This is a genomic window from Pseudooceanicola sp. NS-SX8 (assembly GCF_057380755.1).
In genome coordinates, this window is record NZ_CM170819.1 from 230,687 (window position 1) to 342,759 (window position 112,073).

The 112,073-nt window shown below is 64.2% G+C and carries 106 protein-coding genes, 1 tRNA gene and 1 pseudogene (2 of these 108 running past the window's edge); 59 read left to right on the plus strand and 49 right to left on the minus strand.

From position 1 onward, the window contains the following. Positions 1-412, plus strand: partial view of a ParB/RepB/Spo0J family partition protein gene (locus tag AC2IR1_RS00940; RefSeq protein ID WP_486474412.1) — the end only. It extends 503 nt beyond the left edge of the window; 412 of the gene's 915 nt are visible here — the last part of the coding sequence; its start codon lies beyond the left edge, outside the window; it ends in the stop codon at positions 410-412. Positions 413-421: 9 nt separating this feature from the next. Here the strand turns inward: AC2IR1_RS00940 and AC2IR1_RS00945 are convergent, their stop codons facing one another. The 4 genes from AC2IR1_RS00945 to rph are packed head-to-tail and all read right to left on the minus strand — an operon-like array spanning position 422 to position 3,240. Further along, a complete protein-coding gene (locus tag AC2IR1_RS00945) occupies positions 422-772 on the minus strand; it encodes a YbaN family protein (RefSeq protein WP_486474413.1) in 351 nt (116 codons plus the stop codon). Between the two features lie 3 nt (positions 773-775). After that, positions 776-1,933, minus strand: a complete 1,158-nt coding sequence (hemW, locus tag AC2IR1_RS00950; protein ID WP_486474414.1) for a radical SAM family heme chaperone HemW — start codon at positions 1,931-1,933, stop codon at positions 776-778. Continuing rightward, on the minus strand, positions 1,926-2,531 hold the full coding sequence (rdgB, locus tag AC2IR1_RS00955) for an RdgB/HAM1 family non-canonical purine NTP pyrophosphatase (protein WP_486474415.1): 606 nt from the start codon (positions 2,529-2,531) through the stop codon (positions 1,926-1,928). The genes hemW and rdgB overlap by 8 nt, the downstream gene beginning before the upstream one ends. Beyond that, positions 2,524-3,240 carry a ribonuclease PH gene (rph, locus tag AC2IR1_RS00960; RefSeq protein ID WP_486474416.1) on the minus strand — a complete coding sequence of 239 codons (717 nt, stop codon included), beginning with the start codon at positions 3,238-3,240 and terminating at the stop codon, positions 2,524-2,526. Before rph ends, rdgB begins: the two co-directional genes overlap by 8 nt. A gap of 113 nt (positions 3,241-3,353) precedes the next feature. On the opposite strand from rph, the gene hrcA reads away from it, so the two are divergent. Further along, entirely contained in the window at positions 3,354-4,418 is a 1,065-nt protein-coding gene (gene hrcA, locus AC2IR1_RS00965; RefSeq protein WP_486474417.1) for a heat-inducible transcriptional repressor HrcA, read from the plus strand. A gap of 18 nt (positions 4,419-4,436) precedes the next feature. Continuing rightward, complete coding sequence (locus AC2IR1_RS00970; protein WP_486474418.1) at positions 4,437-4,994, plus strand: nucleotide exchange factor GrpE; 558 nt, start codon at positions 4,437-4,439, stop codon at positions 4,992-4,994. 220 nt (positions 4,995-5,214) lie between these two features. Here the strand turns inward: AC2IR1_RS00970 and AC2IR1_RS00975 are convergent, their stop codons facing one another. Further along, on the minus strand, positions 5,215-6,423 hold the full coding sequence (locus tag AC2IR1_RS00975; RefSeq protein WP_486474419.1) for a M20/M25/M40 family metallo-hydrolase: 1,209 nt from the start codon (positions 6,421-6,423) through the stop codon (positions 5,215-5,217). Between the two features lie 16 nt (positions 6,424-6,439). Further along, positions 6,440-9,091, minus strand: coding sequence for a DNA mismatch repair protein MutS (gene mutS / locus AC2IR1_RS00980; RefSeq protein ID WP_486474420.1), 2,652 nt, complete (start codon positions 9,089-9,091; stop codon positions 6,440-6,442). A gap of 126 nt (positions 9,092-9,217) precedes the next feature. On the opposite strand from mutS, the gene AC2IR1_RS00985 reads away from it, so the two are divergent. The 5 genes from AC2IR1_RS00985 (at position 9,218) to AC2IR1_RS01005 (ending at position 14,715) form a co-directional block, all read left to right on the plus strand. Beyond that, positions 9,218-11,473: an NADP-dependent malic enzyme gene (locus AC2IR1_RS00985; RefSeq protein WP_486474421.1), complete on the plus strand. Its 2,256-nt coding sequence runs from the start codon at positions 9,218-9,220 to the stop codon at positions 11,471-11,473. Position 11,474: 1 nt separating this feature from the next. Next, entirely contained in the window at positions 11,475-12,326 is an 852-nt protein-coding gene (locus tag AC2IR1_RS00990; protein WP_486474422.1) for a ribokinase, read from the plus strand. 166 nt (positions 12,327-12,492) lie between these two features. Next, positions 12,493-12,903 carry a DUF7282 domain-containing protein gene (locus AC2IR1_RS00995; protein WP_486474423.1) on the plus strand — a complete coding sequence of 137 codons (411 nt, stop codon included), beginning with the start codon at positions 12,493-12,495 and terminating at the stop codon, positions 12,901-12,903. Positions 12,904-13,087: 184 nt separating this feature from the next. Beyond that, positions 13,088-14,005: a D-amino acid aminotransferase gene (locus tag AC2IR1_RS01000; protein ID WP_486474424.1), complete on the plus strand. Its 918-nt coding sequence runs from the start codon at positions 13,088-13,090 to the stop codon at positions 14,003-14,005. After that, entirely contained in the window at positions 14,002-14,715 is a 714-nt protein-coding gene (locus tag AC2IR1_RS01005; RefSeq protein WP_486474425.1) for a sulfotransferase-like domain-containing protein, read from the plus strand. The genes AC2IR1_RS01000 and AC2IR1_RS01005 overlap by 4 nt, the downstream gene beginning before the upstream one ends. A 70-nt stretch (positions 14,716-14,785) precedes the next feature. On the opposite strand, the gene AC2IR1_RS01010 is transcribed toward AC2IR1_RS01005, so the two are convergent. From AC2IR1_RS01010 to AC2IR1_RS01025, 4 genes are all read right to left on the minus strand, one after another. Beyond that, a complete protein-coding gene (locus tag AC2IR1_RS01010; RefSeq protein ID WP_486474426.1) occupies positions 14,786-14,992 on the minus strand; it encodes a cold-shock protein in 207 nt (68 codons plus the stop codon). Between the two features lie 234 nt (positions 14,993-15,226). Further along, positions 15,227-15,820, minus strand: a complete 594-nt coding sequence (locus AC2IR1_RS01015; RefSeq protein ID WP_486474427.1) for an SAM-dependent methyltransferase — start codon at positions 15,818-15,820, stop codon at positions 15,227-15,229. Between the two features lie 201 nt (positions 15,821-16,021). Beyond that, complete coding sequence (locus AC2IR1_RS01020) at positions 16,022-16,312, minus strand: SCP2 sterol-binding domain-containing protein (RefSeq protein ID WP_486474428.1); 291 nt, start codon at positions 16,310-16,312, stop codon at positions 16,022-16,024. A 246-nt stretch (positions 16,313-16,558) separates the two neighbouring features. After that, positions 16,559-17,779: an argininosuccinate synthase gene (locus AC2IR1_RS01025; protein WP_486474429.1), complete on the minus strand. Its 1,221-nt coding sequence runs from the start codon at positions 17,777-17,779 to the stop codon at positions 16,559-16,561. 155 nt (positions 17,780-17,934) lie between these two features. Here AC2IR1_RS01025 and ilvA point away from each other — a divergent pair, with 155 nt between their 5' ends. Next, complete coding sequence (gene ilvA / locus AC2IR1_RS01030) at positions 17,935-19,170, plus strand: threonine ammonia-lyase IlvA (protein ID WP_486474430.1); 1,236 nt, start codon at positions 17,935-17,937, stop codon at positions 19,168-19,170. Between the two features lie 15 nt (positions 19,171-19,185). Here the strand turns inward: ilvA and AC2IR1_RS01035 are convergent, their stop codons facing one another. After that, the gene (locus AC2IR1_RS01035) at positions 19,186-19,509 is read right to left on the minus strand and encodes an Hpt domain-containing protein (protein WP_486474431.1); all 324 of its coding nucleotides are present in this window, start codon (positions 19,507-19,509) and stop codon (positions 19,186-19,188) included. 209 nt (positions 19,510-19,718) lie between these two features. Between AC2IR1_RS01035 and AC2IR1_RS01040 the strand changes: the two genes are divergently transcribed. Beyond that, on the plus strand, positions 19,719-20,984 hold the full coding sequence (locus tag AC2IR1_RS01040) for a PP2C family protein-serine/threonine phosphatase (protein ID WP_486474432.1): 1,266 nt from the start codon (positions 19,719-19,721) through the stop codon (positions 20,982-20,984). A gap of 11 nt (positions 20,985-20,995) precedes the next feature. On the opposite strand, the gene AC2IR1_RS01045 is transcribed toward AC2IR1_RS01040, so the two are convergent. Further along, positions 20,996-21,427 (minus strand): NUDIX hydrolase, encoded by a 432-nt coding sequence (locus tag AC2IR1_RS01045; RefSeq protein WP_486474433.1) that lies wholly within the window; start codon positions 21,425-21,427, stop codon positions 20,996-20,998. 79 nt (positions 21,428-21,506) lie between these two features. Here AC2IR1_RS01045 and hslO point away from each other — a divergent pair, with 79 nt between their 5' ends. The 6 genes from hslO to AC2IR1_RS01075 all read left to right on the plus strand — a co-directional run bounded on the left by hslO (position 21,507) and on the right by AC2IR1_RS01075 (position 28,051). Continuing rightward, complete coding sequence (gene hslO / locus AC2IR1_RS01050) at positions 21,507-22,526, plus strand: Hsp33 family molecular chaperone HslO (RefSeq protein ID WP_486474434.1); 1,020 nt, start codon at positions 21,507-21,509, stop codon at positions 22,524-22,526. Further along, complete coding sequence (locus tag AC2IR1_RS01055; RefSeq protein WP_486474435.1) at positions 22,507-23,142, plus strand: CoA pyrophosphatase; 636 nt, start codon at positions 22,507-22,509, stop codon at positions 23,140-23,142. Before hslO ends, AC2IR1_RS01055 begins: the two co-directional genes overlap by 20 nt. After that, on the plus strand, positions 23,126-24,283 hold the full coding sequence (locus AC2IR1_RS01060) for a CCA tRNA nucleotidyltransferase (protein WP_486474436.1): 1,158 nt from the start codon (positions 23,126-23,128) through the stop codon (positions 24,281-24,283). The genes AC2IR1_RS01055 and AC2IR1_RS01060 overlap by 17 nt, the downstream gene beginning before the upstream one ends. Positions 24,284-24,358: 75 nt before the next feature. Beyond that, positions 24,359-26,215: an ABC transporter ATP-binding protein gene (locus AC2IR1_RS01065; RefSeq protein ID WP_486474437.1), complete on the plus strand. Its 1,857-nt coding sequence runs from the start codon at positions 24,359-24,361 to the stop codon at positions 26,213-26,215. Positions 26,216-26,254: 39 nt separating this feature from the next. After that, positions 26,255-27,490, plus strand: a complete 1,236-nt coding sequence (locus AC2IR1_RS01070; RefSeq protein WP_486474438.1) for a class I SAM-dependent RNA methyltransferase — start codon at positions 26,255-26,257, stop codon at positions 27,488-27,490. A 72-nt stretch (positions 27,491-27,562) separates the two neighbouring features. Continuing rightward, a complete protein-coding gene (locus AC2IR1_RS01075) occupies positions 27,563-28,051 on the plus strand; it encodes a L,D-transpeptidase family protein (RefSeq protein ID WP_486474439.1) in 489 nt (162 codons plus the stop codon). 120 nt (positions 28,052-28,171) lie between these two features. Here the strand turns inward: AC2IR1_RS01075 and dalA are convergent, their stop codons facing one another. Beyond that, a complete protein-coding gene (gene dalA / locus AC2IR1_RS01080) occupies positions 28,172-28,726 on the minus strand; it encodes a divisome-associated lipoprotein DalA (RefSeq protein WP_486474440.1) in 555 nt (184 codons plus the stop codon). Positions 28,727-28,912: 186 nt separating this feature from the next. On the opposite strand from dalA, the gene AC2IR1_RS01085 reads away from it, so the two are divergent. Next, positions 28,913-29,530, plus strand: coding sequence for a L,D-transpeptidase (locus AC2IR1_RS01085; RefSeq protein WP_486474441.1), 618 nt, complete (start codon positions 28,913-28,915; stop codon positions 29,528-29,530). 146 nt (positions 29,531-29,676) lie between these two features. After that, positions 29,677-29,856: a hypothetical protein gene (locus AC2IR1_RS01090; protein WP_486474442.1), complete on the plus strand. Its 180-nt coding sequence runs from the start codon at positions 29,677-29,679 to the stop codon at positions 29,854-29,856. Between the two features lie 157 nt (positions 29,857-30,013). On the opposite strand, the gene hemH is transcribed toward AC2IR1_RS01090, so the two are convergent. Next, a complete protein-coding gene (gene hemH, locus AC2IR1_RS01095) occupies positions 30,014-31,066 on the minus strand; it encodes a ferrochelatase (RefSeq protein WP_486474443.1) in 1,053 nt (350 codons plus the stop codon). Between the two features lie 72 nt (positions 31,067-31,138). Beyond that, positions 31,139-31,966, minus strand: coding sequence for a class I SAM-dependent methyltransferase (locus AC2IR1_RS01100; protein ID WP_486474444.1), 828 nt, complete (start codon positions 31,964-31,966; stop codon positions 31,139-31,141). A gap of 13 nt (positions 31,967-31,979) precedes the next feature. Between AC2IR1_RS01100 and AC2IR1_RS01105 the strand changes: the two are divergent. The 4 genes and pseudogenes from AC2IR1_RS01105 to AC2IR1_RS01120 form a co-directional block, all read left to right on the plus strand. After that, positions 31,980-32,177 (plus strand): annotated as a pseudogene (locus AC2IR1_RS01105) (double zinc ribbon domain-containing protein); the annotation flags it as partial. A 48-nt stretch (positions 32,178-32,225) separates the two neighbouring features. Beyond that, positions 32,226-32,723 carry a ComF family protein gene (locus AC2IR1_RS01110; RefSeq protein ID WP_486476464.1) on the plus strand — a complete coding sequence of 166 codons (498 nt, stop codon included), beginning with the start codon at positions 32,226-32,228 and terminating at the stop codon, positions 32,721-32,723. Between the two features lie 31 nt (positions 32,724-32,754). Further along, positions 32,755-33,015 carry a glutaredoxin 3 gene (grxC, locus tag AC2IR1_RS01115; RefSeq protein ID WP_486474445.1) on the plus strand — a complete coding sequence of 87 codons (261 nt, stop codon included), beginning with the start codon at positions 32,755-32,757 and terminating at the stop codon, positions 33,013-33,015. A gap of 162 nt (positions 33,016-33,177) precedes the next feature. Further along, positions 33,178-33,633 (plus strand): MarR family winged helix-turn-helix transcriptional regulator, encoded by a 456-nt coding sequence (locus tag AC2IR1_RS01120; protein ID WP_486474446.1) that lies wholly within the window; start codon positions 33,178-33,180, stop codon positions 33,631-33,633. 17 nt (positions 33,634-33,650) lie between these two features. Here the strand turns inward: AC2IR1_RS01120 and ubiG are convergent, their stop codons facing one another. Then, positions 33,651-34,397, minus strand: a complete 747-nt coding sequence (gene ubiG / locus AC2IR1_RS01125) for a bifunctional 2-polyprenyl-6-hydroxyphenol methylase/3-demethylubiquinol 3-O-methyltransferase UbiG (RefSeq protein ID WP_486474447.1) — start codon at positions 34,395-34,397, stop codon at positions 33,651-33,653. Between the two features lie 51 nt (positions 34,398-34,448). Here ubiG and pip point away from each other — a divergent pair, with 51 nt between their 5' ends. The 5 genes from pip (at position 34,449) to infB (ending at position 40,954) form a co-directional block, all read left to right on the plus strand. Then, positions 34,449-35,417, plus strand: coding sequence for a prolyl aminopeptidase (gene pip, locus AC2IR1_RS01130; protein WP_486474448.1), 969 nt, complete (start codon positions 34,449-34,451; stop codon positions 35,415-35,417). Positions 35,418-35,594: 177 nt separating this feature from the next. Further along, positions 35,595-36,179: a ribosome maturation factor RimP gene (rimP, locus tag AC2IR1_RS01135; RefSeq protein WP_486474449.1), complete on the plus strand. Its 585-nt coding sequence runs from the start codon at positions 35,595-35,597 to the stop codon at positions 36,177-36,179. A 2-nt stretch (positions 36,180-36,181) separates the two neighbouring features. Next, positions 36,182-37,804, plus strand: coding sequence for a transcription termination factor NusA (nusA, locus tag AC2IR1_RS01140; RefSeq protein WP_486474450.1), 1,623 nt, complete (start codon positions 36,182-36,184; stop codon positions 37,802-37,804). 22 nt (positions 37,805-37,826) lie between these two features. Further along, on the plus strand, positions 37,827-38,417 hold the full coding sequence (locus tag AC2IR1_RS01145) for an RNA-binding protein (RefSeq protein ID WP_486474451.1): 591 nt from the start codon (positions 37,827-37,829) through the stop codon (positions 38,415-38,417). 44 nt (positions 38,418-38,461) lie between these two features. Beyond that, positions 38,462-40,954 (plus strand): translation initiation factor IF-2, encoded by a 2,493-nt coding sequence (gene infB / locus AC2IR1_RS01150; RefSeq protein ID WP_486474452.1) that lies wholly within the window; start codon positions 38,462-38,464, stop codon positions 40,952-40,954. 146 nt (positions 40,955-41,100) lie between these two features. Here the strand turns inward: infB and AC2IR1_RS01155 are convergent, their stop codons facing one another. From AC2IR1_RS01155 to AC2IR1_RS01170, 4 genes are all read right to left on the minus strand, one after another. After that, positions 41,101-41,241, minus strand: a complete 141-nt coding sequence (locus AC2IR1_RS01155; RefSeq protein WP_486474453.1) for a hypothetical protein — start codon at positions 41,239-41,241, stop codon at positions 41,101-41,103. A gap of 304 nt (positions 41,242-41,545) precedes the next feature. After that, positions 41,546-41,950: an 8-oxo-dGTP diphosphatase MutT gene (gene mutT / locus AC2IR1_RS01160; protein WP_486474454.1), complete on the minus strand. Its 405-nt coding sequence runs from the start codon at positions 41,948-41,950 to the stop codon at positions 41,546-41,548. Next, complete coding sequence (argJ, locus tag AC2IR1_RS01165) at positions 41,950-43,179, minus strand: bifunctional glutamate N-acetyltransferase/amino-acid acetyltransferase ArgJ (RefSeq protein ID WP_486474455.1); 1,230 nt, start codon at positions 43,177-43,179, stop codon at positions 41,950-41,952. Before argJ ends, mutT begins: the two co-directional genes overlap by 1 nt. Positions 43,180-43,185: 6 nt before the next feature. Further along, complete coding sequence (locus tag AC2IR1_RS01170; RefSeq protein ID WP_486474456.1) at positions 43,186-44,109, minus strand: peptidylprolyl isomerase; 924 nt, start codon at positions 44,107-44,109, stop codon at positions 43,186-43,188. A 174-nt stretch (positions 44,110-44,283) separates the two neighbouring features. On the opposite strand from AC2IR1_RS01170, the gene secA reads away from it, so the two are divergent. The 5 genes from secA (at position 44,284) to AC2IR1_RS01195 (ending at position 52,440) form a co-directional block, all read left to right on the plus strand. Beyond that, entirely contained in the window at positions 44,284-47,019 is a 2,736-nt protein-coding gene (gene secA / locus AC2IR1_RS01175) for a preprotein translocase subunit SecA (RefSeq protein ID WP_486474457.1), read from the plus strand. A 138-nt stretch (positions 47,020-47,157) separates the two neighbouring features. Beyond that, positions 47,158-48,177: a translocase gene (locus AC2IR1_RS01180; protein ID WP_486474458.1), complete on the plus strand. Its 1,020-nt coding sequence runs from the start codon at positions 47,158-47,160 to the stop codon at positions 48,175-48,177. A gap of 23 nt (positions 48,178-48,200) precedes the next feature. Further along, positions 48,201-49,760 carry a phosphate ABC transporter substrate-binding/OmpA family protein gene (locus AC2IR1_RS01185; protein ID WP_486474459.1) on the plus strand — a complete coding sequence of 520 codons (1,560 nt, stop codon included), beginning with the start codon at positions 48,201-48,203 and terminating at the stop codon, positions 49,758-49,760. Positions 49,761-49,867: 107 nt separating this feature from the next. Continuing rightward, on the plus strand, positions 49,868-52,021 hold the full coding sequence (locus AC2IR1_RS01190) for a malate synthase G (RefSeq protein ID WP_486474460.1): 2,154 nt from the start codon (positions 49,868-49,870) through the stop codon (positions 52,019-52,021). Next, entirely contained in the window at positions 52,018-52,440 is a 423-nt protein-coding gene (locus AC2IR1_RS01195) for a GlcG/HbpS family heme-binding protein (protein WP_486474461.1), read from the plus strand. Before AC2IR1_RS01190 ends, AC2IR1_RS01195 begins: the two co-directional genes overlap by 4 nt. 6 nt (positions 52,441-52,446) lie before the next feature. Here AC2IR1_RS01195 and radC read toward each other — a convergent pair whose 3' ends face one another. From radC to AC2IR1_RS01215, 4 genes are all read right to left on the minus strand, one after another. Beyond that, a complete protein-coding gene (gene radC, locus AC2IR1_RS01200) occupies positions 52,447-53,211 on the minus strand; it encodes a RadC family protein (RefSeq protein WP_486474462.1) in 765 nt (254 codons plus the stop codon). Between the two features lie 118 nt (positions 53,212-53,329). Continuing rightward, the gene (gene dnaJ, locus AC2IR1_RS01205) at positions 53,330-54,472 is read right to left on the minus strand and encodes a molecular chaperone DnaJ (protein WP_486474463.1); all 1,143 of its coding nucleotides are present in this window, start codon (positions 54,470-54,472) and stop codon (positions 53,330-53,332) included. Between the two features lie 91 nt (positions 54,473-54,563). After that, positions 54,564-56,480 carry a molecular chaperone DnaK gene (dnaK, locus tag AC2IR1_RS01210; protein ID WP_486474464.1) on the minus strand — a complete coding sequence of 639 codons (1,917 nt, stop codon included), beginning with the start codon at positions 56,478-56,480 and terminating at the stop codon, positions 54,564-54,566. Positions 56,481-56,731: 251 nt separating this feature from the next. Beyond that, positions 56,732-57,739, minus strand: coding sequence for an SDR family NAD(P)-dependent oxidoreductase (locus AC2IR1_RS01215; protein WP_486474465.1), 1,008 nt, complete (start codon positions 57,737-57,739; stop codon positions 56,732-56,734). A 110-nt stretch (positions 57,740-57,849) separates the two neighbouring features. Here AC2IR1_RS01215 and AC2IR1_RS01220 point away from each other — a divergent pair, with 110 nt between their 5' ends. Both AC2IR1_RS01220 and AC2IR1_RS01225 read left to right on the plus strand, forming a co-directional pair. Further along, a complete protein-coding gene (locus AC2IR1_RS01220; RefSeq protein ID WP_486474466.1) occupies positions 57,850-58,437 on the plus strand; it encodes a TetR-like C-terminal domain-containing protein in 588 nt (195 codons plus the stop codon). A gap of 3 nt (positions 58,438-58,440) precedes the next feature. After that, on the plus strand, positions 58,441-59,046 hold the full coding sequence (locus AC2IR1_RS01225; protein WP_486474467.1) for an alpha-ketoglutarate-dependent dioxygenase AlkB family protein: 606 nt from the start codon (positions 58,441-58,443) through the stop codon (positions 59,044-59,046). Here AC2IR1_RS01225 and AC2IR1_RS01230 read toward each other — a convergent pair. After that, complete coding sequence (locus AC2IR1_RS01230) at positions 59,043-59,864, minus strand: ABC transporter permease (RefSeq protein ID WP_486474468.1); 822 nt, start codon at positions 59,862-59,864, stop codon at positions 59,043-59,045. The two genes, AC2IR1_RS01225 and AC2IR1_RS01230, sit on opposite strands and share 4 nt — an antisense overlap. A 227-nt stretch (positions 59,865-60,091) precedes the next feature. On the opposite strand from AC2IR1_RS01230, the gene cysQ reads away from it, so the two are divergent. The 7 genes from cysQ (at position 60,092) to AC2IR1_RS01265 (ending at position 68,515) form a co-directional block, all read left to right on the plus strand. Continuing rightward, on the plus strand, positions 60,092-60,886 hold the full coding sequence (cysQ, locus tag AC2IR1_RS01235; protein ID WP_486474469.1) for a 3'(2'),5'-bisphosphate nucleotidase CysQ: 795 nt from the start codon (positions 60,092-60,094) through the stop codon (positions 60,884-60,886). A gap of 388 nt (positions 60,887-61,274) precedes the next feature. Then, on the plus strand, positions 61,275-62,159 hold the full coding sequence (gene galU / locus AC2IR1_RS01240; RefSeq protein ID WP_486474470.1) for a UTP--glucose-1-phosphate uridylyltransferase GalU: 885 nt from the start codon (positions 61,275-61,277) through the stop codon (positions 62,157-62,159). Between the two features lie 15 nt (positions 62,160-62,174). Then, a complete protein-coding gene (galE, locus tag AC2IR1_RS01245; RefSeq protein ID WP_486474471.1) occupies positions 62,175-63,158 on the plus strand; it encodes a UDP-glucose 4-epimerase GalE in 984 nt (327 codons plus the stop codon). A gap of 194 nt (positions 63,159-63,352) precedes the next feature. Continuing rightward, complete coding sequence (locus tag AC2IR1_RS01250) at positions 63,353-64,243, plus strand: glycosyltransferase family 2 protein (protein WP_486474472.1); 891 nt, start codon at positions 63,353-63,355, stop codon at positions 64,241-64,243. Between the two features lie 114 nt (positions 64,244-64,357). Next, on the plus strand, positions 64,358-65,344 hold the full coding sequence (locus AC2IR1_RS01255; RefSeq protein ID WP_486474473.1) for a glycosyltransferase family 2 protein: 987 nt from the start codon (positions 64,358-64,360) through the stop codon (positions 65,342-65,344). 30 nt (positions 65,345-65,374) lie between these two features. Then, positions 65,375-67,099, plus strand: a complete 1,725-nt coding sequence (locus AC2IR1_RS01260) for a DUF5927 domain-containing protein (RefSeq protein ID WP_486474474.1) — start codon at positions 65,375-65,377, stop codon at positions 67,097-67,099. 6 nt (positions 67,100-67,105) lie between these two features. Further along, positions 67,106-68,515 (plus strand): sulfotransferase family 2 domain-containing protein, encoded by a 1,410-nt coding sequence (locus tag AC2IR1_RS01265; protein WP_486474475.1) that lies wholly within the window; start codon positions 67,106-67,108, stop codon positions 68,513-68,515. A 64-nt stretch (positions 68,516-68,579) separates the two neighbouring features. Here AC2IR1_RS01265 and AC2IR1_RS01270 read toward each other — a convergent pair whose 3' ends face one another. The 16 genes from AC2IR1_RS01270 to pdxR all read right to left on the minus strand — a co-directional run bounded on the left by AC2IR1_RS01270 (position 68,580) and on the right by pdxR (position 84,866). Then, positions 68,580-69,044, minus strand: coding sequence for a PTS sugar transporter subunit IIA (locus tag AC2IR1_RS01270; RefSeq protein WP_486474476.1), 465 nt, complete (start codon positions 69,042-69,044; stop codon positions 68,580-68,582). 54 nt (positions 69,045-69,098) lie between these two features. After that, positions 69,099-69,668: a ribosome hibernation-promoting factor, HPF/YfiA family gene (gene hpf / locus AC2IR1_RS01275; RefSeq protein ID WP_486474477.1), complete on the minus strand. Its 570-nt coding sequence runs from the start codon at positions 69,666-69,668 to the stop codon at positions 69,099-69,101. Between the two features lie 396 nt (positions 69,669-70,064). Continuing rightward, positions 70,065-70,823 carry an LPS export ABC transporter ATP-binding protein gene (lptB, locus tag AC2IR1_RS01280; protein ID WP_486474478.1) on the minus strand — a complete coding sequence of 253 codons (759 nt, stop codon included), beginning with the start codon at positions 70,821-70,823 and terminating at the stop codon, positions 70,065-70,067. Positions 70,824-70,826: 3 nt separating this feature from the next. Then, positions 70,827-71,330 carry a lipopolysaccharide transport periplasmic protein LptA gene (gene lptA / locus AC2IR1_RS01285; protein WP_486474479.1) on the minus strand — a complete coding sequence of 168 codons (504 nt, stop codon included), beginning with the start codon at positions 71,328-71,330 and terminating at the stop codon, positions 70,827-70,829. Positions 71,331-71,336: 6 nt separating this feature from the next. Next, positions 71,337-71,945 (minus strand): LPS export ABC transporter periplasmic protein LptC, encoded by a 609-nt coding sequence (gene lptC / locus AC2IR1_RS01290; RefSeq protein ID WP_486474480.1) that lies wholly within the window; start codon positions 71,943-71,945, stop codon positions 71,337-71,339. 9 nt (positions 71,946-71,954) lie between these two features. Next, positions 71,955-72,569, minus strand: coding sequence for a ribonuclease D (locus AC2IR1_RS01295; protein WP_486474481.1), 615 nt, complete (start codon positions 72,567-72,569; stop codon positions 71,955-71,957). Positions 72,570-72,728: 159 nt separating this feature from the next. Further along, positions 72,729-73,721, minus strand: a complete 993-nt coding sequence (locus AC2IR1_RS01300; RefSeq protein ID WP_486474482.1) for an ABC transporter ATP-binding protein — start codon at positions 73,719-73,721, stop codon at positions 72,729-72,731. Further along, positions 73,718-74,719, minus strand: coding sequence for an ABC transporter ATP-binding protein (locus AC2IR1_RS01305; RefSeq protein WP_486474483.1), 1,002 nt, complete (start codon positions 74,717-74,719; stop codon positions 73,718-73,720). The genes AC2IR1_RS01300 and AC2IR1_RS01305 overlap by 4 nt, the downstream gene beginning before the upstream one ends. Position 74,720: 1 nt before the next feature. Then, the gene (locus AC2IR1_RS01310; RefSeq protein ID WP_486474484.1) at positions 74,721-75,626 is read right to left on the minus strand and encodes an ABC transporter permease; all 906 of its coding nucleotides are present in this window, start codon (positions 75,624-75,626) and stop codon (positions 74,721-74,723) included. After that, positions 75,623-76,624 (minus strand): ABC transporter permease, encoded by a 1,002-nt coding sequence (locus AC2IR1_RS01315; protein ID WP_486474485.1) that lies wholly within the window; start codon positions 76,622-76,624, stop codon positions 75,623-75,625. The genes AC2IR1_RS01310 and AC2IR1_RS01315 overlap by 4 nt, the downstream gene beginning before the upstream one ends. A 75-nt stretch (positions 76,625-76,699) precedes the next feature. Then, a complete protein-coding gene (locus tag AC2IR1_RS01320) occupies positions 76,700-78,265 on the minus strand; it encodes an ABC transporter substrate-binding protein (RefSeq protein WP_486474486.1) in 1,566 nt (521 codons plus the stop codon). A gap of 40 nt (positions 78,266-78,305) precedes the next feature. Beyond that, the gene (locus tag AC2IR1_RS01325; protein WP_486474487.1) at positions 78,306-79,034 is read right to left on the minus strand and encodes a sulfite exporter TauE/SafE family protein; all 729 of its coding nucleotides are present in this window, start codon (positions 79,032-79,034) and stop codon (positions 78,306-78,308) included. Then, the gene (locus tag AC2IR1_RS01330) at positions 79,034-80,524 is read right to left on the minus strand and encodes an aldehyde dehydrogenase family protein (RefSeq protein WP_486474488.1); all 1,491 of its coding nucleotides are present in this window, start codon (positions 80,522-80,524) and stop codon (positions 79,034-79,036) included. The genes AC2IR1_RS01325 and AC2IR1_RS01330 overlap by 1 nt, the downstream gene beginning before the upstream one ends. Before the next feature lie 110 nt (positions 80,525-80,634). Then, positions 80,635-81,609, minus strand: a complete 975-nt coding sequence (locus AC2IR1_RS01335) for a CobW family GTP-binding protein (protein ID WP_486474489.1) — start codon at positions 81,607-81,609, stop codon at positions 80,635-80,637. Next, positions 81,606-83,309: an amidohydrolase gene (locus AC2IR1_RS01340; RefSeq protein ID WP_486474490.1), complete on the minus strand. Its 1,704-nt coding sequence runs from the start codon at positions 83,307-83,309 to the stop codon at positions 81,606-81,608. Before AC2IR1_RS01340 ends, AC2IR1_RS01335 begins: the two co-directional genes overlap by 4 nt. Before the next feature lie 123 nt (positions 83,310-83,432). After that, complete coding sequence (pdxR, locus tag AC2IR1_RS01345) at positions 83,433-84,866, minus strand: MocR-like pyridoxine biosynthesis transcription factor PdxR (RefSeq protein ID WP_486474491.1); 1,434 nt, start codon at positions 84,864-84,866, stop codon at positions 83,433-83,435. A gap of 205 nt (positions 84,867-85,071) precedes the next feature. On the opposite strand from pdxR, the gene AC2IR1_RS01350 reads away from it, so the two are divergent. The 5 genes from AC2IR1_RS01350 to AC2IR1_RS01370 all read left to right on the plus strand — a co-directional run bounded on the left by AC2IR1_RS01350 (position 85,072) and on the right by AC2IR1_RS01370 (position 91,459). Then, a complete protein-coding gene (locus AC2IR1_RS01350) occupies positions 85,072-86,439 on the plus strand; it encodes an aminotransferase family protein (protein ID WP_486474492.1) in 1,368 nt (455 codons plus the stop codon). Positions 86,440-86,818: 379 nt separating this feature from the next. Next, complete coding sequence (locus AC2IR1_RS01355) at positions 86,819-88,474, plus strand: caspase family protein (RefSeq protein ID WP_486474493.1); 1,656 nt, start codon at positions 86,819-86,821, stop codon at positions 88,472-88,474. A gap of 450 nt (positions 88,475-88,924) precedes the next feature. Further along, positions 88,925-89,473, plus strand: a complete 549-nt coding sequence (locus tag AC2IR1_RS01360) for an OmpA family protein (RefSeq protein WP_486474494.1) — start codon at positions 88,925-88,927, stop codon at positions 89,471-89,473. Between the two features lie 21 nt (positions 89,474-89,494). Then, positions 89,495-91,138: a caspase family protein gene (locus AC2IR1_RS01365; RefSeq protein WP_486474495.1), complete on the plus strand. Its 1,644-nt coding sequence runs from the start codon at positions 89,495-89,497 to the stop codon at positions 91,136-91,138. 3 nt (positions 91,139-91,141) lie between these two features. Beyond that, a complete protein-coding gene (locus AC2IR1_RS01370; protein WP_486474496.1) occupies positions 91,142-91,459 on the plus strand; it encodes a hypothetical protein in 318 nt (105 codons plus the stop codon). 34 nt (positions 91,460-91,493) lie between these two features. Here the strand turns inward: AC2IR1_RS01370 and AC2IR1_RS01375 are convergent, their stop codons facing one another. From AC2IR1_RS01375 to AC2IR1_RS01390, 4 genes are all read right to left on the minus strand, one after another. Further along, the gene (locus AC2IR1_RS01375) at positions 91,494-92,129 is read right to left on the minus strand and encodes a hypothetical protein (RefSeq protein WP_486474497.1); all 636 of its coding nucleotides are present in this window, start codon (positions 92,127-92,129) and stop codon (positions 91,494-91,496) included. Between the two features lie 236 nt (positions 92,130-92,365). Beyond that, positions 92,366-93,190: a hypothetical protein gene (locus tag AC2IR1_RS01380; RefSeq protein WP_486474498.1), complete on the minus strand. Its 825-nt coding sequence runs from the start codon at positions 93,188-93,190 to the stop codon at positions 92,366-92,368. Next, positions 93,180-93,779: a HupE/UreJ family protein gene (locus AC2IR1_RS01385; protein ID WP_486474499.1), complete on the minus strand. Its 600-nt coding sequence runs from the start codon at positions 93,777-93,779 to the stop codon at positions 93,180-93,182. The genes AC2IR1_RS01380 and AC2IR1_RS01385 overlap by 11 nt, the downstream gene beginning before the upstream one ends. 177 nt (positions 93,780-93,956) lie before the next feature. After that, positions 93,957-94,042: transfer RNA gene (locus AC2IR1_RS01390), tRNA-Leu, on the minus strand. 182 nt (positions 94,043-94,224) lie between these two features. Here AC2IR1_RS01390 and AC2IR1_RS01395 point away from each other — a divergent pair. Then, positions 94,225-95,214, plus strand: a complete 990-nt coding sequence (locus AC2IR1_RS01395; RefSeq protein WP_486474500.1) for a complex I NDUFA9 subunit family protein — start codon at positions 94,225-94,227, stop codon at positions 95,212-95,214. Between the two features lie 77 nt (positions 95,215-95,291). Here the strand turns inward: AC2IR1_RS01395 and AC2IR1_RS01400 are convergent, their stop codons facing one another. Beyond that, entirely contained in the window at positions 95,292-96,119 is an 828-nt protein-coding gene (locus AC2IR1_RS01400; protein ID WP_486474501.1) for an undecaprenyl-diphosphate phosphatase, read from the minus strand. A 228-nt stretch (positions 96,120-96,347) separates the two neighbouring features. On the opposite strand from AC2IR1_RS01400, the gene AC2IR1_RS01405 reads away from it, so the two are divergent. The 6 genes from AC2IR1_RS01405 (at position 96,348) to AC2IR1_RS01430 (ending at position 104,722) form a co-directional block, all read left to right on the plus strand. Next, positions 96,348-97,787 (plus strand): NAD(P)-dependent oxidoreductase, encoded by a 1,440-nt coding sequence (locus AC2IR1_RS01405; protein WP_486474502.1) that lies wholly within the window; start codon positions 96,348-96,350, stop codon positions 97,785-97,787. A 102-nt stretch (positions 97,788-97,889) separates the two neighbouring features. After that, positions 97,890-98,627, plus strand: a complete 738-nt coding sequence (locus tag AC2IR1_RS01410) for a hypothetical protein (protein ID WP_486474503.1) — start codon at positions 97,890-97,892, stop codon at positions 98,625-98,627. Between the two features lie 53 nt (positions 98,628-98,680). Continuing rightward, positions 98,681-103,219: a glutamate synthase large subunit gene (gltB, locus tag AC2IR1_RS01415; protein ID WP_486474504.1), complete on the plus strand. Its 4,539-nt coding sequence runs from the start codon at positions 98,681-98,683 to the stop codon at positions 103,217-103,219. A 325-nt stretch (positions 103,220-103,544) separates the two neighbouring features. Beyond that, positions 103,545-103,889, plus strand: coding sequence for a hypothetical protein (locus AC2IR1_RS01420; RefSeq protein WP_486474505.1), 345 nt, complete (start codon positions 103,545-103,547; stop codon positions 103,887-103,889). An 89-nt stretch (positions 103,890-103,978) separates the two neighbouring features. Beyond that, positions 103,979-104,311, plus strand: coding sequence for a hypothetical protein (locus tag AC2IR1_RS01425; RefSeq protein ID WP_486474506.1), 333 nt, complete (start codon positions 103,979-103,981; stop codon positions 104,309-104,311). Positions 104,312-104,413: 102 nt separating this feature from the next. After that, on the plus strand, positions 104,414-104,722 hold the full coding sequence (locus AC2IR1_RS01430) for a hypothetical protein (RefSeq protein ID WP_486474507.1): 309 nt from the start codon (positions 104,414-104,416) through the stop codon (positions 104,720-104,722). A 175-nt stretch (positions 104,723-104,897) separates the two neighbouring features. On the opposite strand, the gene AC2IR1_RS01435 is transcribed toward AC2IR1_RS01430, so the two are convergent. After that, positions 104,898-105,281, minus strand: coding sequence for a DUF4342 domain-containing protein (locus tag AC2IR1_RS01435; RefSeq protein ID WP_486474508.1), 384 nt, complete (start codon positions 105,279-105,281; stop codon positions 104,898-104,900). Positions 105,282-105,475: 194 nt separating this feature from the next. On the opposite strand from AC2IR1_RS01435, the gene mtgA reads away from it, so the two are divergent. The 4 genes from mtgA to queG all read left to right on the plus strand — a co-directional run bounded on the left by mtgA (position 105,476) and on the right by queG (position 109,595). Continuing rightward, positions 105,476-106,255, plus strand: coding sequence for a monofunctional biosynthetic peptidoglycan transglycosylase (gene mtgA, locus AC2IR1_RS01440; protein WP_486474509.1), 780 nt, complete (start codon positions 105,476-105,478; stop codon positions 106,253-106,255). 49 nt (positions 106,256-106,304) lie between these two features. Next, positions 106,305-106,976 (plus strand): FtsZ-binding protein FzlA, encoded by a 672-nt coding sequence (gene fzlA, locus AC2IR1_RS01445; protein ID WP_486474510.1) that lies wholly within the window; start codon positions 106,305-106,307, stop codon positions 106,974-106,976. A gap of 197 nt (positions 106,977-107,173) precedes the next feature. Next, entirely contained in the window at positions 107,174-108,409 is a 1,236-nt protein-coding gene (gene sbmA, locus AC2IR1_RS01450) for a peptide antibiotic transporter SbmA (RefSeq protein WP_486474511.1), read from the plus strand. Positions 108,410-108,521: 112 nt separating this feature from the next. Further along, the gene (queG, locus tag AC2IR1_RS01455) at positions 108,522-109,595 is read left to right on the plus strand and encodes a tRNA epoxyqueuosine(34) reductase QueG (protein WP_486474512.1); all 1,074 of its coding nucleotides are present in this window, start codon (positions 108,522-108,524) and stop codon (positions 109,593-109,595) included. A gap of 86 nt (positions 109,596-109,681) precedes the next feature. Here queG and AC2IR1_RS01460 read toward each other — a convergent pair whose 3' ends face one another. After that, positions 109,682-110,524 carry a hypothetical protein gene (locus AC2IR1_RS01460; RefSeq protein WP_486474513.1) on the minus strand — a complete coding sequence of 281 codons (843 nt, stop codon included), beginning with the start codon at positions 110,522-110,524 and terminating at the stop codon, positions 109,682-109,684. Between the two features lie 336 nt (positions 110,525-110,860). On the opposite strand from AC2IR1_RS01460, the gene msrB reads away from it, so the two are divergent. Both msrB and msrA read left to right on the plus strand, forming a co-directional pair. Then, complete coding sequence (msrB, locus tag AC2IR1_RS01465) at positions 110,861-111,307, plus strand: peptide-methionine (R)-S-oxide reductase MsrB (RefSeq protein ID WP_486474514.1); 447 nt, start codon at positions 110,861-110,863, stop codon at positions 111,305-111,307. Next, positions 111,307-111,816, plus strand: a complete 510-nt coding sequence (gene msrA, locus AC2IR1_RS01470) for a peptide-methionine (S)-S-oxide reductase MsrA (protein ID WP_486474515.1) — start codon at positions 111,307-111,309, stop codon at positions 111,814-111,816. Before msrB ends, msrA begins: the two co-directional genes overlap by 1 nt. Positions 111,817-111,820: 4 nt before the next feature. Here the strand turns inward: msrA and AC2IR1_RS01475 are convergent, their stop codons facing one another. Then, positions 111,821-112,073 carry the 3' portion of a hypothetical protein gene (locus AC2IR1_RS01475; RefSeq protein ID WP_486474516.1) on the minus strand. The gene runs 389 nt beyond the window's last position, so 253 of the gene's 642 nt are visible here — the last part of the coding sequence; its start codon lies beyond the right edge, outside the window; the stop codon is at positions 111,821-111,823.

Consider the following 112,073-nt stretch of genomic DNA (forward strand, 5'->3'; position numbering starts at 1 on the left):
CTCGCATATCGCCAATCTGATGCGCCTGCTGCAGCTCCCGGATGAGGTGCGCGACATGCTGCAGGAGGGGAAGCTCTCCGCCGGCCACGCCCGCGCGCTGATCACCTCCGACGATCCGGTGACGCTGGCGAAGAAGGTCGTGGCCGACGGGCTCTCCGTCCGGGCCACCGAACAGCTGGCGAAGAAGCCGAAAGCCACCTCCGAAGCGCCGAAAGCGCCTCGTACGGCGCCGAAATCGCTGGGGGACAAGGATGCGGACACCAAGGCGCTGGAGGCTGATCTGTCCGCCGCGCTCGGCTATCGCGTCGAAATCAGCCATGTGCCGGGGCAGGAAGCGGGCAAGCTGACCATCAGCTACCCCTCGCTGGAAGCGCTGGATGACATCTGTCAGGTGCTCGGCAGCGCGCGCTGACAGGGCCCGTCAGGAAGGGCGCGTCCAGAGGAACAGCATCACGCAGCACAGCGTGAGCCCCTGGATCAGCAGCAGCATCGGGCGCAGCCCCATAAGGATCGAGAGCATGAAGACGCCTCCCACCATGACGGTGGCGAGGCGTTTTGCCTTCAGGGAGATCGCGCCGCGTTCATGCCAGTCGCGGATCGGCGGGCCAAAGGTCGGGTGATGGACCAACCATTGATGCAACCGCTCCGACGAGCGGGCGAAACAGAAGGTCGCGAGCAGCATGAAGGGCACGGTGGGCAAAAGTGGCAGCACGACGCCCAAAAGGCCGAGACCCATGGCCAGAAGCCCGGAAATCAGCCAGATGACCCGCATTTCCTACGAATCCAGCAGTTTGTTTATGACGGCGTTGAGCAGCATACGTCCTTGATCCGTAACGAAAATTCGCCGATTTTCGACTTTCGTGAGCTCTCTCTCGCAAAGTTCCTCGACCACCGACCCGTTGAGAGGAGCTGAGCTCAATTTCTCGAACCGGTCCAGATCGATTCCCTCGCGCAATCTGAGCCCCATCAGAAGGTATTCCTCCGCCTGTTCGAGTCCAGTTAAAGACTCGATCAGGCTGTCGCCATTTCCGGCCTCGGCCATCTCCAGCCACTTGCCCGGCGCGCGCGGCTGCTCCGTCGCGTGGCGCTTGCCGCCCAGGGTGACGCGGCCATGGGCGCCAGGACCGATGCCGATGTAATCGCCGTACCGCCAGTACAGCACGTTGTGCCGGGACCGCGCGCCGTCGCGGGCATGGTTCGACACTTCGTAGTTTTCGAACCCGTGGGCCGCGGTGACCTCCTGGGTCAGCTCCCACATGTCGGCGGCCAGGTCTTCCTCGGGCAAGCCCTTCAGCCCGCCACGCTTGTAACGATCGCCGAAGGCGGTGCCTTCCTCGATCGTCAGCTGGTACAGCGACAGGTGGTCGATGGCCAGTGACAGGGCACGGTCGAGTTCCGCCTCCCATGCGGCAAGCGTCTGATCCTGCCGGGCATAGATCAGGTCGAAGGACACGCGCTCGAACTGGTTGCGGGCGATGTCGAAGGCGCGCAGCGCCTCATCCACCGTATGCAGCCGCCCCAACCGCCGCAGGTCCGCATCGTTCATCGCCTGGAACCCCATGGAGACGCGGTTCACGCCGGCCTCCGCATAGCCCCGGAACCGGCCCGCATCGATCGAGGTCGGGTTGGCTTCCAGCGTCACCTCGACCTCGTTCGCCTGGGGCCAAAGCCTTCTGATCGTTGACAGAATCCCGTCCACGGTCGCTGGTTCCATCAGCGAGGGCGTGCCGCCGCCAAAGAAGACCGATTGCACCACGCGGCCCGGTGTCAGGGCCGCGTAGCGTTCCAGTTCGCTGATGTAGGATTTCAGCCAGCGCCCCTGGTCCACCCGCTCCCAGACGTGGGAGTTGAAGTCGCAGTAGGGGCACTTGGATTGGCAGAACGGCCAGTGCACGTAGACGCCGAACCCGGCGTTCTGCCAGTCGTCAGTCAAAGCAGGCCTTCAGCTTTGCAAAGGCATCGGCGCGGTGGCTGATGCGGTTCTTCTCGGCGGCATCCATCTCGCCAAAGGTGATGTCGTAGCCCTCGGGGACGAAGATCGGGTCATAGCCATGCCCCTCCGTACCGCGCATGGGCCAGACGACCTGACCCTGGCAGATCCCGGCGAAGATCTCGTCATGGCCATCGGGCCAGGCCAGGCAGAAGGTGCAGTTGAAAGCCGCAGTGCGCGGGTAGGGGGCGTTCTTCGCCTCCAGCGCATCCCAGGTCTTCTTCATTGCCATGGGGAAGTCGCGACCATTGGGCGTTTCGGCCCAGTCGGCGGTATAGACCCCCGGCGCGCCGTCCAGGCCATCCACCGTGATGCCGCTGTCATCGGACAGGGCGGGCAGGCCGGTCGCCTTGGCGGCGTAATGCGCCTTGATGCGGGCATTGCCGATGAAGGTATCCTGATCCTCCACCGGCTCTTCCAGGCCGTGATCGGCAGCAGAAGAAACCTCGATCCCGTAGGGGGAAAGCAAGTCGTTGATTTCGCTTAGCTTTCCCTTGTTGTGGCTGGCCAGGACCAGCTTCTTTCCTTCGAACTTACGCACCGACTGCCGCCTTCTGGATCGCCACCAGTTCCCCCACGCCCTTCTCGGCGAGGTCCAGCAGCTGGTTCATCTGGTCACGCGAAAACACGCTGCCCTCGGCGGACATCTGCACCTCGATCAGCTTTTTCGAGCCGGTCATGATGAAGTTGCCGTCGACGCCCGCCTCGCTGTCCTCGGGGTAGTCGAGGTCCAGCACCGGCTGCCCGGCATAGATGCCGCAGCTGACGGCGGCCACCGGATCGACCAGCGGATCGGACACGACCTGGCCGGTCTTCATCAGCTTGTTGACCGCCAGTTTCAGCGCGACCCAACCCCCGGTGATCGAGGCGCAGCGCGTCCCGCCATCGGCCTGGATCACGTCGCAATCCACCGTGATCTGCTTTTCGCCAAGCGCCACGCGGTCCACGCCCGCGCGCAGGGATCGACCGATAAGTCTTTGAATTTCAACAGTTCTTCCGCCCTGCTTGCCCATGGCCGCTTCCCGCCGCATGCGAGAGGAGGTGGACCGGGGCAGCATGCCGTATTCCGCCGTGACCCAGCCCAGGCCGGACCCCTTGATGAAGGGGGGCACGCGCTCTTCGATGGTGGCGGTGCACAGAACATGGGTGTCGCCCATCTTGATCAGGCAGGAGCCCTCGGCGTGTTTCGTGACCCCGATCTCGATTGAAACCGGGCGCATTTCGCTTAAATCTCTTCCAGACGGTCGCATGATAACCCCTCTTCCTGGCCTCGTGTGATAGGCAGGGCGGGGGTGCGATGGCAAGCCCCGTTGACCTTTCCGCGACCGCCACTTTAATGGCTAACCGGGCAAGAAGGACAGAGATGGCAGAGACGACCTCGCTCCTCAATGAACTCAATGATCGCTCGCGCGAAGTGTTTCGGCGGGTTGTCGAAGGCTACCTCGACACGGGCGAACCCGTCGGCTCCCGCAGCCTGACCCGGTTCATGAGCGAAAAGGTCTCGGCCGCGACGGTCCGCAACGTGATGCAGGATCTCGAATACATGGGCCTGCTGGACAGCCCCCATGTCAGCGCCGGCCGCGTGCCGACGCAGCAGGGGCTGCGCATGTTCGTGGATGGCCTGCTGGAGGTCTCTGACCTCGACCAGACCGAACGCCAGAAGATCGACGCGACGGTTGCAGATGGCGGCGACGTGGGCGCGTTGATGGATCGCATCGGCTCCGCCCTCAGCCTTGCCACCCACGGCGCCTCGCTCGTGCTCACGCCCAAGCACGAGGCGCCGATCAAGCATATCGAGTTCGTCTCCCTCGGCCCCGAACGCGCGCTGGTGGTGCTGGTCACCGCCGATGGCCACGTGGAAAACCGCCTGTTCACCCCGCCGCCGGGCCAGACGCCCAGCTCCATGCGGGAGGCGGCGAATTTCCTCAATGCCGTGCTTGAAGGGAAGACCCTGTCGGAGGCGCGCACCGCCGTTTCACGTGAAATAGAAGCGCGGCGGCAGCAGATCGACGGCCTCGCCCGGGTCCTGGTGGAAAGCGGCGTGGCGGTCTGGGAAGGCGAGGGGGGCGAGGGCAATTTCGGCGAAAGGCTGATCGTGCGGGGGCAGTCGAACCTGCTCGACAGTCAGGAAGCGGACCTGGACCGCATCCGCTCTCTCTTCGACGATCTGGAGAGGAAGCGCGACATTGCCGAATTCCTCGACCTGACCGAGGAAGGCGACGGCGTGCGCATTTTTATCGGGTCAGAGAACAAACTTTTCTCACTTTCGGGTTCCTCTCTGGTGGTCTCTCCATATATGAACGCTGACCGGAAGATCATCGGTGCTGTTGGCGTGATCGGGCCCACGCGGCTCAACTACGGACGCATCGTTCCGATTGTGGATTACACGGCGCAGCTGGTCGGGCGGATGCTGACCGATCGCCGCTAGGCCGAGATGAGGTGAATTATGGCTGATCCGAAGGACGAAAATTTCCTGGACGACGTCGAACAGGCCGAAGCAGAGGCCTACGAGGTCGAGATCGAGGAGATCGACGATGACGCGCTTGAACTCGACGCCCTGAAGGCGGAGCGGGACGAGCTGAAGGACAAGTGGGTGCGCGCCCTGGCAGAGGCGGAGAACGCCCGCAAGCGCGCCGACAAGCAGCGTCGCGATGCAGAGAACTACGGCGGTGCCAAGCTCTCCCGCGATATCCTGCCGGTCTACGACAACCTCAAGCGCGCCGTGGAAGCGGCGGGTGAGAAGACCGAGGAAAACGCCGCCCTGCTCGAAGGGCTGGAACTGACGATGCGCGAACTGCTCAACACCTTCCGCAAGCACGGGATCGAACCGATCGCGCCGGAAGTCGGGGAGAAGTTCGACCCGAACGTGCACGAAGCCATGTTCGAGGCCCCCGTGCCCGGCACCAAGGCCGGCGAGATCATCCAGGTCTCCGCAGAGGGCTTCATGCTGCACGAACGTCTGCTGCGCCCCGCGCAGGTCGGTGTGTCCAGCTTCACCGGCTGAGGCAGGACCAGAGACCGGGTACCGGCCTGCGGCCGGTTGCCTCCGGCGGGAGTATTTGGAGCCATCGAATGGGGAAGGGCGCGGTTCTTCCCATTCGATGGCCATAAATACTCCGGGGGAGCCCGCATGGCGGGCGGGGGCAGAGCCCCCTTCGACCTTTCAGACGGCATTCAGGTGACATTCAGACGGCGCCTCCGGTCAACGGGGGCGCCGTTCTGCATCAGGCGGCGGGTTCGAGGCCCGACATCGCCAGGATCGCCGCCATGACGGCATAGATGCCGCGCAGGCTCAGTTCCGGCTCCACGTCGATCCATTCGTCCAGCGTATGCGCCCGGCCACCGGTGCCGCCCGACCCGATGCAGATCGCGGGGATCCCCAGCGACATCGGGATATTGGCGTCGGTGGAACTGTCCCGGAAGGTCGGTTCGAAGCCGAAGGCCCGCACGGCCTCGGCGCTGGCGGCGTGGATCGCCTCGCCCGGCGCAGTCCGGCCCGCAGGACGGTTGCCCAGCACCTCCAGCCGCGCCGTGACCTCTCCCTTTGCGGTATCGTTGCGCCCGTTCTCCAGCGTGACCGCAGCCTCCAGCAGCGCCTTCATCTGCGCGTCCAGCCGGTCCAGCTCCGCCGGGTCGACCGACCGCATGTCGATGTCAACAAAGACCTTTTCCGGGATCGCGTTGATGGAGGTGCCGCCGCCCAGGATCGACAGGTTCAGCGTCGTCTTGGGCTCTGCCGGCACCTCGATCCGGGCAAATCCAGCGGCGAATTCGGCCAGCGCATTGGCCGGGTTCACCAGCCCGAAATCGCCAAAGCTGTGCCCACCCGGGCCTTCGAACAGCACCCGGTAGCGGTAGGACCCAACCCCGCCATCCACCAGTTCGGGCGTTTCCAGCCCGTCGACGGTGAAGAAGCTGCCGATGCGCGGCCCCAGGGGATTGTCGTTGAACAGGTGGCGGATGCCGCGCAGATCGCCCACGCCTTCCTCACCCACGTTGCCGACGAAGAGGATATCGCGCTGCGGCCGGATGCCCGCCGCCTTCATCGCCCGGATGATCGCCAGGTTCACCGCCAGCCCGCGCGTGTCATCCCCGATCCCCGGGGCGAACAGCTTCGTCCCCTCGCGGCGTACCGTCACGTCGGTGCCCTCCGGGAAGACGGTATCAAGATGCGCCGCCACCGCGACCATCGCGCCGTTGCCAGTGCCGCGGAAGATGCCATGGGCATTGCCGATCCCGTCGATCTCCACCTCGTCCAGCCCGGCCGCGCGCAGCATCTCCGCATAGGCCGCGCCCTTGGCCTCCTCCTGGAAGGGCGGGGCGGGGATCTCGGTCAGGGTGATGATCTCCTCCACCATACGGTCGTGTCCGGATCGCAGTTCCTCCTGCGCCTTAACGAACCCCGGGTGGGCAAGAATATCTTTCATTTCCATGGACTTGTCCTTCCGATCACTCCTTGGAGGCGGCCTTCAGCCGATACAGCATCTCCAGCGCCTCGCGCGGGGTCAGGTCGTCGGGGTTCATCTCGTCCACCAGCCCTGCCAGCGCTTTCAGCCCCTCCGGCACCTTGCTCACCGGTGCGGGCGGCGGTGCGGCGGCGAAAAGGGGCAGGTCGTCGATCACCGCCTTGGGGGATCCGCCCTTGCGCGCGTTGTCTTCCAGAGAGGCCAGGACCTCCCGCGCGCGGGCCACTACGCTGTCCGGCAGGCCTGCCAGCTTGGCCACCTGCACGCCGTAGCTGCGGTCGGCCGCGCCCATGCGCACCTCGTGCATGAAGATCACTTCGCCGTCGTGTTCGCGCACGGTGACGGTGGCGTTCTCCACCCCGTCCAGCCGCTTCGAAAGCTCGGTCATCTCGTGGTAGTGCGTGGCGAAAAGCGCGCGGGAGCGGTTGACCTCATGCAGGTGTTCCATCGTCGCCCAGGCGATCGAAAGCCCGTCATAGGTCGCCGTGCCGCGGCCGATCTCGTCCAGGATGACCAGCGCGCGGTCATCGGCCTGGTTCAGGATCGCCGCCGTTTCCACCATTTCGACCATGAAGGTCGACCGGCCGCGCGCCAGGTCGTCACTGGCGCCGACGCGGCTGAAGATCTGGCTGACCATGCCGATATGTGCCGTGGTGGCGGGCACGTGGCTGCCCATCTGCGCCAGCAGCGCGATCAGCGCATTCTGCCGCAGGAAGGTCGACTTACCGGCCATGTTGGGACCCGTCAGAAGCCAGATCGACGCCGCCTCGCCCTCGGGCGTCAGGAGGCAGTCGTTGGCGATGAAGGGCGCGCCCTCGCGCTTCAGCGCCTGTTCCACCACCGGGTGACGGCCGCCCTCGATTTCCAGCTTGCGGGACATGTCGACACGCGGGCGCACCCAGTCCTCGGACCGGCTCAGATCGGCCAGGGCCGTGGCCAGGTCGTATTCCGCCAGGGCGCGGCTCAGCCGGGTGATCTCCGGCGCGGCTTCAAGGATTGCCTCGCGCAGCTGGCCGAAGATCCGCAGTTCGATCGCCTGGGCCTGGCCCGCAGCATTCAGGATCCGCGTTTCCAGCGACGACAGGTCGGGCGTGGTGAAGCGGACCTGGTTCGCCGTCGTCTGCCGGTGCTTGAAGGCCTCCGACAGGGGCGGGTTCAGCATCTTCTCCGCGTGGGTGGCCGTGACCTCCACGAAGTAGCCCAGCACGTTGTTGTGCTTGATCTTGAGGGAGGAAATGCCGGTCTCCTCGGCATATTGGCTCTGCATGCCGGCGATGATGCCGCGCCCCTCGTCGCGCAGGCGGCGGGCGTCGTCCAGCTCCTGATCGTAGCCCGGCGCGGTGAAGCCGCCGTCTCTTGCCAGCAGCGGCGGTTCGGCGACCAGCGCCACGTCCAGCAGTGCCAGCAGCTCTTCCTGGCCCGACAGCGCCTCGGCGCTTTCGCCCAGCAGCGGGGGCAGGGCCGCACCCGACAGCCGCGCCGCCAGCACCTCTGCCTGGCCCATGGCATTGCGGATCGCCGCAAGGTCACGCGGGCCGCCCCGGTCCAGCGACAGCCGCGACAGGGCACGGTCCAGGTCCGGAACCTTGCGCAGGCTTTCGCGCAGATCCTCGGCCAGGCGGGTGTGTTCCAGCGCGAAATCCACCGCGTCCAGGCGGTTCGCGATCACCGGCAGCGACCGCGACGGCGAAGAGATCCGCCGTTCCAGCAGGCGCGCGCCTACGGCGGTCACCGTCCGGTCGATCGAGGCCAGCAGCGACCCCGCGCGGCCCCCGTTCATGCCATGGGTGATCTCCAGGTTCCGGCGCGTGGCGGCGTCGATCTGCACGTTGCCGTCCAGCGCTTCCCGCACGGGATGGCGCAGCAGCGGCAGCTTACCCTTCTGGGTGATCTCCAGGTAGTCGACCACCGCGCCCATGGCCGAAACCTCGGCCCGTTCGAAGCTGCCGAAGCTTTCCAGCGTGCCGACGCGGAACAGCTCCGTCAGGCGCTTGGTGGCACCGGTGCTGTCGAAGGACCCGCGCGACAGCGGCGTCAGGGAAATCCCGAACTCCTCCACCAGCGGGCGCAGCTCCGCTTCGTCGGCCTCGCTCACCAGCAGTTCCGACGGGCTCAGCCGGGCCAGTTCCGGCCCCAGCTTCACCGCTGCCATGGGCATCACGTGAAACGCGCCCGTCGAAATATCGACCCAGGCCAGCGCGGCCTCGCCCCGCAGCGTCGCGAAGGCGGCCAGGAAGTTGTGCCGCCGCGCCTCCAGCAGGCTGTCCTCGGTCAGCGTGCCGGGCGTGACCAGCCGCACCACGTCGCGCCTCACCACGGATTTCGATCCGCGCTTCTTCGCCTCGGCCGGGTCTTCCATCTGCTCGCAGACGGCGACGCGGAACCCCTTGCGGATCAGCGTCAGCAGGTAGTTTTCCGCCGCATGGACCGGGACACCGCACATCGGGATGTCCTCGCCCAGGTGTTTCCCGCGCTTGGTCAGGGCAATGTCCAGCGCCGCCGCCGCCGCTTCCGCATCGGCGAAGAACATCTCGTAGAAGTCCCCCATGCGGTAGAACAGCAGCGCGTGCGGATATTGTTCCTTGATTTCAAGGTATTGGGCCATCATCGGCGTGACGTTGGCGGCAGTGTTCATGGGTCCCCCGGGATCTTTGGGGCAATCTACCGATGCTGCACGCGCGGCGAAAGGCGAAACCTCGGGACAGTTGGCAGCTCGCTTGACCTTGTGTAAGAGGCGTAGGCCTTTTGAAGGGAGAGCACCATGACCAAGAGCCGGATCAGCCGCGACGACGCGCTGGCATTTCACCTGGAACCGACCCCGGGGAAATTCGAGATCAAGGCCACGGTGCCGATGACCACCCAGCGGGATCTGTCGCTGGCCTACTCCCCGGGCGTCGCCGTCCCCTGCGAGGTGATCGCGGAACAGCCCGAAACCGCCTATGACTACACCAACAAGGGCAACCTTGTCGCCGTCGTGTCCAACGGCACCGCCGTCCTGGGCCTGGGCAACCTCGGCGCGCTGGCCTCCAAGCCGGTGATGGAGGGCAAATCGGTCCTCTTCAAGCGCTTCGCCGACGTGAACTCGATCGACATCGAGCTGGACACCGAGGACCCCGAAGAGATCATCAAGGCGGTCAAGCTGATGGGCCCGACCTTCGGGGGGATCAACCTCGAAGACATCAAGGCGCCCGAATGCTTCATCATCGAACAGCGCCTGAAGGAAGAGATGGATATCCCCGTCTTCCACGACGACCAGCACGGCACCGCTGTGATCTGTGCCGCGGGCCTGATCAACGCGCTGCATATCTCGGGCAAGAAGATCGAGGACGTGAAGATCGTCCTGAACGGGGCAGGGGCGGCGGGCATCGCCTGCCTCGAACTGCTCAAGGCCATGGGCGCGCGCCATGACAACTGCATCATGTGCGACACCAAGGGCGTGATCTACCAGGGCCGCCAGGAAGGCATGAACCAGTGGAAGTCGGCCCATGCCGCCGCCACCTCTGCCCGGACGCTGGCCGATGCCATGGATGGCGCCGACGTCTTCCTCGGCGTTTCCGTCAAGGGCGCCGTGACCCAGGACATGGTCAAATCCATGGCCCCCAACGCCGTCATCTTCGCCATGGCCAACCCCGATCCGGAGATTACCCCGGAAGAGGTCCACGAGGTGCGTGAAGATGTGATCGTCGCCACCGGCCGGTCCGACTACCCCAACCAGGTGAACAACGTCCTGGGCTTCCCCTACCTCTTCCGTGGCGCGCTGGACATCCACGCCCGCGCCATCAACGACCAGATGAAGATCGCCTGCGCCGAAGCCCTGGCGAAACTGGCCCGCGAAGACGTCCCCGATGAGGTCGCCATGGCCTATGGCCGTGCGCTCTCCTTCGGGCGCGACTACATCATCCCGACGCCCTTCGACCCGCGCCTGATCTTCATGATCCCGCCCGCCGTCGCGCAGGCCGGCATGGAAACCGGCGCCGCCCGCCGCCCGATCATCGACCTGGACGGCTACGAGGAGCAGCTGAAGGCGCGCCTCGACCCGACCGCCTCGATCCTGCGCGCCCTGCACACACGGGCCAAGAACGCCCAGGCGCGGATGATCTTCGCCGAAGGTGACGATCCCCGCGTGCTGCGCGCCGCCGTCGCCTACCAGCGTACCGGCCTGGGCGAAGCGCTCGTCATCGGTCGCGAAGCGGACGTGAAGGAGAAACTGCAGGCCGCTGGCCTTGGTGACGCCTTCGGCGAGCTGAAGATCGTCAACGCCGCGAACACCGAATACCTGTCGGAATACAAGGACTTCCTCTACCAGCGGCTGCAGCGGAAGGGGATGGACCAGCAGGATGTGCACCGCCTGGCGGCGCGTGATCGTCATGTCTTCGCCGCGCTGATGCTGGCCCATGGCCATGGCGATGCGATGATCACCGGCGCGACCCGCAAGTCGGCCCACGTGATGGAACTGATCAACCACGTCTTCGACGCCGGTGCCAAGGATGGCGCCGTGGGCACCACCGCCGTGCTGCTCAACGGGCGCATCGTGCTGATCTCCGACACGCTGGTCCACGAATGGCCGGATGAAAACGACCTGGCCGATATCGCCGAACGCTCCGCCGAAGTGGCGCGCGACCTAGGCCTTGAACCGCGCGTGGCCTTCGTCAGCTTCTCCACTTTCGGCTACCCGGTGTCGGAACGGGCCGAAAAGATGCACCTGGCGCCCAAGGTACTGGAACAGCGCGGCGTCGACTTCGAATTCGAAGGCGAGATGACCGTTGACGTGGCGTTGAACGCCAAGGCCCGGGCGCATTACCCGTTCTCCCGCCTGACCGGCAATGCCAACATCCTGGTGGTGCCCGCGCGGCACTCCGCCTCGATCTCGGTCAAGATGATGCAGGAAATGGCCGGCGCCACGATCATCGGCCCGATCCTGTCGGGCATCGACAAGCCGGTGCAGCTCTGCTCCACCGGGTCCACCGTCAACGACATCCTCAACATGGCCGTCATGGCCGCCTGTAAGGTGAAGTGACATGACCGTCTGGAACCTCGGCTCGGTCAATGCGGATCTCGTCTTCCGCGTGCCGCATCTGCCTGCGCCGGGGGAAACCCTGGCGGCCACCGGGTTTTCCCGGGGGCTGGGCGGCAAGGGGGCGAACATGTCCGTCGCCCTCGCCCGGGCCGGGTCCCACGTGGAACATATCGGCGCCGTCGGCGAAGACGGGCTGTGGATGAAGGACCGGCTGGCGGGCTACGGCGTCGGTGTCGCCCACCTCGCCACGCTCGACGGGCCGTCGGGCCAGGCGGTGATCGAACTGGATGCCCAGGGCGAGAACCGCATCATCATCCTGCCCGGCAGCAACACCCGCGTCGATGTCTTCACCCTGGATGAGATCCTGTCGCAGGCACAGCCCGGCGACTGGGCGATCTTCCAGAACGAAACCAACGGCTTGCTGGATTTCGCCCGGGCGGTGAAGGCACGCGGCCTGCCGCTGGCCCATGCTGCGGCCCCCTTCGATGCCGATGCGGTCAAGCCGCTGCTCGAGCATCTCGACCTTCTGGTGATGAACGAGGTGGAGGCGGAACAGCTGCAGCAGGCCACCGGCCTGACGCCAGATGCCCTTCCCGTGGCCGACGTGGTGATCACGCTCGGCGCCCGTGGCGCGCGCTGGATCGGGCCGCAGGGCACCCGTGACTTCGCGGCGCCCAGGGTCACCCCGGTCGACACCACCGGCGCGGGTGACACCTTCACCGGCTACCTCGTGGCCGCGCTGGAACAGGGCATGGCCATGGCAGAGGCGATCACCCTGGCGCAGAAGGCCGGCGCCCTGATGGTCACCCGCCTGGGCACCGCAGACGTGATCCCCACCCGGGATGAACTCTGATCCAGGGATCTGACCCCGGTGACGGCCGGGCACGAGTTTACCAAAACAACTCACGCGTGCGTCAGAACATGTGACCCACGCGCGGCAACTTCGCCGCGCGGCCTGCGTGACTCCTCCCGAACGAGCCGGATTGGCCAGTTCGTAAAAAACCTTCGGGAGGAATGAAATGAAGATCGCAACGACCGCAGCTGCCCTGACCCTCATCGCCGGAACCGCGTTTGCCGATGACCATATGGGCGCCATGGTAGAGGCCATGGATCAGGACGTCTCCAACGGTGTCGTCAGCGCCTCGATGATCATGGCGCCGGAAAATGGCTGGATGGTGGTTCACCGGACCGATGCCGACATGGCACCGGGTCCCGTCGTCGGCTACGCGCCGCTGCGCGCCGGTGAAAACACCGATGTCGCCGCCATCCTGCAGGAAGACGTGATGTCGGGCGACATGCTCATGCTGATGGTCCACTCCGAGGCCGGCGGCACCATGCCCGGTGTCTTCGAATACACCCTGGGCGCCAAGGAAGACGGGCCGATCAAGCCCGATGGCAGCCTGGTGATGAAGGTCGTCACGGCCGAATGACAGGCAGCGATACAGGCATCTTCAGGTCGAGCAGGAAAAGAGAGGGGGGCTTCTGCCCCCCTCTTGCCCTGTCGGGCAATTCACCCCCCGAGAGTATTTTCAGCCGTCGAATGTGAAAAGAGCCACCGCCCCGGTTGGCTTTCCCCGCGCCGCCTCCTAGCGTCCTCGCAAAAAGGAGGCCCGGATGAGCGATACACGCGAACAGACCGCCCATGACGCGGAACACGATCCCCGCAACGACGACCTGAAGTTCTGGCTGAACGGCAAGGTAGTGTCCAAGGCCGAGGCTGTCGTTTCGATCTACGACTCGGGCTTCATGCTGGGCGACGGGATCTGGGAAGGGCTGCGGCTCTACGATGGGCACTGGGCCTTCCTGGACGAACACCTCGACCGGCTGTTCGAAGCGGCCCTGGCCATCGACCTCGACATCGGGATGACCAAGGGAGAGCTCGAAGTCGCCCTGCAGGAGCTGCGCGCCGCCAACGACATGGAAACCGATGCCCATGCCCGGGTGATGGTGACCCGCGGCGTCAAGGACCGGCCCTTCCAGCATCCCTCGCTGTCCCGCTCCGGGCCCACCGTGGCGATCATCATGGAACATTCCAAACCCGTCCTGGGCCGCCCGATCCGGCTGGCCACCGTGCCCCACCTGCGCGGCCTGCCGATGACCCAGGATCCCAAGCTCAACTCCCATTCCAAGCTCAACTGCATCCTCGCCTGCATCGCCGCCGAAAAGGCCGGCGCGGACGAGGGCCTGATGCTTGACGTGCATGGCTTCGTGAACACCACCAACTCCTGCAACTTCTTCATCGTGCGGAAGGGGGAGGTTTGGACCTCCACCGGCGATTACTGCATGAACGGGATCACCCGACAGAAGGTCATCGACCTCTGTCGTGCCAACGACATCCCCGTGCATGAACGCAACTTCTCCCTCGTCGATACCTACGGCGCGGAGGAGGCCTTCCTGACCGGCACCTTCGGCGCCCAGACCCCGGTGGGCAGCATCGACGGGCGCCAGATCGGCACGGGCCAGCTGGGCCCCGTCACCGAACGGCTGCGCGGGCTCTACAAGGCGCTGGTCGCGTCGGAGGCCGCCAAATGAAGATCGCCTGCTGGTCCGGCCCGCGCAACATCTCCACCGCGATGATGTATGCCTTTGGCAACAGGGCGGATTTCTCTGCCGTGGATGAACCCTTCTATGCCGCCTACCTGAAGATCACCGGCCGCATCCACCCCATGGGGGATCAGATCCTCTCCTCCCAGCCGCAGGACCCGGAGGAGGTCATCGCGGCCCTGACCGGGCCCGACAGCACCCCCCACATCTATCACAAGCACATGGCGCAACACATGGTCCCGCAGGTCCCCCGCGACTGGTTCGCGGACATGCGCCATGTCTTCCTGATCCGCCACCCGGCCCGTGTCATCGCCAGCTTTTCCGCCCGCTACGACAATCCCGAACTGTCGGAAATCGGCTTCCTGCAGCAGGCCGACCTCTTCGATCAGCTGCGGGCAGAGGGGCACGCCCCCCTGGTGGTCGACAGCCGCGACATCCGTGCCGATCCCGAAGCCATGCTGCGCGCGCTCTGCGATGCGCTCTCCCTCGACTGGGATCCGGCGATGCTGTCCTGGCCGGCGGGGCCCAAGCCCTACGACGGGATCTGGGCGGCGCATTGGTACAACGCCGTGCATGGCTCCACCGGCTTTGCCGGGGCGGAAGGCCCCATGCCCCGGCTGGAGGGCTGGCAGGCCGACATGGCCGAAGCCGCGCTGCCCGCCTATGAAAAGCTCCAGTCGGTGCGGCTGACGGTCTGAAACCTGACCCCCTGAAACGAAAAACGCGGCCCCGAGGGGCCGCGTTCAACTTCCGAAAGCTTCGAAAAGCTTATGCGAGGGCGAGGTTCGATGCCGACTCGCGGCCGTCGCGGCCGGATTCGATGTCGAAGGTCACCTTCTGGTTATCCGCCAGCCCGGTCAGGCCGGAACGTTCCACGGCAGAGATATGCACGAAGATATCCTTGCCGCCGGTTTCCGGCGCGATGAAGCCGTAGCCCTTGGTGGTGTTGAACCATTTGACGATGCCGTTGGCCATGTCTCAGTCTCCTGTAAATACTGTCCGCGGAATGCGACAGCGCGGCGTGGTCGGTCTGGATCGAGACTGAACGCCAATTGGGAGACAGTGGTCGAAAAAGAAAAACGTAAGCCCCTCCACCCTAGTCTCAAACGTGGATTCGCACAAGCTGGGTCACTTGGGGCTGCCTCGCAGGCCGATGACCGATGCGCCAGGGTCACGGATCATCTGGCCCCAATCAACTGGGCCTGTTCGTCAGACGCGCACCACCAGGTCGATCAGGGCAGAGGGGCCGGAATGCCCCGGTCCCTCGTCCAGTTCCGCCTCGTAGCTGCGCAGTTCCAGGATCTCCTGCCCTGCGAAGGCCCGCGCCAGCATCTCCTCGGTATAAAGCTGCTCGGCCACTTTCGGCCCGCCGGTGCCATGGGCCAGCTGCGCCACCTCGTAGCCATGCAGCAGGATCAGCCCACCCGGTTTCGTGGCCCGGATCAGCCCGTCGAAGACCGGCCCGCGCTGCGCGGGCGTCAGGAACTGGAAGAAGATCGCGACCATCAGGTCGTACTGCGCGGCATCCCAGTCCCAGGTCAGGATGTCACCCTGTTCATAGCTGACCGCGACCCCGCGGGAGGCCGCCAGGGCCCGCGCCTTCAGCAGGGCGTTTTCGGCCCCGTCAAAGGCCGTCACCTGCAATCCCTTCTCCGCCAGGAAAACGGAATTGCGCCCCTCGCCATCTGCGACGGCCAGCGCGCTTTGCCCCGGGGTCAGCAGATCTGCATGCGCCTCCAGGAACTGGGACGGCGCAGTGCCGAAGACGTAATCGGGGGTGTCGTAACGCGTGTTCCAGCTCATCGGGGGGCCTCCTGTGCTGGCCCCGATATGTGCCACGTGAAACCGGGGGGCAAGGTTGCCGCGCCGGGCTGGCGCGCCGTTCCGCCGGTGGCCCCGGCGGATGCGCGGTGCCTTGCCAATCGTGGTACCAATGGTCCCGCCAATCGTCTTGCCGATCGCATTGTCAGTCGCGGCGCCCCCCGAGTGGGGGCGCCGCGCCGCTCACCCCAGCACCTTGCCCAGCTTCATCGCCAGCCCCATGTCGCCCGTCACCTTGATCTTGCCAAAGGCAAAGGCGGTCATCGGGTTCAGGTTGCCCTGCATCAGCTTCACCAGGTTGTCCCGGCTGATGTGGATCGTGCAGTCCGCCGCGCCATCTTCCAGCGCCACGGCGCCGTCGCGGATGGTGATTGCACCCTCCTCTCCGCAGTCGAACTTGAAGCTGTCGCTGACGGGGCGCTTTTCCAGGCCCCGGGCGATCTTCGCGGCGATCTCTTCCATCGTCATGGTCATCCTCCCTCGTTGCGCCCATTTCGAAGGGGAATCAGCGCCGCGCCAAGGCTGACGTTGGTGCATCTTGACGTAAACGTAACGTCACGCGGAGGCCCAGATTTCGCACCGTTGGAATACCGACGCGATACCGACGTAATACCGACGTTTTTTTCGCGCCTTTTCAGGCCCTTGGCAAAAACGCAAAACGGCGCCCGAAGGCGCCGTTCCGACGAGGTATCCGGCGGGCATCATGCCCCCCGGAAGAGGTTACTTGACCCGTTTGTTCCGGGCTGCCAGCAGCTTCAGCCGCAGGGCGTTCAGCTGGATGAAACCGGCGGCATCCTTCTGGTCGTAGGCACCCGCGTCGTCTTCGAAGGTCACATGCGCTTCGGAGTAGAGCGAGTAGTCGGACCAGCGTGCCATGGTGCGCGCGGCGCCCTTGAACAGCATCAGCTTGACGGTGCCGGACACAAATTGTTGCGATTTGTCGATCAGCGCCTGCAACATCTCGCGTTCGGGGGAGAACCAGAAGCCGTTGTAGATCAGCTCCGCATAGCGCGGCATGATCGAATCCTTCAGGTGGCCCGCGCCGGAATCCAGGGTGATCTGCTCGATCCCGCGGTGTGCTTCCAGAAGGATGGTGCCGCCCGGAGTTTCGTAGATGCCGCGGGATTTCATGCCGACGAAGCGGTTTTCCACGAAGTCGAGGCGCCCGATGCCGTGCTTCTTGCCCAGCTCGTTGAGCTTGGTCAGGATCGTTGCCGGGGACATCGCCTCGCCGTTGATGGCGACGGCATCACCTTTTTCGAAAGTGATTTCAATGTATTCCGGCTCGTTCGGCGCGGACAGGACCGGGTCGTCGGTCCGCTGGTAGACGTATTCCGGCGCATCGACGGCGGGGTCTTCCAGGACCCGACCTTCGGAGGAAGTGTGCAGCAGGTTCGCGTCGACGGAGAAGGGCGCTTCGCCCCGCTTGTCCTTGGCGATCGGGATTTGGTGCTTCTCGGCGAAGTCCAGCAGCTCCGTACGGGAGTGCAGGGACCATTCCCGCCAGGGGGCGATCACCTTGATCTCGGGGTTCAGCGCATAGGCCGACAGTTCGAAGCGGACCTGGTCGTTGCCCTTGCCGGTGGCACCGTGTGCCACGGCGTCGGCGCCGGTTTCTGCAGCGATTTCAACGAGTCGCTTGGAAATCAGCGGACGCGCGATAGAGGTGCCCAGCAGGTAGAGCCCCTCGTAGACGGCGTTGGCGCGGAACATCGGGAAGACGAAATCGCGCACGAATTCTTCTCGGACATCCTCGATGTAGATCTCCTTCACGCCCAGCATCTCTGCCTTGGCGCGAGCGGGTTCAAGCTCTTCGCCCTGGCCGAGGTCGGCGGTGAAGGTGACGACTTCGCAGCCATATTCGGTCTGGAGCCATTTCAGGATGATCGAGGTGTCGAGGCCGCCGGAATAGGCCAGGACGACTTTCTTGGGCGCGGACATATCTGTTCCCTCTTGCGGATGCGAGAGCGGCGATAGCGGGTTTTGCCGGGCAGGGCAAGCGAAGCCCCGCGAAAGCGCCTTGCATACTTGACTTTAGGCCCTTCCGGGCCTGCCACAGGCTTGCCAAAGGCCGCGTCCTGCGGCACCTCTGGCGCATGGATCAGTTCATTCAGGCCGCCCGGGATGCAATGGAAGCGATGCGAGAGGTTTTCCCCGCAACGCCCCTGCTGCGCAATGATCACCTCTCCGCCAAGTACGGGGCAGAGATCTGGTTGAAGCGTGAAGACCTCTCCCCGGTGCGCAGCTACAAGCTGCGCGGGGCTTTCAACGCCATGCGCAAGGTTCTGAAAAACGGACAGGTTTCCGCCTTTGTCTGTGCCAGCGCGGGCAACCATGCACAGGGCATGGCCTATATGTGCCGGCATTTCGAAGTGCCGGGCGTGGTCTTCATGCCGGTGACGACGCCGCAGCAGAAGATCGATAAGACCCGCATCTTCGGCGGAGATTTCATAGAGATCCGCCTGGTTGGCGACTATTTCGATGACACCCTGGCCGAGGCGCAGCGCTATTGCGCCGAAAGTGGCGGGCATTTCCTGGCCCCCTTCGATGATGTCGACGTGATCGAGGGGCAGGCCTCCGTCGCGGCGGAAATCGAGGCGCAATTGCCGGGGCTTGCCGACATGATCGTCCTGCCCGTCGGCGGCGGGGGGCTGGCCTCTGGCGTGCGCAGCTACTTCGGCAATCGCATCGCTTACCGCTTCGTGGAGCCGGAGGGCGGCAAATCCCTGCGGGCCGCGCTGGTCGAGGGGGCGCCCAAGGCCATCAGGATAGAGGATAATTTCGTTGACGGTGCCGCCGTGGCAAAAATCGGGGCTAAGCCGTTTGCGCGTTTGAATGACGTGCCCCTGGCCCATGTTCTTGCCGCGCCCGAAGACCGTATCTGCATCACCATGCTCGATATGCTGAACGTCGAGGGCGTGGTTCTGGAACCCGCAGGCGCCCTGTCGATCAACGCGCTGGAGGACCTGAAGGAGGAGATTGCCGGCAAGCGGGTGATCTGTGTCACCTCGGGCGGGAACTTTGATTTCGAACGCCTGCCGGAAGTGAAGGAACGCGCGCAGCGCTATGCCGGGATCAAGAAGTACTTCGTCCTGCGCCTGCCGCAGCGGCCCGGCGCCCTGCGCGATTTCCTGGAGATGCTGGGCCCCGACGACGACATCAGCCGTTTCGAATACCTCAAGAAATCGGCGCGAAACTTCGGCTCGGTGCTGATCGGGATCGAAACGAAGACCGCCGCCAACCTGGCCACGCTCACCGCGAAGATGGACGAGGCGGGCTTTACCTATCGCGACATCACCAAGGACCCGGTGCTGGCAGAATTCCTGATCTGACCCGAAGGGGCGGGGTCAGGCGGCGATCCTTGCCGGAAGCTCGGCCAGGAAAATCGCGCGGCTTTCGGCGTAACTTGTTCGGATTGCACCCAGATCCACCGCATCACCGACACCGGAGGCCGCCATTGCCTCCCCTTCTGCACACAGGGCGGCAAAATCCGAAAAGCCCAGGTTCAGGGCCGATCCCTTCAGGGCGTGCAGCACCTGTTCCAGGCGGGCGTCATGGGCAAGGGCAGAGAGAGTTTCCTCTACCTCCTCCAGAAAGATCTCGACCACCTCGTCGAATTCCTCGTGCCCGACGTCTTCGCGAAGCTCCGTTACCTGGGACCAGCTGATCATGGCATCCTCCTGCTGCAGCGGGCAGATCCTAGGGGGCCGAACTTAACTTCGGCTGAAGTCCTTTCAGGCCCTTTCCCGAAAACTTTCTCTTTAAGCGGGCTTTAAACGTGCGACCCTAAGGCTGCGGCTTCCGGTCCGACGTGCCGGCGGGAAGCAAGCGGTAGGCGAGGGTGCAGCAAGGCTCGGAACAGACAGCGCAGGAGCGGACCATGGTGGGACAGGGTCGAAGCCAGGCCGGGCAGCGGCGTGTCCTTCTCGTGGACGACAGCCGCCTGCAGCGACGCATCCTTGCGACCTCCCTGAACGGATGGGGCTACGACCTGCGAGAGGCCTCCTGTGGCGGTGAGGCGTTGGAGATTTGCCGGGACTGGCGCCCGGACCTGGTGATCAGCGACTGGATGATGCCCGGCATGGACGGGCTGGAATTCTGCAAGCGCTTCAGATCCTTGCGGAGGGAGGACTATGGCTATTTCATCCTGCTCACCTCGAAGAACGAGAAATTCCACGCGGCGGAGGGGCTGGATGCCGGGGCGGATGACTTCCTGACCAAGCCTGTGAACAAGGCAGAGCTGCGCGCGCGCCTGAACGCGGGGGAGCGGATCCTGGACATGCAGGCGGAGCTGACCGAGAAGAACCGGATCATCCGCCAGACCCTGTCGAAACTGCAGGCGGCCCATGAGCTGATCGACAGCGATCTGATAGAGGCGAAGAAACTGCAGCAGAGCCTTGTGCGGGAACGCCACCGCGCCTTCGGACCGATGCGCATTTCCCTGCTGCTGCGGCCTGCGGGCCGGGTTGGCGGGGACCTGGTGGGCTACTATCCCATCGACGAGGATCGTTTCGGTTGCTTTGCCCTGGATGTGTCCGGCCACGGGATCAGCTCTGCCCTGATGACGGCGCGGCTGGCCGGCTACCTGTCGTCCGCCGCACCGGAGCAGAACGTCGCGCTGCGGCCCCGCATCGGGGGCGGCTACATTCCGCGCCCTCCGGCCGAGGTTGCAGCCTGGCTGAACCGGCTGGTCCTGGGGGAAATGACAACCGAGCATTACTTCACGATGGTCCTGGCCCACATGGAGGTCGAAACCGGGCGGGTCTCGCTTGTCCAAGCGGGGCATCCGCATCCGGTGCTCCAACATGCGGATGGGCGCCTGGAAGAGATCGGTCGCGGCGGCGCGCCGATCGGTCTTCTGCCGGACATGCCCTTTGATCAGGTCGAACTGCAGTTGAAACCGGGTGACCGGCTGCTGATCCAGTCCGACGGGATTACCGAATGCCCCGACCCGCAGCAGAACCTGCTGGATACGCAGGGCCTTTTCGGGATCATGGAGGATCTTCGGGGGATCGGCGGCACCTCGTTCCTGGAGGGGCTGGTCTGGCGCCTGTCGGATTTTGCCGGGCTGGAAGAATTTCCGGACGACATTTCCGCGGTGCTTCTTGAATACCCGGATCCGCAGCGGGACGGGCAGGGCGGCTGACGCCGGGGTCGTTACAGGAACTGCTTCAGGATCGCGGCGTCGCCTTCGCTGGCCAGCATGTCGGCGGCCACTTCGGGCGCCATCCAGACGGCGGTATGGTCGGGTTCGAAGGGTTCGGATTTCGCCATGACCGGGCGCGCCAGGTAGATATGGCAGAGCTTTTCGGCGAACATGTCGTAATCGGGCATCCAGACGAAGCGCCGGTAGACACCGATGCGCCGGGGCGCCGCGATCGTCCAACCGGTTTCTTCCCAGACCTCGCGGTGCAGGGCCTGGACGGGACCTTCGCCCGGATCGATGCCGCCGCCGGGCAGCTGGAATTCGGGTTCCGGCTGTGCCTGGAAGGTCAGCAGCAGCTTTCCGTCACGTGGCAGGATCGCATAGGCCCCGGGGCGGAGCCCGTATTGCGTGTCGGACAGGGGAGGATTGCCGTATCGGCGCATGGCTTTTCCTTGAAGCGGCCTCGCTTGCCCCTTAGGTGGCACCGGGTTATGCCAAGAGCAAGCGGATAGGACCAATTCCATGACCCTCACCAGCAAGATCGCCTGGGACGACACCGTTCTGCCCTTCCAACTGGACAATGCCGACATCCGTGGCCGCGTGGCGCGGCTGGACGGGGTGCTGGACGGTATCCTGAAGCAGCACGACTACCCGCCCCAGGTGGAGGCGCTGGTGGCCGAGATGGCCCTGCTGACCGCGCTGATCGGCCAGACGATCAAGCTGCGCTGGAAACTGTCCCTGCAGGTTCAGACCAAGGGCGGCGCCGTCCGCATGATCGCGACCGACTACTACGGCCCCTCGGAAGAGGGCGAACCGGCCCGTATCCGGGCCTATGCGTCCTACGACAAGGACAAGGTTTCCGGCAGCGATCCCTTCTCCCAACTTGGGTCCGAAGGCTATTTCGCGATCCTGATCGACCAGGGGAAGGGCATGCAGCCCTACCAGGGGATTTCGCCGCTGACCGGTGGCTCCCTGCGGGCCTGCGCTGAAGGCTACTTTGCGCAGTCCGAGCAGATCCCGACGCGGTTCAACCTGTCCTACGGCCTGTCCCGGGAAGCGGGCGGAGAGGAACACTGGCGCGCCGGTGGGGTCATGCTGCAGATGATGCCGCAGGCCGGGATGCATGTCGCGAATGGCGAGGGCTCCGGTGAAAAGGGGCAGTTGATGGCGGCCGACCTGGTCGAGGGAGAGACCGAAGAGAACTGGAATCGGGTGAACTTCCACCTCGACACCGTCGAACAGCTGGAACTGATCGGGCCCACCATCGCGCCGACCGACCTGCTGCTGCGCCTGTTCCACGAGGAAACGCCCCGGGTCTTCGATGCGCAGCCGGTGAAATTCGGCTGCTCCTGCTCCGAAGACAAGGTGCGCCAGTCTCTGTCGATCTATTCCGCCAAGGATATCGAGACGATGACCACGCCCGAGGGCACGGTGACCGCCGATTGCCAGTTCTGTGGCGCGCATTACGTTCTGGACCCCGCCACCGTGGGGTTCGAGGCGGAAGGCAAGGATGCCCTGGGCAATGAGCTTCCTCGGGACTGATCCCTATGAAACCCTGTCCGTGGCGCTGTCCCGCGCCACGGAACCGTCGTCGGATTTCGATCTGAACGACGATGCGCAGCTTCTGGCCAACGTGAAGACCCGACCGGCAGGTGTCCTTTGCGCACTGGAAGATGCGGCGGACGGGCCCGTGGTCATCCTGACCAAGCGATCATCGCGACTGAAACATCACCCCGGCCAGATCGCCTTTCCTGGCGGCAAGCAGGAAGAGGATGACGCAGACGTCGTTGCCGCCGCCCTGCGCGAGGCGGAGGAGGAGATCGGCCTTCCGCCTTCCAGGGTGGAGGTGCTGGGCTGCCTGCCGACCCATCGCACGGTCACGGCCTTTCAGGTGACGCCCGTCATCGCCCGTGTCACGGGACCTTTCACGCAAAGGCCCGAACCTGGCGAGGTGGAAGAGATCTTCCGTGTTCCCCTGTCGCATCTGCTGGATCTCGGGAATTACTCCGTTCAGTCCCGTCGGTGGCAGAAGTCGATGCGGCACTACTTCACGGTGCCCTGGGGCCCCTATTACATCTGGGGCGCAACCGCGCGGATGCTGCGGGTTCTGGCGGAAACCGTGAAGGACGAGAGGCCCGGCAATGCAGATTTCCGGTGACTGGCTGCGGACGGATGCGACCCGTGCCGTCTGCGAGGCGCTGACCGGCGCCGGGTGGCAGGCCTGGTTCGTGGGTGGCTGTGTTCGGGATGCGCTTTTGGGGCTTCCGGTCGGTGATATCGACATCTGCACCGATGCCCGCCCTGAAGAGGTACAGCGCCTTGCCCGCGCTGCCGGTCTGAAGGAAATTCCCACGGGGATCGACCATGGCACGATCACCGTCCTGTCCGGCGGGATCCCGCACGAGGTGACAACTTTCCGGCGGGACGTGGAAACCGATGGTCGCCACGCAGTCGTGGCCTTTGCCGATACCATGCTGGAGGATGCCCACAGGCGCGACTTCACCATGAACGCCCTCTATGCCGATCCGCAGGGCCGGGTGATGGATCCCCTTGGGAACGGCCTGGCCGATCTTTCGGCGCGGCGGCTGCGTTTCATAGACGATCCGGAGCAGCGCATACGCGAGGACTACCTGAGGATCCTGCGCTATTTCCGGTTTCATGCGCGGTTCGGGGATCCTGACGCGGGCATGGACCCGGATGCGCTTTCGGCGATTGCCGCGAATGCCGATGGCCTTGATACCCTGTCGCGCGAAAGGGTCGGGGCCGAGGTCATGAAGCTGCTGGGCGTTGCCGATCCCGTGCCCTCTGCTGCGGCGATGGATCATGCGGGTGTCTGGATGCACGTCCTGCCGGGGGCCGGAATCCGTGCGCTTGGCCCGCTGGTGCATCTGGAGGCACAGGCCGGCCTTTCACCCGACGCGGTGCTGCGCCTTGCCGCGCTTGGCGGGGAGGATCCGGGGGATGCCCTGCGACTGTCGAAGAAACAGGCAGCCCGTGTTGCCACGCTGAGAGAGGAAGCGGCCGGGACAGCCGGCCCCGCCGAGCTGGGCTATCGCCATGGCGCCGCGGAAGCCCGCGCCATGCTTTTGCTGCGGGCGTCGCTGCTGGAGCAGCCCCTGATGCCGGGTGCTTTCGGCGAAGCTGATTTCGGCGCGGCGCAGGTCTTTCCGCTTAAGGCCGCAGACCTGATCCCCAGATTCCAGGGCAAACAGCTGGGAGAGGCGCTGAGGCGGGCAGAGGTGCTTTGGATTTCGTCGGGTTTCTCGATGGATGGCGAAGCCTTGCTCGCTGCACTCTAACCTTCGGATTTGGCGCATCGCCACGCTTGAATTGCATGTAAAGTGCATGGATAAGGGGGCGAAAGGGGCTCTCCCATGTTCAAACCCTCCGATCTCATCTCGCCGTATCAGCATGCCGACGGCCCGCCACCTACGACCTTGCTGGCCTTCATGGGCTGGTGCCTGAAGGGTGCCTGGCCGGGTCTGGCCCTTGGGGCGGTTCTGGCCGCGCTCTCCGGGGCCGCCGATGCAAGCACCTCCTGGATCCTGGGCTACGTCGTGGACGGGGCGCAGAAAACCGGTCCGGGGGAGTTCTTCTCCGCCTCGAACCTGCCATTGCTGATCGGGTCGCTGGTGTTCTTCCTGGTGGCGCGCCCGCTGTTCATGGGGCTGTCGACCGCGGCGACCTCGATGATCCTGCAGCCCAACCTGTTCACCCTCGTTCTCAGCCGCGTGCACCGCTGGACCATGGGGCAGTCCGTCGTCTACTTCGACAACGACTTCGCGGGCCGTATCAGCCAGAAGCAGATGCAGACCTCGCGGGCGATGACCGATGTTGCGTTCGAAATGATCAACGTCGTGGCCTTTGCACTGGCCACGCTGATCGGGTCGATCGCCCTTGTCGCCTCCATCAGCGGCTGGCTCGGCGTTGGTTTCCTGGTCTGGCTGGTCGGCTATTTCCTGTTGATTCGGCACTTCATGCCGCGGATCCGCGCCAGGTCGGCCAAGCGGGCCGCAGCCCGGTCGATGGTGTCCGGCGTCGTCGTCGACACGATCACCAACATCAAGACGGTGAAGCTGTTTGCCCACACTGATCACGAAGACCAGGCGGCCCTGAACGCGCTGGAGGGGTTCCGCCTGTCCGCGCTGGATTTCGGCCGCGTCTCCACCATGTTCCGGGCGATCCTGACGGTCATGGGGGGAGTTCTTCCTGTGCTTCTGGTCGGTGGCGCGCTGGCCTTCTGGTCCGTCGGTCAGGCAACGGTGGGGGAAATCGTCTCTGCCGGGGCGGTTGCCGTTCGGGTGGCACAGATGACCGGCTGGGTCAGCTTTGCCCTGATGAACATCTATTCCAGCGTGGGTGAGGTCGAAGACGGCATGCGCACGCTCGGCCGGTCCGTCCGGCTACAGGACAAACCGGGCGCGACGGACCTGGTGGTCACCGAGGGGGAGATCCATTTCGACCACGTCGCCTTTGCCTACGGTCAGGAAAAGGGCGGTGTGAAGGACCTGGATCTGCGGATCCGACCTCGGGAAAAGCTGGGCATTGTCGGTGCGTCCGGGGCGGGCAAGTCGACCCTCGTGTCGCTTTTGCTGCGCCTCTACGACGCCGAAAAGGGCGCGATCCGCATCGACGGGCAGGACATCTCCGCCGTCACGCAGGACAGCCTGCGCCGCAATATCGCGCTGGTGACGCAGGATACGTCGATGTTCAATCGCTCCGCTCGGGACAACATCATGTACGGCCGTCCCGAGGCGACCGAAGACGACCTGATGGATGCCACCGACAAGGCCGAAGCGCATGAATTCATCGAGGATCTGATCGATCTGGAGGGGCGCACGGGCTACGAGGCACGCCTGGGCGAACGCGGGGTGAAGCTTTCGGGGGGGCAGCGGCAGCGGATCGCCCTAGCACGGGCCATCCTGAAGGATGCCCCGATCCTCGTGCTGGACGAGGCGACATCGGCGCTGGACAGCGAGGTCGAGGCGCAGATCCAATCGGCGCTGGAACGCGTCATGGAAGGCAAGACGGTGCTGGCGATCGCGCACAGGCTTTCCACGATCTCTCACATGGATCGGATCGTCGTGCTGCATGATGGCGAGATTGCCGAAATCGGGTCGCACAGCCAGCTGCTGGAACAAGACGGGCTTTACGCGCGCTACTGGGCCCGGCAATCGGGTGGTTTCCTCGTGACCGACGACGAGGAGCAGAAGGACGCGGCAGCCGAATAGGTCTTTGCTGGCGCGCCGCCCTGCGCTAGGAGGCGCGCCATGCAGGATTTTCTGATCGAACGACTTGGACACCACGGAGATGGCATCACTTCCCGCGCGGAGGGGGGCGCCGTCTTTGCGCCGATGACCCTGCCCGGGGAACGTGTCAGCGGGACGCCGAAGGGCGACCGACTGGAAAACGTCAAGATCCTGGAGCCGTCGCCGGACCGGATCGCGGCCCCGTGCCGACACTTCCGATCCTGCGGGGGCTGTGCCGTGCAGCACGCCGGGGACGATTACGTGGCCACCTGGAAGCGCGGGATCGTCGAAACCGCGCTGAAGGCCCAGGGTATCGAGGCGGAGATCTCCGGCGTGGCGACATCGCCCGCCCGGTCCCGGCGTCGGGCTTCCCTTTCCGCGCGGCGGACAAAATCCGGTGCGATTTCCGGGTTCCACGGTCGTGCATCCGGCGCGATTGTCGAGGTTCCGGATTGCCAGCTTCTGCATCCGGATCTGATGCGTGCCCTGCCCGTGGCGCAGGCGCTTGCCGTCGCTGGCGCCGCCCGCAAGGGGGAACTCTCTGTCCTGGCCACGTTGTCCGATGCCGGGCTGGATGTCGCGGTGACGGGGGGCAAGCCGCTGGACGAATCCCTGCGCATTGCCCTGACCGGCACCGCGCAGGAGCTGGGGCTGGCGCGCCTGTCCTGGGAGGGCGAGGTCATCGTCACGCTCAGCCCCCCGGTGCAGCGGTTCGGTCGCGCGCAGGTCGTTCCGCCGCCCGGCGCCTTCCTTCAGGCCACCCACCACGGAGAGGCGACACTTCTGGAAGAGGTGCTGCGGATCACCGCGGGCGCGAAGAAGATCGCGGATCTCTTCGCCGGCTGTGGCACCTTTGCGCTGCCGCTGTCGGAACGCGCAGAGGTCCTGGCGGTCGAGGGGGATCGCGCGATGACGGCCGCGCTGCAGGAAGGCTGGCGGCGGGCAGGCGGCCTGCATGCGCTGAAGGCGGCGCACCGCGACCTGTTCCGTGATCCCATGGATGCGCAGGATCTGCGAGGCGTCGATGCAGCCGTGATCGACCCGCCCCGCGCCGGTGCGGAGGCCCAGACCCGCGCCCTGGCAGAGGCCCGGGTTCCGGTGATTGCCGCGGTGTCCTGCAACCCCGTCACCTTTGCCAGGGATGCGCGGATCCTGTTGGAGGCCGGCTATGCGATGGCGCCGCTTCTGGTGGTGGACCAGTTCCGCTGGTCGGGGCATGTCGAAATGGTGACAGGTTTCTCGCTCAACTCCGCGTGAACGGCGGGTTGTGACTTCCCGGGGGCGGTGCCGCGCTGGTACAAGGGCGAAAACCCCCTAGAGAGCGGTTCAATGAAGAGACGGGCAGTGATTTCCATGGCTGTGGCAGCTTTTGCCGCGGCCTGTTCAAGGTTTCAGACCTACCGCGGGCCAGAGGTCACGCGGATCCAGGTGATGAAGAGCATGCGGAAGATGTATCTTCTGCACGACAACGAGGTTCTGAAGGCCTACGACGTGGGCCTCGGCTTTGCGCCGGAAGGACACAAGCAGTTCGAAGGCGACGGCAAGACCCCGGAAGGGGCCTACCGGATCGACCGGCGCAATCCCAATTCCAAGTTCTACCTGTCGATTGGCATCAGCTATCCCAATGCAGCCGACCGCGCCTTCGCGGAGGAGCAGGGGCGCAAACCGGGTGGTGATATCTTCATCCACGGCAAGCCGGACAAATACCGGAAGGCGCCGCGCGACTGGACCGCTGGATGCATCGCCGTTTCCGACAAGGAAATGGAAGAGATCTACATGATGGTCGGTCTGGGGACGCCCATCTACATCTACGCCTGACGGAACAGCGGCCCGTTCAGGAGCCTGTTCCGGGGGCTGTTGAAGTCTGTAATCGGGGCGTGTTGGAAACGAAAAGGGGCGGCCTGCTGGCCGCCCCTTCACATGTACGGAAGACGTCGATCAGTTTACGGGGGCCTGGTCCGGCTCCACCGCGCCCTGCGCGCCCATGATCAGGGTCCACCAGATCTTGCCGCTGGATTCCTGGTACCAGGCAAAGCCCATGTCGGTGGCCCGTTTGGACAGCAGCACGCGGCGCGTATCGTCCTGATCCATCCAGGCAGACACTGTTTCCATCTCGGTCTCGTAGGTTTCGGAGATGTTTTCGCCGATCAGCCCACCCGGATAGCCCACGCGTTGCACGCGATCGATGGGGGAGGACCCGTCGGAGCCGAAGTGCCAAGGGCGGTTCTGGTTGGACATGTCCTTGGAATGGGTGGCGGCGGCGGCGGTCAGCCGGCTGTCCAGCTGGACAGGTGCCGCGCCTGCGGCGGCGCGCAGTGTGTTGACCGAATCCAGCACTTCGTAGGGGATCCGGTTCTTGCCGGAGGCCGGGATACGGTAGAGCTTCGGCAGCGGCTTGCCGTCAGCGGCCAGTCTGGGCGGCTCCGATGGCTGGGGTGTCACGCAGGCGGACAGCATGAAAAGGGCAGGGATGATCAGAAGAATGAAACGCATACGGGGTCTGCCGGGTTGGTGAGATGTGTCGTTGAAACCGCTTAACGCGGCGCAGTCGTGTTTTCAAACGCACATGGGCGTGAGGCGGTTCAATGACACTAGTTTGAATTGCGACTGAGGCAGCGACGCCATATGGTGCTGCCGACTGTCCGGAGCCTGCGGGCTACGTCGGATACGGAGATGAAAATGAGCTTCCCCAAGACCCAAACGCGTCGTGCCTTCCTTGCCGGAAGTGCCGCAGCCCTCGCCACGCCCGCGATCGCGCAGGAGCATAGCGCCTCTTACAGCACGCCCTTCGAAAACTCGACCGAGGTGGAGCGCGACCCGAATGAAACCGCCCGTCGCAACATCTCTTCCTTCCGGTCGCTCGACTGGCGGCCCTACTTCGACAACACCCGCAACGGTGCGATCCTGGTCGACATCGACAGCCGTGCCCTGCACTTCTGGTCCGAGGATCAGTCGATCTATAAACTTTACCCGACTTCGGTCCCGGTGAGCGATGAACTGACCCGCCGCGGTCGCACCTCCGTCATCCAGAAGGTTGAAAACCCGACCTGGCGCCCGACGCCTTCGATGAAGAAGCGCAATCCCGAGTGGCCCGACGTGGTGGAAGGCGGCGCGCCGGATAACCCTCTGGGCGTGCGGGCACTTTACCTCAGCTGGACCTACTACCGGATCCACGGGACCCATGATACCCGCAAGATCGGTCGCCGTTCCTCCAACGGCTGCATCGGCCTCTACAACGAGCACATCCTGGAGCTTTACGAGCTGACCAAGGTGGGCACGCAGGTGTTGCTTATTTGACGACATTTCCCTGTCGGGTGTGGATGTTACCGATCTTGCCAATTGCAATTGGACGGTCAGCACGCGTATGACGGAATCACGAGGTAAGTCTTGGGTGCCGGTCGACGTATGTCTAATTGTCGGTCGGTCTTTATCTGGAGGATAAAATGAAAAAACTCGTTCTCGCCGCCGCTCTGGCCGCAGCTGCAACCACCGCTTCCGCTGGCGCCTACTCTGAGCCGGTCATCGAAGCACCCGTCGTCGTCGAAGAGACCACCTCTTCTTCCGCCGGCATCATCCTGCCGCTGATCCTGCTGGCAGTCGTGGCTTTCGCCATCGCCGACTGATCCGGTCGACGGAAAGATTTAGAAAAGGCGGTGGCTTCCCACCGCCTTTTTTATTTGTCCCGAGGTTTCGGGCAACGGCTGTCTCGCCTGTCCGGCTTTCCCGGCAAAGAGATGCGAAGAATGCCCTGCATCGTCGGCAGGGCATTGCTGATCGCCGTCAGTCGATCCAACCCTGAAGGTTACGTTCGATTTCGTAGGCGAGGGCGGCGATATGCTCTTCGTCGTCATTCAGGCAGGGAATGTAGGAGAAGCTCTCCCCGCCGGCATGGACGAAGCTTTCACGGATTTCCTCGTTGATCTCCTCCAGCGTCTCGATGCAATCGGCGGAGAAGGCGGGGGCGATCACCGCGATCTTCTTCTTCCCGCGTTCCGCCAGGCGCGCGACTTCCTCGACCGTATAGGGCTTCAGCCACTCTTCCGGGCCGAATTTCGACTGGAAGGTCGTGGTGATCTGGTCGTCGTCCCAACCCATCCGCTCCTTCAGCAACCGCGTCGTCTTGCGGCAGTGGCAATGGTAGGGATCGCCTTCGGTCAGGTAGCGTTCGGGCAGGCCGTGGTAGGAGCAGACGAGGATGTCGGGCTGTTCCTCCATCTCGCCATAGGCGCGCTCCACCGACGCGGCGAGGGCCTCGATATAGGCGGGGCTGTCGAAATAGGGCGCCAGGGTGCGGCTGGCGGGCTGCCACCGTTCCTCCAGCAGGGCGCGGAAGAACTGATCATTCGCGGTGGCCGTCGTGGCCCCTGCGTATTGCGGATAGAGCGGGCAGAACAGGATCTTCGTGCAGCCGGCCGCGACCATCTTCTTCACCACGGACTGGGTGGAGGGATTGCCGTAGCGCATGCAGTAGTCGACCATGACCATGCCCTCGCCATAGCGCTCTTCCAGGGCGGCGGAGATGGCGGCGGACTGCTTCTTGGTGATCGTCATCAGCGGAGATTCGTCCGCCTCGTTGTTCCAGATCGTCTTGTAGGCCGCGCCGGACTTGAACGGACGGATCGTCAGGACAATGCCCTGCAGGATCGGCTGCCACTTCCACTTGGGGTAATCGATCACACGTTTGTCGGACAGGAATTCCGACAGGTAGCGGCGCATGGACCAGTAATCGGTTCCGTCCGGCGTGCCGAGGTTGGCCAGCAGGACGCCGACCTTTTCGCGGGGGATCATCGGGTGGTCTTCTGGGCCGTGGTCTGGCCGGATGGCGTCGGTCATGGAGCCTCTCCTGAAATCTGTCGTCCCCGGAGATAGAGGGTTCCTGCGCCGGGTCAATGCATCATGCTTCGCTCAGGGCTTCAGCGGCTTCTCGGATGTGCCTAGCGCATCCGCCAGGGACGAGAGGGCGGATCCGGGGCGCAGGGGTTGTTGCTGGCTTTCATGGGGGACCCAGCCGGTCAGGGTGACGACCTCGAAGGTCGCGGGAACCCGTCCCTCGTCATCTCCATGCGCTTCGAGGTAGAGCTGCATGGCCCGCATGAAGACCGCGCGCCGCGTCGGCTTGCGCAGTCTTTCGTTGAGCGCGTTGCCCTCGCCCATGGCGCGCAGGTCGGACAGCAGCTTCAGCGGGGAGGAATAGGTCACCTCGACAAGGTCACTGTCGGCCACGGGCAGGGCAAATCCCGCGCGCTGCAGAAGCGCACCGAGGTCCCGGATCTCTCCGAAGGGGGCTATGCGGGGGGAAAGGCCGCCGGTCACCTCGATCTCCGCTTGGCCCAGGCACTCCCTCAGCTGCGTCAGGGTCCGGCCGGCGAAGAAGACGGCCAGCAGAAGCCCGTCTGGCCGCAGGGCGCGGCGACACTGGATCAGCTGGCCCACCGGGTCGTTGGACCAGTGAAGGTCGAAGACGTGCATCACCAGGTCATGGGCGCCTTCCTCCGCGTCCAGCAGCTCGTTCGCCGGCAGGATCTTGGGTCGGATGGGAAAGTCGGCGGCAAGGTCCGCCCAATAGTCGGGATAGGGCGTGACGAGGAGCGGATCCGTAAACGTTCGCTTAACCATGTCCAGTCGATCCTGCAGGTCCAGCGCGGCGCGCTCATGCAGGAAGAGGGCGTCCGGCCGGGCGCGGGCCCTGTTGCGCGCAAGCGCTGTCGTGTCGGTGAGGATCGGGTGCGTCATGATCGGGATAGATATGACTTTCGCGGGTGCAGTTCAAACGGCGTTCCGGCTGATCTATCCGCCGCGCTGCCTGGGATGCGGCGGACTGGTTGAAAGCGACTTCGGCCTTTGCGGCGCCTGTTGGAGCGAGACCCCCTTCATCGGGGGCCTGGTCTGTGATGGGTGCGGTCTGCCCCTGCCGGGGGGAAACCCGGGTGAGGTGGCCCATTGCGACCAATGCCTGAAGGAGCCTCCCCCCTGGGCGCGGGGCAGGGCTGTCATGCTCTACGAAGGCATGGCGCGGAAACTGGTGCTGGGGCTCAAGCATGGCGACAGGCAGGACATCGCGGCGCCGGCGGCGGCCTGGATGGCGGAAACCGCTGCAGAAATCATCGTACCGGATAGTCTGGTTGCACCGATCCCGCTGCACTGGATCCGGCGGGTCAGGCGTGGCTACAACCAATCTGCCCTCCTGTCCCGGCGCCTGGTGCGGGAGCTTGCGCACCTCGGGGCCGTGGATGCCGCCGACTTGCTGGAACGGCCACGGGCGACGCCATCGCTGGATGGACGCGGCCGGGAGGAGCGCAGGGAGGTGCTGCGGGGGCGGATCGCCGTCAATCCGCAGTGGGCAAAGGCGTTGGAAGGGAAGCCTGTCCTGATCATCGACGATGTGCTGACAAGCGGGGCGACATTTTCGGCCGCAACGGAGGCCTGCATGGCGGGGGGCGCAGCATCGGTGACGGTTCTGGCACTGGCGCGGGTCGGCAAAGGCGCATAGGTTACCGGGCGAACCCGAAGCGGAGCCCGTCATGCAGCCCATCGAAATCTATACCAAGCCCACCTGCGGCTTCTGCCACGCGGCCAAGCGCCTGCTGGCCGAGAAGAATGCGACCTACTCAGAGGTCGACATTTCCGCGCAGCCCGACCGGCGGGGGGAAATGATCAGCCGTGCCTCCGGCCGGACGACTGTGCCGCAGATCTTCGTCGGCGATGTTCACGTCGGCGGGTTTGATGACCTTTATGCTCTTGAAAACGCAGGCAAGCTTGACGCTCTGCTGAACATGGATTGACCGTTGGACTGCGCGGTGTGGGGTCCGTTTCGTCAAGGTGCGCCCAGTGGGGCGCTGCGTGAACTTGCGCAGGCGCGCCCCTGCGCCCGGGTGGTGTGCCTCGGGTCCGTCGTGCGGCGGGGCCTTCGCGGTGCCGCGGCACAAGACGTGCGTTGAACGCTGATGGAAGGTCCGCGCAATTCCCTGGCGATCGCCCTCTTCTCCGAGATCCTCGCGGTCGATCAGATGATCCGCAACCGGCTGTCCAAGGTGCTGCCCAAGGGGATGGAGCTGTCGCATTTCTCCGTCCTGAACCACCTTGCGCGGGCGGGGACGGAACGGACCCCGGCGCAGCTGGCCCAGACGTTCCACGTGACACGCGGGGCGATGACGAACACGCTCAGCAAGCTTGAGTGGGCGGGATATGTGCATATTCGCCCCGACTGGGACGATGCACGGCGCAAGATGGTCGCGATCAGTCCGGCGGGGCGACAGGCGCGTGACGCCGCCCTGTCTGCCGTGGCGCCGCTCTTTGCCGGGATCGTCGATGAGATCACCGAGGAAAAGGTTCGCACCATGCTGCCGGTCCTGCGGGAGCTGCGTGGCAAGCTGGATGAGGATCGGCGGGAAGGGCCATAGCCGCCTCCCGCCGGGGCTCACTCGGGACGCAGGGCTGCGGTCACGTAGTTCACCGAAAGATCCCGTGCGGAAATCGACCATTGCCAGCTGACCGGGTTGAAGACGTAGCCCTTGCGGTCCACCGGGTTGAGGCCGGCCTTGCGCATCAGCTCATAAAGTTCGTCGGGGGTGATGAACTTGTTCCATTCATGCGTGCCCTTCGGCAGCCAGCGCATGACCCACTCCGCCCCGACGATGGCCATGGCAAAGCTCTTGGCGTTGCGGTTGATCGTCGAGCACAGGTGCAGGCCGCCCGGCTTCAAAAGATCGTGACAGGCCGTCAGGTAGGCGAGGGGATCGGCGACATGTTCGACCACCTCCATGTTTAGGACGACGTCGAACTGCTCCCCCGCTGCGGCGAGCGCCTCGGCGGTGGTGAAACGATAGTCGATGTCGAGACCGGACTGCGCGGCATGGGTTTGGGCGACGGGGATGTTCCGTTCCGCGGCATCGGCGCCGACGACGGTCGCGCCCAGCCGTGCCATTGGTTCGCACAGAAGGCCGCCGCCGCAACCGATATCCAGCAAACGCAGCCCCTCGAAGGGGCGTTCTGTGGTCAGGTCACGGCCGTATTCGGCTGCAATCTGCTGCGTGATGTAGTCCAGCCGGACCGGGTTCATCATGTGCAGCGGCTTGAACTTGCCGGTCGGGTCCCACCACTCGGCGGCCATGGCTTCGAATTTGGCGACTTCCGCCGCGTCGACGGTGGTGTTGTCGGTTTGCATTCCGCGCTCCTTGCGGTCATGGTGGCTTGACCCTTCTTATATGGGACGGAGATGGATAGAAACTCGGGTCAAAAGAGCGCAAGCCAATTGCTTTATCCCCCGATCGACCCGTTCGATCAGCGCATGCTTGCCGTGGGCGAAGGGCATGACATCTACGTGGAGCAATCGGGCAGGGCCGACGGTATTCCCGTGATCGTCCTGCATGGTGGCCCGGGTGGCGGCTGCTCCCCCGCGATGCGCCGATATTTCGACCCGGATCGCTATCGCATCATCCTGTTCGATCAGCGCGGCTGTGGCCGGTCCCGGCCCTTCGCCTCTGTCGAACACAATACCACCTGGCATCTTGTCCGTGATATCGAACGGATCCGGAAAACGCTCGATATCGAAAGCTGGATCGTCTTCGGCGGGTCCTGGGGCGCCACGCTTTCGCTGATCTACGCCGAAACCCATCCCGACCGGGTGCGCAACCTGATCCTGCGCGGGGTCTTCCTGATGACGACCCCGGAGCTGGAGTGGTTCTACGGCGGCGGTGCGGGCGGCTTCTGGCCCGAGACCTGGGCGCGCTTTTCGGAAATGATCCCGGAGGACGAGCGTGGTGACATGATCGCCGCCTATGCCCGCCGCCTGTTTACCGATGACCCGTCAGAGGAGGTCGCCTATGCAAAAGCATGGTCGGCCTGGGAAAATGCGCTGGCAACGGTCAACAGTACCGGATCGGGCGGGGAGCCGCCGGGGCAATACGCGCGGGCCTTCGCGCGGCTGGAAAACCATTACTTCACGCACCTGGGCTGGCTCGACGAAGGGCAGATCCTGCGTGATATCGACAAGATCGCGCATATCCCGGGGGAGATCGTGCAGGGCCGTTTCGACATGATCTGCCCGCCTCATACGGCCTGGCAGCTGTCGCGCGCCTGGCCCCGGGCAGATCTGCACATGATCCCGCATGCAGGGCACGCCCTGTCGGAGCCGGGGATCACCACCAAGCTGGTTCAGATCATGGATCGCCTCGCCCGGGCCTGAGGGGCCGGCCTGAGGGCCCGCACGGCCCCTTTGACAGCCGAATTGCCAACCCCCTTGCGATTCGCGCGGACCAGGCGTATATCCCCCTTCAACAGCGGCGCGTCGAACCCTCTGGGAACGAAGCTCCACCGGGAATACGACGGGCCGCGTGCCCGTTTTTTTGTGCCCGGACCGGATATGACCGACCTAATCGCCAAGACCGCCATCGACCGCCGCCTGGCCGAGATCGTGGGTCCCGTCATCGAGGACCTCGGTTTCGATCTCGTGCGCATCCGCCTGATGGGCGGCAATACCAAGACCTTGCAGATCATGGCCGAACGGCCCGATGGCGGGATCGAAGTGGATGAATGTGCCCAGATTTCCAACGCGGTCTCCGCCGTGCTGGATGTCGAGGATCCCGTGACCGATGCCTACAACCTTGAAGTCAGCTCTCCGGGCATCGATCGGCCGCTGACCCGGCTGAAGGATTTCGACACCTTCGAGGGCTACGAGGCAAAGCTTGAAACTGCCGAACTGGTCGGCGGCCGCAAGCGGTTCAAGGGAACCCTGGCCGGGATCGAGGATAACGACGTGCTGATCAACATCGAGGATCAGGGCGAAGAGGTGACGGTCGGTCTGAACTTCGACTGGCTGGCGGATGCCAAGCTGGTGCTGACCGACGACCTCATCAAGGAAATGCTGAAGGCCCGGAAGGCCTCGGGCGTGCTGAACGAAGACGAATTCGACGAGATCGAGACCGACGAAGGTTCCCAGGAGGACTGACCATGGCAATCACTTCTGCCAACCAGCTTGAACTGCTGCAAACCGCCGAGGCCGTGGCCCGGGAGAAGATGATCGACCCCGGTCTGGTGATCGAGGCGATGGAGGAGTCGCTGGCCCGTGCCGCGAAGTCCCGTTATGGCGCCGAGATGGACATTCGTGTCTCGATCGACCGCAAGACCGGTCGCGCCACCTTCACCCGCGTCCGCACCGTGGTGGAGGACGAGGAGCTGGAGAACTACCAGGCCGAGATGACCGTCCAGCAGGCCAAGCAGTACATGGCCGATCCCCAGGTCGGTGACACCTTCGTCGAGGAAGTGCCCCCGGTCGACATGGGCCGGATCGCGGCGCAGTCCGCCAAGCAGGTCATCCTGCAGAAGGTGCGCGAAGCCGAGCGTGATCGCCAGTTCGACGAGTTCAAGGACCGCGTCGGCACCATCATCAACGGCGTGGTGAAGCGCGAGGAATACGGCAACGTCATCGTCGACGTGGGCCGTGGCGAAGCCATCCTGCGCCGGAACGAGAAGATCGGCCGCGAAGCCTATCGCCCGAACGACCGTATCCGCTGCTTCATCAAGGACGTCCGCCGCGAAACCCGTGGCCCGCAGATCTTCCTGAGCCGCACCGCGCCCGAGTTCATGGCCGAGCTGTTCAAGATGGAAGTGCCGGAAATCTACGACGGCATCATCGAGATCAAGGCCGTTGCCCGTGACCCGGGTTCGCGCGCGAAGATCGCCGTGATCTCCTACGACGGGTCCATCGACCCGGTCGGCGCCTGCGTCGGTATGCGCGGCAGCCGCGTGCAGGCCGTGGTGAACGAACTGCAGGGCGAGAAGATCGACATCATCCCCTGGTCTGAAGACATGCCGACCTTCCTCGTGAACGCGCTGCAGCCGGCCGAAGTGTCGAAGGTGGTTCTGGATGAGGAAGCTGAGCGGATCGAAGTCGTGGTGCCCGAGGAGCAGCTGTCGCTGGCCATCGGCCGTCGCGGTCAGAACGTGCGCCTGGCGTCCCAGCTGACCGGCCTCGACATCGACATCATGACGGAGGAGGAGGAATCCGCCCGCCGTCAGAAGGAATTCGAGAGCCGCACCAAGCTGTTCATGGACACCCTGGACCTGGACGAGTTCTTCGCACAGCTGCTGGTTTCCGAAGGGTTCACGAACCTCGAGGAAGTCGCCTACGTCGAGCTGGACGAACTGCTGGTGATCGACGGCGTCGACGAGGGCACCGCCGAGGAACTGCAGACCCGGGCGCGCGAGTTCCTGGAAGCACAGGCCGAAGCAGCCCTGGCGCATGCCCGCGAACTGGGTGCCGAGGACAGCCTCATTGAATTCGATGGCCTGACCCCCCAAATGGTGGAGGCCCTGGCCGAAGACGGCGTAAAGACGCTGGAAGATTTCGCGACCTGCGCCGACTGGGAACTGGCCGGCGGCTGGACCACTGTCGATGGCGAACGTGTCAAGGACGATGGCCTGCTGGAGAAGTTCGACGTTTCTCTGGAAGAAGCCCAGCAACTGGTGATGACCGCCCGTGTCCTGCTGGGCTGGGTCGATCCCTCCGAACTGGAGGCCGCTGAAGAAGAGCTGGAGGACGAGGAGTCCGAAGGTGAGGAGGCCGAAGGCTGAGGCCGGGTCCGGGAGCGCACCGATGAGCCGAGGCGGACAGGACAAGGATCGCAGCGACGGTCCCGAGCGTAAGTGCATCGCGACCGGAGAGGTGCAGCCGAAAGGCGGCCTCATCCGGTTCGTGGTGGGCCCCGAAGGGCAGGTCGTTCCCGATCTGGCGGAGAAACTGCCGGGCCGGGGCATCTGGGTCGCTTCCACGCGGGAGGCGATCGGGATCGCGGAAAAGAAGAAACTGTTCTCGCGCGCCGCGAAGCAGCAGGTGACCGTGCCCGAGGGCCTGGCCGACATGGTCGAGGCACTTCTGGTGAAGCGGGTCTGCGAATTGCTGGCCCTGGCGCGGAAGTCCGGCGACGCCGTCGCCGGCTACGAGAAGGTGAAGGATTGGCTGGCCAAGGAAGAAGCGACGACGCTGCTTCAGGCCAGTGACGGGTCCGGGCGCGGCAAGTCCAAGCTCTCGACCCCCTACCGGGGCAACTACATTGGCTGGCTCACTGCAGATGAGCTGGGCTTGGCCTTCGGACGGGAAACTGTCATACACGCCGCCTTAGGAACTGGCGGTTTGAGCAAACGTGTTGTAGAGGAGGCCGCGAGACTGCGAGGTCTGCGTGCCTGACGCATGAGGCGGGAGGGTCCCGTCTGAAAGGAAGATTGGCCAATATGAGCGACAACGACGGTAAAAAGACTCTGGGTGTTCGTGGTGGAGGCCCCCGTTCGGGGAACGTGAAGCAAAGCTTCAGCCACGGCCGCACCAAGAACGTCGAAGTGGTGACGAAGCGCAAACGCGTTGTCGTCCCCAAGGCCGGCTCTGGCAAATCCGGTGGTAATGCTGCCCTGGGCGATCCCAACAAGCGCCCCAAGGGCATCACCGATGCCGAGATGGAGCGTCGCCTGAAGGCGGTCGCCGCTGCTAAAGCCCGTGAGGCGGAGGACGCAGAGCGTCGCGCCCGCGAGGAAAAAGAGCGCGAGCAAGAGCGCCAGCGTCGCCGTGAAGAGGCGGAGCAAAAAGAACGCGAGATGCGCGAGGCCGAAGAAAAGGCCCGCGCCAAGGCGGAAGAGGAAGAGCGCAAGCGCAAGGAAGAGGAAGCCGCTGCCAAGCGCGCTGCCGCTGCCGCCGCTGCGCCGGCCGACGCCCCTGCCGAAGACGGCGCGCGGACGACCAAGGCACGGGCCAAGCCCGCCATGCCCGAACGGAACGATCGCGGGAACGACCGTGACGACCGTGGTGGCCGTGGCAAGGGTCGCGACGATGGCCGTCGTTCCGGTAAACTGACGCTGAACCAAGCCCTTAGCGGTGGTGAAGGTGGCCGTCAGAAATCCCTCGCCGCCATGAAGCGGAAGCAGGAGCGTGCCCGTCAGAAAGCCATGGGCGGCCCCGTAAACCGCGAGAAGGTCGTGCGTGATGTCCAGCTGCCCGAGACCATCGTGGTGTCGGAACTGGCCAACCGTATGGCGGAACGCGTCGCAGACGTGGTGAAGGCCCTCATGCAGAACGGCATGATGGTTACGCAGAACCAGACGATCGACGCGGATACCGCGGAACTGATCATCGAAGAGTTCGGCCACAAGGTGCAGCGTGTTTCCGATGCCGACGTCGAAGACGTGATCCAGTCCGAAGAGGACAAGGCAGAAGACCTGCAGTCGCGTCCCCCGGTCATCACGATCATGGGCCACGTCGACCACGGCAAGACCTCCCTGCTGGATGCGATCCGGCATGCGAAGGTCGTCGCGGGCGAAGCAGGCGGCATCACGCAGCACATCGGTGCCTACCAGGTGCAGACGGACAGCGGTCAGACCCTGACCTTCCTCGATACCCCCGGCCACGCGGCCTTCACCTCCATGCGGTCTCGCGGGGCCCAGGTGACGGACATTGTCGTGCTCGTGGTGGCGGCGGATGATTCGGTCATGCCGCAGACCATCGAGGCGCTCAACCACGCGAAAGCGGCCGGCGTGCCGATGATCGTGGCGATCAACAAGTGCGACAAGCCCGCAGCCGATCCGGACAAGGTCCGTGCCGAGCTGCTGCAGCACGAAGTGATCGTGGAAAAGATGTCCGGCGATGTGCAGGACGTCGAGGTCTCCGCGCTGACGGGCAAGGGCCTGGACGAACTGCTGGAAGCCATCGCGCTGCAGTCCGAGATCTTGGAACTGAAAGCGAACCCCGACCGCGCCGCCGAAGGCGCCGTGATCGAAGCACAGCTGGACGTGGGTCGTGGCCCGGTTGCCACGGTTCTGGTCCAGAAGGGTACCCTGCACCGCGGCGATATCTTCGTCGTGGGCGAGCAGTACGGCAAGGTCCGTGCGCTGGTGAACGACAAGGGTGAGCGCGTCGACGAAGCGGGTCCCTCCGTTCCGGTCGAGGTGCTGGGTCTGAACGGTACGCCCGAAGCGGGTGACGTGCTCAACGTGGTTTCGACCGAGGCCCAGGCCCGTGAAATCGCCGAGTACCGCCACAACGTGGCCAAGGAGAAATCCGCGGCCCTGGGTGCAGGCACCACGCTGGAACAGCTGATGGCCAAGGCGAAGGCAGACGAAAACGTCTCCGAACTGCCGGTCATCGTGAAGGCCGACGTGCAGGGTTCTGCCGAAGCCATCGTTCAGGCGCTGGAAAAGGTCGGCAACGACGAGGTCCGCGTGCGGGTCATCCACTACGGTGTCGGTGCGATCACCGAAACCGACGTGGGTCTTGCCGAAGCCTCCGGTTGCCCGGTCATCGGTTTCAACGTCCGTGCGAACGCACCGGCGCGGAACTCCGCGAACCAGAAGGGTGTCGAGATCCGGTACTACTCCGTGATCTACGACCTGGTGGACGACGTGAAGGCGGCGGCCTCCGGCCTGCTGTCGAACGAGATCCGCGAAAACTTCATCGGCTACGCCACGATCAAGGAAGTCTTCAAGGTCTCCAATGTCGGCAAGGTCGCTGGTTGCCTGGTCACCGAAGGTGTGGCGCGCCGCTCCGCCGGGGTTCGCCTGCTGCGCGACGACGTGGTGATCCACGAAGGTACGCTGAAGACCCTGAAGCGCTTCAAGGACGAGGTTGCCGAAGTGCAGTCCGGCCAGGAATGCGGCATGGCCTTCGAGAACTACGACGACATCCGTCCCAACGACGTGATCGAAATCTTCGAGCGTGAGGAGGTCGAGCGTAAGCTCTGATCCCTTCCGTTCCTCGGAAACGACAAAGGCCGGTCCCCCCAGGGTCCGGCCTTTGTGCGTTTTACGGCGACTGAGAAAATAACCGCAGAAACGAAAGAGCAGCCCGAAGGCTGCTCAGACGATATTCCAAGATTTGGTCCGTGTCATCAGGCTGCGGCAGTCTGCTGCACCGGCGCGCCGGTGAACAGCTGCTGGCCGACGCGAACCTCGACCTTGCCGTTCGGAAGTGCGCGCACGAAAGTGCCCTGGACGGAAACGCAGGTACCGAGAGTAATGGTCTTCAGCATGGTTCGTATCCCCTTCCCCTATGCGATTTACTGAGCAACTTTATAACCCACCTGTTGTTAACAAAGCAGCTAAAAATTACTCAGACGTTACGGAATTGTCGTGAATTCTGCGCATTTTTCTGCCGCGCCGCGGAAAGTTCGCCGCAACGCAGCAGAATTGCTTGTCAAATCCAACAAGTCGTCGCCGAAAAAGCGTGCGGAGTCTGGGAAAATGTACAAGCAGTAGGCATATTTTCCGACGGGCCAAGTAACTGAAACGATACGGTTCCGTGCGCTTCAGTCCGGCTCCTGGCAGGTGATTCGGTCAGATCCAGTCCCGCAGTATCGGGATCAGCGGAACGTCCGCCGCGGGCATTTCGTAGTTCCGAAGTTCGTTGGCGCGCGCCCAGGCAAGGGTCTGGCCCTCACGCGGCTGCGGGGTGCCCTCCCAGCGGCGGCAGGCGAAGAGTGGCATCAACAGGTGGAAATCGTCGTAGGCGTGGCTGGCGAAGGTCAGGGGCGCGAGGCAGGAGGACCAGGTGTCAATGCCCAGCTCCTCTTTCAGCTCCCTGATCAGGGCCTCTTCGGGGCTTTCACCCGCTTCGACCTTGCCCCCGGGAAATTCCCAGAGGCCGGCCATGGACTTTCCCTCTGGGCGTTGTGCCAGAAGAACGCGACCGTCGACATCAATCAGGGCGACGGCGGAAACGAGGATCATCTTCCGGGTCATCAGCTGCGGTAATCCGCGTTGATGGAGATGTAGCCATGGGTCAGATCGCAGGTCCAGACGGTGGCGGTCCCGCCGCCCAGTCCCAGATCGACGGAGATCTCGATCTCCTGCCGTTTCATGATCGCGGCGCCCTGCTCCTCCTTGTAGTCGGGGGAGACCCAGCCATTTTCCGCGACGAGGATGTCGCCGAAACGGATCGATAGCAGATCGCGGTCAGCTGCGGCGCCGGACTTGCCGATGGCCATGACGACGCGGCCCCAGTTCGGGTCCTCCCCGGCAATTGCGGTCTTGATCAGGGGGGAGTTGGCGATCGCCATCGCGTGGACCTTGGCATCCGCGTCGGAGGCGGCGCCGCTCACGTGAATCTGCACGAACTTGGTTGCGCCTTCGCCGTCCTTCACCACCTGGTGGGCGAGGTCCAGCATGACGGTACGCAGCGCGTCGATGAACGCGGTGCTTTCGGCCGTCACTTCGACACCGGAGGCGCCGGTTGCGCCCATCAGCAGCGTATCAGAGGTGGAGGTGTCGCTGTCCACCGTGATGCAGTTGAAGGTGACATCGGTGAGCGTCGACAGCATGTCCTGAAGGACGGAGCGTTCGATCTTCGCATCGGTGAAGATGTAGACCAGCATGGTCGCCATGTCGGGGGCGATCATGCCGGAGCCCTTGGCGATCCCGGCGATCTTCACTTGGCCGCCGGGCAGGGAAACCGTGGTGGTGGATCCCTTGGGGAAGGTATCCGTGGTCATGATGGCCTGGGCGGCCTCTTCGATCTTGCCGGCATCCAGGGCCGCTTGCAGATCAGACAGTTTGCTCGTGACCCGCTCATGCGGGAGCGGTTCGCCGATCACGCCGGTGGAGGAGGTGAAGACCCGGGTCTCGTCGATCCCGAGGACCTCCGCCGCGGCGGAGGTCACGGCCTTGGTGGCCGTGACGCCGTTCTTGCCCGTAAAGGCATTCGCGTTGCCGGAGTTCACGACGATCGCGACGGGACCCTGCCCGTCGAGGCCGATCTTCTCCTGGCAGTCGAGCACAGGCGCGGAGCGGGTCTTGGACCGGGTGAAGACACCCGCAACCGAAGTTCCGGCATCCATCAGGGCAAGCATCACGTCCCGTCGGCCCTTGTACCTCACGCCGGCTTCCACCGTTGCAAAGCGCACCCCGTCGATGACGGGCAATGCGGGGAAGGCGGCCGGAGCCAGGGGAGAGGTCGGATACTTGCCCGCCATGCGGTGTTACTCCTGCATTTCCATGAAGAGCGGCATGAGCGCCTGGTTGGAAAGGTCCAGGCTGCCGAGGTCTGCAACCGAGGAATCCGAGTTTGCGGAGAGTTCGTCAAGATAGGTTGCAGCGAGAGACTGCTGCAGTTCGGCGACGATGTCATCCTTGACGCTGGCAAGCTCGGGCTTGCGCTGACGCGTGTCCATCAGCTTGATCACGTGCCAGCCGAACTGGGTCTGGACCGGATCGGAGATGGAGCCGGGCTCCATGCCTTCGAGGGCCGCGCTGAATTCGGGCACCATCTTGTCCGGGGTGAACCAGTCGAGGTCGCCGCCGTTGGACCCCGAAGGACCGGTCGACTTGTCGCGAGCCAGCTGGGCAAAGTCGGCGCCGCCGTCCAGCTCCTTGATGATTTCCTTGGCTTCGTCCTCGGTCTTCACGAGGATATGAGCCGCGTGATACTCGACCGGGCCCGAGGCATCATCGGGATACTTTTCGTCGTAGGTCTTCTGGATCAGGTCATCGGTGATTTGCGCATCGAGGTGCTGCAGCATCGCGTCGGTTGCGACCAGTTTGCGCTTGGTGTTGTCCAGAACATAGGCAGTGGCGGCGGGGGTGTCGCCGGAGAACTGCTGGCTCAGTTCTTCCTGTTGCACCAGCTGCTGCAGCAGGGGGGCTGCGATCTGGGTCAGCGGCATCTGGTTATAAGGCGCCGGTGCTTCCATGTAGGCTGCGACGACGTGGCCGAAGGTGATCTCGGTGTCCCCGACCTTTGCCAGAACGGTGTCGAGCGCCAGCGGGCCTTCGACGGGCAGTGCGTCGGCAGCAGGTGCGGTGCTCTCTGCGGTGGCAGGTGCCGTTGCGGCAGCGTCCTGTGCCAGCAGTTGTGCGGGGACGGTGAGCGCTAGCAGGGCAGCACAGGTGAGTCGGTGCAACATGGATTTACCTCCGGTTTCCCGCGCGGGGCGCGGCGTTGACACTCAGGGGCCTGCCCACTACATCGCCTTATGGCAAAGGGCTTGGCGGCCTCTTCCGGGCTTACTTACGGGCCATGAAGATGACGCACAACAGGGCCCCTCCACACGATGGCGTCAGGAAGCGGAAAATAGATCATGCTGGGAATGGGAACACTCGCCAAGAAGGTCTTCGGCACACCGAATGACCGCAAGGTGAAGGCGACGCGCCCGCTGGTCGCGAAGATCAACGCGCTGGAAGAACAGTTCACGCCCCTCTCCGACGAGGAGCTGCGCGCGAAGACCGAGGAATTCAAGACGCGGATCGCCGGTGGCGAGAGCCTTGACGACCTGCTGCCGGAAGCCTTCGCAAACTGCCGGGAAGGCGCACGCCGCGCGATCGGCCTGCGTGCCTTCGACGTGCAGCTGATGGGCGGGATCTTCCTGCACCAGGGTAACATTGCCGAAATGAAGACGGGGGAGGGCAAGACCCTCGTGGCGACTTTCCCGGCCTACCTGAATGCGCTCACCGGCAAGGGTGTGCACGTGGTGACCGTGAACGACTACCTCGCGAAACGTGACGCGGAGTGGATGTCCAAGGTTTACGGTTTCCTCGGTCTCACCACCGGCGTGGTTCATCCCGGGCAGGCGGATGCCGACAAGCGTGCCGCCTACCAGTGCGACATCACCTATGCCACGAACAACGAGCTGGGTTTCGACTATCTGCGCGACAACATGAAGTCCGACCTGAAGGACCTCTACCAGCGTGAACATAACTACGCGATCGTCGACGAAGTCGACTCGATCCTGATCGACGAGGCGCGGACGCCCCTGATCATCTCCGGCCCTGCGCAGGACCGCAGCGACCTCTACACGGCCATCGACGCGCTGATCCCTTCCCTGTCGGAGGAAGACTACACCACCGACGAAAAACAGCGTTCTGTCACCTTCTCCGAAGAGGGTAACGAAAAGCTGGAAACCCTGCTGCACGAGGCAGGCCTGCTGGAAGAGGGCGCAACGCTCTACGATCCGGAATCGACCTCGATCGTGCATCACGTGAACCAGGCCCTTCGCGCGCACAAGCTGTTCCAGAAGGATCAGCACTACATCGTGCGCAACGGCGATGTCGTCCTGATTGATGAATTCACCGGCCGCATGATGCCCGGCCGCCGCCTGTCCGAGGGCCTCCATCAGGCCATCGAGGCCAAGGAAAAGGTCGAAATCCAGCCCGAGAACGTGACGCTGGCGCAGGTGACCTTCCAGAACTACTTCCGCCTCTACAACAAGCTGGGCGGGATGACCGGTACCGCGATGACCGAGGCGGAGGAATTCGCCGAGATCTACGGGCTTGGCGTGGTGGAGGTTCCCACCAACCGGCCGATCGCGCGGATCGACAATGACGATGCGATCTACAAGACCCAGCAGGAAAAGTATCAGGCCATCATCGGCGAGATCCAGAAGGCCCACGAAAAGGGGCAGCCGGTCCTCGTCGGGACGACTTCCATCGAAAAGTCCGAACTGCTGAGCCAGCTGCTGACCCAGGCCGGGCTGGAACACAACGTTCTGAACGCCCGCCATCACGAGCAGGAAGCGCAGATCGTGGCAGAGGCCGGCAAGCTGGGCGCGATCACGATCGCGACGAACATGGCCGGCCGCGGCACCGACATCAAGCTGGGCGGCAACGTCGAGATCAAGGTGATGGAAGCGCTGGCCGCCAACCCCGAAGCGAACCCGGATGAGGTGCGCGAGCGCATCGAGGCCGAGCATGCGGCGGATGAGCAGAAGGTGAAAGACGCAGGCGGCCTCTACGTGCTGGCCACGGAACGCCACGAAAGCCGCCGCATCGACAACCAGCTGCGCGGTCGTTCCGGCCGTCAGGGTGACCCGGGCAAGTCCAGCTTCTTCCTGTCCCTCGAAGACGACCTGATGCGGATCTTCGGCTCCGACCGTCTGGAAAAGGTCCTGTCCGGGCTCGGCATGAAGGAAGGCGAGGCGATCATCCACCCCTGGGTGAACAAGTCGCTGGAACGTGCCCAGGCCAAGGTCGAAGGCCGCAACTTCGACATGCGCAAGAACGTGCTGAAGTTCGACGATGTGATGAACGACCAGCGGAAGCTGATCTTCGGCCAGCGCCGCGAGATCATGGAAGCGCAGGACCTGTCGGAAATCGTCCAGGACATGCGTTACGAGGTGATCGAGGACCTGGTGACCCAGTACATGCCGCCGAAGACCTACGCGGACCAGTGGGATACCGAGGGCCTGAAAGCGGCCTGCCTCGAAAAGCTCGGCATCGACGTGCCTGTCGATGAATGGGCCGCGGAAGAGGGCGTCGACGATGAGCAGATCATCGAGCGTCTTGAGCAGGCCTCCGATGAAGCCATGGCCAAGAAGGCCGCGGACTTCGGGCCGGAGAACATGCGGATGATCGAAAAGCAGATCCTGCTGCAGACCATCGATGGCAAGTGGCGCGAACACCTGCTGCGGATGGAGCACCTTCGCTCTGTCATCGGTTTCCGTGGCTATGCGCAGCGTGACCCGCTCAACGAGTACAAGAACGAGGCCTTTGCCCTGTTCGAAAGCCTGCTCGACAGCCTGCGCGAGGATACGACCGCGACCCTGTCCCGTGTCCGCCCTATGACGGAAGAGGAACGCCAGGCTCAGATGATGGCCCTGCAGCAGCAGATGGCAGCGCAGCAGGCGCAGGTTGATGCGGCGGTCCAGCAGGCGGAGGCAAAGGCCTCCGGTGAGGAAACGGGCGTCAATCCGGAAGGCGAAGGGTATGTCCCCGGCTTTGACGAGGCTGATCCCACGACTTGGGGCAATCCCGGCCGCAACTCTCTCTGCCCCTGCGGTTCCGGCAAGAAGTTCAAGCACTGCCACGGCGAGATTTCCTGACCGTAGCTGAAATGAATGGTGGGGGCGGTGCCTTTGGGCGCCGCCCCTTTTCTATCGCGGCGCCAGATTGAGTCCGCACAGGGGTCACAAGACTGCCCGAATCCTGCAGCATGTTCACGACGTTGTCGGAGAACGCCCATGCAGATTGCCAAAGCTACCCTGATCAAGTCCCTCGCGGTTGCGGGTGTCGGTCTCCTCGGTGTCGGCGGAAGCGGTTACCTGATGCAGACCCGTGGCAATCAAGGCGTCACGGCGCAGCCGCAGGTGGCGCAGGCGCCCGTGATCGCACAGGCCGCGCCGGTTTCCAGCCCGACCCCGGTGAACGATGACGCCCTGGCGCTGACGCAGATCGAGCGGACATCCTCGCCGGTGTCGGTTCCCGAAGCAGAGCCCGGCTCTGCCTCCCAGCCCGCAGTGATTCCCGCCCAGGCCGAGGCGCCCGATGAAAGCCCGGCCGATGGCGAAGCCGCTGCAGGCGACTGCCCGCTGACCCTCACGGCGGAGGCTGCGGCGGCCGCCATGGTCACGCTGACGCTCAACGCGCCTTGCTACGCGGATGAGCGGGTGGCGTTTCATCATGAGGGGATGGTCTTCACCGAACTGACCGATGATGCTGGCCAGGTTTCCCTCGCCGTGCCCGCGCTGGCGGAATTCGCGATTTTCGTGGCGGTCTTTCAGGATGGGGAAGGCGCGAGCGCGGATGTCGATGTCTCCTCCCTCAGCTTTTACGACCGGTCGGTGCTGCAGTGGCAGGGAGACGAAGGGCTGGAGCTGCACGCGCTGGAATACGGCGCGGGCTATGACGATGACGGCCATGTCTGGGCCGGCGCCCCGCGGGACTACACCATGGCTGCGAAGGGTGAGGGTGGTTTCCTGACGGTTCTGGGCAATCCGGACCTGCCCCAGGCGAGGGTGGCCCAGGTGTATTCCTTCCCCTATGGCATCGCGAAGAAGCCGGGAACCGTCGACCTGTCCATCGAGGCGCAGGTAACCGAAGCGAACTGCGGCAAGGAAATCTCGGCTCAGGTGATCAATGTGACCGAGGGGCAATTCGGGACCTTCCACGATCTGGATGTCACGATGCCGGCATGCGATGCGACGGGTGACTTTCTGCTGTTGAAAAACCTTCTGGATGACCTGAAAATCGCCGCGAAATAACCTCCGGCAACCTGGGGTCCTCCATGCCATTGCTTCGTGCGGCGATCTTCGCCGCACTTTTCCTTTTCAACGCGACCGGCGCCGCCCTCGCGCAGGATGTCACGCTGACATCGCGCGATGGCAATGTGGAGCTTTCGGGCAACCTCCTGGGCTTTGACGGCGAATTCTATCGCCTTCAGACTGAATTCGGGGTGCTGACCCTGGATGGATCCGGCGTGCTTTGCGCGGGGCCCGGGTGTCCCGACCTGACCGACTTCGTGGCGAGAATCACCATTTCCGGCGCCGAAACCGTGGGGGAGATCCTCATGCCGGCCCTGGTCGAGGGATTCGCCCTGCGCGCCGGCTATTCCGTCGACCGGCGGCAGGATCGGGCTGGTGAAGTGCTCTACACCCTTACTGAACGGGACAGTGGCCGGATCGCGGGGGAGTTCACGATCCACAGCCAGAACACCGAACGCGGGTTTGAAGAGCTGATCGAGGATGGTGCGGACCTGGTCATGGCGCTGCGGGAGATCCGTCCCGAGGAGCTTGCCGCCGCGCGGGAGGCCGGGTTGGGGGACCTGACCCAGAAGGGCCGCGCCCGGGTGCTGGCGCTGGATGCCCTGGTGCCCATCGTTGCGCCCGGAAATCCGGTGCAGTCCATCACCACGTCAGAGTTGGCCGAAGTCTTTGCCGGCAAGATCGACAACTGGCAGGATCTTGGTGGGCCGGATGCTCCGATCGTCCCGCATCTGCGGCGGCTGGAGTCGGGCCTGGGGCAGGTGGTGCAAGATCGCCTGCTCAAGCCGATCGACGCGGCGCTGGCCGACACCGCAGTGCAGCATGACACGGATGAAGACCTGCTGCGCGCCGTTCTGGCCGACCCCTTCGCCATTGGCCTTTCTTCTGCGTCCGAAGTCGGTTCCGCCGCGGGGCTGGCGCTTTCGGGATCCTGCGGTTTCACCCTGCAGGCGACGCGCCGCAATGCGAAGACCGAGGACTATCCGATGACCGCGCCGGTCTTCCTCTATCAGCCGGCGGTTCGCTTGCCGAAGCTGGCGCGCGAATTCCTGGCTTACACGCGTGATCCGCAAGCCCAGTATGTCATCCGGCGTGCCGGTTTCGTCGACCAGTTGCCGGAGGAGATCTCCATCGACGACCAGGGAGACCGTTTTGCCAACGCCATCGCGCAGTCCGGCGCAGAGGTGCCGCTGGAAGAGCTCAAACGGTTGGTCGACACGCTGCGCGGGATGAAGCGAATGACGACGTCGTTCCGATTCCGTGCCGGATCCAGTGAGCTGGATGCGCAGTCCCTGTCGAACGTCCGGTTGCTGGCCCAGTCCCTTGAAAGCGGGCAGCTGGATGGGCGTCAGGTTCTGTTGGTTGGCTTTTCCGATGGGGAGGGCAGTGCCGACGCCAACCTGAAGATCTCGGCGCGGCGGGCGGACACGGTGCGTCGGGCGGTTCTGGCTGCGGCTGAAACCGCAGATCTGTCCAGGGTCGACCTTTCGACCGACGCCTTTGGTGAAGCGATGCCGATGGCCTGCGACGACAGTGACTGGGGTCGGCAGGTCAATCGCCGCGTCGAAGTCTGGCTGCGGTAGCCTTCATTTTCGGAAACCATTTTCCATATCGTGGAAACCTCGGAGAAAATCATCGCCCGAGGCCGTAAAACAGCTATCTTGACGCCAAATTTCCCAAGAGGTGCATGATGACTGACTACGTGAGCCGCGCCGGCCTGTCCGTGGCAACGGAACTGGCTGATCTGGTCGAAGAAAAGGTTCTGCCGGGGCTTCCGGTGACTGCCGATACTTTCTGGTCCGGTTACGCGCGTCTTCTGGGGGATCTGGTGCCGCAGAACCTCAAGCTCCTCGAGACACGGGAGGCGCTGCAGGGGCAGATCGACGACTGGCTGGAGGCGCGCAAGGGGCACCCCTGGGACGCGGCGGCCTACAGGGCTTTCCTCGAAGAGATCGGCTACCTGCGGCCCGAGGGGCCCGATTTCACGATCGGCACCGAGAATGTCGATGCCGAGATCGCAAGGCTTGCCGGCCCGCAGCTTGTCGTGCCGGTTATGAACGCACGTTTTGCCCTGAATGCGGCGAATGCACGTTGGGGATCGCTCTATGATGCCCTCTACGGGACCGACGCGATGCCGGGCCAGGCGCAGGGGCCGGGCTATGATCCCGAACGTGGCGCCCAGGCAGTTGCCTGGGCGGCGGAGTTCCTGGACAACGCCGTGCCCCTCAAGAGCGTGTCGCACGTGGATGTCACCAGGTATCGCCGTGCAGGTGGTGAGCTGGTCGCCGAAACGGCAACGGGTGTTCATGGTTTCAAGGATCCGGGCGTCTTCGTGGGCTACCAGGAAGAAGACGGTATCGCGACCTACATGCTGCGCCACAATGGGCTGCACATCGGCCTGATCATCGACCCGTCCCATCCCGTCGGCCAGTCGAGCCCGGCCGGCCTGCGTGACGTGCTGTTGGAATCAGCGCTGACCGCGATCCAGGACTGCGAAGACAGCGTCGCCGCGGTCGATGCCGAGGACAAGACCCTGGCCTATGCAAACTGGCTGGGCCTCATGAAGGGGGACCTCTCCGAGAGCTTCACCAAGGGTGGCAAGGAGATGACGCGCACGCTCGCCGCCGACATGGCGCTGCTGTCGCCCGAGGGAGAGCCCTTCGCGCTGCAGGGGCGAGCCCTGCTGCTGGTCCGCAATGTGGGCCATCTGATGACCACCGATGCGGTGCTCTACGATGGCGAAGAGACGCCCGAAGGCATGCTGGACGCGATGGTGACCGTGGCCTGCGCGATGCATGACCTGAAGAAGACCTCCGGGCCGCGCAATTCCCGTGTCGGGTCCGTCTACGTGGTGAAGCCCAAGATGCACGGCCCGGACGAAGTGGCCTTTGCCGACAGGCTCTATGCCGAGGTGGAGGCCATCCTGGGCCTGCCAAAGAACACCGTGAAACTGGGTGTCATGGACGAAGAGAGACGCACTTCGGTGAACCTGAAGGAGTGCATCCGGGCGGTGAAGGATCGGCTGGTCTTCATCAACACCGGCTTCCTCGACCGTACGGGAGACGAGATCCACACCTCGATGCGGGCCGGGGCCTTCGTGCCCAAGGCGGAGATGGCAGGAGCGGGCTGGCTGAAGGCCTACGAGGACGGCAACGTCGATACCGGCCTTGCGGTCGGCATGCAGGGCAAGGGGCAGATCGGCAAGGGCATGTGGGCCAAGCCCGACAAGATGGCGGAGATGCTCAAGGCAAAGATCGGCCATCCGATGGCGGGCGCAAATACCGCCTGGGTTCCCTCACCCACGGCCGCAACCTTGCATGCCATGCACTACCACCAGGTCGATGTCTTCGCCCGTCAGGAAGAGATCAGGGGCCGCGCGGCCGCGTCTCTCGATGCGCTGCTGACGCCGCCGCTCCTGTCCGGGCGCAATCTGAGCGCGGAGGAGATTGCGCGCGAGGTCGACAACAACTGCCAGGGCATCCTTGGGTATGTCGTGCGCTGGATCGATCAGGGCGTCGGTTGCTCGAAGGTTCCGGATATCCATGACGTCGGGCTGATGGAGGATCGCGCGACCTTGCGGATCTCGTCGCAGTACCTTGCGAACTGGTTGCTGCACGGTCTGATCAGTGAGGATCAGGTTGAGGAAAGTCTGCGCCGGATGGCCGTGAAGGTGGATGCGCAGAACGCGGGGGATCCGGCCTACACGCCCATGGCACCGGGGTTTGACGGCGTGGCCTTCGCGGCTGCGCGGGACTTGATCTTCACCGGCGTCGCCCAGCCCTCTGGCTATACCGAGCCAGTGCTGCACGCGCGGCGTCGGCAAGCGAAGGAGGCCCGCTCATGATCAGTGTGGCAAGACTCGATCTCTCGGACGCGCGCGTGATGCTGGAGGCGGCCAAGACCAAGGCGGTGGAGATCGGCGTGCCGATGTGCATCGCCATCACGGACGAAGGTGGCAACCTGCTGGCGTTCGAGAGGATGGAGGGCGGCAAGGTCAGCTCCGTCACCATCGCGATCGACAAGAGCTTCACCGCTTCGGCTGCGAAGAAGGCGACGCATGACTACGGAACGGCGGCCCAGCCAGGGGCACCGGCTTTCGGCATCGGGTCTGCGATTGGTGGACGGTTGATGATCGTCGGTGGAGGCCTGCCCGCATTCGTGGGCGGGGATTGCGTCGGCGGGATCGGGGTCAGTTCCGGGACACCGGCACAGGACATGGAGGTCGCCCAGGCAGGTCTGGATGCCTTCCTGGCTTCTGTCTGATCCGGGTCAGAGCAGCCCTTCGGAACGGAAGCTGAGTTCGCGTGAGCGACCGATGATGATGTGATCGTGCAGCACCAGGCCAAGCGCCTGGCCAGCCCTTTCGATCTGCCTTGTCATGTCTATGTCCGCTTCCGATGGGGTCGGATCGCCGGAAGGATGGTTGTGGACGAGGATAAGCGCGCTGGCATTGTGATGCAGCGCGCGCTTCATGACCTCCCTGGGGTAGACGGGGACATGATCGACGGTGCCCTTGCCCTGCTCCTCGTCCGCGATGACGACGTTCTTGCGGTCGAGGTACAGCACCCGGAACTGTTCCGTCTCCATATGCGCCATGGTGGTGTGGCAGTAGTCGATCAGGGCGTTCCAGGAACTGACAACCTGTCGTCTGAGAATCTTTGCCCGGGCGAGCCGTTGTGCTGCGGCTTCGATGATCTTCAGTTCGCAAACGATGGCCTCACCGACCTCGTGCAGCTCCAGCAGGTGATCGGGCGGGGCGGTCAGAACGCCATTGAAATCGCCGAACCTGTCCAGAAGGCGCCGCGCAATGGGCTTCATGTCCTGGCGGGTATTTGCACGAAACAGGACCAGTTCCAGCATTTCGTAGTCCGGTAGCGCGCTCGCGCCGCCCGACATGAAACGCTCTCGCAGGCGTTTTCGATGGTCTGATATGTAGGATGGCAGGCGCCCGCCGCGCGGCAGGGGCTGCGGCGTGGCCTCTTCCGCGTCGAAGAGGGACGGATGGGAATCCTCGAATGCGGGGCGCTTTGTCATGGGAGGAGCATGACGGGCGATTGGTTAGTGATAGGTTAACGCGCCTGCCCCGGCACGGAAAAGGGCAGCGAAATCGCTGCCCTCTTCAATCTGTCGGAAAGCGCGCGGGGGCGCCTGGTCACCCCTTCATGGAGTCCCAGAAATTCTTCACAGACTTGAAGAAGCCTTCGCTCTCGGGGTTGTTTTCCTCCGACAGCTCTTCGAATTCCCGCAGCAGTTCCTTCTGGCGCCCGGTCAGGTTGACCGGCGTTTCCACGGCCAGTTCGATGAACATGTCACCATGGCTGCCCCCCCTGAGGGCGGGCATGCCCTTGCCGCGCAGGCGCATCTGACGTCCGGATTGCGACCCCTCGGGGATCTTCACGCGGGATCGCCCACCGTCGATCGTCGGCACCTCAATATCTCCCCCGAGCGCCGCCTTGGCGACAGAAACGGGGACGCGACAGAACAGGTTGCTGCCCTCGCGTTCGAAGATCGGGTGCTTTGCGACGTCGATGAAGATGTAGAGGTCACCGGCAGGGCCACCCCTGAGGCCCGCTTCGCCTTCGCCGCCCAGGCGGATCCGCGTGCCGGTTTCAACACCCGCCGGGATGTTCACCGAAAGCTGGCGGTCGCGTTCAACCCGGCCCTGGCCACCACAGTTGCGGCAGGGGTTCTTGATGATCTGGCCAAGGCCGCCACAGGTCGGGCAGGTACGCTCGACCGTGAAGAAGCCCTGCTGTGCGCGGACCTTGCCCATGCCGGAACAGGTGGGGCAGGTGGTCGGTTCCGCACCGCCCTCGGCCCCGGTGCCGTGGCAGACGTCACATTGCACCGAGGTGGGGACCTTGATGGTCTTCTGCAGGCCGCCATAGGCCTCTTCCAGGGTGACGCGCAGGTTGTAGCGCAGGTCGGCGCCACGGGTGGCCCGCTGTCGCCCGCCGGGCTGACGCCCACCCATGAAGTCGCCGAAGAGATCGTCGAACACATCGGAGAAGGCAGAGGCGAAATCGGCCTGACCGGCGCCGCCCCGTGCGCCACCGCCACCCATGCCGCCTTCGAAGGCTGCATGGCCGTAGCGGTCATAGGCCGCCTTCTTGTCGTCGTCCTTGAGGCAATCGTATGCCTCGTTCACTTCCTTGAACTGGTCTTCGGCCTGCGGGTTGTCCGCGTTGCGGTCGGGGTGGAGCTCCTTGGCCTTCTTGCGATAGGCCTTCTTGATCTCGTCCGCCGATGCGCCCTTTTGAAGGCCGAGCACCTCGTAATAGTCACGTTTTGCCACGGTCGGTTTTCCCTTGCCTCAGGAACGTTGAAGGCCGGCCCGCCCGAAGGGAGGACCGGCCCCAGAGGTTCCTCAGCGTGGGCTGTTCACATCAGCCACGCTTGTTGTCGTCCAGATCCTCGAAATCGGCATCGACGATGTTGTCGTCGTCGGAGGAGCTACCGGCGTCGTCAGCGGCAGCCGGCTCGTCGGAGCCTTCTTCCTGCTGCGACTTGTAGATCGCTTCGCCAAGCCGCATTGCAGCTTCGGTCACGTTCTGGATGCCGCTGCGGATCTTCTCGGCGTTGTCGCTGTCCATCTCGTCCTTCAGGGCGGCGATTGCCAGCTCGATGGCTTCGATGGTCGAGGGATCGACCTTGTCGCCGTGCTCTTCCATCGACTTCTCGGTCGAATGGATGAGGCTTTCGGCCTGGTTCTTGGCTTCCACCAGATCCTTGCGGGCCTTGTCGGCTTCGGCGTTTTCCTCGGCGTCCTTGACCATCTGTTCGATGTCGGAGTCGGACAGACCGCCGGAGGCCTGGATCGTGATCTTCTGTTCCTTGTTGGTGCCCTTGTCCTTGGCACCCACGGACACGATGCCGTTGGCGTCGATGTCGAAGGTCACTTCGATCTGCGGCAGGCCGCGCGGTGCCGGCGGGATGTCTTCGAGGTTGAACTGACCGAGCATCTTGTTGTCGGCAGCCATCTCGCGTTCACCCTGGAACACGCGGATCGTCACGGCGTTCTGGTTGTCCTCGGCGGTCGAGAAGACCTGGGACTTCTTGGTCGGGATCGTCGTGTTGCGATCGATCAGGCGGGTGAAGACACCACCCAGCGTTTCGATACCCAGCGACAGCGGGGTCACGTCCAGCAGGACCACATCTTTCACGTCACCCTGCAGAACACCGGCCTGGATGGCGGCGCCCATGGCGACCACTTCGTCCGGGTTGACGCCCTTGTGGGGTTCCTTGCCGAAGAACTTGGTCACTTCCTCGACCACGCGGGGCATACGGGTCATACCGCCGACGAGCACGACTTCGTCGATGTCGGAGGTGGACAGACCTGCGTCTTTCAGTGCGGCCTGACAGGGCTTCAGGGAACCCTTGATCAGGTCGGAAACTAGGCTTTCCAGTTTCGCGCGCGTCAGCTTCATGACCATGTGCAGCGGCTGGCCGTTGGAGCCCATGGAGATGAACGGCTGGTTGATCTCGGTCGACTGGCTCGACGACAGTTCGATCTTGGCCTTCTCTGCGGCTTCCTTCAGGCGCTGAAGGGCCATCTTGTCGCTGCGCAGGTCGACGTTGTTCTCTTTCTTGAACTCTTCCGCCAGGTAATTGACGATCTTCATGTCGAAGTCTTCACCACCCAGGTGGGTGTCACCGTTGGTGGACTTCACCTCGAACAGGCCGTCGTCGATTTCCAGGATGGTCACGTCGAAGGTACCGCCGCCAAGGTCATAGACCGCGATGGTGTGGCTTTCTTCCTTGTCGAGGCCATAGGCGAGGGCAGCCGCGGTCGGTTCGTTGATGATCCGCAGCACTTCCAGCCCGGCGATCTTGCCGGCGTCCTTGGTGGCCTGACGCTGTGCGTCGTTGAAGTAGGCAGGAACGGTGATGACCGCCTGCGTCACTTCCTCGCCGAGGTAGCTCTCGGCGGTTTCCTTCATCTTGCCGAGGATGAAGGCAGAAATCTGGGAGGGCGAGTACTTCTCGCCGCGTGCTTCCACCCATGCGTCGCCATTGCCGCCGTTGACGATGGCATACGGCAGGTTCGACTTGTCGGCGGACAGCGCGGGGTCGTCTGCACGACGGCCGATCAGGCGCTTCACACCGAACACGGTGTTGGTGGAGTTGGTGACGGCCTGGCGCTTGGCGCTCTGACCGACGAGCCGCTCTTCTTCGGTGAAGGCGACGATCGAAGGCGTGGTACGTGCGCCTTCTGAGTTTTCGATGACCTTCGGCTGCGAACCATCCATGATGGCGACGCAGGAGTTGGTGGTGCCGAGGTCGATCCCGATCACTTTACCCATTTTGCAATCCCTTCTACTTAAGGCGATGGTCTGGAGTGCCGACCCATTACGGCATCGGCTTTCCGAGACCCGGTCCGGCGGGGGTTTCGCCCCGCCCGCCGGGCTTCGAAGGGTATATAAGGAGGGGGTTTCGGCCCTGCAAGCCGCTCACAAGGGCGAGATTGCCAAAAAATCATCCTTTTGCCGCTTAGATGAACGGCTGAGCGGGATCCGCCTGCTGCATATGCTGCTCATGTTGGCCTTTGGCCGCATCAGCCGAAGAATGCCGATACGCCGGTCGCGGCCAGGCTGAGGTCCCAAAGGGTCTTTTCGGCGTCGGGATCCCGTTCAGGCGGCAGCAGAAGGGCAGGGCCGGTGCGGCGCTCGGCATCTGGCCCGTAGAACTCCCCGCCTTTCGCGTCCGGGTCGAAACAGGCTCGGGCCAGGCCGCAGGTGCCATCTTGCTGGCTTTGCGCGATCTTGAGGGTCGAGGACAGGATGTAGCGATCAAGTATGGTGTCTCCGCCGGCCTTGGTCGTTTTCGCCTGCAGTCCGCTGTCGGCGGGGCCGGGGTGGGCGCACAGGGCCTTGATCCGGTTGCCGGGCCGCGCATCTGCATGCTGCTGCAGCGCATAGGTGAAAAGAAGGTTGGCCAGCTTGGACTGCCGGTAGCGACGCCACTTGCCCATGCCGGGCCAGCGATCCCCGCCAAGCGATCCCCCGCGCTTTTCCAGGAACTCAGGTTCCAGGATCCCGTGGGCGGCCTTGCGCGACTTCCGCGCACCGGAAGAATGCTGGACGACCCGGGCTTCGCCGCGCTGCGCGGCCGCGGTTTCCAGAAGCGGCCAGACCTCGTGCGTCAGCAGGAAGTGAGACAGGTGGTTGGCCTGCATCTGAAGGTCGTAGCCATCTTCGGTTGCGACGTCGGGCATGCCCATGACGCCCGCGTTGCAGGCCAGCACATCCAGCCCGCTTTCGCCAAGCATCCCGCGCAGCGCCTTGCCCGTGTCGCGAACCGCCGCGAAGCTTGCAAGATCGCATGGGACAAGGTCGGCCTCTCCGATCAGCCTGAGACGCCCCAGGGCGTCTTCGGCCCTCTCGGAAGGCCGGTTCAGCATGATGACGCGCGCGCCCTTGCGCGCGGCGAGGTCGGCCAGAACATAGCCCATTCCGGAGGTGCAGCCGGTGATCCCGACGGTTTTCCCGATGAGGGATGGCAGCGCATCAGCGAGCTTGTCGAAATGAAGGACGTCTGGTGCGGTGCGTTTCGGTCGTGCCACGGTGAGCTCCTTAATATTTACACTGGAAATTTACGGCGGAAATATCGAGTCGCCTCCGGTCGGTCAATGAAAATATTTACACCGGAAATATTCCGGTGAATAACGGCCGAATGACGAGTGACAAGAAATACCACCACGGCAACCTGCGGCCCGCATTGGTGCAGGCCGGCCTCGAACTCCTGGAAGAGGAAGGCCTGGACAGGCTCTCCCTGCGCGCCTGCGCGGAAAGGGTCGGCGTCAGCCATACGGCGCCAAAGAACCACTTCGGGAATTTCGCGGGGCTGCTGACGGCCATCGCGGCGGAAGGCTACAGTCTGCTGCTGGATGAAATGCAACGGGATCTGCCGCCGGGTGCAAGCCAGGCCGTGACCCGAATGACGGCCTTCCGCGGGTATGTCGACTTCGCCAAATCCCACCCCGCCTTGTTCGAGCTGATGTTTTCCCGCCGCAAGCTGGATTTCTCCGATCCGGTCCTGAAAGAGCCGCTCGCGGCCTGCGCTGACGTGCTGCGCCGCGTCTCGGATGGGATGATCTGGGGAAAGATGGACAAGCCGGAGGCAGACAAAAGGGCTCAGATGCTGAACTGGTGCCTTGTCCACGGCTTCGCGCAGCTTACCGTTCAGGATGTCTTCGACAAGGACGGGATGCGTCACCTCGGGATAGAGGACATCCTGCCGGATATCGACTACCGGAGCTGAACGATGCCCCCCAGCCTGACGATCAGAGGTGTCCAGATATGGCAGCAAGCGCTTGACCGCGCGGCACAGGAAGCCTTGCTGGAGGATCTGCGCGCCGTACAGCGTGCCGCGCCGCTGTTCTCCCCCGAAACTCGGTGGGGGAAGAAGATGTCGGTCCGCATGACCTCGGCCGGGAAGTATGGCTGGTACTCCGACCGTCGGGGGTATCGATACGAACCTCGGCATCCGACAGGGGTGGACTGGCCGCCGATCCCCGGCGCGGTTCTGCGCCTTTGGCACGACCTGACCGGCATGTCGCGCGAACCGGATTGCTGCCTGGTGAATTTCTACGGCGAGAACGCCCGGATGGGGCTGCACCAGGACCGGGACGAGGCCGACTTTTCTTTCCCGGTGCTGTCCATATCCCTGGGTGATGACGGGTTGTTTCGGATCGGCAACAGGGAGCGTGGGGGCAAGACCGAGTCGGTCTGGCTCGGAAGTGGCGATGCCCTCCTCCTCGGAGGAGAGGCGCGCCTTCTGTACCACGGGATCGACAAGATCCGTGCCGGTTCATCTTCCCTGCTGGCGCAGGGAGGACGGATCAACCTGACATGCCGGGTGGTGGATTAGCGCCGCGCGCTCCAGGACACGGAGACGTGGCGACGGGTGTAGAATTCACCGATCATGCCCAGGCAGAAGAGGGCAACCGCAACCCAAAGCGCATATTCCAGAGAGGAAAAGTGCGGGTTGTAGTTGATGAAGGTGTCGCCCCGCGCCTGATCGATCGTGTGGAAAAGCGGGTTCCAGTCAAACAGGTTGCGCATCTGGGGGGTGATCTGGTTCGCGACGAACATCTTGCCCGAGGCGATCATGTTGGCCCGCGTGTAAAGCTGCGCCGCGATGCCGGTGAATTCCGGAAACCACGGTTTGACAGCAAGGAAGCAGACCCCGACCGAGATGCCGTAGAACCAGGCTGTCAGCAGGCAGGCAAAGGCCGCTGGCGGATCGTAGATTTCGAAGGGCCGTACTGCGACGTGGTACACGAAGAGGATGATCAGCAGCGTCAGGACCTGCAGGTAGAGCGTGGAAAGCGCCGAAGATGCCAGCGAGATGATTGTGTTCATCGGCGCATGTTTCATCATCGGCGAAGACGGGCCATCGGCCCCCATCACGGCGGAAACCGTTTTCACATGCGTCATGTAGATGAAGACGCCGGACAGCATGAACAGCAGGAAGTCGCCGCGGATCGCCGTGCGGCGCAGCCCCAGGATCGTGAACATGAGGTAGAAGACGGCCAGCATGATCGCCACCCGCACCAGGTTATTCACGATCGAAAGAACCGCGTTGTTGTGGCTTTTTCGAATGTTATGGGCGGTCGAGTGGAAGATCAGCTCGGCCATGGCGATGGCGGACTGAAGCCGCGTCTTCTTCGCTCGCTGCTGAAACATGCGCCGGTTCTCTGCCCTTGTTAGCCCATCGGCCGTTTCGCTGTGCGGCGCCGGTTGAGCTCTTGTTGTCAGAGAAAGATAGCTTGTCTTGCCCCCGCGATCAATTATGGCTGGGTCGGGTGCACAACCGGAAGTGATCACGCGACAGAGCTTCCGATGCTGCCCGCAGGATTCGAAGAACGCTCGGGTGACTGTTTCATCTGCGACGAGCTGCAAGGAGATTTGATTTGGATTTCGAGAAGCTGACCATTGTGATGCGTGACCTGGCGCTCGAGGCGGGCGCAAAGATCATGGAAATCTACGAGGCCGACGATTTCGACGTGAAGCTGAAGTCGGACGACAGCCCCGTCACGGTCGCCGACGAAGCGGCCGATGCGCTGATTTCGAAGGGCCTGAAGGAGGCATTTCCCGACGTTCTTCTGGTGACCGAGGAGCAATCGGCCTCTCACAGTGAAAAGGCGAGCACCTTCCTGATTGTCGATCCGCTCGACGGGACCAAGGAGTTCATCAATCGACGCGGTGATTTCACGGTCAATATCGCGCTGGTCGAAGACGGCGTGCCGACCCGGGGTGTGGTCTATGCCCCTGCACGTGAGCGGATGTTCTACACCCTCGCCGACGGCAGCACGGTCGAGGAACTGGGCCCGTTCGGTGCCGAGGCGGGGGAAACCAAACCGATTCGCGTGTCCGATCCCGACAATTCCGCGCTGCTCGTTGTCGCGTCGAAAAGCCACCGGGACCAGGCAACGGACGACTACATCAACAAGTACGCGGTGAAGGACAGCAAGTCCGCCGGTTCGTCCCTGAAGTTCTGCCTTGTCGCAACGGGCGAGGCGGACATCTACCCGCGCGTCGGTCGCACCATGGAGTGGGATACCGCAGCCGGCCATGCCGTGCTGGTTGGCGCCGGTGGCGCGGTGGTCCGCTTCGACGACCACACGCCCCTGCTTTACGGCAAGGATGGCTATGCCAACCCCTTCTTCATCGCATATGCGCCGGGCGTCGATCTGAAAGAGGCCTGAAGCAGGGCTGTCGGACCGTCAGGTGGCGGTCCGCCGCCCGGCGGCCCTGCTGCCATCGACTTCCGGACCGAAGGGTCTATCTTCCAGAATGGAACTGCTCCTGGGTGGGGCAATGCGTCTGGTGACGAAGTGGAGATGCAAAGCAACCTTCGGGGGAGCCCGAGATCTGGACTGCTGGCAAACGAGCGGGCTAAAAACCGGCGATGCCCCGGCAAAACCGGCAAAATTGCCTCTCAGCGGTGGTAACCGCAAGGCGAGTCGGCGATGGTCACATTACGTGAGTAACTAGGTTGCATCATCTTCATTCTACACGGGCACCCACCCGGAGTTCATGATCATGCAGGCCGATCCGAAATGGGCGGCTGCGCAGAATAATTGAGGGCTAAAAGTGCAAAATAAGGTCACCAAAGCGATTTTTCCCGTTGCCGGTCTCGGGACCCGCTTCCTCCCTGCAACCAAGTCTGTTCCCAAGGAAATTATGACCTTGGTGGACCGCCCCCTGATCCAGTACGCCATCGACGAGGCGCGCGCCGCCGGTATCACGGAATTCATCTTCGTCACCTCGCGGGGCAAATCCGCGCTCGAAGACTACTTCGACCACAGCGCGCAGCTGGAAGCGGAACTTGAGAAGAAGGGCAAGGACGACCTGCTCGAGGTCCTGAAATCGACCTACATGGAGAGCGGCGCGATTGCCTACATCCGCCAGCACCAGGCCCTGGGCCTTGGTCACGCGGTTTGGTGCGCCCGTCGCCTGATCGGGAACGAACCCTTCGCCGTTCTGCTGCCCGATGACGTCATCGCGGCGGAAAAGCCCTGCCTGCAGCAGATGGTCGAAGCCTTCGAAGAAGAACCGGCCAGCATGGTCGCGGCGATGGAAGTGCCGGAGGACAAGGCGAAGTCCTACGGCATTCTGGACGTCAAGGAAGACAAGGGCGACGTGGTTTCGGTCAAGGGCATGGTCGAGAAACCCGCCCCGGGCACCCAGCCTTCGAACCTCGCGGTCATCGGGCGCTACGTCCTGACGCCCGAGGTGATGGCGAACCTCGACAAGATGAAAACCGGTGCCGGTGGCGAGGTTCAGCTGACCGATGCCATCGCGGACGAGATCGAAGCCGGGCGTCCCGTGCACGGCTTCCGCTTCAAGGGGCAGCGTTTCGATTGCGGCTCCAAGGCTGGCTTCTTGCAGGCGACGGTTTCCTTCGGCCTGGAACGCGAAGACCTGCGTGATGAGCTCATGGGCTTCCTGCAGGACGTGGTCCCCGGCAAGGCCTGACGATAGGAGCATCCGATGGACAATGTTCTGGTGACCGGTGGTGCCGGCTACATCGGTTCGCACGCTTGCAAGGCACTGAAGGCGGCCGGCTATACGCCGGTCACCTTCGATTCTCTGGTCACCGGGTGGGAAGACGCGGTCAAGTTCGGCCCCTTCGAACAGGGTGACCTGCTGGACCGCGCCCGGTTGAACGAGGTCTTCGCAAAGTATGAACCCGTTGCGGTGATGCACTTCGCCGCGCTCAGCCAGGTCGGCGAAAGCATGAAGGAGCCGGGGCTCTACTGGCGCAACAACGTCTTGGGGTCCCTGAACCTGATCGAGGCGGCGGTGAACGCCGGCTGCCTGAACTTCGTCTTTTCCTCCACCTGCGCAACCTACGGGGAGCATGACAACGTCGTGCTGGACGAGGAGACGGAGCAGCATCCGATCAACGCCTACGGGGCCTCCAAGAAGGCGGTCGAGGATATCCTGAAGAACTTCGGAGAAGCCTACGGCCTGCGGCATGTCATCTTCCGCTACTTCAACGTGGCAGGTGGTGATCCCGAGGCGGAGGTCGGGGAGCATCATCGCCCCGAAACCCACTTGATCCCGATCATGCTGGAGGCGATCGACGGCAAGAGACCGGCGCTTACCGTTTTCGGTACCGACTATGATACGCCGGATGGCACCTGCATTCGTGACTACGTTCATGTCTGTGATCTGGTCGATGCGCATGTCCTGGGGGTGAAGTGGCTGGCCGAAGGCAAGGGCAACAGGGTTTTCAACCTGGGCACCGGCAGCGGTTTTTCGGTGCGGGAGGTGATTGATCATTCCCGCGCGGTCACCAATCGTAACGTCCCGTTCGAGGAGGGGCCGCGCCGGGCAGGCGATTGCACCAAGCTTGTTTCCGGATCGGTGCGGGCGGAAACCGAACTGGGCTGGACACCGACACGCTCCACCCTCGATACTATGATCGAGGACGCATGGCGGTGGCATCAGACGGGACACTACGAGAAGTGAAGGCAGGCGGGGGCCCGGTTGATCCGGGCCCCCCGCCTTCACTTGGCCGTTGGCAACGCTATCGTCTTCGCCTGCTGCGTCGCAGACTGCTCTGGCGTGCGCTGCGGGCGCGTCATCAGCTGCGGTTCGTGTCCAACAGGGCCCTTTCGGTTCCGCAAGAAGGCGTGCTCGTCTTTGCCTGTCTCAGAAATGAAATGCTCCGGCTGCCCTGGTTCCTGGCGCATTATCGCGGCCTGGGCGCCTGTCACTTCCTGATCGTGGACAATGGCAGCGAGGACGGGTCGCTGGAGTATCTGGCCGCGCAGCCGGATGTCCTTGTCTGGCGCAGCGATGCCAGCTACCGCGACAGCCGCTTCGGCATGGATTGGATCAACTGGTTGCTGATGCACCATGGCGCCGGTCGCTGGTGCCTGACCGTGGATGCGGATGAATTGCTGGTCTACCCGGATTGCGAAAGCCTTGACCTGCCCGCATTGGCCGCCCGCCTCGATCACCTGGGCCAGTCTGCCATGGGGGCCCTCATGCTTGACCTCTACCAGCCCGGGGGGCTGGGGCAGGGGGGCTACGAGGCCGGTCAGGATCCGACCGGGCTGCTCTGCGGTTTCGACACGGGTCCCTATCGTGCGGTCTGGCAGGAGCGGCACGGCAACCTCTGGCTGCAGGGGGGGATGCGCGAAAGGGTGTTTTTCGAGCAGGCCCCGGCGCAGGGACCGACGTTGAACAAGCTGCCCCTGGTGAAGTGGCACTGGCGCTATGCCTACCTGAATTCGACCCACTCCCTGCTGCCGTCGTCCCTGAACGCTGCCTACCGCGGGCCCGCGGGGCCCGGGCCCTCCGGTGTCCTGCTCCATACAAAGTTCCTGCCAGACAGCGCGGCACGGGCCGCCGAGGAGCGGCAAAGACAACAGCACTTCGGAGACCCGGCCGCCTTTGCAGCCTATCATCAGGCGGTCGAAGCGCAGCCGGACGCCTGGTGGAGCGGGACCCGGCGCTACGAAGGGCCTCGCCAGTTGCAGCAGCTGGGCCTCATGCGGGGCCCGCAGGCGGCTGATCTTTCAGGCAGTTCTGTTTTCATAGAGAAATAGATTGTAGACTGTCCGGCGAAGATCCGCTTCTAGTGCGAAGAGGCGGCACGCGGGGTCGATACCGTAGGCCCGGGACGCAGGAGCAGTGAATTGGGCTGGGCCGACTCATATCGGATGGGGCGTAGGAAACGCTTTCTCCTCTATCGGGCGCTTCGCAAGCGTCACCAGCTTTCCGTGGTGAAGAACCGGACCCGCAAGATCCGGCGGCGCGACATCCTTGCCTATGCAACGCTCCGCAACGAAAAGACCCGCCTGCCGTATTTCCTGGAATACTACCGGGATCTGGGCATCAACCATTTCCTGTTCGTGGACAATGACAGTACCGACGGTTCGCGGGAGTACCTGGCCGCGCAAGAGGATTGTTCGGTCTGGACAACGACGGCCAGCTACAAGAACGCCCGGTTCGGCATGGACTGGGTCAACTGGCTGCTCATGCGGTATGGGCATGAACACTGGTGCCTGACGGTGGATCCTGATGAATTCTTCATCTACCCGTTTTGCGACACGCGACCGCTCAATGCGCTGACCGACTGGTTGGACGCCTGCGAAATCCGATCTTTTTCCGCCATGCTGCTGGACATGTATCCGAAGGAAGCGGTGGGGGCGCAACCGTATCAGGAAGGGCAGGATCCGCTGGAAATTGCCAGCTGGTTCGATTCCGGCAACTACGTGATCACCCGGAACGTGGCAGAGGAAAACCTCTGGATCCAGGGTGGGCCCCGCATGCGCGTCTTCTTCGAAGATGATCCCTACAAGGCGCCGGCCCTGAACAAGATCCCGCTGGTGCGCTGGAACCGGCGCTACGCCTATAACTCTTCCACGCATTCGCTCCTCCCTCGCGGGCTCAACCTCGTCTTCGACGAATGGGGAGGGGAGAAGGCCTCTGGGGTTCTGCTCCATACGAAGTTCCTCGACACCTTTGGCGCAAAGGCGAAGGAGGAACTTGTTCGCCACCAGCATTACGGCGAGTCCCAGGAATACATAGCCTACGACAAGCGCATGCAGGATCAGCCAGAGCTCTGGTGCAAATGGTCCGAGAAGTACATTAACTGGCGTCAGCTCGAAATTCTCGGGCTGATGTCGAAGGGGAACTGGGCCTGACCGGCCCGAACAAGGGGAGATGACACAGGCGTGGGCGTCGGCATCGTCATGCTGGTTCACACGGCCCTGGGCCGTGCAGAGCAGGTCGCGCGCCATTGGGCCGCGTCCGGGTGTCCTGTTGTCATCCACCTGGATCGAAAGGTTTCCGACCGGACCGAGGCGCGTTTTCGCGATGCTCTGAAAGATGTGGACCTTGTGCGCTTCTCCACCCGGCACGTCTGCACCTGGGGTACCTGGGGGATCGTCGCCGCGACTCAGGACGCGGTGGAGCTGCTGCTGGAAGAGTTCCCGAACCTGCGTCACGTCTACCTGTCGTCCGGCTCCTGCCTGCCTCTTCGCCCGGTGGAGGAGCTAAAGACCTACCTCCGCGCGCGGCCAGACACCGACTTCATCGAAAGCGCGACCACCTCCGATGTTCCCTGGACTGTCGGCGGGCTGGACGAAGAACGGTTCACCCTGCGCTTTCCGTTTTCGTGGAAGACGCAGCGCCGTGCCTTCGACCGCTATGTGCAGTTTCAGCGCCGTGTCGGTTTCCGGCGCCGCATCCCTTCTGGCATCGTGCCTCACATGGGAAGCCAGTGGTGGTGCCTGACAAGCAGCACGCTGCGCGCGATCCTGCAGGATCCGCAGCGGCGGGAGTATGATCGCTATTTCAAAAAGGTCTGGATACCGGATGAGGCCTATTTCCAGACCCTGACGCGGAAACACTCGGTCCACGTGGAAAGCCGCTCCCTGACCCTGTCGAAATTCGACTTCCAGGGAAAACCGCACATCTTCTACGACGATCACCTGCAACTGCTGCGGCGGTCCGACTGCTTCGTCGCCCGCAAGATATGGCCGCAGGCAAACCGGTTGTACCGTGCCTTCCTGACCGATGCGGAAGGCGCGATGAAGAAGCGGGAGCCGAACCCGGGCAAGATCGACAGGATCTTTTCCAAGGCGGTGGAACGGCGCACGCGCGGCCGCGCAGGGCTATACATGCAGAGCCGCTTCCCCCGCGAGGGCTGGGAAGGCGGGCTGACAGGGACCCAGTATTCCGTCTTCCAGGGGTTCAGCGAATTGTTCGTGGAGTTCGAGAGCTGGCTCGCGCGGACCTCCGGCTGCAGGGTGCATGGCCACATCTTCGGCCCGGGCGATGCAGAATTCGCCGGCGGCCAGGATGAGATCAATGGCGGCCTGAGCAAAAGCGCCACGTTGCGGGATTACGCCCCACGCAGCTTCCTGACCAACCTGATCTGGAACACCCGGGGGGAGCGGCAGTGCTTTCAGTATTCGCCGCGTGCCAACCAGGCGGTGGCCTGGGACATGGCAAAGGATGCCAACGCGCAGATTTCCGTCATCTCCGGCGCCTGGGCGGTTCCGCTCTTTCGGGCTGGCGGGGACTTTGCAGAGCTGCGGCGCGAGGCGGCGCAGTTGCAGAAGGTCGAGGCCGACTTCCTGCATGCCCTGCGGTCCCCTTGGGCCAAGGCGCGGGTCCGGATCTGGACCATGGCAGATTTTGTCGAGGCCCCGATGGAGCCCCTGCAGGCCGCCGTCGATGAAATGGGGATCCGCACGGCGCGCCGCCTTTCCGAGGTGCCCCAGATGCGGGAGCTTTCGGGTTTTGGCCAGTTCCTGCAGAACCTCAAGAACCAGGGCATGCATCCGTACCTGATGGGGGATTTCCCGGTGCTGGCGGAGGATGCCCCGACCAAGGACGATGGTCCGGAAGACAAGCCACGCAAGCCGCGCCGCCCCTACCTGGTGCAGAAATAGAGTGTCATGAGCCGTTTCGATTACTTCATCGTCCTTGCAGAGATGCGCACCGGGTCCAACTTCCTGGAAGCGAACCTGAATGCCCTGGACGGCGTCTCTTGCCTGGGGGAGGTCTTCAACCCGTTCTTCATAGCCTATCCGAATGCGGAGGACTGCCTGGGGCTGACCCTGGATCAGCGTGACGAGGATCCGCTGGCGATGATCGAAGCGGTGCGTGCGGCGCCGGGTCTCAACGGATTTCGCTTCTTCCACAACCACGATCAGCGGGTTCTGGACCTGGCCCTGACCGACGCGCGTTGCGCAAAGATCGTGCTGACGCGCAATCCGGCCGAAAGCTACGTCTCCTGGAAGATCGCCCGGGGAACGGGGCAGTGGAAACTGACCGACGTGCGTCGCCGCAAGGAGGTTCAGGCCGAATTCGACGCAGAGGAATTCGAAACGCATCTGGCAGAGCTGCAGGCCTTCCAGCTGCGACTGATGAAGACGTTCCAGGTCACCGGCCAGACGGCCTTCTACATCGACTACGAGGATTTGCAGAGCCTCGACGTGATGAACGGGCTCGCCTCCTGGCTGGAAGTGGACGGGCGCCTCGACAGCCTGTCGCAGAAACTGAAGGTGCAAAACCCGGAGCCGCTGGAGCAGAAGGTCGCGAATTTCCCGGAGATGGATGAAGTGCTGTCCCGGCTGGATCGGTTCAACCTGTCCCGCACGCCGAATTTCGAACCGCGCAGGGGCCCCCAGGTGCCCGCCTTCGTGGCCGGAGCGGAGGTGCCTTTGCTCTTCATGCCGGTAAAGGGCGGACCGGAAAAACAGGTGGAGCATTGGCTGGCGGGGCTGGACGGAGTGAAACCCGGCAAACTGCGGCGCAAGTTCAGTCAGCGGGAATTGCGGCAGTGGATGCGCGGCAATTCCGGTCACCGCAGCTTTACCGTGTTGCGTCATCCGGTCGCCCGGGCGCATGCGGCCTTCTGCGAGAAGATCCTTGAAGGCAAGTTTGCCGAGATCCGAAAGGTGCTTCGGCAGCGCTACAAGCTGCCGATCCCCGGTCAGCCCGGCGGGGCCTACTCCCTGGAGCAGCACCGCGAAGCCTTTGTCGGGTTTCTTGATTTCCTCAAGGCGAACCTGTCCCAGCAAACGGGGGTGCGCGTTGATCCCCACTGGGCAAGCCAGTCAACGATCCTGGAAGGCATGGCGCAGTTTGCGGTGCCGGACCTCGTTCTGCGCGAAGAGGATCTGGCAGATGACCTGCCGCGCCTGGCGCAACGCTTTGGCAAGGTGGGCCCGCTGCCTGATCACGGGCAGGGGGAGACCCCATTCGCCCTGGCGCAGATCTACGATGCGGAGGTCGAGGCGAAGGCAGCAGAGGCCTATCAAAGAGACTACATGATCTTCGGGTTCGGCCCCTGGCAGGGCTGAAACGCAGTCTTGGAAACGGAAAAGGGCTCCTTGATCGGCACCCCTTCTTGTTCAGATCCAGCTATCAGGCTGCCTGCACGTCCTGCCCCGATGTCAGGATCGCGTAAAGCGTCGAGGGATCGGGATTGGAGCGCAGCTTCTTGCACAGGGTCTGGTCACGCAGGGAGCGGGACACGAGGGCAAGCGCCTTGAGGTGTTCCACACCCGCATCGCGCGGCGCAAAGAGAGCGAAGACGAGATCAACCGGCTGACGGTCGATCGAGTCGAAGTCCACCGGCTTTTCAAGCATGATGAAGCCGCCTTGCACCGCGGTCAGCCCGTCGAGGCGCGCATGAGGCAGGGCAACACCGTGACCGACACCGGTCGGACCCAGAGACTCCCGCTCCTGAAGCGCTTCCACGACGTTGGACTGGTCCAGCCCGAAGGCCGAATGTGCCAGTTCACCGACGTCATGAAGCAACCGCTTCTTGCTGGAAGCCGAGGCGACAACTTTGATCGCCTCGGGCTTGAGGATCTCTGACAGTTTCATTCTGCCTCATGCTGTTTCGGGCGGTCCGGTCCCGCGTGGCGGGGCCGGGGGCCTCTAGCTACGCGGATCGATCCAGCCAATGTTTCCATCGTCGCGGCGGTAGACCACGTTAAGACCGTTCTTTCCCTCGTTGCGGAAGACCAGCACAGGGGCTCCTGCCAGTTCCATCTGCATGACGGCTTCGCCAACAGAGAGCGACGGAATTCTCGTCTCCATCTCCGCGACGATAATAGGTTGCAGATCCTCGGGCTCCGATTCCTCGTTCGCTTGATCCGCGGCGAGGATATACGAGGAGCCTTCGAAGATTTCAACCGGCTCGACCCGCTTTGTGTGGTGGTCCTTCAGGCGGCGCTTGTAGCGGCGAAGCTGCTTTTCCATCCTGTCGCAGCACTTTTCGAAAGCGGCGTAGATTTCGGTGGCTCGGCCCTGGGCCTGGGCCGTCAGGCCGGTGGAGAGATGTACGGTCGTTTCGCAGATGAATTCATGCGCGTCCTTGGAAAAGGTGACATTCGCATCGGTGGGGCTTTCGGCGTATTTCGCCACTGCCGCGTCGACCCCTTCCTTGACGTGATGTTGCAGGGCATCGCCGATGTCGATCTGCTTGCCGGTGATCTTGTAACGCATTCCGTCTCCTCTCATGACATTTCGGGCGTCAGCCGGGTGGCACGGGGCCACCGGAGTGCTCAGGCTCGAATGCTGCGGAAATACGACAGGCCGGACACCGAAAACGCCGCCCTGCCGCGAGAGCGGTGCGGGCGGGCTTCATGGGCGTGTCGCAAACCTGTCATGTCCCCATTTGACGAGAAGAGGTGCCGATCTGTCAATGAAATCCGGCGGGTGAGCTTGCCAAAGCGTTTCATCGCCATCAGGCAGCTTTGGAGCGGCTTTGTTCCGCCGTTTCAGTGATTTACCGTGGATTGTGACCTGCCGTGAGTTGAACCGGCGGGGCCTGATCCCATCTGACGGCCGCGCCAAAACCGCGCGGGATACCCGCGCAGGGCGCCTGCCGCCACAGGGGTTTCAGCTGATCTTGAAGGAATCGCCCAGGTAGACCCGGCGCACGTTGTCATTCTCGACAACTTCTTCCGGGGTGCCGGACATCAGGACGGTCCCGTCGTGCAGGATGTAGGCGCGATCGATGATTTCGAGCGTTTCACGCACGTTGTGATCCGTGATCAGAACCCCGATCCCCCGGGTCTTCAGGTCAGCGACCAGGTGCCTGATGTCCGAGACGGAGATCGGATCGACGCCGGCAAAAGGTTCGTCGAGCAGAAGGTATTTCGGTTCTGCCGCAAGGCAGCGGGCAATTTCGACCCGTCGGCGTTCACCGCCCGAAAGCGCCAGGGCAGGTGCGCGCCGCAGATGCTCGATCGAGAATTCCGAAAGCAGTTCTTCCAGCCGCTCCCGGCGCTTGTGGCGGTCGGAATAGGTGATGTCGAGGATCGCTGCGATGTTGTCTTCGACGTTCATGCCCCGGAAGATGGACATCTCCTGCGGCAGGTATCCGATCCCGAGCTTGGCTCGGCGGTACATCGGCAGCCCGGTCACATCGGTGCCGTCAAGGATGACGCGACCGCCTTCTGGAATCACCAGTCCCGCGATGGAATAGAAGCTGGTCGTCTTGCCGGAACCGTTCGGACCGAGCAGCGCCACGACTTCTCCCCTCGCAAGCTCCATCGAGACGTCGCGGATAACGACGCGCTTCTTGTAGGCCTTGCGGAGGGATTCGATCTTCAGGCCTTCCTTGGCCCCGGACGTGGTTTCGGACTTTGCGGACAAACGTCAGTTCCCATCCTGGGACAGGAAGGTGCGAACGCGCCCTTCCATCACGGCATTGCCGGCTTCGACGTCCACGCGCATCTTTTCGGAGGAGATGGTGCTGGGGCCACGCACGAGCAGGACATCGCCCGTCATCAGCAGCTCGCCGGTGTCGACATCGTAGTCCGCGCGTTCGGATTCCGCCGCGTCCTCTCCGCTGACGAGGGTCACGCCGCCCGTCGCGATCAGCCGCGTGATATCCGACTGATCCTCGCTGTAGATGACCTCCACCCGTGCGGCGGAAAGGCGCATCGTGTCCTGTTCCACCAGGACGTTCCCCGTGAAGATGGCAGAACCGTCTTCCTGATCCACGGTCAGGGTTTCGGATTCCACCTGGATCGGTGCCGACCGGTCAGTTCCGGTGCCGAAGGGGACGGAGGTTTCCTGGGCTGCGAGGGGCGCAGTTAGGGCAATCATCAGACCGGCGGCCAGTGCGAGGCCGCGGCGGATGGAAAGCACGTCAGTCACTTGCGATCACTCCTCGCTGGTTCCCGGGTCGTATATCAGCTTCACGCCGCCGGTGAAAACCATATAGGCCGCACCGGTTTCCGGATCCGTGGTCAGTTTCATCTTGCCTGCGGTCAGTGTTCCCGCGGGGCCGTCGCCATGCACCTCGCCCTCGGACTCCGCGCGGGTCACCTTCATTCCCAGGTCCAGCGCTTCGGTCAGCAGGCGGTAGCCGGTGGACGAGGTGATGGTGACCCCGCCGCGCAGGATCGTGCTGTCGGCGGGTTGATCGACAAGGCCAGAGTCCGCAACAACGTTGAGCCGCCCCCCGGCCGCGAGGTCGATCTGCGCCACGATTTGCTTGGCATCCAGCTTGCCGTCATCACCCGGAAGGGCACTGTCGGCGGTGAAGGTAACCTGGTCCCCTTCGTCGGTGACCCCGGCAAAACTTGGCTGGCTGATCCGCTCGCTCTGCGCGGATTCCTTCAGGTCGATGGTCGAAAAGGGGATTTCCGCCATCGGATCCGTGCTGCGGGAGATCAGGAAGAGCGTGGACAGCAGAACGATCGCTGCCAGCGGCAACGTGATCTTCAGCCAGCGGACAACCCTGGTCCGGGAGGCTTCGCTGATCGCCATCTTGCCCCCTCAGGAATGCGCGAAAATGTCGACGTCCGGCCAGCCGGCCAGGTCGAGCTTGGAGCGGGTGGGAAGGAAATCGAAGCAGGCCTGCGCGATCTCGGTCCGGCGTTCACGGGTGAGGCGTTCGTTCAGCTTGTCCCGCAGGCGGTGCAGGTACAGGACGTCCGATGCGGCGTAGTCCAGTTGGGCATTGGTCAGGGTATCCGCCCCCCAGTCCGACATCTGCTGCTGCTTGGAGATGTCGACGCCCAGCAGTTCCTGGGTGAGGTTCTTCAACCCGTGACGGTCGGTATAGGTCCGCACCAGTCGGCTGGCGATCTTGGTGCAATAGACCGGCGCAGCCAGGGCGCCGAAGGCGTTGTACATCGCCGCGATGTCGAAGCGACCGTAGTGGAACAGCTTCAGCACCGAAGGGTCTTCCAGCAACCGGCACAGGTTCGGCGCCTCGGTCTGGCCGACGGCGATCTGCACGATGTGCGCATTGCCGTCCCCGCCCGACAGCTGCACCACGCAGAGCCGGTCTCGGTGCGGGTTCAGGCCCATGGTTTCGCAGTCGATGGCCACGACCGGGCCAAGGTCCAGCCCGTCGGGCAGGTCGTGCTTGTGCAGGGTATTCGTCACGGGCCGCATTCCTTGGAATTACCCGAATTCACTTAGGGTGTCGGGGCCGTGGATGCAAACGAAGCTTGGGCAGAACCCTTTGCATCGCGGCAGGGCAGGCGGCGATCGCTCCCCCGCCATGGCCCCGGAATGGGGCACGGGGAGGAGCGGAGCGCCAGGTCAGGCCGCCGCCGCGGCCAGTTCCGGCAGGGGCGGGGTCAGCTCCCCCGCATAGTGACAGGCAACCTGGTGACCGTCTTCGAAGGTCTTCACCGGCGGCTTTTCTGCTCGGCACGTGTCGGTGGCAAAGGGACAGCGGCCCGCGAAACGGCAGCCCTTCGGCGGGTCGATGGGCGAGGGGGGCTCCCCCGTCACGGTGAACCGTTCCTTTGACGACGAGCGGTCGTCGGGGGACAGGGCCGCCGCCATCAGGGACCAGGTGTAGGGGTGCTTGGCATTCGCGAAAAGCTGCTGGGTCGGTGCCTTTTCCACGAATTCGCCCAGGTACATCACGGCGACATGGGTGCAAAGGTGCTGCACCACCGCCAGGTCGTGGGAGATGAAGACGTAGGTCAGGTGCTTTTCCTTCTGCAGCTTCTTCAGCAGGTTCAGGATCTGCGCCTGGATCGCGACGTCGAGAGCCGAGACGGGCTCATCGCAGACGATCAGCCGGGGTTCCGTCACCATCGCCCGCGCAATGCACAGGCGCTGCCGCTGGCCGCCCGAGAACTGGTGCGGGAAAAGCCGCTTGGCATCGGGATGCAGGCCGACGGCCCGGAACATCTCGTCCACGCGGGCCTCGCGGCCGCGCACGGGACCAAGGCCCATCAGGTCGAGGGGTTCGCGCACCGCCTGCCCGGCCCGAAGGCGAGGGTTGAGGGAGGAGAACGGATCCTGGAAGACCATCTGCAGGATGTGGCGGATGCCGCGCAGCGCCTCGCCTTCGAGGGAGCCGAGGTGGTGCTTGTCCAGGGTGATCGACCCGGCGACCGGATCGACCAGCCGCATCAGCGCCTGGGCTGTAGTGGATTTGCCGGACCCGGATTCACCCACGATGCCAAAGCTTTCGCCTTCGTTGACGGAAAAGGTCACACCATCGACCGCGTGAACGGTGGCGCCATTGGCGAGGGGGAAATGGACCTTCAGGTCCCTTACGTCGAGGAGGGGCTTCATGCGACCTTCTCCATCTCTTTGGTTTTCCAGCAAAGGGCGGAGTGATCCGCCGCGACGGGCACCACGGGCGGTGCTTCTGCGTGGCAGCGGGCGTCGGCCAGGGCGCAGCGCGGCGCGAAGCGGCAGGCCTTGGGGAAACGGCCGAGCGGGGGGACCATGCCCGGGATCTCGCCCAGCCCCTCTGCGGCGGCGCTTGCGGCTGCGGCACCCAGGCGAAGGCGCGGAGTGCAGGACATCAGGCCGCGCGTATAGGGATGTGACGGGTTGCCCAGGATCGCGTCCACCGGGCCGCTTTCCACGCATTTGCCGGCATAGAGAACGGCCACTTCGTCCGCCATCTCCGCCACGGCGCCAAGGTCGTGGGTGATCAGCATGATCGCCGTTTCCGTCTGGTCCTGCAGTTCGCGCAGCAGGCGGAAGATCTGCGCCTGCACCGTCACGTCCAGCGCCGTGGTGGGTTCGTCCGCGATGATCACCTTGGGCCGGCAGGCCAGGGCGATGGCGATCATGACCCGCTGACGCATCCCGCCCGACAGTTCGTGCGGGTAGGCGGCAAGGCGATCCTCGGGGGAGGGGATCTGAACCGCGCGCAGCATTTCCAGGGCGATTTCCCGCGCCTCGGCGCCGGTCTTCTTCTGGTGCAGTTCGACGACCTCCGCGATTTGGCGTTCGACCGTCAGAACCGGGTTGAGCGCTGTCATCGGCTCCTGGAAGATCATCGAGATGGCGTTGCCGCGCAGCTCGCGCATGCGGGCGGGACGGGCCGACAGGAGGTCTTCGCCCATAAGCTTGATCGACCCGCCGGAGACGGCGAAACGATCCGGCAGAAGGCCCATCGTGGACAGCGCGGTCATGGACTTGCCGCAGCCCGACTCGCCCACCACGCCCAGGGTCTTGCCCGGGTAGAGCTTCAGCGAGACGCCATCGAGAACGGAATGCACCTGGCGGCCGGTGTCCACGCCGACCTTCAGGTCGGTGATTTCGAGAACTGGATCCATCTCAGCGCCTCCGCAACTTGGGGTTCATGGCGTCGTTGATGCCGTCACCGACCAGGCTGATCGCCAGAACGGTGATGAAGATGGCGATGCCGGGCAGGGTGACCGTCCACCAGGCTTCCAGCAGGTAGTTGCGGTTCTGGCCGATGATCAGACCCCAGGACATGGTGTTGGGATCGCCGAGGCCGAGGAAGGACATGCCCGCCTCGAACAGGATGGCGGAGCCGACGGCCAGGCCTGCGGCGACGACCAGCGGCGGCAGGGCGGCGGGCAGGATCACGCGGAAGATCAGGTAGGCGTCGCGGGCGCCTGCGGTACGGGCGGCCTGCACGTAGTCGAGCTTGCGGATCTTCAGGAACTCCGCCCGGGCGAGGCGCGCCACCTGCGGCCAGCTGACCGCGCCGATGGCGATGGTGATCGTGACCAGAGAGGCGCCGAAGATCGTCACCAGCACCATCGCCAGCAGCAGGGTCGGCAGGATCTGGAAGAACTCGGTCACCTTCATCAGCGCCGCATCCGCAAAACCGCCGAAGTAGCCTGCGAAGCTGCCCACGAGGATACCGATCACGACGGAGATCACGGCAGCGGCGCCGCCGACCGCCAGGGTCGCGCGGCCGCCCTCGATGATGCCGGCCAGCATGTCACGTCCCAGATAGTCGGTTCCCAGCGGGGCGTATTCGCCGCCGGGTGCGACGAAGGGCATGTCGACCATGGAGTAGGGATCCACCTGGTAGACCAGCGGCCCGAGGAAGGTCGCGGCCAGCACGACAGCCAGCAGGAGCAGGCCGATGATGGCCGACTGGTTGCGGGCAAAGGCGCGCAGGAATTCGACAGCGGGGTGCGCGGGCTTGGGCCCGGCGGGTTCCGGCGCCGTGGCGGTCGGGGTCAGATCGGGAGTCGTGTCCGTCATTGGGCGGCTCCTTTGGGCTTGGAGGCCTTGCGGCGCGACCCGCCGATGCGCGGGTCGATCTTGCCGTAGGCCAGATCGGTCAGGATGTTCGCCACCATGACGAGGATGGCGGAGAAGAAGAGGATCGCCAGGATCGTCGGGTAGTCGCGGCGCAGGATGCTTTCATAGGCAAGCCGGCCGAGGCCGGGCCAGTTGAAGACCGTTTCCACCAGAACGGCACCGGCGAAGAGCTGGCCGAATTGCAGGCCGACCATGGTGACCACGGGGATCAGCCCGTTGCGCAGGGCATGGCCGAAGATCACCCGCCGTTCGTTCAGGCCCTTGGCCCGTGCGGTGCGGATGTAGTCGGACCCCAGAACGTCCAGCATGGAGGCGCGCGACAGGCGCGAATAGGTGGCGATGTAGATCGAGGCGAGCGTGACGGCCGGCAGGACCAGGTGGTGCAGCACGTCGAAGACGGCGCCGATCCAGGTCTCCGACCCGCGAACGTCCATCATCCCGGAGACGGGGAAGATCGGGAAGATCGAGGCGAAGAGGATCAGCAGCATCAGCCCGGTCCAGAACACCGGAGCAGCGTACCCCACGAGGGAGAAGATGGTGACGAAGTGGCTCAGCAGGCCCTTCGGTTTGCGCGCGGAGTAGATGCCCATCAGCGTGCCCACCATCACCGCGACGACAAGGGCAGAAACGACGAGCAGGATCGTCGCGGGCAACCGCTGCAGGATCAGGTCCAGCACGGGCTGGTTGAAGTAGTAGGAATAGCCGAAATCGCCGGTCACGACCTTGGCAAGGTAGACGCCAAGCTGCACGTAGACCGGCTGATCGAGCCCGTAGTCGGCGCGCAGTTTCGCGATAAGCTCTTCGGACGCGCCGCCCATCTCGCCGACGATGACCTCGACCGGGTCACCGGGCGCCATCTGGATCAGCAGGAAGTTCAGCACGAGTACGGCCACGAGGAGGCCGATCGCGGAGGCTAGTCTCTTCACGAGGGGAGGCATGGCAGCTCCTGTGGAGGGATAGAGGGGAAATCCCGGTCCGCCGGGGAGCGGTGGCGGACCGGGCGGGGAGTGGGCTTACTCAGCCCACTCGACTTCGCTCCAGGGCGAAACGGCGCCCCAGATCGTTTGCGGCAGGCCGGTCAGCCCGTCCTTGTAGGCGGTGTAGAACGGCACTTCGTTGATGAAGAGGATCGGCGCGTCTTCGACGACGATCTGCGCGAACTCCTTGTAAAGCTCGGCGCGCTTGGTGTCGTCCAGCTCCACCGCGGCCTCTGCCAGCAGGTCATCCACCTTGGGGTTGGAATACTGCTGCGTGTTCGACCAGATCACGCCGGGGCGGATGTTGGAGGTCAGGTAGGTGCGGTGAACGCCGATCACCGGGTCACCCCAGTTGTAGACGCTGTCTTCGGTCATGTCGAAGTCGTAGGAGGCGATGCGCTTGGCCCAGGTGGGGAAGTCGGGCGCGGTGCGGACTTCCACCTCGATGCCGATCGGCTTCAGCTGGGTACGCAGGTATTCCGCCAGGTTGCGGCCCATTTCGGCCTGGGCGGGGATGAAGTCCATCGTGGCGGTGAAGCGCACGCCATTGGCGTCGGGCTCCAGCCCGGCTTCGTCCAGCAGGGACTTGGCCTTTTCGAGGTCGAAGGCGTACTTCTCGACGTCATCGGTCGCCAGCGGAGAGGTCGCGGTGATCGGCCCGACGGAATCCTTGGCCACGCCGCCCAGCAGGCGTTTCAGGATGAAGTCCTTGTTGATGGCGTAACCGATGGCCTGACGCACGCGGACGTCGTCGAAGGGCGGCTTCTTGGTGTTGAAGGCGATCCAGTTCAGCGGGCCCACGGCATCGTAGCCGGCGTCCGAAACTTCCACGCCATCAGCCTTTTCGAGGCGCTGCACGTCGCGGATGGCGGAAAGGAAGGGCACCATGTCAACGTCGCCACGTTCGGCGGACAGGGTCAGGTTGGCCGGGTCGCCGAAGATCTGCACGATGACCTCGTCCATCTTCGGTTCACCCTCGATGAAGAAATCGGGGTTCTTTTCCAGCTTGTAGTATTCGCCCTGCTTGTACTCGACGAACTTGAACGGGCCGGAACCGATGGGCTTCAGGTTCGCAGGGTTCTCCTGGATGTTGCCTTCGCCGTAGATGTGCTCGGGGATGATCGGCATCAGCGCGGGCGACATGGCCAGCAGCAGCGCGGGGTGCGGGTGGGCCAGGTGGATCACCACGGTCAGGTCATCGGGGGTGTCGATGGTGGTGACCGGCTCCAGCATGGTCTTGAAGGGGTGGTTCGCCTTGATCGTCTCGATCGAGAACTTCACGTCTTCAGAGGTCAGCGGCACGCCATCGTGGAACTTGACGCCCGGGTGCAGGTGCAGGGTGACGGAGAGGCCGTCCTCCGAAGTTTCCCAGCTGTCGGCCAGGTAGGGTTCGGGGTTCCAGTTCTCATCGTACTTCAGCGGCGAGGCAAAGATCTGCGCCGTCGGCATGAAGGTGGCGATGCCGGACTGGATCGCGCCGTTGAAGTGGCGCGGGGTCTGGGTGGTGCCGACAACCAGCGTGTCGGCGAAGGCCGGGGTGAAACCGGCGCTCAGCGCGAGGGCGAGCGCCCCGGCGAGAGTGGATTTCGAGAAGAGTTTCATGAGAGGAGAACTTCCTGTTGGGAGATTTTATTGTGGTTGATCAAAGGAGACCGCCGATTCCGCGAAGCGCGGTGATGGCGGCAGTAATACCAAGCAGGCCGATCGCGGCCAGCCGGTATCCACCCTCGCCCAGCCGGGCGAAAGCCATTCCCCCGGCCCATGTACCGACCAGGAGGGCCGGAAGGGCGATGAGGGCTTCGGTAAAGACCTGCACGTCGATCTTCTGTGCAAGCCAGAGGCCCGGAAGGGCCATGAGAGAGGTCAGGAAGAAGAACACCATGGCCGATGCGCGTGTATTTACCGCAGGTGTTCCCGTGCCCAGAAAGTAGGCGATGGCGGGCGGGCCGGGCATCGCCGCCAGGCCGGAGAAGAGCCCGGCCGTCAGACCGGCGCCGATGGCCGTGCCCGCGCCCGAGGGCAGGCGGATCTTCAGCAGGAGCGCGGCCAGGCCGATCGCCACGATCACCGCAAGCACCACGCGCATCAGATCCGGAGAGGCCTGGGTCAGCGCCCAGAGCCCGAACGGCGTGCCGATCAGCGCCCCGACCGCCATGAGGCCGAGGGGCCGGTAAAGTACCAGCCCCCGGGTCGAAATGATGTCGCGCAGCCCGACCATGCATTGCAGCAGGATGGCGATGGTCACCGCCTGGGCGGGGGGCAGGAACAGGCTCATCGCCGGCACGGCGGCCAGCGCAAAGCCGAAGCCCGTCAGCCCCCGCAGCACCGCCGCCGCGAAGGTCGCGGCGCATATGAGGGCATAGAGCTGCATCAGTCGAAGTTCATCACGATGGTCTTGGACCGGGTGAAGTGGGCCAGCATCGCTTCGAGCGAGGCTTCCTTGCCCAGCCCCGACCGGCCGAAACCGCCGTAGGAAACGTTGGGCTGGATGGTCAGGTTCTGGTTCACCTGCACGAAGCCCGCGTTCAGCTTCGACGTGCTGTCCAGCGCGATGGACAGCGACTTGGTCCAGACAGAGGCGGCGAGGCCGTAATGCGTCGCATTGGCCTTCTCGATGACGTCATCGTAGTCGGTCCAGGTCTGGATGAAGGCGACCGGGCCGAAGATCTCGTTCATCACGCAGGGGTGGTCGTCGGGCAGGTCCATCAGCAGGGTCGGCAGCATGAAGAGCTCGGGCGAAAGGCCTTCGCCTTCGGGGGCCTTGCCGCAGCGGATGACCTTTGCGCCGGGGGTGGCTTCGGCCTGGGCGACGTAATCGGTGATCACCTTGGCCTGCTTGGCGTTGATGATCGTGCCGACATCGGTCGCCTCGTCCAGCGGGTTGCCGATCACCAGCTTGTCCAGCGCCTCGGTCAGCTTTGCCATGAAGGCGTCCATCAGGCTCTCGTGGACATAGATACGCGACGCGGCGGTGCAGCTTTGTCCCTGACGGGTGAAGCGCATGCCCGAGATCGCGCCGATGATGGTCTTGTCCAGATCGGCATCCTCGCAGACGATCATCGGGGATTTTCCGCCCAGCTCCAGCGACACCGGGATGATCTTCTTGGCGCCGGCCTCATAGACGGTTTGCCCCACGGCTTCGGAGCCGGTGAAGGTGATCTTGGCCACCTTGGGATGCTCGCAAAGCGGCGCGCCGCAGTTAACGCCGGTGCCGTTGATGACGTTGACGACGCCTTCGGGCAGGAACTTCGACAGGATCTCGATCATCGCGTAGGTGGCATAGGGGGCTTCTTCCGACGCCTTCACGACCACGGTGTTGCCGGCCACCAGCGCGGGCGCGATCTTCAGCATCATCAGGACCAGCGGCACGTTCCAAGGCAGGATCGCACCCACGACGCCAAGCGGTTCGCGCACCGTCATGGTCAGCGAACGCGGGTGGAAGGGCACCGTCTCGCCTTTCAGCTCGGACCCAAGGCCGGAGTAGAATTCGAGGATGTCGATGGCGGTTTTCACTTCGCCCCGGCATTCGGTGCGGATGGCCTTGCCGGTTTCGCGTGCCAGGGCCTGGGCGATCACCTCTGCCTCTGCGGTCATGGCGCGGGCGGCGGCGCCGACCAGCTTGCCACGTTCGCGAGCGGGGACCTGGGCCCAGGCGGGGAATGCTTCTGCGGCGACCTCGATCGCGGCGGCGGTCTCCTCTGCCGAGGCGGCTGCGGCCTGCCCGATTTCGGCGCCGGTCGCGGGGTTCAGCACCGGCAGCGTGGCAGCGGTCGCGACTCTGGCGCCGCCCAGGAGGTTCACCCCGGCGTAGGAGGCGATCAGGGCTTCGGGGTCCTGGGGCAGAATGGATGTCTCGGTCATGTTTCGATCTTCCTTGGCTCGTTGGCCCCTTGCTTGGGCCAGAGGGCGGTAATGGATGGGTCCACCGCCGCCCCTCGTGAAATTTCAATGAGGCCAGGTGGCCTTTAAGTTCAGCTCTTCGTGGCTCCGCCCCGCAGAAGGGCGGCCAGCGGCAGGTCCCGCAGGGTCGCGATCCCGACCAGGCGAGTGCCTGTTTCGCGGGCATTTTCGGGGGGCGTGTCCTGGGTGGTATCCTCGGGGGTATCGTCGGTTGGTGTCAGTTCCCAGCGTCCGGCGACCCATTGCAGGAGCATCGGACCTTCGCCTTCCAGGTCGATCCAGCCCTTCAGGCGCAGCAGCTCTCTGGGGAGAGCCGACAGGGCCGTTTCGAGGCCGTCGCGCAGGAAAGGTTGGTCGTCTTCGACAAGGAAGCGATGAAAGACCTGATCATGGGCGATCGGATCTTCCTGCGGGCTCGTCAGCACCGAAAGGGTGGAACCCGCCATCAGCGCCATCGGCAGGTCGGCGCGGGTGGTTTCCGCGACGGTTTTTCCGGGGGCCAGGCGACGCAGGGCGGCGCGTGCGCCGGCCAGTTGCGCAGGGCTGGCGCCGTCGACGTGGTTCAGGACCACCAGGTCGGCCCCATCGAACTGGCGCGCAACGGTGTCACCGATCAGCGGGTCATCCAGCTGTGCCTGCAGTTCGACGGCATTGGCCATGGTCAGGACCATGTCCAGCTTCAGCCCCCGTTCCAGAAGAGCGAATTCCGCAACCCGGCGCGGTTCGCCCACGCCCGAGGCCTCGATCAGGATCTCGTCCGGGTTCTTCTCCATCGCGGACCAGAGCGCGGGGCCGATGCCTTCGGACATGGAACAGCAGATGCAGCCGCCCGACAGTTCCAGCGTCAGCCCGTCGTCGGAGCGGATCAGCTCCGCATCCACGTTGATGTCGCCGAAATCGTTGACCAGAACGGCGATCCGCGTGTTGGCGGCACCCAGGATCCGGTTGACCAGGGTGGTCTTGCCGGACCCCAGGAAACCGCCGATCACCGTCACCGGGATGCTGGCGGGCCTTGGGGTGGCGAGGACATGGAGTTTCGCGCTCATGCGATGACGGGCTCCGGCAGCAGGGTGACGTCGGGCACCGGCGCCTGATCTGCCGGAATGGCGCTTTCATGCCATTGGCCGGAAATCACGGTGCCCAGCACGCGGACCTCCCGCAGGTGCAGGGGCTCCACCTCCATCGGGTCGCGGTCGAGCACGGCGAAATCGGCGAACTTGCCGACCTCGATGGATCCGACGAGGTGATCGAGCTTCAGCTGGTAGGCTGCGTTGATGGTGATCGCCTTCAGCCCGTCCTCGACCGAGATGCATTCCTCCGGGCCCATGGTCCGACCGGTGGAGGTCAGCCGGTTCACCGCGCACCATGCGGTGAACAGCGGGTTCAGCGGCGTGACGGGCACGTCGCAGTGGACGGAGAACTGCACGCCTTCCTGGATCGCGGTGCCGCAGGCATCCATGCGGCGTGCCTTGTCGGGACCCATGGTCAGTTCGAAATGCTGATCGCCCCAGTAGAAGATGTGGTTGGCAAAGAGGTTGGCCGACAGGCCGAGCGCCTTCATCCGTCGGAACTGGGCGCGGTCGGCCATCTGGCAATGCTGCAGCACGTGGCGGTGATCGGGGCGCGGTGCCTCTGTCAGGGCCTCTTCCATGACGCCGATGACGAATTCCGAGGCCTGGTCGCCGTTGACGTGGCAATGCATCTGCAGGCCGGCCTTGTGGTAGGCCTTGATCATCGCCGCCAGCTGCGCGGGCGGCACGTTCCAGATGCCGTTGGGGGCGCCGTTATGGTAGCCCGGCCATTTCAGTCGCCCGGTGAACCCCTGGATCGAACCGTCGGTCATGATCTTCACCAGGCCGAGGTAAAGCTTTTCGTTGCCCATCTTTTTCACCCGAAGCGCCCGTTCGACGCCTTCGTCGACCGTCCACTGGATGGCCCCCATGGCGGGCACGACGCGGACGGGGAAATCCTCTGCCTCGGTGGCGGTGAGGAAGGCGTTCAGCGAATCCTCGTTCAGCTGCTGGTGCAGGTCCGTGGTGGTGGTCACCCCCGCGTTCGTGGCGGCCCGGCCGTAGCGGTTCAGCACATCGACTGTCACGTCGCGCACCGACATCGCCTCCCCCACCACGCGGTTGGCCATCATCATCGCCGCCATTTCCTGCAGCTCCCCCGTGGGGACGCCCTCGGCGTCCTTCAGGATGCCCTCGACGTTGACCTGGCCCAGCATGTTGCCGCGTTCCATCACCACCGTGTTCACGTTCAGCAGGTGCAGCGAGGCATGCATGATCACGATCGGACGGGTGGAGGAGACGGCATCCAGGTGCTTCCGCGTCATCCGTTCGGTGTAATAGATCGGGTCGAACCCCCAGGCGATGAGCGGTGCATCGGGGTCCGTCAGCGTCGCCTCTTCCTCCTTCAGCCGTGCGATCACGGCGTCGATGTCCTTCAGCCCGCCTTCGACCGTGCCCTCGGGGGAGGTCCGCTTGAAGTATCCAAGGAACAGGTTCGCCCAGAGGGATCCTTCCATGGCGTGACCGTGGGCCTCGACGAAGCCGGGGGTCAGGACCTGTTCGGCGAAGCGGTCATCCAGGGTGCAGTCCCATTTTGCCTGCCAGGCGGCGCAATCCGACACGTCGCCGACGGCAAGGATCTTGCCATCCTGCACGGCGACATGGGTGGCCAGTGCACGGTTCGGGTTCATCGTGCGGATCCTGGCGGCCTGGAAGATGGTAACGGGAGAGGACATGGAAGGGCTTCCTGCTGTTGGACTTTGCGCAACCCTATGCAGGGGGCGGCAGGCCAGACAGGTCCAGCCCGGGACCAAGGGTTGGTCCAGGGGAAGGTCGCGATTTTTCAGGGGCTTGCCGGTTCAGACGTCTTTCACGGCGCGGCCCAGCTCTGCCAGGCCCGCGTCGATCTTGCGTTCGTCGATGTAGGACATGCCAAGCCTCAGGAAGCGGCCGGCCTGGTCCTGGGCCACGAAGGGATCGCCGGATTCCGTCAGCACACCGCGTGCGGCGGCGGCCCGGAACAGGGCGCGTGCGTCGATGCCTTCCGGGCATTCAAGCCAGACGGAGGAGCCGCCGTGACTGTCGGAACGGCGGAAGCCCGGCAGGTAGCGATCGCAGCCTTCCAGGACCTTCTCGTGTCGCCGTTCCAGCGCCGACCGCAGCGAGCGTTGCAGGGCCAGGTAATGCCCTTCGGCCAGGAAGATCCCGGCGGTGCGCTGGTTGTTCAGGGGGGCCGAGCGGTGGATCAGGCGGCGCAGCCAGCGGGCTTCTTCCACCAGGGCGGGTGCTGCAACCATGAAGCCCAGCCTGACGCCGGGCGCCAGAACCTTGGACAGCGTGCCGAGGTAGGCGACGTGGCCCGAACTGTCGAGGCTCTTGAGGGAGGTCGTGTCGCTGGCGACGGCGGTCTCTCCCTCGTAGTCGTCCTCGATCAGGACTGTCCCGTCGCGCTGTGCGCGGGCCAGGACCTGCAGGCGCCGTTCGGGGGACATGGTGACCATCGTCGGGCAATGATGCGCGGGCGTCAGCACGGCCAGGTCGAGCCGCGGCCCATCCAGGCGCGCGCCTTCGCTGTCCACCGGAAGGTCAACGATATCAGCCCCTTCGGCCGCCATGATGTTGCGGCTGTCCGGGTAGCCCGGTGTTTCGCAGCCGACCCGCGTGCCGGGCCGGGCCAGCAGGCGCGCCAGCAGGTAGAGCCCTTCCTGGGTGCCGAGCGTGATCAGGATCTCTTCGGGTTTGGCGTAGATGCCCCGCTGCGGCAGGATCTGGGTGCGGATCTGTTCGACCAGCAGGGGATCGTCCTCCACCGCGCGATCGGCGGTCCACCAGTCGATCGCGGAGCGGCCGAGCGCATCGCGGGAGCAGGTGCGCCAGGTGTTGATCGGAAAGAGCGAGGGATCGACCTGGCCGTAGACGAAGGGATAGCGGTAGTCCTGCCAGTTCGACGGCTTGATGATGTGGCGCAGCTGCGAGGGTCGCTGCTTCAGCGCGGCGTCCCAGTCGAGCCCGGCGGCGGCGGGCGTATCGGACTGGTTGGCGGGTTCGGGCGGCAGGTCGCGGGCGACGAAGACGCCGCGCCGGGGGATCGAATCGAGGTAACCGCGCGCCACCAGTTCTTCGTAGACGGCGGTCACCGTGTTGCGCGCAATGCCCAGTTGCCCCGCAAGTTGCCGGGATGGCGGCATTTTCTGCCCAAGCTGCATCTGCCCGGAGTGAATGGATTCGACGATTCCGCGCCGCAGTTGCGACTGAATCGGCTCTTCGCTTTCCCGGATGATGGTGGTTAGCATGGGTTCGGTCCTATCTCGCCGGATCATAGCCGGTCCGGCGAAGCGGGATAGATGGAGTTGGGGACAAGCCCCCGCCTTGCCCTGCCTTTCGCCCAAGATCCGGGCGGGAGCAAGCCCGTGGCTCCATGTATTCGCGGCTGCTGGACCTGTCGCGGATGCGCGGCACGCGGCTTTCTGGCAGCAAGGACCCAAACGGGAGTTTACGATGTACGACAATGACCTCAGCCACGTGGTGGACGCCGACAAGGCCCACGTCTGGCACCACCTGACCCAGCACAAGGCTTTCGAGACCTCCGATCCGCGCGTGATCGTCGAGGGCAAGGGCATCCATGTCTGGGATGCCAAGGGCACCCGCTACCTCGATGCCGTGTCCGGCGGGGTCTGGACCGTCAACGTCGGCTATGGCCGTGAAAGCATCGCGGACGCCGTGCGCGAACAGCTTGTAAAGATGAACTATTTTGCCGGTTCGGCAGGGTCCATCCCCGGCGCGCTCTTCTCCGAAAAGCTGATCGAGAAGATGCCCGGCATGTCCCGCGTCTACTATGCCAACTCCGGCTCGGAGGCCAATGAGAAGGCCTTCAAGATGGTCCGGCAGATCGCGCACAAGCGCTATGGCGGCAAGAAGACCAAGATCCTGTTCCGCGAGCGGGATTACCACGGCACCACCATCGGCTGCCTGTCGGCCTGTGGCCAGCCGGAGCGCCAGATGCAGTACGGCCCGATGGCGCCCGACTTCGTCGAAGTGCCGCACTGCCTGGAGTACCGGAAGCAGTGGGACGTTGAAAACTATGGCGAAAAGGCCGCCGACGCGATCGAGGAAGTGATCCTGCGCGAAGGTCCCGACACCGTCGGCGCGATCTGCCTGGAACCCGTCACCGCCGGCGGCGGCGTCATCACCCCGCCCAAGGGCTATTGGGAACGGGTGCAGGAGATCTGCAAGAAGTACAACGTGCTGCTGCACATCGACGAGGTGGTCTGCGGCGTCGGCCGGACGGGCACCTGGTTCGGCTACCAGCACTATGGCATCAAGCCCGATTTCGTCACCATGGCGAAGGGCGTTGCCTCTGGCTATGCCGCGATTTCGTGCTGCGTCACCACCGAGGAAGTCTTTGACATGTTCAAGGACGATGCCTCTGACTCGCTGGGATATTTCCGCGATATCAGCACCTTCGGCGGCTGCACCGCAGGCCCGGCCGCGGCGATGGAAAACATGCGCATCATCGAGGACGAGAAGCTGCTGGAGAATACGGTCGCCATGGGTGACTACTGCCTGGCGCAGCTGGAAGGCCTGATGGAGAAGCACAAGGTCGTGGGCGACGTGCGCGGCAAGGGCCTGTTCCTGGGCGCCGAGCTGGTCGCGGACCGTGGCACCAAGGAGCCGATGGACGAGAAGAAGGTGGCGCAGGTCGTCGCCAACTGCGGCGCGCAGGGCGTGATGATCGGCATGACCAACCGGTCGCTGCCGGGCTTCAACAACACCCTCTGCCTGTCGCCCGCGCTGATCGCCACGAAGGACAACATCGACGAGATCGTCGGCGCCATCGACAGCTCCCTCACCAAGGTCTTCGGCTGAGCCGTTAACGAGACCTGACACCGGCGTTTCGAACGTCGGTACTGCAGTGCAGCGAATCATGCCCCCGGAGCCTTGGTTAACAGGGCTCCGGGGGTCTTTTTTGCACGTCGGTACAACGTCGGTATCACGTCGGTATTGCGGCGGTGCAGAAAGCCGCAATCGGCCCGGTTAACGCAGCGGACGCTGTTGGATGCCGTGGCGGGGGCCGCCCGGCTTGCGGAAGGGTTGCCCCGGCATTGTTCATCCGCTGGGCCGTGATGAGACGGCTTTGCCCCCACTTGACCCGGGAGAGGACCCCGAGGGCGAAAGCGACTATGCGAGGGCCCGCAGGGGTGTTTACCTTCGTGACCGAATGCACTGCAGCGGAGGTGGAGCATTGATGGGAGTGATGTACCGGATCCGCGGCATGATCCGGGTGGGGGTCATGCTTTGGGCCATGCTTTGGGGTGGGGTCCTGGTGACGTCGGGCCCGGCGCAGGCCGAGATCCGGGCCTTGGTGATCGGGATCGATTCCTACCGGCATATCGGATCGCTCAGCGGGGCGGTGAATGATGCGACCGATCTGGCGCTGGCCCTCGGGGACCTGGGCGCCGATGTGACGCTGCTCCTGAATGATCAGGCGACGCGGGAGGCGATCCTGGGCAACTGGCGGGCGCTGGCGGCGGCTTCCGCCCCGGGGGATACGCTGGTTGTCACCTATGCGGGGCACGGCGGTTCGGAAGTCGCGGCGCGGCCCGAGACGGAGGAGGATGGTCGCGATGAAACCCTGCTGCTGGGCGGTTTTGCCCCCGAGGGTGAGGCGGCGGGGGAGAGGATCCGCGACGATGAACTGGCCGAGCTGATCGCGTTGCGGCCGGATATTTCTGTCATCGTGGTGGCGGACAGCTGCCATTCGGGGACGGTGACGCGCGGCGATGCGTCCGGGGCGTTGTCCTATCGATACTACCGCTACGGGGAACTGGTCGATGATCCGCTGCCGCCCCCGCCACCGCCGCCGCCGGGGGGCGGCGCCGGACGGGACGATCTGCAGGGTGGTGGCGCTTCGACCCTGTTCTTTTCGGCCGTGCCGGACGATCAGCAGGTGCCGGAGGTGCCGATCGACGGCCGCAGCCGGGGTGCGCTGAGCTATGCCTTTGCCTCCGGTATCAGGGGGGCTGCGGATCGCAACGGGGACGGGGTGATTTCCAAGGGAGAGCTGGAAGTGCACGTGCGGCGCTTCATCAAGGCGCGGCTTGAGGGGCGGCAGCAGCCGCAAATCTATCCTCCGGGCCATGGAAACCGGCCTGTCTTTGCGTCAACCGGGGCGGAGAAGCCCCCTCCGACCTCTGCCTTCGAACAGCAGTTCCACGACCTGCCGGAGGTGCCGCTTTCGATCCTTGGCGTCCCCTGGGGGCCTTTCTATCCGACCGCGCTGACCGGGGTGAAGCTGACGACGGATCCGGCGGAGCAGGATCTTGTGGTCGATTTCGAACGCGCCCAGATCCGCAATATCAGCGGCGATGTCCTGCGGCAGCTGTCGCGGGGGGCGGGCAATGACCTGCAGGCCCAGGTGCAGCAGGCGGTCAACGGGCGCCGCATGGTGCGCGCGCTGCAGCGGGCCAGCCTGAACACGGATCTGGACGTCTCTTTGCCCTTCGGCGATCTGGTTTACTTCAAGGACCAGGGGATCCGCATCACCGTCAGCGGCCGGCGCACCCGTTTCGTCAGCATTTTCAACATATCTGCCGCCGGTGTCATCTACTGGATCTATCCGCGCTTTCCGCCGCTGGACCGCACGGGATATTACGACGACCCGAGGGAGATAGATCCGAGGGAGTTGCTGCAGTTCGATGCGGAGGCGACGCCGCCCTTCGGGGCAGAGTATATCGTCGCGATAGAGACCCTGGAGCCGCCCCCGGCCGTGCGGCGCGCCATGTTCCGTCATGACGAGCTGACCTCGGTGCCCGAATTCTGGCAGGACCTTCACTTCGCCCTGCAGGGGCGGCCGCATCACGTCGCCGTTCATCCGTTCTTTACCTCGGACGGGGGCCGGTGATCGGCGCCCTGATGGGGGCATGGCTGGCTGACCCGGCAGGCCCCGGTTGCGGGGATGCACGGGGGCGCCGGTGGTCTTAGCAGGCAGGCGGTGCCTAGGGGGTATTTCCTTCATCCCGGCGGCAGGGACATCAGGCGCCTATCCCGCTGGTGCGCCGCAGGAACCGGCAGATCTGGCCGGGGTGCGGATGATACCGAATGGCATTACCCGGGAGGGGGCTCCCCGGGGCTTTCCATTTTCCTGACAGGTATTTTCCCGACCGATATTTTCCCGACAGGCATTTTTTCGACGGGCATTTCTTCTGCGGAGCGGTGATGATTTGTTCGACTCGCCTCGGGATTGGTGAAAAAGGCGGCGCGACGGTAGATTCGCTTTCGTTAATTTTTCGCCCCGTGTTATCGATAATCCGCCTAAAGGGTGTGGGACATATTTTATCCAAGGGCGTCGGGGATGGTTTTTAGATACGCATACATTGCAGTTGCAATGGCTTTTGTCATTTCAGGTCAGGTTGCCAAGGCCCAGGTTCTGGAGCCGGAGTTGCTTGTTCGGGAAATGGCGCCGGGCAATACGGGACCGGTGGTCAAGTCCTTGAAGTCGCAAGGCAGTCTGACTGTCCAGGCGACCCAGATGATCCCGGCCGCGCTGGATTTCGCCTCCGTTGCGGTGACGATCGATTTTGACGGGGATACCGCGTTTCTGACCGCGTCCGGGATGACGGCGCTCCGCTCCGTTGCGGCGGCGCTGAACGATTCGCGCCTTTCCGGGCAGAATTTTCAGGTCGGAGGGCACGTCGCCTCTGCTTCCAACCCGGGGCTGGCCCAGGGGTTGAGCCAGCAGCGGGCCGAGGTGGTCATGCGTCACCTTGTCGGGTTCTACAATGTCGCCCCGCAGCGCCTGGCCGCCGTGGGCTACGGGTCGAGCCAGCCGCTCGACATGATGAACCCCGGCGCGGCGCAGAATTCCCGCATTCAATTCACGAATTTGACGCCTTTGTACTGATTTCCAATTTTGGAGGTTCCAATGCGATTCAGGTTGGTTGCAGCCCTTGTCATTTCCCTTGCGTCAATCTTTGCCCCGGGTGCCGTCATGGCGGCAGGCAAGGTCGCGCTGGTTATCGGAAACAGCGATTACGGAAGCAGCGGGGAGTTGAGAAACCCAGCCAATGACGCACGGGCCGTCGGCGAAAAGCTGGAGGCCATCGGATTTGACGTTGTTTCGGGAACGGACCTGACCTTCTTTGAAATGCGCGATACGGTGCGGGACTTTGCGCGCATGGCCATCAAGGCGGATGTGGCGGTGGTGTTCTACGCGGGTCATGGCATCGCGGTGGACAGCGAAAATTACCTGGTTCCGGTGGATGCGACCCTGCAGGACCCCGACACCTGGTCGTTCGAAGTCTATCCCGTCGCGGATATCCTGGGATACCTGGAGCGGACGAGCGCGGTGACGGTGCTGTTCCTCGATGCCTGCCGGGACAACCCGATGTCGCGCCCGCTTGCGGCATCGCTGCAGGGTGCGTCGCGATCTGCCAGCACACGCGGGTTGCGCCGAATTCCCACGGAGTCCGTCTCTGCCGCGGGCAGTATCGTGGCCTATGCGACGGAGCCCGGTGATGTGGCGCAGGATGGCGATGGGGAGAATTCGCCCTTCACGACCGCGCTGCTCAATCATATTGCGACGCCGAACACCGATTTCGCCACGCTGACCTCTCTCATCACGCAGGAGGTGCTGGAATCGACCGATCGCCAGCAGCGTCCGCGGTTCGACATGTCGCTGACGGCGCCGCTGTACCTTTATGAAGCCGAGGTCGAGCCCGAGCAGGTTGCGATGGCAGTTCCCCAGGCGACGGTTGCCGCGCCGCAGCCGGCCGGGGCCGCAGCTGGGGCGGGGGCCGCAGCTGGGGTCGGGGCCGCAGGTGGGCAGGCCGCCAACCTAGAGGTGCAGAAGTACATGTTTGAACTTGCCCAGGCGAGCGGCGACGCGGCCGATTACCGATCCTACCTGGAGGTCTTCCCGGGGGGCATGTTCGCCGGCATGGCGCAGAATGCCATCAACCGCATCGAGGGGAGCGCGGCCCTGCAGGCCGCGGCCCCACAGGCCACCACGGCCCCTGGCCCTGCCACGGGTGCGGAGGGTGTCCAGGTTGCCGCGCTGGAGATGACCTCGCCGGAGGTGCCCGGACAGCAGGCAGGAAGCGGGCAGCAGCAGGGCACGTTTTCACTGAGCGACAGCATGGTGCGGGCACCGCTGGTCCTGCAGCCCACCTCCTATGTTCTGGCCTCCCCCAGTTCGGCCGCGACAGAGGAGGCCCTCGGGATGGATCGCGCCAAGCGAAAGGAATTGCAGCTGCGGCTGACCCTTTCGGGCAACAGCACCAACGGCGTCGACGGGGCCCTTGGCGCAAACTCGCGCCGGGCGATTTCGGGATGGCAGACGCAGAATGGTTTCACGGCCAGCGGCTACATGAACGAATACCAGTTCCAGTTGCTGACGGCGCAGACCGAAACCGCGTTCCGGGCTCATCTCGCCTCCAACCCCTCTGCGCTGGCGACCCCGACCTACAGCTCCAGCTCTGGTAGTTCGTCCAGCAAGAACAATGGCTTCATGAAGGACCTCGCAACCTTTGGTGCGGGCGTCGCCGTGGGGCTGGGCCTCAAGAAATAAGGTTTGAACATGCCAGGATTTCGCACTGCGGGCGGGGCGGTTGCCGCGCTTTGCCTGACGCTGACACAGGCGATGGCGCAGGAGTGCCCGGATTTCGGGCTGGACGACCCGAGCGCACAGGCGGCGTTCTGTTCCGAGCTCGAAGACCTCGTCTATGCGCCGTTTGATCCCGAGGGCAGCCGCAGCCGCGCCGACCTGGGTGAGCAGGATCGCAAGCTGATCCAGGAAGATCCTTTTCTGAACGAAGCCTACAGAAGCTCCCCCGAGAAGACGTTGAAGCTGATTGCGCGGATCCGGGAAGCGGGCGGGTTGGACCAATGACCTGGCGGCCGCCGGGCCTTGAGGGGGGCGGGCCTCAGGTTGCGGCGTCCCGGATCATCCTGGCGGTCATGTTCAGACCGTCGCGATAGGTCTTGATCAGGAAGGGGTCGGGCCAGACGAAGGTTCTGTGCGGGTCGGTGCCCAGGGGGGTATCATCCGGCTTGTGCATCATCTTGCCGTGCAGGAGATCAGTGAGCAGGTCTTCTGTCGTCCCGGGTGCCATCATTTCGAACATCAGGTAGCCGAGCTCGCTGATCGAGAAAACAGCGCGGCCCAATTCCGAAACGGTCATCTGCACCTGCGCGATCCGTGCGGGTTTGAAGATCCAATGCTTCATGTCGTCGATATTTTCCGCGGTGGGGTCCAGATCTATTTCGGATTGGATCTGTTCATTGTGGGCCCGCAGGAAACGCGTAACGGATTTCGGATCGTTGAGCTTGGTCGCTTCAATCGTGAGGTAGAACTGGGCCAGGTGAATGAGCTGGTCATGTCCGTTTCGGCTGGAGATGCTGGGAAAGTCTTCGGGCCCATAACCTGGCCTGTTGAATAGTTTTTTCCGCATCTCTTCGACGAAATGGTTTTCCCCGATGAGGATCGCTTCGAGGGTCGAGAGAGCGGATTGCGGGGTGCCGTCACCCGCGGTTTGATGGGGGGCAGATGCTTTTGCCATTGCGCCGACAGCCTGGAGTTCGGGAACCCTGCCGGTCTATCGAGGCTTCTCGGGCTCTGTGGGGGTCTTGAGAAATTTCACGTGGGTCAAATTGTTCACCGCATTTTCATTGTCATTCGCCCGCAGTTCAAGGGGCGCTGGGGTAAAGGGGGCGATCTTCAAGGTGTCTGGGCCGACTGCGCAACTTTTGCGGCACAAACGGTCGCCCGGTGTGGTGGTTCTCTGGCGGTAGCCTGTCAGGGCTGGAATGTGTCGCCCATGCCCGGCGCCTGCGGTTGGTCAAGGCTGGGGAAGCTTTGCGGGATGGGCAGGGGGGTGGCGGGGGCGGTCACCGACGGTTGCGGCAGGGGCGCGACCGGAGGGAGGGAGGGGCCCCATAGGGTCAGCCCGCCGGTGAGCGCGCCGATCGCCAGCAGCCAGGCGCCCGCGACATGCGCGGAAACGCCCCGGGCGCGCGGGGGCAGGGCGCTGGTGATCGCGCCGCCCAGCGTGGGCATCCAGAGCGCCAGGAGAATCGCGATCATGTCGACTTCCCAGGTGTGATCGCCGGCGGGGATCGTCAGCTGCACATGGACGCCGTAGCCCGCGCCGCAGGCCAGCGCGGCCAGGGGCAGCAGCCAGCGGGTCAGGCGCAGCGGCGGGGCCAGGGCGATGCCGGTGGCCATGGCCATGGCGGGCAGCAGCAGGGCGTGGTGGCGTTCCAGGCCCAGGGTCACGTCCTGCAGCAGGTCCCATCGGGCCAAGGACGGGGCCAGCCACGGCGTGAAGGTGAGGAAGCCCGACAGGAGGCCCAGGAACCAGCCCAGGCTGGTCGCCATGGGGAATATCGGGGCGATGCCGCCGTCACGGCGGATCCGGGTGGCGGCATCTATCCCCAGGCCAAGGGCCAGGCAGGGCAGAAGCAACGCCGGGTTCAGCCCGGAGCGCAGCAGCCAGCGCCCCGCCTCGGGCGAGATCAGCGCGAGCAGGCCGATCTTGGCCGCGCCGAAGAGCAGCACCGTGGCCAGGGCCACGGCGGGGGCATGCCGGTTGTGCAGGTAGCGCTTCAGCTCAGACCGCAACAAGGTAGCCCACCCCCGCGACGGCGATCAGCGCGCCCAGCAGGCGGCAGACCCGGCCCTGCCAGAGCGGCAGGAGCAGCAGCCCCGCGCCGATGCCGATCAGGTGGATCAGGCCGGTGGCCACGACGAACCCCACCGCGTAGTCCGAAGGGGAGGCCGCCAGCGGCAGTTCCGCGCCATGGGCATAGCCGTGACAGAGGGCGAAGAAGGTGATCACCGCCAGGGCCGCCCATTCCGGCGGGTGCCAGCGCGCGGCGATTGCCAGGCCCAGCACGAGGATCGACAGGGCGATCCCGGTTTCGATCAGCGGCGTGATCTGCAGCGTGCCGAGGCCCGCGATCCCGGCGATTCCGCCGAAGATCATGATCAGGGGAAAGGCCACCGGCAGGGTCCAGACCTGCCGTCCGCCCATCTGTGCGCCCCAGAGGCCCACGGCGAACATGGCGAGGAAGTGGTCGTAGCCGGTGAACGGGTGGGAGAATCCCGCAGCCAGCCCGCCACTGCCGGTGGCGACAACATGGGCCGAGGCCGGCGATGCCAGCGCCATCAGCAGAGCGGTGACGAGAATCTGGCGGGGAGTATCGCGCATGGTCGGGCCTGTGGTTGTACCGGATCTAAAAGGGCCGCGCGGACGCCGTTTGCAAGCCCGGCGCATGCGTCGCGGGGTCACGGGGGGTCACTTCGTGGCGATTGTATCCCGGTTATGCCTTTGGTCGGCACAAACAAAAACCCCGTGAAACCAGGGGTTTCACGGGGTTTTGGGTAGTGGTGCCCAGGAGAGGACTCGAACCTCCACGTCCATACGGACACTAGCACCTGAAGCTAGCGCGTCTACCATTCCGCCACCTGGGCCGGTGTCGTGGAGGGCGATATATGGGGGTGGCCGGGGAGTGTCAACGAGGTTTTTTCGGATTTTGTGAAACTCCTGCCGGTAAACCGGGGTCGACGTGGTACGCAGATGGCCATGTGCCTTGCCCGAAAGGAAAAGCAGGGCTAGGAACCTATAGGAATTCGATCAGCCGGAGGATCTTTGCATGCCCCAATCGAAGCTTGTCACCATTTTCGGCGGCTCGGGATTCGTCGGGCGGTACATCGCGCGACGGATGGCGCAGCAGGGCTGGCGCGTGCGGGTCGCGGTGCGACGCCCGGAAAACGCGGGGTTCGTGCGGACCTATGGCGTCGTCGGCCAGGTGGAGCCGGTCTTTTGCAACATTCGCGATGATGCCTCTGTCCAGGCGGTGACGCGGGGCGCGGATGCGGTGGTCAACTGCGTCGGCACCTTCGACGCCAAGGGCAAGAACAACTTCGAAGCCGTCCAGGCCGAGGGCGCGGGCCGAATCGCCCGGATCGCCGCGGCAGAGGGCGTGGCGCGGATGGTGCACCTGTCGGCCATCGGTGCCGATGCGGAGGGCAAGAGCCTTTACGCGCAGTCCAAGGCCAGGGGGGAGGCCGCGGTGCTGGCCGCCATGCCCGGCGCGATGATCCTGCGCCCCTCTGTCATCTTCGGCGCCGAGGATGACTTCTTCAACCGCTTCGCGCGGATGACCAAGACCTCCTTCGCGGTGCCGGTCGTCGGCGCGGACACCAGTTTCCAGCCGGTCTGGGTGGATGACGTGGCCGCCGCCGCCGAAAAGGGCGTGCTGGGCACGGCCCCCGGCGGCATCTACGAGCTGGGCGGGCCCGAGGTGATGACCTTCCGCGAGGTGATCCAGCTGATGCTGAAGGTGATCCAGCGGCGTCGCGGCATCATGGCGATGCCGGGCTGGCTGGCCGGGCTGGCGGCGCGTGTGCTGGATGGTCTGCAGTCGCTGACGGGCGGGGTGTTCCACAACTCCACCCTGACCCGGGATCAGCTGAAGCAGCTGGCGCAGGACAATGTGGTCAGCCCCGATGCGGCCGGGTTCGAGGCGCTGGGCATCGTGCCCTCCGCGCCGGAAGTGATCCTGCCGGACTACCTGTATAGCTTCCGCCCCTCCGGGCAGTATGCGGCGATGACCGCATCGGCCAAGAACCTGAAGATCTGAGGCCCTGAACGGAAGACGGCCCCGAAAGGAAGGTGGCCCGAAAGAAAAAGGCCCGGCATTGCCGGGCCTTTCGCATGTCACAGGGTGCTGCCGGCGCCCGGGCCCATGTAGGCCCACCACAGCAGGAAGAGGCCGAGCGCGACACGGTAGATCACGTAGGGGGTGAAGCTGACCGATTTCAGCAGCTTCATCATCAGCGACAGGGCCAGCAGGGCGGACAGGAAAGAGAAGACCGCGGCGATGGAGCCGTCGATCGCATCCTGCACGTCCGCCGTCGCGATGACTTCGCCGGAGATGTAGAGCGCGGAGGCGATGATCATCGGGATCGACATCAGCATGGAGATCTTGGCGGAGGCCTGCCTGTCGAAGCCACCGAAGAGCGCGCCGGTGATGCAGATGCCAGACCGGGATGTGCCCGGGATCAGCGCGATGGCCTGCCAGAAGCCGAGCTTGATGGCGTCCTTCAGGGTCCATTCCTCTGCCTGGCGCCCGGTGTCGCCGCGCCGGTCGGCGATATAGAGCACCACGCCGAAGATCAGCATGGTCCAGCCGATGACGGCGGCGGAGCGCAGCATGTCGTCGATATGGGTGGTGGCGAGGAAGAGGCCGAAGAGAATGCCGGGAATCGTCGCGATGATCAGCAGAAGGGCAAGCCTGGACCCGGGGGTATCCGCCTTGCCGCAGCTGAGCCGGGGCAGGCCCTTGATCGCTTCGCGGACATCGGTCCAGAAATAGATGACCACGGCGACCAGCGTGCCGACGTGAACGGCGACGTCGATCACCTGACCCTGGTCCTGCATGCCCGTCAGGCTGGGCAGGAGAATCAGGTGGCCGGAGGAGGAAATCGGAAGAAACTCGGTAATACCCTGAATAATCGCAAGAAGGAGGAGCTGAAAGAGGGGCATGGGAAGTCCTGGGGAGGTAAAGATGCGCCTAGGATTAGAGGCTTGATCCTGAATGGAAAGATTTTTAATTGGTCGCAAACCGGACCTAAATTTCGCGATAAAATTCCCGTCTGAGGGGTGAGCTTCACATAAAGCTTGAATATAAGTCAGCAGTTCTGACTTTTCTTATTGCGGGACCTGCTGTAGAAGGCCCCGAACCAGGTAGCAAGTGCGACAGAGGAGTTGGCCGTGGCGAAGCAACCGATGCTGAAATTCGTGACCGTCGAGCGCGAGACGCCCGAGAAGCGGAACGCGAACGTGCGCGCACATGACTTTGACGAAATTTATGCTGAGTTTGCAGCGGCAAAAGCCGAAGAGCAGGCCAGCCGTTGCAGCCAGTGCGGTGTGCCCTACTGCCAGTCGCACTGCCCGCTGCACAACAACATTCCGGACTGGCTGCGCCTGACCGCGACGCATCGCCTGGAAGAGGCTTATGCCGTCAGCCAGGCCACCAACACCTTCCCGGAAATCTGCGGCCGTATCTGCCCGCAGGACCGTCTGTGCGAAGGCAACTGCGTGATCGAGCAATCCGGACACGGAACTGTGACGATCGGCTCTGTCGAAAAATACATCACCGACACCGCCTGGGAGAACGGTTGGGTCAAGCCCGTCGTCCCCGAGGTGGAGCGTGAAGAGAGCGTCGGCATCATCGGTGCGGGCCCCGGTGGCCTGGCTGCGGCCGACATGCTGCGCCGTGCTGGCGTGCAGGTCACCGTCTATGACCGCTACGACCGCGCCGGGGGCCTGCTGACCTACGGCATCCCGGGCTTCAAGCTGGAAAAGGACGTGGTGATGCGCCGTGTCGACCAGCTGGAACAATCGGGCGTCGAATTCGTGCTGAACTGCAACGTGGGCGAGGATCTGACCTTCGACGCGATCCGCGGCAAGCATGACGCGGTGCTGATCGCCACCGGCGTCTACAAGACCCGCGACCTGCGCGGTCCCAATTCGGGTGCCGAGGGCATCGTGCGCGCCATCGACTACCTCACCTGCTCCAACAAGGTCAGCTTCGGCGACGTGGTGGAGGAATACGAGAACGGCGAGCTGAACGCCAAGGGCAAGAAGGTCCTGGTGGTCGGCGGTGGCGATACCGCCATGGACTGCGTCCGCACCGCGATCCGCCAGGGTGCGGAATCGGTGAAATGCCTGTATCGTCGTGACCGGAAGAACATGCCCGGCTCGCAGCGCGAAGTGCAGAACGCCGAGGAAGAAGGCGTGGAGTTCGTCTGGCTGTCCAACCCCGTCGGCTTTGCCACCGAGGGAGAGAACGTCAGCGCGGCGATGATCCAGAAGATGCGCCTGGGCCAGCCCGACGCATCCGGCCGTCAGTCCCCCGAGGTGATCGAGGGCAGCGACTATGCCGAGGATGCCGACCTGGTGATCAAGGCGCTGGGCTTCGAACCCGAAGACCTGCCGACGCTCTGGGGTGCCGAGGGCCTGGAAGTGACCCGCTGGGGCACCGTGCGCGCCGATTTCGGCACCGGGCGGACCTCTCTCGACCGGGTTTATGCCGTGGGCGACATCGTGCGCGGCGCCTCCCTGGTGGTCTGGGCGATCCGCGACGGGCGCGACTGCGCCGCCGCGATCCTGGACGATCTGAAGGCGACCCCGGCCGTCGCGGCCGAGTAAGCCCGCGACAGCGAAGCGACATGCAAAGACCCGGGCGATCGCCGCCCGGGACGGCAGGACCTCCGACATTCACACAGACGGCCCGGCGGCGGGCAGGTATTCATGGCTGACGAACTCGACATCTCTCTTGTGTCCGATGGGGACGCGCTGAAGGTCTGGCTCTACCGCGGGACCTCTGCCCGGCTGGTGCTGTCCTTCTGGGACAGCGAGGAGGGTGGCGCGCCGATGGCGGCCTTTGCCCATGCGGCCAGCCATGGCGGCCGGGACAACGTGCTGTTCTTCGCGGACCCGAACGACACCTGGCTGAACGGTGACCGCCTGGTCGAGGAGATCGTGGAATGGGCGAGCGCCTACCGCCGCGAATGCGAGGCGGAGAACGTGATGACCCTGGGCCAGGGGATGGGCGGGTTCATGGCGCTGGCCATGCCGGCCTTCCTGGACGTGAAGGTGGCCCTGGCGCTGAGCCCGCTGTTCGCAATGCCCGCGCGGGCGATCCCCGAAGGGCAGAGCCTGGAAGACCTGCGCCTGCACAACCTGGGCGAAGTCCTGGGTGAGAAGACCGATTACTACCTGATCCACGGCGAAGCGCCGGGAGAGGCCGCCCACCTGGAAAGCTTCCCCCTGCAGCCGAACATCCGCCAGTTCATCCTGCCCACCAACGGCATGACCGTGCCCGAGATGCTGGATGACGCGGGACTGACGGGGGAGGTGCTGGAACGTGCCTTCCTCAACCAGGCGCGCAAGTTGCGCTGGGCGCTGAACCCCCTGGGGGTCTACCGCCGTGAAGACGCGCTGTCCGAAGAGGATGGCCAGACCGAAACCGCCGGAGAGCAGGGCTGATCACGCCCCGCCTTCCCCGCATGACCGCCATATCGGCCAAGGGAGAGCCTTACATGACCAAGATCGACGCGAATTGGGCCGCCGCCGAACAAGCCAAGCGCAAGTGGATGGAAGAGAACGGTCTCTTCCGCGAGGAGCATGAGCACTCCTCCTGCGGTGTGGGTCTTGTCGTTTCCATCGACGGGAAACCGTCGCGGAAGGTGGTCGAGGCAGGGATTACCGCGCTGAAGGCGATCTGGCACCGTGGTGCCGTGGACGCCGACGGAAAGACCGGCGACGGTGCGGGCATCCACGTGCAGATCCCCGTGCCCTTCTTCTACGACCAGATCAAGCGCACCGGCCATGAGCCCCGCAAGGATGAGCTGATGGCCGTGGGCCAGGTTTTCCTGCCGCGCACCGATTTCGGCGCCCAGGAAACCTGCCGGACGATCGTGGAAACCGAAGTCCTGAAGATGGGCTACTATATCTACGGCTGGCGCCACGTGCCGGTGGATATCGACTGCCTGGGTGAAAAGGCCAACGCGACCCGGCCGGAAATCGAGCAGATCCTGATTTCCAACATCAAGGGTGTCGACGAAGAGACCTTTGAGCGTGAGCTTTATGTCATCCGTCGCCGGATCGAGAAGGCCGCCGCCGCCGCCCATATCAACGGGCTCTACCTGGCCTCGCTGAGCTGCCGGTCGATCATCTACAAGGGCATGATGCTGGCCGAACAGGTCGCCGTCTTCTACCCGGACCTGCTGGACGAACGGTTCGAGTCGACCTTCGCCCTGTATCACCAGCGTTATTCCACCAACACCTTCCCGGAATGGTGGCTGGCGCAGCCCTTCCGCATGCTGGCCCACAACGGCGAGATCAACACGCTGAAGGGCAACGTCAACTGGATGAAGTCCCACGAGATCCGCATGGCATCTTCGGCCTTCGGGGACATGGCGGAAGACATCAAGCCGATCATCCCCGGCGGGTCCTCGGACTCCGCCGCGCTGGATGCCGTCTTCGAAGTGCTGGTGCGCGCGGGCCGGAACGCGCCCATGGCCAAGACCATGCTGGTGCCCGAATCCTGGTCCAAGCAGGCGGAAGAGCTGCCGGAAGCCTGGCGCGACATGTATTCCTACTGCAACTCCGTCATGGAGCCCTGGGACGGCCCCGCCGCCCTGGCGATGACCGATGGCCGCTGGGTCTGCGCCGGCACCGACCGGAACGGGCTGCGCCCGATGCGTTACGTCGTGACCGGCGACGGCCTGCTGATCGCGGGTTCCGAAGCGGGCATGGTGCCCACGAACGAAGCCACCGTCCGCGAAAAGGGCGCGCTTGGCCCGGGGCAGCTGCTGGCCGTCGATACCTTCGAGGGCAAGCTCTACCACGACGTGGAGATCAAGGATAAGCTCGCCGCCTCCCAGCCCTTCGGTGACTGGGTCGGCAAGATCGTGGAACTCGACGAAGCCCTGGGCATGGTCGAGGAAGCGCCGATCTTCACCGGGGCGGAGCTGCGCCAGCGCCAGATCGCGGCGGGCTACTCCGTCGAAGAACTGGAAAGCATGCTGTCGCCCATGGCCGAGGACGGCAAGGAGGCGCTTGCCTCCATGGGGGATGACACGCCCTCTGCCGTGCTCAGCAACAAGTACCGCCCGCTGAGCCACTTCTTCCGCCAGAACTTCAGCCAGGTGACCAACCCGCCGATCGACTCGCTTCGCGAATTCCGCGTGATGAGCCTGAAGACGCGCTTCGGCAACCTGAAGAACGTGCTGGATGAAAGCAGCGCCCAGACCGAGATCCTGGTCCTGGACACGCCCTTTGTCGCCAATGCCCAGTTCGCGGAGCTGAAGAACCACTTCAACGCCGAACTGGTCGAGATCGACTGCACCTTCCCGGCCACCGGCGAACGCGGTGCCCTGCGTGATGCGCTGAACCGTATCCGCCAGGAGGCCGAAGATGCCGTGCGCTCCGGTGGGGGCCACATCATCCTGACCGATCACCAGCAGGGCCCCGACAAGGTCGCCATGCCGATGATCCTGGCGACCTCTGCCGTGCACAGCTGGCTGACCCAGAAGGGCCTGCGCACCTTCTGCTCCATCGGCGTGCGGTCGGCGGAATGCATCGACCCGCATTACTTCGCGGTGCTGATCGCTTCCGGTGCGACCATCGTGAACCCCTACCTGGCCGAGGACAGCCTGGCGGATCGCATCGAACGCGGCCTGCTGGATGGCACCCTGACGGAGAACATGGCCCGCTACCGCGAAGCCGTGGACCAGGGCCTGCTGAAGATCATGGCCAAGATGGGCATCTCGGTCATCTCGTCCTATCGCGGCGGTCTGAACTTCGAGGCCGTGGGCCTGTCCCGCGCCGTCTGTGCCGAGTTCTTCCCCGGCATGCTGAGCCGTATTTCGGGCATCGGCATCTATGGTATCCAGAAGAAGGTGGAAGAAGTGCACCGCCTCGGCTGGAAGCACGGCCAGGACGTTCTGCCCATCGGTGGTTTCTACAAGTCCCGCAAGTCGGGTGAGACCCACGCCTGGGAAGCCCAGACCATGCACATGCTGCAGGCGGCCTGTGACCGGGCCTCCTACGAGATCTGGAAGCAGTACAGCGCCCGGATGCAGGCGAACCCGCCGATCCACCTGCGCGACCTGCTGGCGATCAAGCCCATGGGCAAGTCGATCCCGATCGAAGAGGTGGAGAGCATCACCTCGATCCGCAAGCGTTTCGTCACGCCCGGCATGTCCCTTGGCGCGCTGTCGCCCGAGGCGCACAAGCTTCTGAACGTCGCGATGAACCGCATCGGCGCCAAGTCCGACTCGGGCGAGGGCGGCGAAGATCCGGCACACTTCGTGCCGGAACCCAACGGCGACAACCCGTCGGCGAAGATCAAGCAGGTGGCCTCGGGTCGTTTCGGTGTCACCGCCGAATACCTGAACCAGTGCGAAGAGCTTGAAATCAAGGTGGCCCAGGGCGCCAAGCCCGGCGAGGGCGGCCAGCTGCCCGGCATGAAGGTGACCGACCTGATCGCCCGCCTGCGCCACTCGACCAAGGGTGTCACGCTGATCTCGCCGCCGCCGCACCACGACATCTACTCGATCGAGGATCTGGCCCAGCTCATCTATGACCTGAAGCAGATCAACCCGACCGTGAAGGTGACGGTGAAGCTGGTGTCCTCCTCGGGCGTCGGTACCATCGCGGCCGGTGTTGCCAAGGCGAAGGCCGATGTCATCCTGATCTCCGGCCACAACGGCGGCACGGGCGCATCGCCCGCGACCTCGATCAAGTTCGCGGGTCTGCCCTGGGAAATGGGCCTGACCGAGGCGCACCAGGTTCTGGCGATGAACAAGCTGCGGGATCGCGTGACCCTGCGGACCGACGGTGGCCTGCGCACCGGTCGCGACATCGTCATGGCCGCGATGATGGGGGCCGAGGAATACGGCATCGGCACCGCCGCCCTGATCGCCATGGGCTGCATCATGGTCCGCCAGTGCCAGTCGAACACCTGCCCGGTGGGCGTCTGCACCCAGGATCCGCGCCTGCGCGCGAAGTTCACCGGCTCGGCCGACAAGGTGGTCAACCTGATCACCTTCTACGCCCAGGAAGTCCGGGAGATCCTGGCGGAGATCGGTGCGAAGTCCCTGGACGAGGTCATCGGCCGTGCCGACCTGCTGCATCAGGTGAGCCGTGGCGCGGAACACCTCGACGATCTGGACCTCAACCCGCTGCTGATCACCGTCGATGGCGCCAAGGACATCGTCTATGACCGTCTGAAGCCCCGCAACGTGGTGCCCGACACGCTGGACGCCGAAATCGTCCGCGATGCCGCGCGCTTCCTGAAGGATGGCGAGAAGATGCAGCTGTCCTACGCGGTGCAGAACACGCACCGGACGGTGGGCACCCGGACGTCCAGCCACATCGTGCAGGCCTTCGGCATGCGCAACGCGCTGCAGCCCGATCACCTGACGGTCAAGCTGGAAGGCTCTGCCGGCCAGTCGCTGGGTGCCTTCGCGGCCCCGGGCCTGAAGATCGAGGTCGCGGGCGAGGCCAACGACTACGTCGGCAAGGGCCTGTCGGGCGGCACCGTGGTGGTGCGTCCCTCGATGCAGTCGCCGCTGGTGGCGTCGGAGAATACGATCATCGGCAACACCGTGCTTTACGGGGCGACCGATGGTTACCTCTTCGCTGCCGGGCGCGCGGGCGAACGATTCGCAGTGCGGAACTCCGGCGCGAAGGTGGTGATCGAGGGCTGCGGCTCCAACGGTTGCGAATACATGACCGGCGGCGTCGCGGTGATCCTGGGCTCCATCGGGGCCAACTTCGGCGCGGGCATGACCGGCGGCATGGCCTACCTCTACGATCCGGAAGGCGTGGCGGAGAAGCTGATGAACAAGGAGACCCTGGTGACCTGCCCGGTGACCGTGGATCACTGGGAAACCCAGCTGAAGGGACTCATCGAGCGTCACGCCGAGGAAACCGGTTCGCGCAAGGCCCGGGACATCCTGCAGCACTGGGAGCTGGAGAAGGGCAACTTCCTCCAGATCTGCCCGAAAGAGATGCTCCAGCACCTGGCGCACCCGCTTTCGAACGAGGAAGCTGCTGTTCCTGCTGAATAATTTCGGCGCAATATACTCCGAAGTTCAGAAGTCAAGAGGGTCCGCCACGGCGGGCCCTCTTTTTTTGGTCTGACAGCGGATTTCGGCTTTCAATAGCTAAAACTGAACTGTTCAGTACGGCTTCACGGAATTGTCGTGCAAAAAATTACATATTTAAATCAACGGGTTCCATGGGTTGTAACGTTCGTGAGGGCACTTTCTGCCCACTTTCACCATTTGCTGTGCAAATGTGCACTTCCAAAAACGGTTGGGCGGTCCTATCTCTTTCTCATGAAACGACGCCCCAGTCGGCGTCGACCACAGAACGAAGATCAGGAGATCTGAAATGAACACCTTCAAAGCACTGGGCCTTGCCGCCCTCGTCGCCGCTTCCGCAACCACCACCGCCTATGCACGTGGCACCGATACGGACGCAGCTTCCCAAACCCCGTACCTGTATTCCGAAACTTCGGGCAGCGTCCTGGGTTCCGACTTCACCACCGCACGTGGTGACAACGATGCCGCCAAGCAGACCCCGTTCGTTTACGGCGATGCAGACAACGGCGCCGCAGTGACCCGCAACGCCGTGTCCTTCACCCCGGATGCCACCGTCCTGAACGCCCAGCATCCCCGCGGCACCGACGCTGAAAGCGACGCCGCAGCGCAGACCCCCTACGTCTACGCAGAATGATCACGGGCCAGCTGACCCGACACTAGCCGGGACCCGCTGACGGGTCCCGGAGTTCCCCAGACAACCGTCCGACAGATCGGAGACCTATCATGAAATCCCTCAAAGCATTCGGCATTGCCGCCATCGTCGCAGCTTCCGCAACCACCGCAGCCTTCGCAGGCGACGCAGCAGAGCAGACCCCGTTCATCTACGGCGAAAGCGCCGGCGTGGTCCTGTCCTCCGACGCGACCGCCGCACGTGGTGACAACGATGCCGCTTCCCAGACGCCCTACATCTACGAAGATGCAGCCTCCGGCGCCGCAGTGACCCGCAACAACGTGTCCTACACCCCGGATGCCACCGTGCTGAAAGCCCTGCATCCCCGCGGCACCGACGCCGAAGGCGATGCCGCCGCTCAGACCCCCTACGTCTACGCCGAATAATCGGCCGTATGACCCAGGGCCTGACGACCCAATCCTAGACCGGGACCCAGTGACGGGTCCCGGCTTTCCCCAGACAACCGTCCGACAGATCGGAGACCTATCATGAAATCCCTCAAAGCATTCGGCATTGCCGCCATCGTCGCCGCTTCCGCAACCACCGCCGCTTTCGCCGGTGACGCAGCAGAGCAGACCCCGTTCCTGTACAACGAAACCTCGGCCACCCCGGTCGCGACCACCGTTGCAGGCTTCGACAAGGACTCCGCCGCGGCGCAGACCTTCTACATCTACGACACCGCTGACCACAGCTCCGTCGTGACCCGGTCCAACGCCAACTTCGGCGCTGCCTCCCACGCAATCACTGCCGACAAGGACGATGCCGCCGCGCAGACGCCCTTCATCTACCAGCAGTGACTGCACCATGACCCGGAGATCCTGTCCGAGCGGAAAGATACCACTCATCTTTACCGCATAGGACCGGATCGACGGGGTCCCGGCGTCCCCTCCGGCCGGGACAAGAGAGAGCCCTCCCCATGAACCGGGAAGGGCTCTTTTCTTTTGCGCAACAGGGCCGGGCCTGCGCCTGGCCTCAGACGTCCAGCTTGTCCTTTGCCGCGTCAGACTCGGCGTCGGATTCGGAGGCGGACTTGGGGGCAGACCTGGCCGCCGTATCGGGGCCGGGCGAATCGTCTTCGTCGTCGTCGCGCTCCACCTCGACCTTCACGTCGGTGGCAAGGGCGGCAATCACGCCGAGAATCGCCAGCCAGGGCGCGGCCAGGGCCACCGCCCCGCCGGCCAGGACGCCGATCGTCACCGGCATTTCCAGGCTGAAATCCTCATCCGCCGCTGTCAGGTGCAGCTTGCGCACGTTGCCTTCGCGGATGATTTCCCGAACTTTTTCGATCAGTTGCGAACCGGATATGCGGAATTCCTCGCGGGTGGTTCTGCGGTCTTCGGAGTCGTGGTCGGACATGGGATACTCCTTTCTCAAGCGGCCCTGACGAAGGGGCGGGCCGGTCTGGGCGCGTGCCGCGACTCGGCGGCTGGCACCCAGAAAACATGCGCCTGCGTAGGTTGCATGTCCTTGCGCAGGATCAAGCGGGGCATCGGGCCGCCCGGGCCAGCAATCGCTTGCGCGACCGGGGGCGCGCGGGGTAGCTCAGTCCCGTGGCAGCGAAATCGACGAAATCGACCAAGGCATCAGGCAGCAAGCGCAAGGCGCCCGCCAGGAAGAAGGGCGGCGCCCGCAAGGCTGCGCCGAAACGCCTTTGGGCGGTGCCGCTGCGCTGGCTGCGACGCTGGCTGTTGCGCGGGCTGGCGATCTTCGTCCTGCTGTTCGTCTGCACCATCGCCGCCAATTCGGTGCTGCGCCCCTGGGGCGGGCTCTACATGGCGCGGGAGCAGCTGCGCCTGGACGGGATCCAGCGCGACTGGGTCCCGATGGAGGAGATCGCCCCGGTCATGGCGCGCTCCGTCGTGGCCGCCGAAGATGCGAATTTCTGCCTGCACTGGGGGATCGACATGACCTCCGTCCGGGATGCGATCGCCGAGGGCGCGACGCGGGGCGGGTCCACCATCTCTCAACAAGTCGTGAAGAACGTCTACCTCTGGCACGGGCGCAGCTACGTCCGGAAGGCGCTGGAAGCGCTGATCACCCCGGTGGTCGAACTGTTCTGGAGCAAGAGGCGGATCCTCGAAGTCTACCTGAACGTGGCCGAATTCGACGAAGGCGTCTTTGGCATCGAAGCCGGCGCACAGCGCTACTTCGGCGTGTCTGCAAAGGATCTGAGCGCTGTTCAGGCGGCACGGATGGCCGCCGTCCTGCCGTCTCCGCAATCCTGGTCCGCCAGCAAGCCGTCGGATTACATCCTGCGGAGGTCGGCGCAAATCCGCGACGGCGCCGCAACGATCGAACGCGATGGACGCGCGGCCTGCTTCGAGGATTGAATCTTGCTCCGAAGGGCGGCAAGACATGTCAGGTTCGAGGAAGGTAGTCATGATTTCAGCCGAGCTTTACCACGTGCCCCTGTCCCCCTTCTGCCGCAAGGTGCGCCTGTCGCTGGCGGAGAAGAAGATCGAGGTCAGCCTGATCGAGGAGCGTTACTGGGAAAAGGACACGGATTTCCTGCGCCGCAACCCGGCGGGCAAGGTGCCTGTGCTGCGCCTGGACGGTCAGGCCATGGCCGAAAGCGCGGCGATCTGCGAATACCTCGAAGAGGTCTATCCCGATCCCTCCCTGATGCCGAAGGACCCGATGGCGCGCCACGAAGTGCGCCGCCTGGTCAGCTGGTTCGATGACAAGTTCCACCACGAGGTGACTTCGAAGCTGCTCTACGAGCGGGTGAACAAGAAGCTGACGGGGCAGGGATTTCCCAATTCGTCCAACGTGATGGCCGGGCTGCGGTCGATCAAGTTCCACCTCGACTACCTGGGCTGGCTGCTGGAACATCGCCGCTGGCTGGCCGGGGACCGGATGACCCTGGCCGATTTCGCGGCCGCGGCGCATCTGTCCTGCCTCGACTACATCTCGGACGTGGACTGGGACAGGAACCGGCAGGTGAAGGACTGGTACGCCAAGATCAAGTCGCGCCCCGCCTTCCGGTCGATCCTGATGGACCAGGTGCCGGGCTTCCCGCCGCCGGCGCATTACGCCGACCTGGATTTCTGATCCCGCCCGGGCGCTGAGGCGCCCCGAGGTACAGCGGGGAGCGGTGGGGAACGGCGGAATTCCGACCGGCTTTCAGGCATTTGGACGCCGGGCCCCTCACCATCTGTCACATGGGCGTGCTGCGCCTTTCGTGGGCGTTGCCGTCCCCCGGGGGGCGGTATAGCTCTGGGTGAGTTTCCCTGGTCCAGAGGTGTCCGGTGTTCCGATCCTTCTTCCCTTCGCCGAAACCCTTCTTCCTCTCCGCCGTGGTCTGGCTGGCCGTGGTCATCGCCGCCTGGTACGGCGGCCTGGGATCGCTGGACGAGGCGTTCGGCTGGGCCGATCCCGAGGCAGAGCAGATCATCGGCGTGCAGGTCTTCGTCTCTCCGCCGTTCCTGTGGTTCTACGGCTATTTCCTGGTGGCGACGCTGCTGTTCTTCGCCGCCTGGGCGTTGATCCGGCCGCATCCCTGGCAGCGCTGGTCGGTGCTGGGCACGGCGCTGATCATCTTCAACACCTATATCGACGTGCAGGTCAGCGTGGCGATCAACGCCTGGTACGGACCTTACTACGACATGATCCAGCAGGCCCTGACAGAGGCCGGATCAGTGCCGGCGTCAGAGCTGTATCATGGTATCCTGCAGTTCCTCGGCATCGCCTTCTTTGCCGTCACCCTGTCGGTGCTGAACTACTTCTTCATCAGTCACTATGTCTTCCGCTGGCGTACGGCGATGACCGATTACTTCATGTCCCACTGGCCGCACCTGCGCCATATCGAGGGCGCTTCGCAGCGGATCCAGGAAGATACCATGCGCTTTGCCGGCACGATGGAGGGGCTGGGCGTACGGCTGGTCAGCGCGGTGATGACCCTGATCGCCTTCCTGCCGGTGCTCTTCACCTTCTCGGCCACCATCACGACGCTGCCGATCGTGGGGGAAATCCCCCATGCGCTTGTCTGGGCCGCGCTGGCCTGGTCTGTCTTCGGCACCGGGCTGCTGGCCCTGGTGGGGATCAAGCTGCCGGGGCTGGAATTCCGCAACCAGAAGGTCGAAGCCGCCTTCCGCAAGGAGCTGGTCTACGGCGAGGATGATCCCGAACGCGCGGCGCCGCCGTCGATGGCGGAGCTGTTCGGGAACGTGCGGCGCAGCTACTTCCGGCTCTACTTCCACTACATCTACTTCAACGTCGCGCGGGTCTTCTACCTGCAGGCCGACAACGTCTACGGCACGGTGATCCTGATCCCGTCGATCGTGGCGGGCAAGGTGACGCTGGGCCTGATGAACCAGGTCCTGAACGTCTTTGACCAGGTGCGCGGGTCGTTCCAGTACCTCGTCACCTCCTGGTCGACGATCGTGGAGCTTCTGTCGATCTACAAACGTCTGCGCGGCTTCGAGCGGGAGATCCCGGAAGGCGCCGCCGTGGCCGAAGGGCCGGTGGACGGGCGGGGCGCGTAAGGCGCCCCTCTGCCGGGCCGCCTCTGGCTGGCCGCCATCACGCGCGGCGCCGGGCTCAAAAAGTCCGTCCGGGCGGCTCGCCGGGGGGCGGGTTTTCTGGCATTGAGGCCGGATGAGCGACGTCACGGACCTGTCGGAAAAGCTGCGCGCGCAGGCGCTGGCGGAGGGATTCTCCGCCGTGCGGTTCTGTGCGCCCGATGCGGTGCCCGAGGTGGCGGACCGGCTTGCGGAATTCCTGGAGGCGGGGCGGCACGGGCAGATGGCCTGGCTGGCCGAGCGCAGCCACTGGCGCGGCGATCCCCGCGCGCTCTGGCCCGAGGCCCGCACGGTGATCATGCTGGCGGAGAACTACGGGCCGGAGCATGACCCGCTGGAGGTGCTGGCCCATCCCGACCTGGGTGCGATCACCGTCTATGCCCAGAATCGCGATTACCACGACGTGGTGAAGAAGCGGCTGAAGAGGCTGGCGCGCTGGCTGATCGCCGAGGCCGGGCCGCAGGAAGGTGGGGCAGAGGCGCAGGTGAAGGTCTTCGTCGACACGGCGCCGGTGCCGGAAAAGGCCCTGGGCCAGGCGGCGGGGCTGGGCTGGCAGGGCAAGCATACCAACCTGGTCAGCCGAGAGCTGGGCAGCTGGTTCTTCCTCGGCGCGATCTTCACCACGCTGGACCTGCCCCCCGATGCGGCGGAGGTCGATCACTGCGGCAACTGCCGGCGCTGCCTGAACGCCTGTCCGACAGATGCCTTCCCCGCGCCCTACAAGCTGGACGCGCGGCGCTGCATTTCCTACCTGACCATCGAATATTCCGGCCCCGTGCCGGAGGAGTTGCGCCCTGCGCTCGGCAACCGGATCTACGGCTGCGACGACTGCCTGGCGGTCTGTCCCTGGAACAAGTTCGCCGAACGCGCGGCCGAGGTGAAGTATCACGCCCGCGACGACCTGCAGGCGCCCGCCCTGGCGGAGCTTGCGGCGCTGGATGACGCGGCCTTCCGGGCACGGTTTTCCGGCAGTCCGATCAAGCGGATCGGGCGCAACCGCTTCGTGCGCAACGTGCTCTACGCCATCGGAAATTCGGGCGTTCCGGCCCTGGCCGCCCCTGCGCGTGCCCTGCTGGAGGATCCCGATCCGGTGGTGGCGGAGGCTGCCGGATGGGCCCTGTCACGGCTGGCGCAGGCGGGGCCGCGGTAGGCGACATGTAACGGCGCCCGGAACGAGGTCCGGGCGCCTGCTCTGCTGTCGTCACACACACACGTTTCACTCTTACCTGGGCCGGGTCAGACCCGGTCGTCCACGATCAGCCAGAGCGTTCCGTCGGTCTTGCGGTAGAAGCCCACCACGTCATAGGGGGTCCAGCCCTGGGTCCCCAGCCAGCGGCGCAGGGGCTGATTGGCCAGGACGCGGTTGCGCAGGCGGGACACCCAGTTGGGCGATTGTTCCAGCTTGGCGTCGATCCATTCGGACGTCGCCTCGCCCCGGCGTTCAAGCTGGGTCACCGTGACCAGTCCAAAGGCAGAGGGTGGCAGGGTGGCGATGTTCACCCCCGACATGGAGGCAAAGGCGAACCCTTCGTCCGTGCCGGTGGTGCCGCTGGTGGTCGTCGTGGTGGTCGTGCCGCCGTCTGCAACGGTATCGCCGTCACTGCCGCCGGATCCGTCCGACCCGTCGCCGACGCCAAGGTCGGCGCCGATGTCGGCCAGGGTCTCTCCGCCCAGGCCAAGATCCACGTCGGCGCCGATGCCGCCGTCGCTGCCACCGACATTCACGTCCGCATCGGCCAGAAGGCCCTCGTCTCCGCCAAGGCCGGCGTCGACATCCGCGCCGATACCGCCTTCGCTGCCGCCGACGTTCACATCGGCATCGGCCACCAGGCCTTCGCTGCCGCCAACGCCCGCATCGACATCCGCGTCGATGCCCTGACCGCCACCGATGCCGACATCGGCGTTGGCCGTGACACCGTCGTCGCCGCCGATGCCAAGGTCGACGCCGACGTTCACGCCGTCGCCATCCGTCGGATCAAGATCCAGGTCCACGCCCAGTTGCGCCTGGGCCAGCGCGGGGCACATGAGGGCCATCGCGGCCGCGAGAATCGTCGTTTTTCCGGTAATCAGGGTAGTCATGAGCTTCCTCCTCTTGTTGCTCAGGACAACGGGCTGAAATGCTGCCCGCCTGTGGATAAGCAACGAACGGAAGCGAATTTTGTTGCATCTATAGGCAGTCATGCCCATGAATTAACTCTCCTCCAGATTGATGCCTCTGGCATGGATTGGCTGCAAGCTGCGGGAATCCCGTACGGAATCCATCCGCAACCGTCCTGAATTCGCTTTTGGTAAAAATAGCCTTACGTCGCGGGAATTGCGCGGCCGGTCGGCCGGATCGCGCAAAGGTGCAGGCGCGGCCCCCCTTTCAATTCCCGCCCCGATTGCCCACATTATGCGGCAGCAAAGGAGGTTCGGATGCCCGACTATCGCAAGACCGAAGAGGCCATCGCCCGCCTGACCCCGGAACAGTATCGCGTGACCCAGCAAAGCGGGACGGAACGTCCGTTCACAGGCGACCTGCTGGAAAACAAGAAGAGCGGGATCTACGTGGATGTCGTCTCTGGCGAGCCGCTGTTCGCCAGCGCCGCCAAGTATGAAAGCGGCTGCGGCTGGCCCAGTTTCGTGAAACCCATCGAGGAAGAGAACATCGTCAACCTGCGCGACGTGTCGCACGGGATGGTGCGGGTCGAAGTGCGGTCGAAGCACGGCGACAGCCACCTTGGCCATGTCTTCCCCGACGGCCCGCCCGACCGGGGCGGGCTGCGCTATTGCATCAACTCGGCCTCGCTGCGGTTCGTCCCGAAGGAGGACATGGCCGCCGCAGGCTATGGCGACTACATCGACCAGGTGGAGGATCTCTGATGACCGAAGAACGCGCAGTGCTGGCCGGTGGCTGTTTCTGGGGCATGCAGGACCTGATCCGCAGGCTGCCCGGGGTGACACGCACCCGAGTCGGCTATACCGGCGGGGACGTGGCCCATGCCACCTACCGCAACCACGGCACCCATGCGGAGGGGATCGAGATCTTCTTCGATCCCGCCGTGACCAGCTATCGCCGGATCCTGGAATTCTTCTTCCAGATTCATGACCCGACCACGCCGAACCGGCAGGGCAATGACCTGGGCATGTCCTACCGGTCTGCCATCTATTACGTCGACGACCTGCAGAAAGCCGTGGCGGAAGAGACGATCGCGGATGTGAACGCCTCCGGCCTCTGGCCCGGCAAGGTCGTGACCGAGGTCGAACCCGTGGGTGATTTCTGGGAGGCCGAGCCGGAGCATCAGGATTACCTGGAGCGGATCCCCAACGGCTACACCTGCCACTTCCCCCGCCCCGACTGGGTCCTGCCCAAGCGCACGGCGGCGGAGTAACGGATCAAAGGCCGGTCTGCGGCCCGGCCAGGGCGAAGGCCAGCATCAGGATCAGGATCGCGGCCAGCCAGCTTGCCGCGATCCGCAGCGCGATCCCCGGCGCCTGTCCGGGGAGCTTCAGCACCAGAGTTCCCGCCAGTGCGGGCAGCAGCACCAGCGCTGCCGCCGTCAGCAGGCTGCCCGCCAGCATCGCCAGGGGCGGCAGCATCGTCAGCCCGTGGTAGCTGCTGGCCAGCGCCAGGGCGGGCAGGGCAAAG

Bases quoted from the DNA above. Each gene is read 5' to 3' on its own strand.
- AC2IR1_RS00945 (WP_486474413.1), bottom strand. From the start codon at position 772: ATGCGGGTCATCTGGCTGATTTCCGGGCTTCTGGCCATGGGTCTCGGC.
- rph (WP_486474416.1), bottom strand. From the start codon at position 3,240: ATGCGACCGTCTGGAAGAGATTTAAGCGAAATGCGCCCGGTTTCAATC.
- hrcA (WP_486474417.1), top strand. From the start codon at position 3,354: ATGGCAGAGACGACCTCGCTCCTCAATGAACTCAATGATCGCTCGCGC.
- AC2IR1_RS00970 (WP_486474418.1), top strand. From the start codon at position 4,437: ATGGCTGATCCGAAGGACGAAAATTTCCTGGACGACGTCGAACAGGCC.
- AC2IR1_RS00975 (WP_486474419.1), bottom strand. From the start codon at position 6,423: ATGGAAATGAAAGATATTCTTGCCCACCCGGGGTTCGTTAAGGCGCAG.
- mutS (WP_486474420.1), bottom strand. From the start codon at position 9,091: ATGAACACTGCCGCCAACGTCACGCCGATGATGGCCCAATACCTTGAA.
- AC2IR1_RS00985 (WP_486474421.1), top strand. From the start codon at position 9,218: ATGACCAAGAGCCGGATCAGCCGCGACGACGCGCTGGCATTTCACCTG.
- AC2IR1_RS00990 (WP_486474422.1), top strand. From the start codon at position 11,475: ATGACCGTCTGGAACCTCGGCTCGGTCAATGCGGATCTCGTCTTCCGC.
- AC2IR1_RS00995 (WP_486474423.1), top strand. From the start codon at position 12,493: ATGAAGATCGCAACGACCGCAGCTGCCCTGACCCTCATCGCCGGAACC.
- AC2IR1_RS01000 (WP_486474424.1), top strand. From the start codon at position 13,088: ATGAGCGATACACGCGAACAGACCGCCCATGACGCGGAACACGATCCC.
- AC2IR1_RS01005 (WP_486474425.1), top strand. From the start codon at position 14,002: ATGAAGATCGCCTGCTGGTCCGGCCCGCGCAACATCTCCACCGCGATG.
- AC2IR1_RS01010 (WP_486474426.1), bottom strand. From the start codon at position 14,992: ATGGCCAACGGCATCGTCAAATGGTTCAACACCACCAAGGGCTACGGC.
- AC2IR1_RS01015 (WP_486474427.1), bottom strand. From the start codon at position 15,820: ATGAGCTGGAACACGCGTTACGACACCCCCGATTACGTCTTCGGCACT.
- AC2IR1_RS01020 (WP_486474428.1), bottom strand. From the start codon at position 16,312: ATGACCATGACGATGGAAGAGATCGCCGCGAAGATCGCCCGGGGCCTG.
- AC2IR1_RS01025 (WP_486474429.1), bottom strand. From the start codon at position 17,779: ATGTCCGCGCCCAAGAAAGTCGTCCTGGCCTATTCCGGCGGCCTCGAC.
- ilvA (WP_486474430.1), top strand. From the start codon at position 17,935: ATGGATCAGTTCATTCAGGCCGCCCGGGATGCAATGGAAGCGATGCGA.
- AC2IR1_RS01035 (WP_486474431.1), bottom strand. From the start codon at position 19,509: ATGATCAGCTGGTCCCAGGTAACGGAGCTTCGCGAAGACGTCGGGCAC.
- AC2IR1_RS01040 (WP_486474432.1), top strand. From the start codon at position 19,719: ATGGTGGGACAGGGTCGAAGCCAGGCCGGGCAGCGGCGTGTCCTTCTC.
- AC2IR1_RS01045 (WP_486474433.1), bottom strand. From the start codon at position 21,427: ATGCGCCGATACGGCAATCCTCCCCTGTCCGACACGCAATACGGGCTC.
- hslO (WP_486474434.1), top strand. From the start codon at position 21,507: ATGACCCTCACCAGCAAGATCGCCTGGGACGACACCGTTCTGCCCTTC.
- AC2IR1_RS01055 (WP_486474435.1), top strand. From the start codon at position 22,507: ATGAGCTTCCTCGGGACTGATCCCTATGAAACCCTGTCCGTGGCGCTG.
- AC2IR1_RS01060 (WP_486474436.1), top strand. From the start codon at position 23,126: ATGCAGATTTCCGGTGACTGGCTGCGGACGGATGCGACCCGTGCCGTC.
- AC2IR1_RS01065 (WP_486474437.1), top strand. From the start codon at position 24,359: ATGTTCAAACCCTCCGATCTCATCTCGCCGTATCAGCATGCCGACGGC.
- AC2IR1_RS01070 (WP_486474438.1), top strand. From the start codon at position 26,255: ATGCAGGATTTTCTGATCGAACGACTTGGACACCACGGAGATGGCATC.
- AC2IR1_RS01075 (WP_486474439.1), top strand. From the start codon at position 27,563: ATGAAGAGACGGGCAGTGATTTCCATGGCTGTGGCAGCTTTTGCCGCG.
- dalA (WP_486474440.1), bottom strand. From the start codon at position 28,726: ATGCGTTTCATTCTTCTGATCATCCCTGCCCTTTTCATGCTGTCCGCC.
- AC2IR1_RS01085 (WP_486474441.1), top strand. From the start codon at position 28,913: ATGAGCTTCCCCAAGACCCAAACGCGTCGTGCCTTCCTTGCCGGAAGT.
- AC2IR1_RS01090 (WP_486474442.1), top strand. From the start codon at position 29,677: ATGAAAAAACTCGTTCTCGCCGCCGCTCTGGCCGCAGCTGCAACCACC.
- hemH (WP_486474443.1), bottom strand. From the start codon at position 31,066: ATGACCGACGCCATCCGGCCAGACCACGGCCCAGAAGACCACCCGATG.
- AC2IR1_RS01100 (WP_486474444.1), bottom strand. From the start codon at position 31,966: ATGACGCACCCGATCCTCACCGACACGACAGCGCTTGCGCGCAACAGG.
- AC2IR1_RS01110 (WP_486476464.1), top strand. From the start codon at position 32,226: ATGCTCTACGAAGGCATGGCGCGGAAACTGGTGCTGGGGCTCAAGCAT.
- grxC (WP_486474445.1), top strand. From the start codon at position 32,755: ATGCAGCCCATCGAAATCTATACCAAGCCCACCTGCGGCTTCTGCCAC.
- AC2IR1_RS01120 (WP_486474446.1), top strand. From the start codon at position 33,178: ATGGAAGGTCCGCGCAATTCCCTGGCGATCGCCCTCTTCTCCGAGATC.
- ubiG (WP_486474447.1), bottom strand. From the start codon at position 34,397: ATGCAAACCGACAACACCACCGTCGACGCGGCGGAAGTCGCCAAATTC.
- pip (WP_486474448.1), top strand. From the start codon at position 34,449: ATGGATAGAAACTCGGGTCAAAAGAGCGCAAGCCAATTGCTTTATCCC.
- rimP (WP_486474449.1), top strand. From the start codon at position 35,595: ATGACCGACCTAATCGCCAAGACCGCCATCGACCGCCGCCTGGCCGAG.
- nusA (WP_486474450.1), top strand. From the start codon at position 36,182: ATGGCAATCACTTCTGCCAACCAGCTTGAACTGCTGCAAACCGCCGAG.
- AC2IR1_RS01145 (WP_486474451.1), top strand. From the start codon at position 37,827: ATGAGCCGAGGCGGACAGGACAAGGATCGCAGCGACGGTCCCGAGCGT.
- infB (WP_486474452.1), top strand. From the start codon at position 38,462: ATGAGCGACAACGACGGTAAAAAGACTCTGGGTGTTCGTGGTGGAGGC.
- AC2IR1_RS01155 (WP_486474453.1), bottom strand. From the start codon at position 41,241: ATGCTGAAGACCATTACTCTCGGTACCTGCGTTTCCGTCCAGGGCACT.
- mutT (WP_486474454.1), bottom strand. From the start codon at position 41,950: ATGACCCGGAAGATGATCCTCGTTTCCGCCGTCGCCCTGATTGATGTC.
- argJ (WP_486474455.1), bottom strand. From the start codon at position 43,179: ATGGCGGGCAAGTATCCGACCTCTCCCCTGGCTCCGGCCGCCTTCCCC.
- AC2IR1_RS01170 (WP_486474456.1), bottom strand. From the start codon at position 44,109: ATGTTGCACCGACTCACCTGTGCTGCCCTGCTAGCGCTCACCGTCCCC.
- secA (WP_486474457.1), top strand. From the start codon at position 44,284: ATGCTGGGAATGGGAACACTCGCCAAGAAGGTCTTCGGCACACCGAAT.
- AC2IR1_RS01180 (WP_486474458.1), top strand. From the start codon at position 47,158: ATGCAGATTGCCAAAGCTACCCTGATCAAGTCCCTCGCGGTTGCGGGT.
- AC2IR1_RS01185 (WP_486474459.1), top strand. From the start codon at position 48,201: ATGCCATTGCTTCGTGCGGCGATCTTCGCCGCACTTTTCCTTTTCAAC.
- AC2IR1_RS01190 (WP_486474460.1), top strand. From the start codon at position 49,868: ATGACTGACTACGTGAGCCGCGCCGGCCTGTCCGTGGCAACGGAACTG.
- AC2IR1_RS01195 (WP_486474461.1), top strand. From the start codon at position 52,018: ATGATCAGTGTGGCAAGACTCGATCTCTCGGACGCGCGCGTGATGCTG.
- radC (WP_486474462.1), bottom strand. From the start codon at position 53,211: ATGACAAAGCGCCCCGCATTCGAGGATTCCCATCCGTCCCTCTTCGAC.
- dnaK (WP_486474464.1), bottom strand. From the start codon at position 56,480: ATGGGTAAAGTGATCGGGATCGACCTCGGCACCACCAACTCCTGCGTC.
- AC2IR1_RS01220 (WP_486474466.1), top strand. From the start codon at position 57,850: ATGACGAGTGACAAGAAATACCACCACGGCAACCTGCGGCCCGCATTG.
- AC2IR1_RS01225 (WP_486474467.1), top strand. From the start codon at position 58,441: ATGCCCCCCAGCCTGACGATCAGAGGTGTCCAGATATGGCAGCAAGCG.
- AC2IR1_RS01230 (WP_486474468.1), bottom strand. From the start codon at position 59,864: ATGTTTCAGCAGCGAGCGAAGAAGACGCGGCTTCAGTCCGCCATCGCC.
- galE (WP_486474471.1), top strand. From the start codon at position 62,175: ATGGACAATGTTCTGGTGACCGGTGGTGCCGGCTACATCGGTTCGCAC.
- AC2IR1_RS01250 (WP_486474472.1), top strand. From the start codon at position 63,353: ATGCTCCGGCTGCCCTGGTTCCTGGCGCATTATCGCGGCCTGGGCGCC.
- AC2IR1_RS01255 (WP_486474473.1), top strand. From the start codon at position 64,358: ATGGGGCGTAGGAAACGCTTTCTCCTCTATCGGGCGCTTCGCAAGCGT.
- AC2IR1_RS01265 (WP_486474475.1), top strand. From the start codon at position 67,106: ATGAGCCGTTTCGATTACTTCATCGTCCTTGCAGAGATGCGCACCGGG.
- AC2IR1_RS01270 (WP_486474476.1), bottom strand. From the start codon at position 69,044: ATGAAACTGTCAGAGATCCTCAAGCCCGAGGCGATCAAAGTTGTCGCC.
- hpf (WP_486474477.1), bottom strand. From the start codon at position 69,668: ATGCGTTACAAGATCACCGGCAAGCAGATCGACATCGGCGATGCCCTG.
- lptC (WP_486474480.1), bottom strand. From the start codon at position 71,945: ATGGCGATCAGCGAAGCCTCCCGGACCAGGGTTGTCCGCTGGCTGAAG.
- AC2IR1_RS01300 (WP_486474482.1), bottom strand. From the start codon at position 73,721: ATGAAGCCCCTCCTCGACGTAAGGGACCTGAAGGTCCATTTCCCCCTC.
- AC2IR1_RS01305 (WP_486474483.1), bottom strand. From the start codon at position 74,719: ATGGATCCAGTTCTCGAAATCACCGACCTGAAGGTCGGCGTGGACACC.
- AC2IR1_RS01310 (WP_486474484.1), bottom strand. From the start codon at position 75,626: ATGACGGACACGACTCCCGATCTGACCCCGACCGCCACGGCGCCGGAA.
- AC2IR1_RS01315 (WP_486474485.1), bottom strand. From the start codon at position 76,624: ATGCCTCCCCTCGTGAAGAGACTAGCCTCCGCGATCGGCCTCCTCGTG.
- AC2IR1_RS01320 (WP_486474486.1), bottom strand. From the start codon at position 78,265: ATGAAACTCTTCTCGAAATCCACTCTCGCCGGGGCGCTCGCCCTCGCG.
- AC2IR1_RS01325 (WP_486474487.1), bottom strand. From the start codon at position 79,034: ATGCAGCTCTATGCCCTCATATGCGCCGCGACCTTCGCGGCGGCGGTG.
- AC2IR1_RS01330 (WP_486474488.1), bottom strand. From the start codon at position 80,524: ATGACCGAGACATCCATTCTGCCCCAGGACCCCGAAGCCCTGATCGCC.
- AC2IR1_RS01335 (WP_486474489.1), bottom strand. From the start codon at position 81,609: ATGAGCGCGAAACTCCATGTCCTCGCCACCCCAAGGCCCGCCAGCATC.
- AC2IR1_RS01340 (WP_486474490.1), bottom strand. From the start codon at position 83,309: ATGTCCTCTCCCGTTACCATCTTCCAGGCCGCCAGGATCCGCACGATG.
- pdxR (WP_486474491.1), bottom strand. From the start codon at position 84,866: ATGCTAACCACCATCATCCGGGAAAGCGAAGAGCCGATTCAGTCGCAA.
- AC2IR1_RS01350 (WP_486474492.1), top strand. From the start codon at position 85,072: ATGTACGACAATGACCTCAGCCACGTGGTGGACGCCGACAAGGCCCAC.
- AC2IR1_RS01355 (WP_486474493.1), top strand. From the start codon at position 86,819: ATGGGAGTGATGTACCGGATCCGCGGCATGATCCGGGTGGGGGTCATG.
- AC2IR1_RS01360 (WP_486474494.1), top strand. From the start codon at position 88,925: ATGGTTTTTAGATACGCATACATTGCAGTTGCAATGGCTTTTGTCATT.
- AC2IR1_RS01365 (WP_486474495.1), top strand. From the start codon at position 89,495: ATGCGATTCAGGTTGGTTGCAGCCCTTGTCATTTCCCTTGCGTCAATC.
- AC2IR1_RS01375 (WP_486474497.1), bottom strand. From the start codon at position 92,129: ATGGCAAAAGCATCTGCCCCCCATCAAACCGCGGGTGACGGCACCCCG.
- AC2IR1_RS01385 (WP_486474499.1), bottom strand. From the start codon at position 93,779: ATGCGCGATACTCCCCGCCAGATTCTCGTCACCGCTCTGCTGATGGCG.
- AC2IR1_RS01395 (WP_486474500.1), top strand. From the start codon at position 94,225: ATGCCCCAATCGAAGCTTGTCACCATTTTCGGCGGCTCGGGATTCGTC.
- AC2IR1_RS01400 (WP_486474501.1), bottom strand. From the start codon at position 96,119: ATGCCCCTCTTTCAGCTCCTCCTTCTTGCGATTATTCAGGGTATTACC.
- AC2IR1_RS01410 (WP_486474503.1), top strand. From the start codon at position 97,890: ATGGCTGACGAACTCGACATCTCTCTTGTGTCCGATGGGGACGCGCTG.
- gltB (WP_486474504.1), top strand. From the start codon at position 98,681: ATGACCAAGATCGACGCGAATTGGGCCGCCGCCGAACAAGCCAAGCGC.
- AC2IR1_RS01420 (WP_486474505.1), top strand. From the start codon at position 103,545: ATGAACACCTTCAAAGCACTGGGCCTTGCCGCCCTCGTCGCCGCTTCC.
- AC2IR1_RS01425 (WP_486474506.1), top strand. From the start codon at position 103,979: ATGAAATCCCTCAAAGCATTCGGCATTGCCGCCATCGTCGCAGCTTCC.
- AC2IR1_RS01430 (WP_486474507.1), top strand. From the start codon at position 104,414: ATGAAATCCCTCAAAGCATTCGGCATTGCCGCCATCGTCGCCGCTTCC.
- AC2IR1_RS01435 (WP_486474508.1), bottom strand. From the start codon at position 105,281: ATGTCCGACCACGACTCCGAAGACCGCAGAACCACCCGCGAGGAATTC.
- fzlA (WP_486474510.1), top strand. From the start codon at position 106,305: ATGATTTCAGCCGAGCTTTACCACGTGCCCCTGTCCCCCTTCTGCCGC.
- queG (WP_486474512.1), top strand. From the start codon at position 108,522: ATGAGCGACGTCACGGACCTGTCGGAAAAGCTGCGCGCGCAGGCGCTG.
- AC2IR1_RS01460 (WP_486474513.1), bottom strand. From the start codon at position 110,524: ATGACTACCCTGATTACCGGAAAAACGACGATTCTCGCGGCCGCGATG.
- msrB (WP_486474514.1), top strand. From the start codon at position 110,861: ATGCCCGACTATCGCAAGACCGAAGAGGCCATCGCCCGCCTGACCCCG.
- msrA (WP_486474515.1), top strand. From the start codon at position 111,307: ATGACCGAAGAACGCGCAGTGCTGGCCGGTGGCTGTTTCTGGGGCATG.